The organism is Sneathiella sp. HT1-7 (assembly GCF_020731145.1).
In the GTDB taxonomy this organism is placed as follows: domain Bacteria; phylum Pseudomonadota; class Alphaproteobacteria; order Sneathiellales; family Sneathiellaceae; genus Sneathiella.
This window is the reverse complement of sequence record NZ_JAJFZN010000002.1, coordinates 57,672-173,014: the sequence shown is the minus strand read 5'-3', so window position 1 is coordinate 173,014 and position 115,343 is coordinate 57,672. Positions and strand designations below refer to the sequence as shown.

The following is a 115,343-nucleotide window of genomic DNA, read 5'->3' as shown; positions in this document are numbered from 1 at the left end:
TTCTGTATAAGTTTGTCACCGCTGGAAAATTCACCGAGGGAGGCGACAACAGCAACCTCCTCGACGACGGGACGCTTTTTGTTGCCAAGTTCAGCGATGACATGAGCGGTAAGTGGCTGCCTTTGACACCCGAGACAACAGGTATGAGCCATGCGGAGATTAGCATTCTGACACGCCAGGCCGCCTCGAAGGTTGGCGCCACGACCATGGACCGTCCGGAATGGGTTGCTGTTAATCCAAACAAAGTCGAAGCCTATGTCGCGCTGACCAACAACAAGAACCGCGGGAAGAAGCCAAATGCTGGCGGCGATGAAACCCCTGTCGATGGCCCGAACCCCCGTGCTGGAAACCACTATGGCCAAATCGTTCGCTGGAGACCGGCCAACGCAGACCATGCTTCTGATAGTTTTGAGTGGGACCTCTTTGTGGTTGCTGGCAACCCAACGGTTCATAACGACGCCTATGGCGGTTCAAAGAACATAAATGCAGAGAATATGTTCAACTCCCCAGATGGCTTGGCATTCGACGCCAGCGGGCTTCTCTGGATCCAGACCGACGGTAATTATTCCAATGAGAAAGACTTCGCCGGAATGGGCAACAACCAGATGCTTCTGGCCGACCCGGAAACCGGTGAGATCAAGCGCTTCTTGGTAGGTCCGAAAGAGTGTGAGATCACGGGCTTTGCCTGGAGCGCGGATCGGAAAACAGTCTTCATTGCGGTTCAGCATCCGGGAGAAAAAGGCAACAGCCATTATCCGGATGGCGGGATGACAGTTCCGCGCTCAACTGTAATTGGCATCTCCCGCAAGGATGGCAACTCAATAAGCTAAAATCAAAAAACATTACCTACAACAAACTGGGGAGCCTCATGGCTCCCTTTTTTTGTTTATTTGCAACAATGAAAAATACGGTTTATTGAGATGGCATTGAATTGGCAGGCAATCAAATGACCGATCAGAAACCGGATAGCAAAAGCTCCAAGGAGCAATTAAAGGCGGCGAAAGCCCAGCGCCTCGCGGAAGAATTACGGAATAATCTACGTAAACGCAAGAATCTGCAGCGCAATCGCGGAGAAGCAGCACCGGATGCGATAAAGAACCGGGACCGGCTGACCGATTAACCAATCAAGCATTTAATCTTGGCCCGACATGCCACAATCTGTAGTATGCCGATCAAATTATGCTGTTTGAGCGGAGAAATCTAAGTATGTCCATTCTGTCTGATAAATGGATAAGGTCACAAGCCTTGGAAACAGGGATGATTGAACCTTTTGTGGAGAGCCAGAAACGTGAGGGTACCATTTCCTATGGCCTATCCTCTTATGGCTATGACGCGCGGGTTTCTGACGAATTCAAGATATTCACCAATATCGATTCGGCGACCGTTGACCCGAAAAACTTCTCCAGCAGCAGTTTTGTGGACAGGAAGACTGACGTTTGCGTTATACCGCCAAATTCTTTCGTCCTCGCCCGCACGGTCGAATATTTCCGAATTCCGCGTGACGTTTTGGTAATTTGTCTCGGCAAGTCGACATATGCCCGCTGCGGGATTATCGTCAATGTCACACCGCTCGAACCCGAATGGGAAGGTCATGTCACTCTCGAATTTTCGAATACGACTCCGCTTCCGGCCAAAATTTACGCAAATGAAGGGGCATGCCAGTTCCTTTTTCTAAAAGGAAACGAACCATGCGAAGTTTCCTATAAGGATCGCGCCGGTAAATATATGGGGCAAGAAGGTGTCACACTTCCCAAACTATAGTATCGCGCGGGCTGCGTTCGATTGAGACTTTCGAGCATCAAATAATGACAAAACCAATAGGCAGCAAATTCTTTTCTATTTTTATAGATCTACATAAAAACTGCTATTTTGACGACATTTTATGGCCAAATCGCTGCATATGAAAACTGATCCGCGATGGCGGGCAAAATATTAAAGAGAAAATCAATATGGACAGTATTCGCATCAGAGGCGGTAAGCCGCTTCAGGGTAAAATTGAAATCAGTGGGGCAAAAAACGCGGCGCTGCCGCTAATGGTCGCCAGTCTGTTAACAGAAGACACTCTTACCCTTTCCAATCTGCCTCATGTTGCCGATATCTCGACACTGATCACATTGCTTTGTCAGCATGGCGCAACCGCCGCCATGAACGGACAAAGCGCCAATGGTGGCGGCAGTGACGGGCGATCCCTCTCAATCAATGCGAAAACGATCACCAGCACGGAAGCGCCCTATGATATCGTCCGCAAAATGCGCGCAGGAGCGCTGGTCATGGGACCATTGCTCGCCCGTATCGGCAAGGCTCGGGTCTCATTGCCAGGAGGGTGTGCTATCGGCACGCGTCCGATGAACCTGCATATCAGCGGGCTGGAACAAATGGGTGCAAAAATTACCATTACCGGCGGGTATATGGAAGCCGAAGCGCCCGACGGATTGAAGGGTGCAGAAATTCGTTTCGAGACGGTCTCAGTCGGCGCGACCGAGAATTTGCTAATGGCTGCGTCTCTTGCAAAGGGAACAACTATCCTGGAGAACGCAGCGAAAGAACCAGAGATCACCGATCTTGTCCGTCTTCTTACCCAAATGGGTGCGAATATTGAGGGTGAAGGCACGGATAGACTGGTCATTCACGGTGTCGATAAACTTCATGGCACGAATTACCGCGTGATGCCGGACAGAATTGAAACCGGCACATATGCAATCGCGGCAATGATTACTGGCGGAAAAATTGAACTCACCAATACACAGGCCGAACTCATCCGGTCCGTGCTGGATGCCCTGATCGAAGCCGGAGCCAAAATCGAAGAAACAGAGAATGGCTTTATCATTGCCCGTGAAGGCGGAACCGTTCGCGGTGTCGATATCATGACCCTACCTTACCCCGGCTATCCGACAGATATGCAGGCGCAGTTTATGGCGTTGATGACTGTCGCAGGTGGGGCAGCTATGATTACCGAAACGATTTTCGAAAATCGTTTCATGCATGTGCCCGAGCTTGCGCGCCTCGGTGCCAATATAACAGTACACGGCCATTCGGCGCTTGTTCGGGGCGTTGATCATCTTGTGGGCGCGCCGGTTATGGCCACTGATCTACGTGCTTCGGTCTCTTTGGTGCTTGCGGGCTTGGCAGCGGAGGGAGAAACCGTTATCAACCGTGTATACCATCTGGATCGCGGGTATGAGCGGTTGGAAGAAAAACTCGCAGCCTGCGGTGCGGACATAGAACGAATTCAGTTGAGTTGACCAAAAACCGGCAACAGGATGATGACATGCCTAATCCCCTGAAACTTATTGCGGCTGAAATTGAGGATATGGAAATCCTCTCCGCGGCCCTTGAAGGGATGATCACAAGTCCAGGTGAAATGAGCTACCTCAAATCCGTGCGGGCCTTTACAGTCATGGGCTCCCGCTTCAAATGGGAGGATGCTGCCAAGGGTCCGGAACCCACGAATAGCTGGTTTCGCATACGGTCAGGATTGTATTTTGGTGATGTGATGGGTGTCAAATCCACTGGAATTTCACAAACAAACCCGACAGAGGCGCTTGAATTGCTTAGCCTTTCGACACATCTCGGAGAAGACGGGCAAGCAGACATATCGCTTAATTTTGCGGGCGGCGGCACTCTTTGCCTGACCATGGAATGCATAAATGTAACGCTGACCGACACGGGCGAGCCTTGGGAAACCAAATTGAAACCCGGGCACGACGAGGCGTCTTCGGCAGATTGAAATAAACTGAAAGAGAATGGAGCATTTCCGTGCCATCGAGTGAAGAGTTGGTCATTGCCCTGCCAAAGGGCCGGATACTGAAAGAGGTTATGCCGTTGATCCGCGCCGCCGGGATTGAACCCGAGGCAGCATTCGACGATCCGGCAAGCCGGTTACTGCAGTTCCGAACGAACCATCCAAATATTTCAATCATACGGGTCCGGTCATTCGATGTGGCGACGTTTGTCGCCTTTGGGGCGGCGCAGCTTGGTGTCGCCGGTAACGATGTATTGTTGGAATTCGACTACCCGGAAATTTATGCACCGGTCGATCTTGATATAGGTCACTGTCATATTGCCATAGCCCAACCAAAGGAACTTGAAGAAGATCGTGACCCCAGCCGTTGGAGCCACATACGTATCGCTACCAAGTATCCGAACCTGACCCACAAATTCTTCGCCGAGGCCGGGATTCAGGCAGAATGCATCAAGCTATCCGGCGCAATGGAACTCGCGCCTGGCCTTGGGCTTTGCCGGCGCATCGTCGATCTTGTCTCGACGGGTGCAACTTTAGAGGCGAACGGCCTTGTTGAAGTTGAGAAAATTCTCGATATAACTTCCCGACTGGTCGTAAATCGCGCCGCCCTTAAGACTCGATCCGTTGAATTAAACGGCTGGATAGAAAAGTTTCGTGAGGTCGTCAATGCCACTTAGATTGAGTTCAAAAGATGAGGGCTTTGCGAAAAACTTTACGGACCTGCTCAATCAAAAGCGCGATGAAGACAGGAATGTTGATGCGGTTGCGGCCGATATTCTCAAAGATGTCCGCACACGTGGTGACGTGGCACTTCTTGACTATACCCGGAAGTTTGATCGGTTGGACCTCAGCGAAGCCGCAAAACTTCGGGTGACAAACGCTGAAATAAAGAATGCTGTTTCCGCATGTGACCAGAAAACACTGGAGGCGCTTAAAACCGCCGCTATTCGTATTGAGGATTACCACCGGCGACAACTGCCCGCAGATCAGATGTATCAGGATGCCGATGGGGTCTCTCTTGGCTATCGCTGGACGGCGATTGAAAATGTCGGCCTCTATGTGCCGGGCGGCCGGGCAACTTATCCCTCCTCCGTGCTGATGAACGCGATTCCGGCCAAAGTCGCCGGGGCATCGCGCCTTGTGATGGTTGTCCCGATGCCAGATGGTGTTATCAATCCAATGGTCTTGGCGGCTGCAGACCTTTGCAATGTAGATGAAATTTATCGAATTGGCGGCGCACAGGCCATCGGGGCGCTTGCCTACGGCACCGAAACAATCGCGCCGGTCGACAAAATCGTTGGGCCGGGAAATGCCTATGTCGCCAGCGCAAAGAAGCAGGTTTTCGGAACTGTCGGCATTGATATGATCGCGGGGCCTTCAGAAATTCTGGTGGTAGCAGATAACCTGAATGATCCGGCGTGGATTGCTGCGGATCTTTTAAGTCAGGCGGAGCATGACCCGGTTGCCCAAAGTATCCTGATAACTGATGACCCAGCCTTTGGGTTAGCCGTTGAACGTGCCATTGAAAGCCTTCTCGCCAGTCTGGACCGCGCCGAGATTGCGCGGGCGAGTTGGCAGAATTATGGTGCGATCATTACGGTACAAGACCTCACCGAAGCACCAGCTCTTGTAGATCAAATCGCGCCGGAACATCTGGAGTTATGCGTCGAGGACCCAGACGGCCTTGCCGCGCAAATACGTCACGCCGGTGCCATTTTTCTGGGTCGTTATAGCCCCGAGGCCATTGGTGACTATGTCGCCGGACCGAACCATGTGCTACCAACGTCTCGCACCGCGCGATTTTCATCGGGCCTTTCAACCCTCGATTTTGTTAAGAGAACCTCTCTTATGAAACTCGATGCAGCCAGCCTTCATAAAATTGGGCCCGCAGCCGTTGCATTAGCGAAATCTGAGGGACTGGGAGCGCACGCCCTTTCTGTCTCAATCCGATTGAACTAGTATAGCTGTGTAAAGGAGTCACAAAGACATGTCCGACACACAGCATATCGCGAAAATCGCACTCGATGAAAAGACCGTTGTCCGCCGCAACGCGGACATCGAACATGAGCGTAAAGTGGCTATCTTCGACATCCTCGATCAAAACAGCTTTATCGTAAATGGGTTCGAGAATGATGGGCCCTATTCGCTCCATCTCAGCATTGAGGACAACAGGCTAATCATTGATGTACGCTCTGAGGACGATGCGAATGAGCTCGTTCGTATTCCTTTGCCCGTGATATCCTTCCGCCGCATCATTAAAGACTATTTCCATGTGTGCGAAAGTTATTTCGACGCGATCAAGTCGGCATCACCCTCCAAGATCGAGGCGATCGACATGGGACGGCGCGGACTTCACAATGAAGGATCCGAGCTTTTAAAAGAGCGGTTAAAGGACAGAGCAGAAACTGACTTCGATACGGCGCGGCGCCTTTTCACCCTTATGTGTATCCTCCACATAAGGGGTTAGAAATGAAATCTATAAGAGTCATTCTTTTTTACGCCACCGTTGTGGGCCAAAAAATTACATGAGTGCGCCCCCCTTCAGCGATAATTTACCAGGTAGTGTCCTTTTTGCCTGTACCCACAATAGTATTCGGTCCGTAATGGCGGAAAATATTATGAAGAGCCTCTATGGCCATACTGTCTATGTGGATAGTGCCGGGGTTCGGGCAAAGACTGTCGACGGTTTCGCGATTGAGGTTCTGGATGAAATCGGCCTGGATGCCACCAACCATGTCGCAAAGGATTTCGATGATCTGGAAGACAGTTCGTTCGACATTATCATTTCTCTCTCACAGGAGGCCCATAAAAGGGCGGAAGAAATAACCCGCGCTACTGCATGCGAAACAGAGTTCTGGAACATAATTGATCCGTCGCTTACCGAGGGAAACCGGGAAATGCGATTAAATGCCTATCGTCACACTCGGGACGACTTATATGAGAAAATAAAGGCAAGGTTTAGAACAGGACCGGCCCCCCGGGTTTAAGAAGTTTACACGAATTCTGTTGCGCTTTAGTCCGAACTTACTTGTTTTTTCTGATTTTTACATATCATTTTCAAGGAAGTGCTTGCTTTTTAGCTATTGTGCCCCTTATTTTGCAGCAACCGAAATTACTGGAATAGGATTTTATGGCGAAAGAAGAACTATTGGAGTTTGAAGGAACTGTTACGGAATTGTTGCCCAACGCAATGTTCCGCGTCGTTCTTGAAAATGACCACGAAGTATTGGCCCACACTGCGGGCAAAATGCGCAAGCATCGCATTCGTGTATTGGCAGGTGACAAAGTCACCGTCGAAATGACACCTTATGACCTGACCAAAGGCCGCATTACCTTCCGTTACAAGTAAGGTAATCTATTCATGGGTGATCGAACAGACCTCCCCCAGGCTACCGGGATGGTAGCAGAGCGAGGCAACAAAATTGATCCGCCCTTGCTACCCACTCGCCCATTTTTGATCCTGGCCTCCGCATCGCCGCGCCGTCTTGCGTTGCTTGAGCAGATTGGGGTTAAGCCAGACTCTATAGATCCGGCAGACATCGATGAATCCGCAATCAAGCAGGAGCGTCCTCGCGATCTTGCGCTGCGTCTTGCCCGAGAAAAAGCGGAAGCTGTTGCAGACCGGCATAAAAATGCTTTTCTTCTCTCCGCCGACACGGTAGTTGCCGTTGGCCGCAGGGCTTTGGGTAAAGCTGAAACAGAGGATGAGGCACGCAGCTATCTCTCCCTTTTGTCCGGACGGCGGCATCAAGTCCATACCGGCGTCGCCTTGATAACGCCCGATGGGAAACGGATCACTCGCGTTGTTTCCACTGCAGTTATCTTCAAGGTACTGGATAAACTTGAAATCAACGCCTATATCGCATCTGGCGAATGGCATGGTAAAGCAGGTGGGTATGCCATTCAGGGGTGCGCCGCCGCTCTTATCCGGCAAATTCAGGGTTCCTACAGCAACGTAGTTGGGCTCCCCCTCTTTGAAGTGGCGAATACCCTGCAAGGGAACGGATTTCCGATTTGGGCAGGTCGCGATTGATGCGGGAGACCCTGCTGATCGATGAAGGCCCCTTCGAAACGCGCGCGGCGGTGCTGAAAGGCGATCAACTGCTAGAAGTCCAAATTGAGCGAGAGGGCAATCTCTCTCGCGTCGGTGATTTCTTCAATGGACGCGTCGCAAAGATCCTGCCTGATATGGACATTGCCTTTATTGATCTCGGGCCTGAAGGAGATGGATTCCTGCAATTTGGCGATATCTCGACCAACGCAAAAACAATAAATACAGCAGTTCACGAGGGCGAAAAAATACTCGTTCAGGTAATCAAGGATGCCAAAGGAGAGAAAGGACTTCAACTCGGATGCCGTTTTGCCCTGCATGGCGCGAACCTCATCTTGCGACCGATCGGCAACGGCGTTGTGCTATCGAAAAGCATTAACGCTTCTGAAGAACGCAGTCGCCTCAAAGCATTGCTTGAAGGTCACACACATGAGTACGGCCTTACGGTTCGGACTGCTGCCCAATATGCCACTGATGAAACACTCCTTAAAGAACTGGAAGCCCTCGCTCAGGAGTGGACTGATATTCAAGTGGCGTGGAAAGCTGTAACAAAACCATCCGCCCTCGGACAGAGAAAAACGCCTCTGGCCAGTGTCCTGAAGAATTTTCTCACCGCGAATATGGATGTTATTGTCAGCAACGTCGCAGCCCTCACCGCGGCGAAAAACTATATTGCACAATACATGCTTGGCATTCCGCAGCAAATCAAGCTCTGGGACCAACAAGCATCTCTTTTCGAGGAGTGGGGCGTCGAGGCGGAGCTGGACACCGCCCTTCAGAAATCTGTGCCGCTCACTTCGGGCGGAAATATAACGATTGAGCGCACGGAAGCCGCCATCGTTATCGATGTCAATTCAGCAGGGCATACTCAAGCGGCTGCTTCCCGATCTGCTGCACTTTCAACGAACCTCGAAGCCGCGCGTGAAATCTGCCGCCAGATACGGCTTCGTAATCTTAGTGGTATTATTATCATCGATTTTATTCAGATGAATGGCAAAGGTGAAGTGAAGGAACTCACCCAATCATTGCAAGTTGCACTGAACCGGGATCCCCGCCCAACCCGCTTGATCGGCATGACGGAGCTAGGCCTGATGCAGATGACCCGCAAACGCGGCCGCCCCTCCTTACATGAAGTATTATGCTACCCATGCAAAACATGCGATGGCGGTGGATATGACAAAAACGAAATCACGGTCCTCAGTGAGATTTTTCGCGCCCTGCAAAGCGAAACCCGCTTCTCCCGTCAAGCCAGACTCACGATTGAGGCCGGAGAGAAACTTGCATCTCTGTTGCGACGTCATCAAACTCTTCTGGAAAAGGAACTTGCGAGACCAATCATGATATCTGAAAATGCCCAGCTTTCCGATTTCGGCTACACAATAGGCTAATGACAATGGAAGACGTAAAAACACCTGTGAAGCCGTGCCCGCAATGCGGCAAACCAAGCGTACAAAAATACCGCCCTTTTTGCTCTGCTCGCTGCAAACAGGTAGATCTGGGAAAATGGTTTAACGAGGCCTATGTAATCCCGGGAGAAGAAACCATACCAGCCAACGATGAGGACGGCGAATAAAAGCATATTTCCATATGCTTAACCTATGGAAATATAGCGAATGGGCCGTGTCGCGACTTTTCTATAATTTTAGTTCAAGACCTCTGGACAGCCTCAACTATTTCTTTTATAAACCTGCTTCCTCGCCCATATGGCGGTGCGCGTAAAGCAATGTGCCCAGGTAGCTCAGTTGGTAGAGCAGCGGACTGAAAATCCGCGTGTCGGTGGTTCGAATCCGCCCCTGGGCACCATTTTCCGAAGCCTCACGAAACGCTCCCGCGGTCAAGCCTTAGGCCATTAGTCAGCGAATGTGCTATGCTCGATAGGTACTGACTTCAAAGGCAGAAAGCTCTTCGAGATACTCTGATAGCGAGACGAGGCCAACGCAGGGCATGGCGCCCACAGCCGGGAATTCCCCTTTCGCAATTTTCTTGGCGAGAACTATCGCGGGTATCGTTGGTATCTGTGGGCCATCTCCATTCTTTGCAATAATGAACCAATCAAGATGATGCGGTTGCCCCGCGATGTCATACCCCTCCAGAAGTATATGCATGCCACCATCTGCAGTGCCAAAGTGATTTAACCAATTACTAATCCGCAAAAGCGGTCCAGATAATTTTGGCAAGTCAATTGGAACGCCCAATCTGACTAACCAGGACATCACCCACAGCCCCAGATGCAACGGCGCCAGCTCCAATCCCGCAGAAAATTGAATTCTATCAATGCCATATGCCTTTGGCAGTAAATCAAGATCTGGAATGTCACAATTGGCCATCCATCTTTTGCCAATTACAGGATATTTTTGGCGATATAGATTTTGCCAGCCAAAAATATTTGGGTCGATGCCTGCAAACTGTCGTAATGGCTTTCCGACATAGCTTAAAATCCCCTGAGTTGTCGCCAATCCTCTTTCCGCCTTTTGTCCGGGGCTAATTCCGAATTTTAGTGACGTAATCTGTGAGAATTCATGACCATATTCTTCTAGGACTGCTGATGAGAGTCCGGGCACCGTACTTGCGCCGCTAATCACAGGAATGCCCGCATCAATCGCATTTTGATTCAACTCAGTTATTCCGCATACGAAATCCCTGGCATCTGCCAGATCAATATACGGGATTGCTTCCTCAATACATGTTTTGGCAATCGAGTAGTCAGCCGACTGAAACGGGCCACAAGTGTTTATGACGGAAGAAGGCTTCAATTTTGCCATGTGAAGTTTTAAGTCTTGGTCTACATCAAAAATCGCCACGCCGTGACCCTGCCCTGGCAAGGTGTTTAGAAGAAGACTAGCCTTCCCTTCATTCCTTCCAGCGATGATTACAGGGACGCCTGCCGCCGCGAGCGACCTGGAAATTCGCTTCCCAAAGTTACCGTAACCACCAAGAATTAATATGGGTCGCATTTCATATCCGTTATTGTGAAGGAGCCTTCGTAGCCGAACATCTTTCCAAACAGGGGATGCATCGTGTGGGTCCACATTGAGAATTCTGTATCGGACACAGGAGACTCTTCCGCGTAACCTTTACCTAAAATCAAGGAGAATGGCATCGGGATATTCATGCCTAAAAAGCGCCACACATAGCCCAGATGAGATAAGATCACTCTGTTTTTCCGCCATTCGCATCTAAATCGCCAGCCAAAACCAAAGCGCATAAGCTCTATGACATCTCCATTTGGCTGAGGCCTCATCTTAGATCTGAAATGAACAGGCTTGCGTCCTTTAAAACTAAATACCCTATCAAATTCCAAGGTATTATCATGGTGCGCTGCTTTAAAGGTCACTCGAACAGGAACGTTTTCACCTGAAAAGGGAACCAGTAAACCGGTCAGTCGAGCAAAAAACCCCAATAAAGGATGCACATACACATTCAAATGCCCGTCAACAATCACCCGATCCTCCGAATAAGATCTCGCCGCATAATGAGCCTTAATGACAGGAGGTAGATTTGGCCAAGTATCACCGAATACCTCTTTGAAAACAGGATATGCGTCTTTCGCATCTTCAAGGTTTTGCAAGCGCGGAATTCTGAGGATTCTCAAAAGCGTATTTCTGGCCAGTTTCATTATCGGATACAAGAACCTCGCAATTGCCGGTGATTTAAACAGCAATGAATTCATACGGTTGTACCAACCGTTTCTACTTCCCAAAAGCACCATCATTTGGAGTGCATTTTGGCCGTGATAATTCCTATCGCCGTATCTAAGGACCATACCTTCATCAAGGTCTAGATTTTGATCCACTATCTCCAGATAAAGAGGGTGATCTGTTTCTTCGCGTGCATTGACCAGAAATAACGGATCGACGGCTTCCCGAATGCGTAGTGACTGTGCTGCCAGATTGCAAATCGGGCAATCCCCGTCATAGACGAACCACACGCCTTTTGATAAATCATTATTCTTTGTATCACTCATTGCCTGTATATCTAAGCCATGGACTATCTTTTCTTCAAATGGTTTCACATTGTTTCAGCAACAATATTGTTTGGAACGGGCTTTGGGAGTGCGTTTTTTCTTTTCGTCGCCGTAAAAAGTAAAAATACTCACGGCATTGCCTTCGCAACTTTTTGGGTCGTGGTTGCGGATTGGATATTCACGACACCGGCTTTCATCGTGCAGGTGATCTCAGGATGGTTTTTGATCCGAGAGCTTGGATTAGAGTTTGATGAGCCATGGTTGGTGGTTTCGTTCACACTCATTGCAATTGCCGGTGCATGCTGGCTCCCCGTTCTTTGGATACAATATCAACTGCGGAATATGGCGATAGAAGCACAAAGCAGAAGCGCCCTTCTTCCCCAAGTTTTTGATAAGTTGTTTCATTGGTGGGTAGGTCTTGGGATTATCGCCTTTACATTGTTTTTAGCCATATTTTACTTGATGATTGCAAAGCCAGATATGTAGAACGCACTATCTTTCTATTGGTGGTTCGAATTCGCCGCTCTTCATCACTTTGCCAAAGATCCATTCCAGACACATGGGCTATGTTTTACACTGAAGGCGCTTTCGAATGCAGTTCTGCTATTCGAACCCTTGATCGCATGTCGAAGAAGGTGCGCCCAAAAATATTGGCAAGAACAGGAAATCTAATTTTCCTGACAAGTGAGGATAAACGCCAACATACCAAGCGGGAAGTTAATAACCCAATTTTTGACTTTTGCTGTTGCCACAGTAGTATTTGTCAGCGATAAAACCAGTTATAGTGTTGTGCCGGGAAACGGAGATGAAGCATGAATGACATCGGATCTATAATCGCTGCCGGTGCCATTCCGATTTTTATTGTTGGGAGCTTAATCTGGCTGCTCTTCAAAGTAAAAAAACAACAAAGAAAATTACAAAGCATAGAAGCCAGCATCCGAAGCCTAGAAACGCGCTTTGAAAAGCTTCAGTTCCAAGAAACAACTTCTAAAACTGCTTCTGAGACAGTTGGCGACGCAGAACTCGCGGCAGAAGAAGAACCGGTCGTCATACAAACAGAAACGGATCTGGGTCAATCAGTTGCCTCGACGGTTCTGGACTCAGAAACCAAGGGCCGTGATGAAGCGGCCCTGCATGAGGCGACAGTAACACTCTCGTCGTCACCCTGGGAATGGATTCTTGGCGTCAACTGGCTCGTCTGGATTGGAGGGATTGCTCTCGCATTCGGCGGCGTTTTTATCGTGAAATTCTCTATCGACAATAATATGCTCGGTCCATGGAGTCGGGTCATAATTGGAATATCCCTTGGGTCGGTAATGTTGGCCGTTGGGGAATGGTTTCGTCGACAACCTGAGTATCTTAATCACTTGTCCAGTTGGCAATATTTGCCACTTGCCGTCTCTGGCGCTGGGCTCATGACAATATATGGCGCAGTGTATTCGGGTTTCTCCTTTTATGAACTATATCCGCCACTAGTCGCTGTTATTTTATTGGCGCTCACTGCCTCTGGCGGCCTCGCATATTCCCTATTGCTAGGTCCTATCATGGCAGCCGTAGGGCTGATAGGTGCCTATGCCGTACCTTTATTGATTTCAACTGCCGATCCTTCAACCGAGCTGCTTTTTTTCTATCTCTTCGCCGTACTCGTCGGCAGCCTTGCAATTCTGCGTTTTCGCTCATGGTACTGGCTCGGCATCTCAAATCTTGGCGCGAGTATTCTCTGGGTTGGGCTCTGGTATATTCATGGCGGTAATAATGTAGCTGACGCGCTGGTGGTAGAGATTTATCTTACTGGCCTGGTCTTAGTTTATATTTTTCTTCTTACGACCCGAAACGTTGAGACTCCGAACATCGTTCCTGTCCTCCCGCGACTGTCGGAAATTCTGGATTGGAAATCACCCCTGTTCCAGATCTATATTTCATTTCTCTATGCGGCCATTGCAGGTCTTTTCATTGCCTCAGCCTTTGATCATGCAACACTTGCCATCCTCTTGCTCCTCGTTCTTTCTCCGCTTGCTGTGTTTGTTGCGATGCGAGGACAGGCCTATGAAGGTCTCCCTGTCATTGCCCATGCCGCTGCACTGCTACTGTTGTTGAGTTGGCCAGGGGCTTTGCTTGCCTTCAACTCCGGTCCAAATTATTCGCCTGTTCTCAAAGACGCTTCAGAAATCCTCCGGTTTCTCACGATTGCCATAACGATTGGACTTTTTTACACAGCCTTTGGGTATCGTCGTATTGCGAAAGGATATTTCGCGGCGACTGGTGCAGCCCATGCTGTTGCCGGACCAATATTGATATTCTGCATCAGTTATTGGCACTTCAACGGTTTGGGTACCGCTCCCGAGTGGGCCTTAATTGCAATTGCATTATCGGGAACCTACGCAGCTGCAGCGCGTTTCGTCGGGGATAAATTGAACAAGGCGCTGGATGACGCGGTCCTTGCTGTGTTCGCAATTGGCTCAACCGCTGCATTGGCACTGGCATTGGCCGTCGCCTTGGAGAACGAATGGTTAAGCGTCGCCTTAGCCCTGCAAGTGGCCGCAACTGCTTGGATTTATCTGAAAATTCCAATCCCCGCATTTCGTCCATTCAGTGCGATCCTAACCGCCGTTGTTATAATACGGCTTGAACTGGACGGTGAAGTGCTGCGTTTGTTTCTTAGTCCTACCGCAGCGGCAGATGAATTTCTCTATGGATTTACCATCGCCATTGCAGCATTTGGGTTCGCATGGACATGGTTTCGAAAAGATAAAACTGACTATTTGATACTTCTGCTTGAAAGCGGGTTGGTCCTCTTATGGACCACGCTGATTGCGCTTGGCATCCGAAAAATGGCAGGAGTGGGCTTACTTCTGACGACTGGAGGGGAAACTTACTCAAGTGCCGGGATGTCGCTGGCTGAGATTTCGCTTCAAATTGCCAGCTTGTTCGCGAATGCATCGGGGCTTTACTGGCTAAACAAGCGAAATCCTACAGTTGTGCGTGAGTGGGGCTGGAAGATCCTTGGCATACTCGGCCTCATTCAGTTGGTATTTGGTGCCCTTGGCCTTCTAAACCCGCTTCTTTCCGCGAAAGGGAATGTCGGTACCTGGTATATTATGGATTGGCTCTTTGTCGCCTATGCTTTTCCTGCCGCCACATTCATCTTGTTTAAGGCAATTGCGAAAACAGAACATGCTGCGCTTGCTCGCATCCTAACAATTTTCGCTGGATTTTTGACCTTCTTTTACATCAATACTGAAATACGACATTTCTTCGTCGGTAGTGACATTCGGTTAAGCCCTATGAGTAATCCAGAATTTTATACTTACTCGCTTGCCTGGCTCATCATTGCCAGCGGTCTAATGTTTGTTGGTATTTGGCGTGATAGTCAATTGCTACGCCAGAGTGCATTATTGCTATTGCTGGCGGCAGTTGGAAAGGTATTCGTTTTTGACATGTCCGCTCTCGACGGATTGCTACGCGCCATATCTTTTCTTGGATTGGGCGCGTGCCTTATCGGTATTGGCTTTCTGTATCAACGATACGGTAAAAATGAAAGTACCGCGGAATGATTTAGGCCTATTGCAATGTCACAAATGTTTTTGTTGGGGAGTAAAAGTGTTTGAGCTCGGCTGATGCGGAATTTCCGGTCATCCTAAGAAAAACCCATTAGGTTACTTTAAAATCTCACCTGAGATATAGCTACTCACACCAAGGATCCAGTTCAATATTCTGGTTCGGCATGCCGACGGGCTATTAGTCTGTCGATGGTTCGAACCCGACCCTGGGCACCATTTCCTTCAAAAGCAACAATATCGACGTGTTATTTCAAAGTAGCGGTGTTTAGCCTTGTCATACAAAGAGCTGGCTTATGCGTTAGAAACAGACGACCTACTTGAATGGTCTACTAACCTCAAACGGACAAAGCCAGTACTCCGCCTGCAAATTGAGGGAATGCCGATCATCAACCCCTGAAGAGTGGCTGGCTTGCGAACGTCACAAGAACAATGCCAAGCCAACTCATCGACGTAAATTGATGCCATCACAAAGGGAGGATCAGGCCGACGCGCTACTTAGACTACGAATTTCAAACTCGGACAGTTAATGTTTTCGACTATATCCAATTTTGCTGTATTCTTGCATCGGATCTGCTTCCAAACTCGTCCGAACAGCATCGGGAATACCAACAGATTTACGTTCTGCCGTCGAGAAGAACACATTTACGCTTTCAGATGTAGCAACGCATTCGTCGCCGGCAAAACATCCATATCCTGTTGTTATCGATTTAGTACCGAGCTTGATAACTCTTGCACCAACATCAACTGTATTGGGATAGTGAGTTTCTTTAAGGTAATCAATCACAAGGCGCGCCAGAATAAAATCAATTCCCACTCTCTCGTCGGCATTTAATAATCCACCTAAAAACATGGTTCGTGCAGCCTCAAAATAAGCCGCGTAGGCGACATTATTTACATGCTGCAAAGGGTCTTGGTCAGAGAAACGAATAGTTACGGGGGTCCAGTGTCTAAAGCTATCTTTATTCGTTAAATCAACAACATCGTTCATTATATAACCTATTGAAATTAAAATGGTCTACTAGCGGGTCATTTTGGCAGAATTCTTGAGAAAAACAGAAATTCACCACCAACATTATAATTGGCATCCCCTATTTTAAACAGGCTCAAAATACTAATCATTTTTAATAACGGAGGCTATGAGATCTGGCTTGATTGACGCCCAATTACGACACAAACTTCATATATCGCTGTTGTCTGGATAATTCCCCAGCGCTTGCGAAACCAGCTAAATGCCGAACCAAATAAAGCTTCGTCATATTGGTATTTATTGTTGATTGGAATAAGCAGCATTAGAATTACGGGCACGGAGAAAATTGATTTTAGCCTGAAGCCGAAAGAGCTATCTAGATCACCAGAAAATACTACTGCCTTTCTTTATCCCCGGGAATAGGCTGCACGGGTTCCGCCATCGACTGGCAATACCGTGCCGTTGACATATTTTGCACTGCTGCCCAAGAAAAATTCGATCGCGTCCACGATATCGTCAGTATCCGCTATTCGCCCCAGAGGCGAGGTGCCGGAGAGCTGAAAACCAGACGACCCTGCATTTTCTGCTGCTTGCTGCGCCATTGGCGTGTCGGTAGTTCCGGGCGCGACCGCATTTACCGTGATACCATCCTTTGCGAGTTCGACAGCGAGCACGCCGGTCAAGGTATGTAGGGCCGCTTTAGTCGCTGAATACATACCGCTTCCTACCTTTGGCCTGATGCCACTTACCGATCCGACGATGACAATCCGGGCTGGGTCGGCCATGTTGGAATTATACTTTAGCAGCGGATAGGCACCACGAATAGTAAGCCAAGGGCCTTTAAGATTGACGTCAATTAGCTTATCGGTCGCTTCCTCTGGAAAGTCCATTAGAGACCCCACAAGAGTAACGCCTGCCGAGCAGATCAGGGCATCGATTGATTGGTTTTCTCGACTGACAGCCTCAAAGACTTCCTTAATCTCGGAAGCCGAGCTGACATCACAAGCTCGGTGGTAATACCGTCCGGTGCAGTCTGGCGTTTCAAATGCTGCCAGTTTCTCATGGGACAGGTCTAATGCCCAGACAGTCCAGCCTGCGTTAAGAAGGCGTTCGACACTTCGGCGACCAATCCCAGAGGCTGCCCCGGTTACGACGGCTGTTTTCTTCATCTTTTATTTCCCTTTCAATACACAAGACCTCGGAGAAAGTACTCCACTGAAAAATCCGTCGACAGTTCAAGTCAATAAACCTTTTCTATCTTCGATGTATAATGGATATTTTTATAATAGAAGGCGGCCGCCATCGACCGCCAGGGTCTGCCCTGTGACAAAGCTCGCCTCATCTGAGGCCAAATATACCGCCGCTTGCGCTATATCATCAACATGCCCGATACGGCCGAGTGGGATTTCTGATTCCATCTTCGTGCGTTTTTCCACGGTTTCTCCATCAACCATGTACCAAACCATAGGCGTATCAGTTCTGACAGGAGCAATTGAGTTCACGCGGATACGCTGTGGTGCGAGCTCAAGTGCTAGTGCAGCACCGTAGGCATTAACCGCCGCTTTACTCGCCCCGTACCACGCCATGCCTGCGCGTGGTCGAATACCTCCAACAGATCCTATATTGACGATCGCACATCTTTCATACTTAGCCAAAATCGGCACACCATGAAGGGTCGTGAAGTATAAGCTCTTAACATTCACATTAAACATTCGATCGAATGTTTCTTCACTAACTTCTGTACATGCAGTTAGCTTCTGATTGACACCTGCACAATTAACAATGATTTCCAGCCCAGAGAAGGCCAACTCTGCTCCTGCGAAAGCAGCCTCGACATCATCAGAATTGGAAACGTCTGCATAAAATGGGACCGCCTCGCCCCCGTCTACACAAATCTTATTCGCTACCGCCTCGGCCTTTTCCAGATTAATGTCCACAACGGCAACTTTCGCGCCTTGTTTCGCATAGTGACAGGCAATTGCCGCGCCAATTCCCGAACCTGCTCCGGTAACTATTGCCCGTTTGTTTAGTAGACGCATAAAACCAACCCCCTCTTTTACTGTATCAGTTACGTTACCAAAAATGGCGCATTACCGCCCAGTGAAACAGCCACTGCCCTAATGACGGTGATCTAAGTTCTGCAAATTTTCCGCCTCCCCAGGGAACAGATCGCAATCAAACGATTTCTGCGTGCCGACACTTATCAGCATTAATGGCAAAATACTCTTTTACAACAGAGTAATGAGGCGTAATTTTTGACTATACCCATGAGCGGGTAAAAAATTTTTTGAGCGTATAACCGGCTGGTCCAAGAATATAGGATTAATATAGCTAGGAAAAATAGGTGGAGAACACCATACCTAGTTCGCGTTATGGCCGTTCGACCTAGTAGGAAGTACGGGCCGGACAAGGTGACCGGCCCGCGCAATAATTGGACTTACTGAATGTTTACTTTCCCAAAGCGGCTTTGTATTCGCTCAGCGCTTCTGCTGCCGGCAGTCCGCGATCATTCAGTCGTTTGAGAAAATCAGCCTCAACCGAGACCATCTGCTCCGCAAACATGGCGAGTTGTTCAGGGGTCAGTTCAAAGACTACCTGTCCTTGCGCAGCCAAATCCTTTGCAATCTTTTTCTCGTTTGAGTCGATAAGAGCAGCCATCGACAATTCAATCGAGCGCCCGCATTCCTTAATGACCTTTTGCTGATCCGCGGGAAGACCGTTGAAATATTTCAAGTCCATCCCCCACATTGATGCCGAGGTGCCAAAGCTTGCATTCGTAGAATAATAGGAAAGCACTTCCTGAAGGGAATAGCCTACTAGGCTAGTAAAGGAAAGGATCGTCGCGTCCACTGTACCGCGCTGGAGCGCAACATAAATTTCGGTCGCGGGCATCTGTACGGCAACTCCCCCGATTGAGTTAACCAAAACAGACAGCGACGAACCGGTAGCGCGGATCTTCAACCCATCCCATTTCGAGGGATCGTCGAGCTGCTCATTTGCCATAATTTGATACGGCGCGAGTGGCGAAAGCAATAGCGGCATTACGTTTTGGCGAGTAAATTCTTCTGCCATTACACCGTTTTTATCAAGAGCCTTGCGCCAACCGACCACTGCTTCTACAGCAGAACCCGTCAGACCAGGAAGCGTCAAAAGGCCCTGTAAAGGGATATACGCAACTTCGTCTGGTACACTTGATACTGCGATCTGAGCAAGACCTTGGTTAATACCTGTCACCATGCTGTCGCGCTTCACAAGCTCGCCTGAGGGGAAATAATTGAAGGTCACTTCACCATTCGTCCCTTTTGTAACGCACTCCATCAAAGCCTCAGAGCCCTGAATCGATTGAAAGTGCTTCGGGGGCAAGCCTGATGCTAGCACAATGGTCTCTGCTGTAGCCGCCGAAGCAAAGAGGCACGATCCTAAGACCATAGTATTTACAAGTAATTTTATTGACATGTTTTATTCTCCCTAAGATTTGTAAATCTAGCGAACCCAGAACCTGCCTAGGTTTATGTAACAAAGACACGATCGAAGTTTTTTTTAAGTTTTTAGACCGTTCGAATGCTAACTGCAGAATAATTCCTGACAATACCCGTAAGCGTGTAGGAGTTTTGCGTTGAGCGCATGATCGGCCTTTCTTAGCGTCTGAATTCAAAAGTGGCGGCGCAAAACAGTGGTCTCTTCTGAGAACTGAAAAGGGATACATCATGCCTCTAAGTCAATGGTAATTATAAGAAATTTTTTTAGTGTTTTTCTTTTCCTCTCTCCAAGGCTTACTAAACTTGTGAACCCTGAACCCGAATTGCGACAAGCAGCCAAGCCACCAGCGAGGTTTCTTAAGTTATAGACAATTCTGATGCTATAGGATTAGTTACATTTCAACAAAAAAAGATTTCGACTTAAGTGCAGTCAAATTACTGCACGCAATGCGAAGCTGAGGGGGGGTAACAAAGTTTGGAACGAGAAACACCACGCAGAAAAGCGACATTCAAACTGCTGGACCGGATATTGCGTCCACTTGAGAATGGCGCTGCGATCATTGGTGCAGCGATGATGTTGGCGGCAATGATCATCACAACGTTCGACGCGCTGCTGAGATACACGATCAACAGACCGCTCAGTTTCAATTATTTCCTGACTGAACAATATTTGCTGGTTGGCCTTGTCTGCTTGCCTCTGGCCTGGGGCTTCCGCACAGGCGGCTTTATCCGGATCACGTTTCTCCTACATGTCATTCCGCAAAATGTGGGTAACCTACTGCTACGCGTCGGGCTGTTAGTCAGTAGTATGTTCTGCGCCGACCTTGCCTGGATGTCCGGTCAGAACTGGTACGAAATCTACTCCAAGGGGCTCGTAGAGATGGATGTTATCGACTGGCCAGTGCACTTGTCATGGATCTGGGTGCCAATCGGTTGCGGCCTACTGAGCCTTCGTCTGCTGTTAAGCGTATTCGCCGCATCGGAAGACCTTATCGTCGAGCATACAGCAGAGGAGTATCCCGAATGACTTTTGCTATTGGCGTGGCTTTGCTACTAATAATGATGGTGCTCGCCGTTCCTATTGGTTTTGCATTGGGAATAGCCGGCTTCGTAAGCCTCAACATGATAGTTCCTATGGGTGTGCTTCAGGCGATCATGGGAAAAGTCATGCATGAGACGCTTGCCAATTCGGTACTGCTTACGATTCCCATGTTTATTCTGATGGCAGAGTTTCTCTCCTGCGGCGGCGTCGCGACCGACTTGCTAATGGCATGCAACCGGATGCTCCGCCGAGTACGCGGCGGTCTGGCCATGGCCTGCATCGTGGCTGGTGCCATCCATGCCGCCGCCACCGGTAGCAGCACCGCTTCAGCAGCAAGCCTTGCCCGCGCGTCATTTCCTGCGATGATGAAAGCTGGGTATGCGCCGTCGTTTGCGGTGGGTACGATTTCCATTGCTGGAACGCTGGCAATCATGATCCCACCTTCGGTGTCCTTTGTAATCTACGGCATCATAACCGAGACCTCTATCGGGAAACTATTCATCGCCGGCATCATACCCGGGTTGCTGACAGCATTGGGTTATATCGTGACAATTTCTATCACGCTCAAGCTAAAGCCAAAGCTTGGCCCTGATGCGAGCGACGAAAAGCGCGTCGCAACAGAGCAGCATGGCGGCACAGTCTGGCCAATGATTTTACTCATCTTCATCGTATTAGGCGGGTTGTACAGTGGCGTGGCAACGCCGACCGAGATCTCCGCAATCGGCGCTGCCGGAGCTTTAGTTCTTTCAATCATGTCTCGCCGTATGGGCCGCAAAGACTTTGCAGCGGCAGTAAGCGGCACATTACGGATCACCTCAATGATCATGCTGATCATTGTTAGCTCCCATGTCGTGGGATATTTCATCTCTATTACACACATTACGAATACACTATTGGGCTGGATTGCCGAAAGCGGCATGACACCAACCGTAGTCATGCTGATCGTCGTTCTTATCTATTTGATCCTTGGCATGTTCATGGATCAGGCGGCTGTTCTAATCCTGACCGCGCCGATTTCGACACCGTTGATGGTCGGTCTCGGCTTTGACCCAATCTGGTGGGGCGTGATCATGATCAAGACGACAGAGATCGGCCTCGTCTCACCACCGTTAGGTCTCGTGGTCTTTGTCACCTCATCGGTCACCCGTACTAATCTCTATTCGAGTTTTAAGGGGATAATTCCCTTCCTGCTTGCTGAGTTCGTTACCCTCGGATTGCTCATTGCCTTCCCGATCCTAACACTCTGGTTAACCTGATGTAGATATTGCCAAAACCAAAGTGTCGCCTGACGGTGCGTGCGAAATTGGTTCTTCTGGCCGGCGTTTCTAGGCAAAGCTCACGATGCGCCAAATTCTCGCATCACATCGCCTAGCTGAGATGTCGGCCATTTCGGTTGGAAAATACTGCTCGATTAAACGTTGCAGCTGATGGCTAGATCGGGCGGTTCAACTGAGATAATTACTCTTATCCAAGCTTCATTAGGCTTGCCAATTACGCATTTTCTATGCTCGGCATCGTGATGCAGACCTTTAGTGGCGCGTTCATCGATTGACCACTACGTCAGCGCTTTCGAGATTAATAACGCATGCCATCACCTCGGTCAAAACAATGAGCAACAAACCCTAATTCAAAAATGCGAGCGCCCACCAGCAACCAAGAGTAATCACGAGGTGACCCCGTTCAACCGCTATGGGAAACATATCCTTTCATTCACCCAATTCATACGATAGTTTAAAAGCTTGATTTAAGATTACCGGTCAATCCAATTAACCTCATGAATATTCTGAATTAAAAGAATTTGCCAAAGATGAATTCTGATGGAACGCATGTTGGCAATACGTTACCTTTAGGTCCGCTCAGAGACGATGGGTTGTTCAATTTTTTAAAACTCATCCATACTGTGAGCTGAACAGAAAGATCAGTAAATGCGACATTTTAAACCCTTGAAAGTCCAGAAGTTCAGACAACAAGGAAGACAACATTGGATGAATTAACCAGTATTCGTACGTTTCTTAGGGTTGTGGAGTCTGGCAGCTTCTCATCTGTTGCCAGACAGCAGAACACGACTGCGAGCTCGATTGCAAGACACATAGACGCCCTGGAGAAAAATCTCGGGGTGCGGTTGCTAAATCGAACGACACGCGCTCAAAGCATGACTGAAGTTGGACAAATGTACCATAATCGTATGGTCGAAATAGTGCGCAAACTAGACAATATAAATAGTTACGCATCAGCATATCAAAGTGAAATTAAAGGGGTTTTGAAAGTCCAGCTTCGCACTTCGATAGCTACAGAAGTGATTATTCCACAGATTTCCAAATTCTTAGATGGCAACCCCGACCTGAGGATCGATATTGAACTAAATGACGAACAGATCGACCTTGTTAAGAACCAAATAGATGTAGCTGTTTGGTTAGGTAAACTGGAAGACTCAAATATTATTGCGCGCCAACTGAGCTCTAGCAATCGAGTCGTATGTAGCAGCCCTGACTATTTTCGGGAACACGGAGAGCCAGTACACCCTACTGACCTCAAATCGCACAACTGTCTGGTCTACTCGGCGACCAATTATGAAAGTACATGGCGATTTATTAAAGGTTCTGAGGTTATCAAAGTCGACGTTTCCGGTAATCTGAAGACCGATCACAGCACCGCACTGATGAAAGCTGCGCTACACGGCGTTGGGATCGCAGTGGTGCCAGAGTGGGTGGTTAAACGAGCGATCGAGCAAGGAGATCTGCGTGTTGTATTGCAGGATTTCGAGGTTAAACCTACCGAGCAAGATACTGCTCTGTATGCTGTCTTTCCCCACGGACAGCTGGTACCCCCGAAGACTCGAGCTTTTGTTGATTTCCTAGTATCCTTATTCAGCCATAACAAGCTTAAAGTAATAGATCGTAGTTCCTAATTGACGAACCACTGTGAAAACAGACAAAAAGCTAAAACAGCAAAGTTTCGGCACGTTATTGGTTTTCTATCCCCTATGATGCAGCTATGTTTGCCTATCTAAGCGTTTCGAGATGTAGGGGCGTTTAGCTCAACCAGCGACACAAGCTCAGGACCATGGGCCCTGTCCTCTTGTTTATACAGGAACAGCCAGCATCTTGCCTGTATACCCGCGGCCGTTTAATCAAGGTTATCAATATACCCATTTCCTCTGATCGAAAGGCTGCGATATGGCAGGTGATGTTTCAAATACGTCACTGACCGTTTACCTTACGCTGGCAAGGCATACAAAGCCATCGTTGTCGCCGCGACCCAAAAACTTGCGACGATTGTAAACCCGCTTTGTACATCAAGACGAATGTGAGCATCACCTGCCCGCTGATGAAGACAGTTGCTAGTCAACGATCTTTTGTTCAGAGAGATCTGTAGTCCCGGCAGTTTCTGTAATCGTTGATGAAACAACGCCAAAATTCTTTAAGTCAGCAAGTTTGTTAACGATGTGATGTAATGTCGGAAGCTGTTCCCAGCTCGCTTTACTAAATGATGCGGCTCCATCACACCGCCATTTCTTCTTTACCTGTACGTGGCCGGTTGTGACGGGAGTAATTGCGGCATATGCAATCTCTTCTGTTCCCCATTCGCCGGTGCGAGGCATGTACTTGTAATGCAAAACACCATCCGCTTTCGGAGCGCTGAGCGTAGAGGTGTCCATCTCTTCAATTGGCTTGACGTTCATGTGGAAAAACTCGTGCCCCTCCCAAGACGCAACGTAATGTTCTTGTCCCTCAAATCTTCGTACGGGTGGTAGTTCGCAATAAAGCTTGCTAAAGCCCAGTTCTTCTCTTCCCGAGAGGATTGCGTCTGGAGAGTTTTCCCAAAGGACGGCCAAAAAGGGGCCGCGTACTTTCTTAGTCTTTCCTTGAAACACCGTTGGGATCTTGACTGACAAGATATTATACCCCCTCCCTGCTAGCCAGGCAAGATTGGTTAGGTATTGGTATTCGAGTGTTACCAATGACTCTCCGTCTAGAACGAACCCAGGCGGTAACAATGATTCTAACTGCTTCGCATCTGAACGAAAAGTTACCTCGATTGTGCGCCTCCTTGACTCCGAAAGATTGGCAAAGGGCTTCCCATCCGGTCCTTGTCTTGGTCCGGGCGTTGGTCCAAAGGAAACGGGCATTCGGTACATAGGCTTTTTTAGTACGTTATCTGGCATTTTTTAATACTCCTGTTTAAATATGGCATTCGTGCTCTCGATTAGCAGAAAGGCCATCTGGTAAGGTTCTAAGGAACGGATGTTCTAAGAGTGATTGGCACCTCGTTAGATCAAAATGTCTCCGGTCCGCAACTTTCGACTTATGATTGCGATTTCGGAATCCCGCCATACATTCCCCAAGGGTTTGACACAAAAAACCCTGCATCGACCACAAGATCAATCCCGGTAATTGCCGACGCACGATCAGACGCCAGAAACTCGATGCTTTCGGCAATTTCCTCTGGCTCAATCCGTCGCCCAAGTGCCATGAAATCGTCTGGATTGGTCGCATAGCGTCCCGGCGGGCGCGCTTTGACTCGGTCCACCAGCACCATGCCAGGAGAGATCGTATTAACCCTCACCCCTGACCGACCCCATTGCGCTGCAAAAGATTTCGATAGGTTAACAAGCGCAGCCTTGCTCGGGCCATAAGCGAATAAAGGCGACGAAACATGAGCTGTGATCGACGCGATGTTGACGATGCTGCCTTTACCTTGCTGCGCCATGGCACTCCCAAATACGCGGCAAGTGTTAAAAGTACCCTGAATGTTGACTTGTAATATCCTCTGGAAGAGTTCTTGCGGAAAGTCGTCGAGCGTTTTCTGTTCCTGCAAAATGGCTGCACAATTGACAAGTACAGAAGCAAGCCCTTGTGCACGCGTGATTGCCTCTGCTGTAGCCTCTATAGCCTGGAGATCACCGATATCACAGACATATCCCTTGCCTCCGACTTCCTCTGCTACGACCTTCGTGCGATCCTCCACAATGTCGACAATAGCGACATCCCACCCGCGCTTTGCCATCAATCGGCCGGCCGCGGCTCCGATGCCATTTGCACCCCCAAAAACAACTGCTAGTCCGTTTCCCATTTCGCCCCTCTCTTTGTCCAAAATATCAAATAGAAGACACTCAGTCGTCGCCCTTACCGAGCAACTCAGTGCCTCCAATTAAATAACCCTCGAGCCCCATTAGAGCGACGAGATGCATGACTTCGATGATCTCGTCGCGATGTGCTCCTGCTTTGAGTGCGTTTCGAATATGAAGCCTTAATCCAGCTTCGTAGTTGTGGGAGGCTGAAGAATCTATGGCGATAAAGATTAGTTCCCGTTCACGCGGCGTTAAGCTTCCCGATTGCCATGGCGCAACCGAAAGCGTCGACTGAGCCATAAAGTAATCCGGCATTAAACGGGCAAGGGTTTCCCTATCCGAATGCCAGAATCCTCGCTTCTCTACAAAATCCTTTTTAATCGCCGCCATATCTTCCCGCATATCGGGAAGAACGTCATCGGACGCAGAATATGCTTGAAGTTCGTCGACCAATATAGATCCCGAAAAATAGAGCGCATGATTGGCCTGCCCAACGATAGAGATCAACACATCGATCACATCTTCTTCGCTTGCACCAGCTGAACAGGCGCGACGAATATGGCGCTTAATGGCTGTTTCGTTGACTGACGATGCGGAGGCATGAACGCCGAGCAGCACAAGCTCCTTCAACCGGTGCGAAAGTAACGGAGCGTCCATTGCGCTTTGCCAAAAATCTTCAGCGGCTCCATGATTGGAGGGAGCTTTTTCCCTTAGTTTTTTGACTATATTGGGATCTCCAATAGCATTATTGAGATCTAACGTCTCACCTTTAGGCATCGCGTTCTCGCTTTTCTCTGGTTTGGGTACGAATGAAATTGGTTGATTGTTTTTAGAAACACGACCCAATACGCACTCCTTCAGATTAGCACGGACGGCTCGCTACTGCAGGCATGTCAAATGGCAAGAACTTTTGCGTGCGGCGCATAAGTACATTTTCGGTCATCAATTACTATGTAGTTTCACGGCGGCCTGCGTGTTGATTTCCAACTAGAAGTGCCCCGAGATTTAATCGAGCTTTGGTCCATTTTTGAGTGACGGCGTCTTTTCAGGGGACACAATAAGTATTGAAGCCTTCTGCATCAGCGCGCGCTTAGCTACCCCTCTTATGAAGAGCAGTGGTGATGACCCTTTACTATATGGTTTGGAGTAAGCAGCCCTGGCTTGAAGCCGCGAAGTCAGGGGAGTTCAAATTCAAGCAAATGTCATCGCGTCTAATGGCAACGGCATGATACGCAGGGCCAAATATGAACTTTATTCGTCAGTTAGCGAGTACTAGTTGATTTCTCAACATCGGCATTGCTTCAAAGCTCGGTATTGAAAGGGATTGCGTTTTAGGAAACCCCGGCGTTTACAAGGACACCCACATCCTCCAGTTTTTCCATCGACAGCACTGCATCGACTAAGCGCATGGCTTGGCTTTCACCCAAATGTTCAGTGCAACCGAGGAATTTCTCTATAATCTCATCTTCTGAAAATGGCTGGTCGCGGTCACCGCGAACTTTTGGGAGCTCATGTGCCAAAACACGACCATCCGACATAGTGATTTTCACAGAACCCGGCATGTCTTTCACCGAATAATCTGGATTCACCTTATACGAAACTTTAGACATGAGATCGCGTATGGGTTCATGTGTCCACTCGTTGGCATCAAACTCCGCAGCGCCAGCCTTGCCTTTGTAAAGCATAATGCAAACGGCATAGGGCAGGCTGAAACGCGCGTCATAGCCAGTGATAGGTGCGGTCTTAAGATCCCATGGCTTACAGATCATATTCACCGAGCCCTCCGTCACCTGGCAATCAATTGAAACAATATTGTCCACGCTGAAGTCTTCGGAGCGCCGTAAAGCCGCGGCACACTCTATAAATGATTGCAGATAGTGACAGCAGGGGTAAAGCTTTGCTCGCGTATCTAAGAGTTCCCAGTGTTGGCCAATACCATCAAGGATACTCGCCAGATCGTACTGCTCGCCCCTGAGAATTGAATTATAAAGACCGAGGTGTCCCTCGATAACGCTGGTCGGACCCGTAAACCCTATTTTAGCAAAATCGCTCGCCATTATGCCACATACGCCAGCCCAGCCGGCGTGTAGGCGCTTGGCAGAACTCCGTGCCGGAACGCATTCAAGGAGACCGGAGGCAAAACTGCCGCATATGCCGAACGCTTCTTCATAAGCCTCAAGACTGGCGTTCCTAGTGTGCGACGACAGGATGGCTGAGCCGAACGTACAGGCGACGGAAGTTGTGTGGAAGCCTCTGAGATGAAATCTGTTTAGCGCTGGCATTGCAAGACGGATCGATACTTCAACAGCGATCACTAATGCCAGCAGTGCACGTTGGCCGTCAATCTGATCACGCTCTGCGCACGCGAGCATGGCAGGTACAAGCGCACTGGATGGATGAACTACGGACTCCGTGTGCGTGTCGTCATAGTCTTGTCCATGGCCGAGAATACCGTTGACAAGCGCAGCGTGGTGCGGCGCAACCTTAAGCGACGATCCAATCAGTGAAGCTCCGCCTTGTATTTCCCACTCCTTGGCAAGTTTGATCGTATCCCGACCGAATTCGAACTGGCTCGATGAAAGGCAAACCCCGATCGTATCAAGTACCATTAGTTTGGTTTTCTGAAGCACATCCGGGGGCACTTGGGAAAATGACGTTTCATGTGAAAAACGCGCCAATTCTGAGCTAATGGTCAACTTGTTTCCTTCCATCTTAACATATTACTCGTAGTCGGAGCGAGTACACAATTTCAGAATAATACGGTCCGCCACCTAGCCTACAACACAATTCGACATCAGTAACTTTATGTAATTCCTGCCGGTTTACGGCCGGCAATTTTTCGCGGAGCATTAATTGCCTGTTTAGGTTGCGACCTGCAATCCGTATAGACACGACGCACTACGCCAGAAAAGATCGTTTTTTTCGTCCGCGCTGGCATCAGCTGTGAGCCATTTCATGGAATTCCAGACCTTATCATAGCTAATCCAAGCTCGATCTGCAGGAAAGTTACTTTCGAACATGCAACGCGAAGTCCCAAATGCTTCAATACAGGTTTCAACCCATGGCTTCCATCCGCGCGCCAACTCTCGTGCACTAGCATTTCCATCTTGTTGACGGCTGAACCCAGTGAGCTCCAGCCCGAAACCACCAATCTTCATAGAAACATTATCGCATCCAGAGAGTTCAACGATGGCTTTCTTCCATTGGGCGAATACCTCAGGGTGACGATTAGTGTATTTGCCAATGCCGAGAATGCCCCCGCAGTGGTTGACTATTATAGAGGTATCCGGAAAGGCACGCGCCAGTTTCACCAAATCATCAAGTTGATGGAAGAAGAGCCAAGCATCAAAACTTAAGCCCGCACGCGCCAGTTCGGTAAATCCTGCCCGAAATTCTGCACTATCCATCATATCGCGTGAAGTAGGATAAGCCGGATTAAGTAGCGATTTGTCGGCGTCCCACGCAACGATATGTCGGATACCTCGAAAGCGCCCTTTACCTGATTGGATATGGGCTTCGAGAACCTCCGCGACCCTCTTACCGAGCTGCAAATCAGCGTAGCCGACTATGGCATCGCAAACAGATGTCTTTATCTCTGTGTCGCGTGCACATTGATCGGCGATGGCTACGGCAAACTCTGTTTCACCCACTGATCGCAAATGCTCAGGACCCGTCTCGCGGTACATGCTTCTCGCCTGCACGAATACCGTAGCTATTATATTGTGGCCAGTCTTCAGATCCGTATGGAATTCTGGTAACAGGTAGCGCAAGTCTTTACGGTCATACAAATGATGATGAGCGTCAACGATGGGCTGCGACGGATCGAGAAGCTGGTCATTTTCCAAATGTTCAATATCCCCTAGCATTTTTTTGTGAAGTTGCTTCTTTTCCATGCCCTCATGGTGCCTCCTGATCAGAAACTGTGTCATTCAATTCAGATGCAACATTCTCAGGCAAGCCCAGCTCGAATACGTTTAGCGTCAGGGAGACGAGACAGTAATAGCCTAGGATGGCAGTAAGCTCTACAAGACAGCGTTCACCGAACATTGCCATTCCTTCGTCATAAAGTGGCTGGGCGAGCTTGCCCTTTTTTAAGATTGTAGCAGAGAGTTTGTGAATCATCTCTTGCTTCTCATCGCCAAAGTTGGGCTGGCGGCCTGCAGCAATGTCTGCAATCACGCCGCTTGGCACCCCTGCTTGGAGCGCAAGTTTTTTGTGAGCAGTCCATTCATGATGAGACGTCCAGTGCCTGGCGCAGGTCAGTATCGCAATTTCAGTGAGTGCCGCGTCGAGCCCAGTGTCGAACCGCAGCAATTCGCCTAGCTTCTGGCCCCGTCGAGCGAGCTCTGCATTCCGAAGCCAGGCGGTCATCGGTGTGGGAACCTTGCCGCGTGGACCCGATTGCACTTCTCGGCAAGCGTTAAGCTGTTCGGCACTTAACTCATCTTGAGCCAATGGCTGAATTCTTGCCATATTATATTTCTCCTATGTAAACGGAACCATTGACGCTCATTGGCTCGGCCTTGCGGCGGTCATACCACCATCGACTACGATCTCCGTTGCGGTAATGTAGCGCGCCTCATCGCTAGCCAAGAAAAGTACGGCGTTGGCGACATCCCATGCATCCCCCATCCGACCCATGGGAACGCTGGCATTGCGCGCTGCAATCAGGAATTTAGCATCTCCGGCACCGAGTTGAGCGACAAGTCGGTTTTCAACGAGCGGCGTATGCATGACGCCTGGAACGACGGTATTCACCCGTATCCCCTGCTTCACATAAGCTATTGCGGTCGAACGGCCGAATGCGACCACCCCTGCCTTGGATGCTGCATAAGCCGCACTTACCCGCCCCCCAACCTGATAAGTCATTGAGCCAATGCTGGACAAATTAACAATTGCTCCGCCCTTGCCTTCATTCTCAAACTGGGAAACCATTGTAGGTAGCGCATGCTTGCAGGCGAGAAAACAGGAGGTGAGATTGAGATCGATCTGACGATGCCAAACTTCTTCACTCATTGAAACAGGATTGCCCGGCGCACTGCCGCCAACATTATTGACGAGAATATCTAGGCGACCAAACCGTGCCAAGCACGACTCAAATGCAGCCTTAACTTGCTTATTGTCAGTCATATCACAAGTAAAGGATGCCCATGAATCTTCTAGGCCTTCTGCCCTCATGCGCTCCGCGGTCTCCTCCAAAGCCTTTTTGTCTAAATCAACTCCAAAGACTTGCGCCCCCTGACGAGCCATGAGCACTGCTGTCGCCTTGCCATTTCCCCAGCCCTCGCCTACAGAGCCAGCTCCGGTTATGAAAGCTATTTTCCCATCTAATCGTAACATTGCTCAAGCTGCTCCCTGTGTTGACTGATGGCGTGTGCTCTGCGACCTCGACGATTTCTCGTTGCTGTCATTTACAAGGCCCAGTTGATCAGCCTTAATCCGCAGGGCAATATAATGTGAGTATATGCGCGCATGTGAGAAACCGCCTCCAATAAACCACAACCCCTGCTGTGCAGTTGCCCGGTACATATTCGCCAATTCTCCGTCATCGGCAATGCCCCAAATGCGACCAATTTTGTCAGCGACCCCGTCACCCAATAGTTCGCGAACGACTTCCTGCTGGTTCTGGTAACCCGTCGCGGAAACAATTAGATCCGCCTCTATCAGACTGCCGTCCTTCATACGTATACCCTGTGGTACAAAGCAATCCACGTCCTCAAATTGAAGTAAACCGATCTTTTCTTCAATAATCAGATTACTGCATCCGCAATCGAGATAGTAGCCACCGTGTCGACGGCGGAATTTCATCTGGTGACCCGTTTCGTCTTCACCGTAATCTATGCGAAAGCCGCGAGCCTTTAGCCCTGCGATCATGTCTGCATCTATTTCCTTCATTTTCTCAGCTGAGAGCTGATGGCCGCGAATGAGTAGCGGATAAGTACTAGACGTGCCGACCAGATCGGCGTCTTCCAGCGGCAGATTCTCATTGTAATAAACGGAGTGTACTAAACCGGCGGCCTTGATGCTGGCGACCGTAGTTGATCCGCGTTGGACCAGCTTCACATCGGCACCGTGGCTTTGCAGATCCTGCGCCACGTCGTGACCGCTAGTTCCTGTGCCAATGACAACCGCTTTTTTGCCCGCCCAAGCTGAACCGTCGTCGAATTCATGGGTATGTATTAGAGTCCCAGAAAAATCCTGAAGGCCTTTAAACTCAGGGATTATAGGCCTGCCGGCAATGCCGTTCGCAAACACGATGTGCTGCGGTCGCAAAAGCCTTTCTTTTCCATCTTCAGTACGTACTCGCGCGCTCCATTCGGAGCTCTTCTCGTTGTATTCTGCACCTAGAAACGTGGTGCCGGTCCATACATTACACTCCATGGCCCAGGAGTATGTTTCCAGCCAATTTGCGATCATGTCCTTTGGCAGGAATTCAGGCCAATTCGGCGGAAACGGAAGATATGCCATATGGTTAAGGCCGATCTTGTTGTGCAGTGCGAGCGAGCGATAGCGATTACGCCACACATCTCCGACTCGCGGATTGCGATCTACTACTAACGCACTTACTCCAAGAAGCCGCAGGCGCGCGGCAACGCTCAGACCCGCCTGTCCCCCACCGATAATCAACACTTCAGGTTCGCGCCCTTCGAAAGTAATTTCTTGCTTGCGGTTGTCACTCCAATTGCTCCCCCCAAACATCCGCGAATAGGACGATCCATCAGGACGCCTCGCGCCAATGGGCTCCTCGTGCCCTTTGATTTCCTCAAGCGAAGTCGTAAAAACCCAAGCTTGTTCGGGATTTTCGGCTAACAGTCGGAGGAGGCCATGCCCTCGCCCCGCTCTTGTTTGGAAAGAAAAAATGGCTTCAATTGAATCTATGCCTAATCTTTTGACGCGGCGCGGAGGTGTCCGGTCTTCATCGAGGCAAAAGTTACTGGCCTGCACTTCGGGTTGAAGGGCGATTAAGTTATCTATGATTGCCGATTGGCTGTCATGCGGTGTGATGCTCCAGGTGAAAGCCAAAAGGTCCTTCCAATGGCTGTTTTCAGAAAATAGAGTTCTAAGATTCTCCCCGTCCGATGCCAAAAGACTTCGCTCAAAATTGGCCAACCAAGCCTTTACACAATTGGAATTTCTACTCATTTCATCGCTACTATCTGTGTTCATCCTTGAAACTCCTCTCGCCGTACTTAGCGGCATGACTTGGCAATAAGTTTGCCGTATTTCGTGGTGGCAAACTTATACTCGCACACGCACAACTATAGATTTTTTTACTTAATTTTTAGCAGTGGCTTTGATTGTTCGGAAACGGCTTCATGACAAGTTCGTTTGAAGAACCCTGGCCAGAACAACTGATTTCAGGTGGCTCGCGTTCAAAATTATGTCGGTTCCATGCTAAATCTCGCCTCGAAGAATGATCATCAGAAATCACTGGTTTTGGCTTTAAGGATGAGATCTCAGGAGGGTGGAGGCCCTGAATACGCTGTCTGGACTTAGCAGCAAGCCGACAAAGTTGCGGCATTCCCCGGCCTTGGAACCCATAATATCCGACTTGCCGAAACATTCGGCGAACTACCGAAACAGGAATCTTTATTCCTCTTCGAGACTTTTTTCGAAGATCGTTACAATGTGAACGGTATCGATGAAAGCGCGCTGCGCCCGAATGTGAACTATCGGCACTTTGTAAAAATGTTGAGTGGCAATAATCAATGGTTCGATCAAAAGTTGAATTAACCAACCCTTCCCAAGGGTCATTCCTTGGCACAATATTTGGGCGATCTTTTACAGAATAGAACTGTTGGATGATTTCAAAAAATCCAAAGTGCCTTTTATTCATGTCAATTAGAAATGCTATGGCCATCGTACCCGGTATCCAAACTGCTAGTCTTTCCAAAAACAGTAAACCGGAGTTGGAGGCTCGAGAATGACTCCTTTGCGGGCAGGACACTTTCGCTGAACGCAAAGATCAACAGCAGAATAGATGTCATTTCCCGAAGGACAGCATTCGAGTTGAAGGCAAGAAGCAAGATAACTTCTGGCTGAAATTTGCCGCTTTCGATCCGACAAAAGTAGGCAGGGTAGTTAATTCAGAAATTAGATAAACATACAGATTTATATACAGACAGAGCGCTGAAACTACCGCCAAGAGATCACAGGCGAACCATTGAGATTAAGTAACAAGAACTACTTACTAAATTCCTTCGAGCCAAATTTTTCTATGCTCGCTAAAATCGTCCCGTTTCATTTCGGGCATAAGATCCGAAAAAAAATCAGCGACCGCATCACGGACCTAAGAATGTCCACTTTCTACTTAAAGAGATGGCTCTGGTAGGCGAAGTGGGCACTAAGGATGTCTGGAAGTGGTTCACTGCCGGCCGGTCGGACCTGAAAGCCAATACTGCGGCCAGTGTTAGTTATGCCGCTCTGTTCATTATCATCGGACTGATGATGTCTTTCGGCTTCTACTTCATGGGCTAGCCTTATCTGATTCTACCTGGTCTGACCGGCTGTGAATTGGAGGCCATTGCCGGAAATACTGGATAAAATCCGCCTAAATCGTTAGTTTGTACCTCGCCCGTTATTAAACGGACTTTAAAATCTAGACCCAAAAGCGTTGTCAGAGGGGAAAGTGGTGATGGCAGAGGAAAGCACCAGTACCACGACGGCTCATCAAACACAGCGTAATCCCGCTTGGGTAAAGTTCAATAATGGTGGGATGATAGAACTTGGGGGCTGTTGGACTATCAGCGAGGCCGAACGGCTGGACAAGGAGCTTATGGTTATCCATGACGGCGCCAGCACCAAGTTCATTTTCAATCTTTCAGGGTTAGAGAGGTTAGACACGGCTGGAGCCTGGCTAATCCATCGCACGCGTAAAAGTCTAGAATCTGGTGGTGCAGAGGTAATACTCGAGGGTATGAAGCCTGAATACGGTATTCTTTTGGACGAAGTTGCGGCCAATGATCAATCTCCTCCTCCCCTTCCGCATGCGAACCAACTGTTAGAATGGGTCGCGCACACCGGCGAAATGACTCTGGATGCCCTGGCCCGGGCTCGCGATTTCCTCGGTTTTTTTGGTCTCGTTATACTGACCCTATCACGCAGCGTGTCGCACCCGGCTCGCCTTCGCATCGTTCCGATGATCCATCACATGGAAAAGGTTGGGCTAAATGCGCTTCCTATCGTCGGCTTGATTTCCTTCCTCATCGGCGTTGTTATCGCTTATCAGGGCGCCAGCCAGATGAAGCAATTCGGGGCCGAAGTGTTCGTGGTCAATCTGATTGCTGTCTCAATCCTGCGCGAGATAGGCATCTTGCTTGCTGCCATTGTCATTGCAGGACGGTCGGCCAGCGCCTTCACCGCGCAAATCGGCGCAATGAAGGTGAACGAAGAAATCGACGCCATGCGCACTCTTGGCCTGGATCCCATCGAAGTACTCGTGCTCCCAAGATTGTTGGCATTGGTGTTGGCCATGCCACTATTAGCGTTTTTCGCCGACATGATTGGATTGCTTGGCGGCGGACTGATGACTTGGATCGTTCTTGACATAAGGCCAGATCAATTCATCGAAAGACTTAGTGACGCAGTTTCTTTGTGGAGTTTTTGGATCGGTATTATCAAGGCGCCTTTCTTCGCTGTGATAATTGCTTTGGTTGGTTGTTATGAAGGCTTCCAGGTTGGCGGAAGCGCAGAGAGCGTTGGTCATATGACCTCCCGTTCCGTTGTTGAATCCATTTTTCTTGTTATCGTGGCCGATGCCATTTTCTCCATTTTCTTCCAATTGGCCGGGGTGTAAGGATGACGGGCGATGCAGTTATCAAGGTTGAGGATTTACATACGGGGTTCGGGGACCATTTAGTCCATGACGGCCTAAATTTGGAAGTCCGCAAGGGAGAAGTTCTTGGTGTCGTCGGCGGGTCCGGTACGGGAAAGTCGGTCTTGCTTCACTGCATCATCGGTCTGAAAAAGCCATGGTCGGGATGTATTGAGGTCCTTGGTCAGCGCGTATTGGACCTAGAGCCGCCAGAACGTTCCGCCCTCGAAGCGCGATGGGGCGTATTATTTCAGGACGGCGCATTATTTTCATCATTGACTGTGGCGCAGAATATCCAGGTTCCTTTAAAAGAGCATCTGAATCTGAACCAGCGATTGATGGATGAAATCGCAATGATCAAGATTGGATTGGTTGGCCTGCCGCCGGAGGCCGGCAGACTCTATCCTGCGGAATTATCAGGGGGTATGCGCAAGCGCGCTGGCCTGGCACGTGCCTTGGCGCTTGATCCGGAAATATTGTTTCTGGATGAACCAACCTCGGGTCTTGATCCGATTGGAGCCGCACGCTTCGATGCCTTGATTGGGAGGTTACGCAAGACCCTTGATTTCACTGTCTTCATGGTGACTCACGACCTTGACAGCTTGAATGCTATCTGCGACCGTATTGCTGTTCTTGCGGATAAACGGGTGGTCGTGATCGGCGATATGCAACAGATGTTGAACGAACGCCACCCTTGGGTTTTGGAATATTTCCATGGACCACGGGCGCGGTCCGCCGGGTTATTAAAACCAGGGCGATAACGCATCGACATAAACGGGGGAACGATGGAACTCAAGGCAAAACATATTCTTGTTGGAAGCTTTGTCCTGATCAGCATGCTCTCTTTGTTCGCATTTGTCGCTTGGCTTGCAAAGGTGGAGTTTGATCAGGAAACGACATTCTACGAAATATACTTTGAAAACTCAGTTAGCGGCCTATCGCCAGCCGCGGACGTAAGATATCGCGGTATCAACGTCGGCTCGGTAAAACATATTAGTATTGATCCTGAAAATCCCGAACGTATAAGGGTGCTGGTCGAAATAGACGCCGCAGTACCCATCCGAAAGGGTGACCACGCGCGGCTGGAGTTACAGGGAATAACCGGCGTTTCCTATATTAACATCGATGGCGCACAAATAGGTGCCGAAATTTTGACTGCGGACAGAGACAGGCAGTACCCTGTTATCCCCTCCGAACCGTCGCAACTTGAAAAACTGGCTCTTGGAGCACCCGATCTGATTGCCAGCAGCAAGGAGTTGGCTGACCGGGCGTCCAATCTCCTGAATTCAGAGAACCAGCGACTTGCGACGGAGATACTCGTGGATGTAGCCCGGATCATGGAAAGTATTTCCTCACGCACAGATAAGATCGAAAATATTATTAGTTCATTGGATCGCACTAGTGCTGATGTTGGTGAATCTGCCCGTCTAATTCGGCAGATTGCAAGCGAAACGAAACCACTAGTTCAAGATTTGGAAGCTAGTCTTTCTGTCGCTCACGATACTCTGACTGACGTCGATAATCTGATCGAGAATGATGGTAAGGCGGCTGTTGTAGAATTTAGGAATTTTCTTGCTGAATCCCGGAAACTGGTCGCGATAATGACTCGCATTACAGACCGTATTGAAAACGATCCATCCGGGTTTCTGTTCGGCGAGCGGGACGCAGAGTTCAAGGCAAAATGATGAAACCAAAATACTCCATATCAATTATCGTTGCGACGTTACTAATTGTTTTAGCCGGGTGCGGAACCATTTCGATTTCCGGAGAGAAAGGCGTGGTGAATCTTTACAACTTAACCCCTAAAAGCACGTTTTCCAATAATCTGCCGCATGTCAACTGGAAACTCGTAATCGAAGAACCGATTGCTACGGGCGGGCTCAACAGTAAACGTATTGCGTTGCACCCTAAACCAACGGAGTTGAAATACTTTGCCGATGCAAGCTGGACAGAGCGAACCCCGCTAATGATCCAAACGCTATTGATTGAAAGCTTTACAAATAGTGGTCACATCGCCACGGTCGGACGAGACGCAATTAGTTTACAGCCCAATTACATACTAAAAGGCGAACTCCGGGAGTTTCAGGCTGAATATTTTCACGGCACTGCGGAACCATTGGTTCGGGTCCGTTTGAACGCGATACTGTTCGACCCCTCCCGACAGGAAATCGTCGCATCAGACAGCTTCGAAGCGGCTGTTTTAAGCACGGCCACGAACATGGACGCGATCATTCTCGCCTTCGATATAGCTATGGGAAAAGTCCTGCGTAGGACCGTGGAATGGACATTAGCCACACCTTAGAAGAAGCGCCGATGGTACTGGAAACTGAGGCCCGAAATGCTGCATGAAGAGATGTTGTACAAGAAATCCAAAACAACATGCATAAAAATTATCTCTGCTTAAGCTTAAGATTAAGATACGGATCATGCTGAATGACCTATGGCAATGTCAGGACTGTACATTATGTATAAGGCGACCTAGGGGAAGTGATGCGCGGTAAATATTTTATTTTCGACAGGGTGGTTCGCGGGCTGACTTCAGTGGCTTTAATGGTCATGCTGGGGCTATGTCCCGGGGCCTTTTATAATCCAGCTATGGCCGATGAGGCTAGGGGCGGGTTTGAACCGGCGGCAGTTGATAAAATTTACGCCGATTTAGGAGAAGATTCAATTTGGTGGACGCCAGCAACAGGCTTGACCGCACGCGGAAAGATTATTGTCGACTTTTTAAGCCATGCAGACCGGGAAGGGCTCAGACCGTCAGACTACCTCCCTTCGAATAATGACAAAAACGAAAACCTGACACCAGAAACGGCGCCACAGAACTATGACCGCAGCTTCACAACGGGTCTGTTGCGTTACATTTCAGACATACGTGATGGCCGTCTGGCTGCACGTTATGTGGATCCAGAGCTTTTTGACATTCCAAACCCGACGAATGCCACCGCTTTATTGAAGACAGGACTGCAAACAGCCGACTTTCAAGCATGGCTGGAAAGCCTACCTCCACAAAGCTTGAAATACAAAAACCTGAAGGAATACCTGGAGCGATACCGTAAAATCGCTGATATGAAATGGCCCCTTTTGAACACAGATCAAAAGCTAGAACTCGGATCCTCCGACCCCAATGTTCCTCACGTCAGGGCCCGGTTAAAAATATTAGGGGATTTTCCCGCCGATAACGACGAGACAAATGATGTTTTCGATAATGCCCTTTTCGTCGCCGTCGAGCGGTTCCAGAATCGCAATGGGCTAACGCCGGACGGCATTATTGGCCCGGAAACTTATGCCGCTTTGAATGTTTCACCCGCAAGCATTATCCAGAAAATAACCATCAATCTTGAAAGGTTGCGCCAGTTACCTGAGAGCCTCGGCTCCCGTTATGTAATGGTCAATGTTCCGGGATTTGACTTAACCGCGGTTTCCGATGGTGTCGAAAAACTGCACATGCGGGTAATTGTTGGGCAACAGAAGCGCCGCACACCGATCCTGAATGACAAAATCACCAGCATCAAGTTCCGCCCAACCTGGACGGTGCCTGTAAAAATTGCCCGCGAAGACCTGTTACCAAAGATTAAAGCGGACGTGAATTATTTGCTCACGTCGGATTTTCGGGTATTCACGTCGTGGAAGAAAGATGCCCCAGAAATTGATCCTCAGGGAGTCGATTGGCGGATAATATCGCCGGAGCGCCTAAACTATAAATTTGTCCAAAACCCGGGACCGAGCAATGCTCTTGGCCAGATCCGGTTCACACTGACCAATCCTTATGACATCTATCTTCACGATACGCCAAATAAGAATCTTTTCAACAAGTCAGGTCGTGCGATTTCTTCAGGGTGTATTCGCGTAGCGGACCCGTTAACCCTGGCTGACTTCCTCATGGAACCCTCGGCCAAATGGACGGTAAAATCCATACAAGAGGTGATGGCGGCTGGCGAAAAGCAGGTGATAAAATTACCTGCCCCAATCCCTGTTTATATCACTTATTTCACGGCAGCAGTGGATGAGGCTGGCCAACTGCAACTTTGGAAGGATGTTTATGGCCGGGATGCGGATTTGATATATGTTTTGAAGCTTGGCACCGTTGAATAATTATTTGCCATAAAGACAAAAAATTAACACAATTAGCCTAGTATATTAGAGCAGCATAATCAGAATATGACGGATCGTTGTTTATGAAGAATACGGCGGAGACTTTATCCAGGCATCGTGTACGGCGCCTGTTTTTACGCAATGGAGTAGCCGCTGTATCAGCGGGATTTTTTCTTCCTTCAATTGCTCAAGCGGCAACGCAATTCACAGAGCATGAAAAGAAGTTATCTTTGAGCAACTTGCACACAGGTGAACGTCTTCAGTCTGTTTTTTGGGTTGAAGGTAAATTCGTTCCTGAGAGCTTGCGGGAAATAAATTACCTTCTTCGGGATTTTCGCACGGACGAGGTAGCCAAGATTGACCCGAAACTGTTACTGCTGATTCATCGGCTTCATCATTCAGTTGACGCTTCCAGATCCGCTCAGATTATCTCTGGCTACAGGTCGCCGAAAACAAACGCTACACTACGCCAAAACAGCAGTAATGTAGCTAAAAAAAGTTACCATATGAAGGGAATGGCGATTGATCTTCGCATTGGGGGCGTCGATCTAAAGTATCTTCAAAAGGCTGCAAAAAGTCTCAAAGGCGGCGGCGTGGGATATTACCCTAAATCCCAGTTTCTCCATATTGATACTGGCCCCGTCCGTTACTGGACTTAAGTGCCGCTAACAGCCTGTCGGTGGCTCGTTGCTGCCCTTGGAAACTATTTCCTCCAGCGCACCTCGCGTTCCATTGCAAAGAGGCCATATAAACATCAAGGCTGAACATCAACGCTTACGGTGAGAATTTACCAGCTTTTTCCGGATCGGGCATTAATCGATCAAGAACCACGCTTGCAACCATATCACCAATGACATTGGCCGATGTCCTGCACATATCGATAATTCGATCAACTCCAATAATTAATGCAATACCTGCAGCAGGGATGCCGACACTTTCCAGAATTGTTGCCAGAATAACGATCCCAACACCGGGCGTGCCTGGTGAACCAATCGATGCGCCCGTTGCCATAACGATAACTAGGACCATGCCGGACAAGCCAATATCCACTTCGAACACCTGCGCAAGGAAAAGTGTAGCAACACCTTGATATAGAGCTGTGCCGCCCATGTTGATTGTTGTTCCCAGTGGGATTACGAAGCGGGAAATTCCAGTTCGGACACCTAGCTTTTCCTCTGTTGTACTTAACGTAAGCGGCATGACGGCAGCCGAACTGGACGTAGACAATGCCAACAACACAACTTCTTTGGAATTTGCTAGAAAAGTAAGGGGATTCATACGACCAACAACTAATAAAATCACCAAATAGACTATGAGCAATGCAAGCAAACCGACCAGAACAGTTACCACATACACAGCTGTTGCCATAAGTGTTGATATACCAACGCGCGCACTTATGCTGGCTATCAGCCCAAACACTGCATAGGGAACGAATTTAAGCACCCAACCGATAATAACCATGCAGACGGACTGAATGGATCCAAGCAGGTCGAGTATTGGCTTGCGTTGGCTCGACGGCATAGCCACGAGTGCAACGCCGATAATGACGGCGCTGATGACCGTTTGAAGCATATTGCCACTGACAAAAGTAGCTAATGGGTCTTTCGGAAACAGTCCAGTTAGCAGTTCCGGAAGCTCCTTCAAAGTGGGAAGACCCATCTTGGCAGCTCCGCTAACATCTGGCAGAGAGTCAGGGATAATTGCCTTCAAATGTGTGCCGTCTATATATGCCCCTGGCTCAATGATAAGAGCAAACCCAATACCGATTATAACAGCGGCAATAGTAGTAAGAACAAAGAACAATATTGCGGCTATTCCCAGTCGACCAATGTTTTCTGTGGCCTCTCCGGCAGCAATTCCCCGAATTACCGATGCAACAATAAGAGGGATAATAATAAACTGGATTGCAAGCAGAAACACCCTACCAGGCAAAGCCACCCAACCTGCAATTATTTCAGCGATATTCTTATCGAAAAGCCCGGTTGCCGGGCCAATCAGCACACCAAAGCCGATTCCTAGGATCATCGCAACAATTACTTGAAGCCAAAGTTTACCACTGACTAAGCTTGTCAGGTTTTCTTTCAATCCAATTAAAGATCGTGAAACCGCCATGCGCTCCTATCCCTTGTTTTGTAAATAGTATAACCAGTAAGCTGGGCGATGTCAGGCAGCGTCAGAGGAAAAGGATTTCATTGATGATTTGCTTGAAGAAATCTCTCACGCGATAGTCGAAATGAGAAGGAACGGATTATTCCTACAAAGGATGAAATCAGAGAACTAATCTCCAAGCCCCCTGCCCGTCATACCCCCGCGTGTCATCACTGCCCTGCTCACGGGAATGCGCTCCAGCGAGCTTAGAGGGCTTTTTTAGGCACAAGTAGACTTCACCGAGGGTCCCATTCATATCAGGCAACGTGCGGATCGGCATAATGTTATCGGTGTTCCCAAGAGCCGTGCGGTTAGTCGCACTATTTCGATGTCTCCTTTGGTTGCCAGCACGTTGAAGGATTGGAAAGCACGATGTCCGAAAGGGGAGCTTAATCTTGTCTTTCCCAACGGCGCAGGCAATGTTGAGGGGCATGCAAATATTTATCATCGGATCTTCAAGCCCCTCATGATTGCCTGTGATATTGTTGATACTGATGGAAAACCTAAGTTTGGGTTTCATTCTCTGCGACATGCCGCTGCGTCCTTATTCATTGAACAAGGTTGGACGCCCAAGAAGATCCAGGTGCTGCTCGGTCATTCGTCAATCAACATGACCTTTGATGTCTATGGACATCTGTTTCACAATCCAGAGGAAGATATTTCGCAGATCGCGAAGATGGAGAGTAGTCTGCTGGCGGCGTAGACCATGAAGATACCTTTTTGACTCTTCGCCATAAGGTAGATTATACTATCGGGCAAATCTTGAGGACTGCTCTAAGACCAAAGAATTCTGAATGTATCGTAGCTCATTCTTATTATTTCGAAAGTTCTACCGATACTATGTCATCGGTACGCTAATAATCTTCTCGCTAAAATTTATGAACGAGAGCGATTTATTCAATGATATTGGGGTCGATGTCGCTTACTTTTCTTTATGGACCTATTTAGCCTATAGCACATGTGTAAGTATATTAAGCCCCGAAGCAGACGAGCATCCAAGCGATGCTGCTCCTTTTGCGCGATTCTATTTTCGATTTGCTGGGCTTTTCCTACCACTATACTTGGCTCGCTTGGCTTTCTTTATAGCCCTTCCATACTTCTTACGAGATTTACCTGGTGACCTTAGCCGCGTAGCTTTAGTAGCTGTTATCGTACTTGTTGAGCATTTTCTAGAATGTATTCTATTTCTAGTTCAGTTTTCCCTATTCGGGTTGGCACTCCCATCTGCTATTTCTGGAGAGATTGAAGGAGAGAAAGGGAAATTCACCAATAAACTGAAGCTACTTCCCCAAGTATTCATCCGTCTTTTAATAGGTCCGGTTTTAGTTAGCTCAATCGGCGTTGCAATATATGTCGGCACTTACTCAATTAACCCCGCCATGAAAAGCCTATTACTGGACGGATGGATACCCAACATTATTGGTATTAGCCTATTCGTCTTTAGCATTTCCGTTCAATCATGGGCTGTCGTAATGACATTCTGGATTCTGTCGAAATCATATATACGGATGAAATTTGGCGAAAGAGGTATGCAAGTTGTGTACAAGTACAATTGAGATGACAGTGAGACGTTTTACGACGGTTGCAATGCTAGTCCGTTTCGTTTGTTTTTTGCCTGTTCATATATTGCGAGAATATCGTCATAGGTTGCTCTGCTATTTTGCAAACGACTTTTTTGAGGATACTCCTTCAAATGCTTTTTTGTCGTACCGGTTCTTTTTCTCGCAGCCTGCACAACAACAATTGAGCCTTCAACAAACTTTAAAAGCCATAACCCCTATATGGTTGGGTGGAATACGAGCCATAGTGAGCTCTGCTCGCAATTTTATGCTGGCGGCAACCCATCATACAAAATCAAGGCTATTAAAACCTGGTACGCAACCGATCGGTTTTTCAATATAGGCTATGCTGACAATAAGAGGGATCTGGATCCAAACAAAGCCCCGAATATAGACAAATGCGACAGAGCGGTTGCCATAGTAGACGCTGAATACGAAGGGCAAGGAGTGCTACAATCAGACAGTGTTGCAATCCGGGAAATTGAGGCCACAGCAAATTCCGGTGATGTCGTCGCTCAAAATAGTCTGGGGCTCATTTATTCTCGTGGGCAGAGGGTACCCTTAGATTATCAAGCGGCACGCAAATGGTTCACAATGGCAGCGGAGCAAGGGTTCGCGTTAGCACAAAATATCCTTGGTGATATGTATGTAAACAATCGTTTTGTCACGGCAAATTATGAAGAAGGGTTGAAATGGTATCGGCTCGCAGCAAGTCAAGGAAACATCGATGCTCAATTCAGCCTCGGCAGAATGTATTATTATGGGCAGGCAGTTGAGAAAGATTATGAACGATCTCTAATGTGGTATTCAGTCGCTTCCGGGCGAGGACATTACGGAGCAGACAAATTAAAACAACGGCTTGAGAACAAAATGACAAAAGAAGCAATCGAAAAAGCTAAAAAGTTAGCCAATTATTGCATCGACAACAGCTACAAAAATTGCTGAATTAAATAGCCCTCACTCTCAGTTCATAGCAAGGACTACGGTTCAAACTATCTTTCAAAAAGCTAAATCCACGCGGACTGGAAATCCGCGCGTCGGTGGTTCGAATCCGCCCCTGGGCACCATTTTCCAGATTCTGCTCTAGTGTACTTAAAGCTTATATTGCCTAATTGACGTGAGAACAAATCCAAACATTGCATTCAGTCGCCGCTCCTAGTTAGCCAAAAAGAAACGCTTTCTTTTAATCACCGTCTGGTTAGACATATGATTTACAGCTAAAAGCCCGCAAAATCATAATGAGAATGTCCATGGATTTAATACACAGCCGCCGTTGACTTCGCCGGAGATCTTCGCATACATCGCGCGTTTATAGTCTTCCATAGGAAAGCAATGCGACACAAAGGGCGTCAGGAGACCATCATTTGCCCCCTTAAAGATGCTTTCAAGACGAGGGACGCGTATGGAGGGATCACGCCCGGAATGAATTACCATAGGCGATCCCATGACAAAAAGACCCTTCATCTGCATAATGTTTGTCGGTAGCCGATCCGCATTGTCAGAGCCGCGCTTTCCGCCCCCTTTTGCAACTTTCGTATTTTGGGCCCATCCGATGATTACCAATCTGCCACCAAAGTCGAGCGATCGCATCGCCTCCTCTGAAACATCACCGCCGACGGTATCGAATACAACCTCAACCCCACGCCCTCCGGTCAATGCCTTCACTTCTTCTCGGAACTTTGGGATGCCCGCTTCACCGGGCCGGGGGGAAGTATTAATAACGTGATCGGCCCCGAATTTTTTAACCTGTGCCAGCTTTTCATCGGATCGACCGGTCGCAATTACCTTTGCGCCAAGCAGCTTTGCAACTTGTATTGCCGCCATCCCTGCGGCGCCGGAAGCTCCCGTGATTAAAACTGTTTCCCCCGCTTGAAGCTTTGCACGGTTGATAAATGCGTAATAGGGTGTTTCGTAGTTCAGCAGTAAATTACACCCTTCATCAAATGACAGATTGTCCGGCAACTTATGGACGCCGTGTTCCGGCGCAATCGCATAAGACTGCCATCCGCCTTCCGCCTGATAGGCGCCTTTGCTTCGAGGGCCTGTCACCAGAAAATCGCTCAAAACCCTATCACCGACAGCGAGCTTATTCACATCGACATCGCGACCAGTTGCAAGCACCACCCCGGAATATTCCATCCCCGGAACACATGGCAACGGTACCATTGTTTGGTACTGCCCGCTCAACATCAGTAAATCGACGAATGAAACCGACGCACTATGAATGCCAATAATTACTTCGTGAGGTTGAAGTTTTCCGACTTCAGGTTTTGGGAACGTTTCGAGCTTCAGATCGTTTTCTATCGCGTCTTCTCTGTCCTCACCATATTGGCTGAGAACGAGCTTTTGTCCTTGGTGCATCCCAGGCATTTCCTTTTTTTTATTATTGAGCCCACTGCTTCACGATACGCATTTGTTTATGAATAGCGCAGGAATATGATTTTGTTTACTCCTAAATTGAGGAGTTGTCATACAAATTGCCCGCACATGCTCCGGGTGCAGGCGCTTAGTTTGGGCGTCTGGACACCTAGTCATATTCCTGCCAGAACAATCCTAGCAGCTTCCTAATAGATCTAAATTGAACTTATTATATCTCTGAATTTTTGGATCATGGCATTATCGCGTGATGACTCTCGATAACAATTTTTCTCAGCAGAATAACGCCGCCTAATTACCATCACCTAAGTGCAAGATTGTTGACAACCAATCGCTTTTGACGAACCTGCGACATGAATAACAACACTGCAAACGCAAATCCGATCAAGAATAAGACCAGTTCAATTTCTGCGGATAAGATGTTTCTACACAAAGCGTAGGCAATACTGGTTCCCACAGCGATTATTCCAAACAGCCAATCCCTTCCGCTAAAGCGAACCGCACCGGTCCCATAAAGCAACGCCGTGCCGACAGCCAATACAACGAAAATAGCGATGATAGACATAATCGCATTCAGCATATCTGTGCTTTGCAAGGTCATTGCCGGGTTGAAGACAATAAAGAAAGGGATGATAAACCCGGCGAGTGAAAGTTTAAACGCTTTCATCGCCGTGGCGAAGTAATTCGCCTTGGCAATCGCCGAAGCGGCCAAAGCGCCCATGGCAACTGGGGGAGTTACAGCGGAAATGATTGCGAAATAGAAACAGAAAAAATGTGCGGCCATGACCGGCACACCCATTTTTATAATGGTAGGAATCGCGACAAGGGCAACAAGGCTATATGCGGCAACTGGCGGAACGCCACATCCCAAAATAAGTGATACGACCATTGTCAACAGCAAGCCAATAACAATATTGCCGGCGCTGAAAACTTCAACCAGGCCAGCAATCTTACCGCCAAGACCTGTGGTTATCAGTGTCTGCGAGATTAAGCCAACAATGCAAAGGGAAATTCCAATCTGGGCACCTACGATTGCGCCATCTGTCACTGCCTCGAGAAATTCTGAAGCGGTTGGTCGACCGCCAGATCGAAAAAAACTCAAAACAACAACCGTACAAATAGCCCAGAACGCGGCGTACGCCGGGCTGAAACGAAACAAGAGCAAGCCGGTTAGGATCGCAACAGGAATAACAAACATCGGAACTCCGCGCCGAATAACTGACCAATTCGGCATCTCTCGCGGAGCTTTTATACCGGCTGCAGTGGAGGCAAACTGGACCGACAGCATCACTCCGACGTAGAACAGTATTGCCGGAATCAGGCCAGCGATCATGATATCCGTGTAGGGAACCCCAACAAAAAAGGCCATCAGAAATGCCGCGGCGCCCATGACCGGAGGCATTAATTGTCCGCCGGTGGATGCAGTCGCTTCAATCGCGCCTGCAAGGGGAGCTGAATATCCCGCCCGCTTCATATAAGGGATTGTGAAGGCGCCAGTGATGGCAACATTTGCAACCGCCGCGCCGGAAACCATGCCAATAAGAGAACTGGAGACGACGGCAGTCTGGCCTGGTCCACCTGCGACACGCCGTCCAACAAGCTTGCCAAGCTCATACAGAAAATCATTTATCCGCAAAAGTCCCATCATGCTGCCAAACACAACAAACAGGAATATTTGGTTCGCTGAGATAGATAGAAACGTGCCGTAAATGCCCGAAAATCCGATCGACAAATATGAAATTACATAACCCAGGGAGAATTGCCGGTGATAGAGGGGGCCGCCGAGATAGTTGCCGAACAGGAAATACGCAACAAACACAAATGCAACTACCGGCAAAATCCATCCCCAAGCCTGCCGTGTCCCCTCAAATGTAAGGACAATCATTAGAATGCCAATCGCGATATCTGTCGGGGTGGGGAAACCCACATTCTGTTCCAAGGCGTCCAGATTGACATATACATATGCCGTGACAAACAGACCACAAGCAAGAAAGCCCAGGTAAATAAGGCGGCGAACAGGCCCAGCAGCCGAGCGGACAACAACAAGAAAGGTGAGTCCAAAAATAAAGGCCAAATGCACAGTTTGATGTTCAATGCTTCCAAGCAGAATTCCATATGCGCTAAGCATATGATACGCCACCATCGCCAAGGCGACGACATAGACCGCTATTCTGATAACACGATCAAACCCTTTATCCATGAAGGATCCCCCAAATAATAGGCTGGTAATCCCGTCGGCAATGCTACCGACGGGAGGTACAGTATGATTTTATATTATTTCAAACCGGCTTCTTTATAAGCACGGAGCGCGCCCGGATGTATCTTAGAAGGATCAACGCCATAGGCGAGAGACTCGCGCGACATTAATTTCCCTAAGGCATGATACTCCTTAAACATGCCGACATTTTCGATGATCATTTTTGTAATTTCATATGCAGTTTCATCAGGCATCTCCGGATAGGCACCCCATGCAATGGGGTCAAAAAAGCCAGACATGTCTGCATTTACACCAGCGATTGCATCCTTCGGAATAGTAAGCTTATTAATCCCGACACCGGCAGCAATCGTCTTCGCAACTGCCTCTTCTCCCCACGGAATGTGGTAGAGCGTCTTTCCGCTACCGACAACCGTCAATGTTTGAGGGCTCGGGCTGAAAGTCTTGTTAATTGGATCGGCATATCCACCGATGATGGCGGCATCTACAGTGCCATCCAGCAATGCCTGAGCGGCTTGCTTGGTCCCAAGATATTCAATATCAATTTGTCCGTCGAGCCCCCAACCATGCTTGATGATTAGTTCAGGTTCAATTGTCCACAAGATTTGCGGAGGCCGGCCCAACCCTACGCGCTTTCCAATCAGATCTTTTGGCTCCTTGATATTCTCGTCCAATGTCGCCAACCAGACAGAACCCAACAGATAAGTCGCCAGAAGTTTCGGCGCTGGTGTCGGCTCGTTAAACGGCTTCAGGCCGTTCTCGGCAAGATAGGCAAGACCAAAAGTATAAGGCGTAAGGGTATCTGGCTTGGTTGCCGGATCTGCCTTGAGTTGCTTCAAATTAAATACCAGCCCTGGGCTTTCTGCCGCGACGACCTGAATCTTAGCATTCGTCTTCTTCGAGATTTGCTCCATAGCGCCGCTTAGGGTGTTGCTACCTGTTCCAAAAGGACCCGACGGAATATTAATAGGATGGTCTTGTGCGAATGCTGAAGGCGCAGCGAGAGTAAGCAGCAAGGTAGCGCCCGCAAACAAATGTCTAACAATCTTCATGTTTTTCCTCCTCCAAAAAATAGACTTAGGCCATACATAGCCTTGCCTTATGTTTCATTATATGTAACTCTATATCTTATATTGAAACAATATCGCAAAATAGCTAATATAGTCAAGAACCATCAATCGGCATGGCAAGCTGAGTCATTTGATTGCACCGAAAGATTGGGAAGCAACATGCAGGAGAAATTATTGTGAACCCGCCAAAGACCTATCCTACGCAGTATCTGCAAACGGTCAGCCGAGCGGTCGCCGTACTAAGAGCCTTTAAAGGAGGCAGCAGAGACATGTCTCTTAAAGAGTTGACGGATGAGTTGAAGCTTAACAAAGTCACGACGTTTCGACTTGCTCGGACTTTGTCGCATGAAGGGTTGCTCGTCCAGGACCCTGCAAGTGATCGATATTCTCTCTCATTTGGGTGCCTGTCACTCGTAGACGCAATACTTGACCGGAATGGACTGGCAGAAATATCCAGAAAGCATTTACGTAAAGCACGCGAAGAGACAGGAGAGACAGCCACCATATTAGTCCGCGAAGGCTGGGATCGCGTTGTCATTGCGACCGAGCCAAGCCTACAACCAGTTCGTTATGTGATGGAAGTGGGCAGGAGTAATCGTGTCTATTTAAGTGGGTCCGGAGCCTGTCTTGTATCCGGTATGAAAGAAGACGAACTGGAAACCCTGTATGCATTTATTGAAACGGACTCGATTGCGAAAGAATACGGTCTGACAAAACAAGTCCTCCTGGAACGGCTGGATTTCATCACAAACAACGGATGGGGCACCGCGCAAGGGGAATGGGCCGAGGAGGCCGCAGGCGTTGCAGCTCCAATTTATAACCGGGACAGAGAAGTAATTGCTGCCATAGCAATTGCTATGCCCCGCAACAGATACAACAAATCCTACAGAGATAAATGCGCCCCTGCCGCAATGAAGGCAGCAAAACTGATCGGCAAAGAATATGATTCCATCAACAGATAGGGAAAAAATGAGCGCCAAACCACAACTTCTATCCGGCCTGAAAATACTCGACCTTGCAACTATGCTCGCAGCACCTATGGCCTCCACCCTCTTAGCCGATTTTGGTGCTGAAGTTATCAAGGTCGAACTTCCAGATAAAGAGGATCCCTTACGTGATCTACCTCCGCACAAGGATGGTAAACCTCTTTGGTGGAAGGTTACGAACCGAAACAAAAAAGGTATTACGCTGGATATACGTAAGCCTGAAGGTCGGGAACTGCTTCTTGAAATCATCGGCAATTTTGATGTGCTCGTAGAAAATTTCCGGCCCGGCACATTGGAAAAATACGGTCTCTCACCCGAGGTACTTCAGGCACGTCACCCGGGCCTTATCATCCTGCGCGTATCCGGATATGGACAAACAGGCCCCAATGCGACGAGTCCCGGCTTTGCACGTGTGGCGGAAGCCTTCTCTGGCTTCACCTATCTTTGTGGTTACCCCGAGAGCGGACCCATGCATATCGGCTTTCCTATCGCGGATGCAACCACCGGGATTTTTGGTGCTCTCAGTATCATTATGGCGTGCTGGCACAAGGCGAAACATCCGGAAGCGCCCGGTGAAGTTATCGATTTGTCCCTTGTCGAATCAATGTTTCGTCTGCTGGAATTCCTCCCGATCGAGTATGATCAACTGGGGCACGTCAGAGAAAGGTCCGGAAACCGAAGCCAATATGCTGGCCCCAGCAACATATATCGCTCAAAAGACAGTAAATGGATTTCCTTAAGCGCATCGGCCCAGTCAATCTTTGAAAATTTTGCCCGTCAAATTGGGCGGCACGAACTGATTACCGATCCTCGCTTTAAGACCAACAGCAATCGGGTAAAGCATGCGGATGAACTGGATGAAATCGTTGCCACCTGGTTCGCGGGCAAGACACAAAGCGAAGCTCTTGAGGAAATGAAAGCAGGCGGAGTCGCCGGTGGCCCGGTACTATCGATTGAAGACATTTTCAACTCCGAGCAGTTTAAGGCCCGTGACGCCATTATCAAGGTCAACGACCCGGAACTCGGGCCGGTTGCCATGCAGGCCGTTACCCCGAAATACGCTAAAATGCCGGGCTCCGTATCCCGTACCGGCCCTGTACATGGGCAGGACACTGATGATGTTTATAAATCTCTTGGCATAAGTGAAGACCGAATTACCGAGCTTAAAAGTAAGAGGGCAATCTGACAGAATATCCTCCCCTGTAAAGCTTCTTGGACTCTTAGAGGATGGGCCCGGCATTACCAGTAATTGCTTCAACTTCGCTCCGCCGATTGGCCGGGATACGCTGGCACCTTATGTACGTTCTACGCTGTTGACTTCACATTTGAGTGATTACTCAAACTAGATATTGAGTAATCACTCAAATGTGACTATTTCATCACCAGCACAGCATGACAGAGGACTCGAACAATGACGTTGAAAGAGAAATACAAGGATTATGCGATCACTATTAGAGCCATTTGTTGCATCCAAATTGAACTCACCAATCAAGTCGCAGCCGGTTAAGGCAGGCTAGACAAATTCTATGTCATCGTCCCCAGCCAGCACTAATCCCGTACAAAACCAATTAATCTAAACTCAAAATTAAAAGGTAAGAAAATGACTGACTTCATCAAACACACTATTGAAACAGCCCCGGAAGATTCTAAGCCGCACCTGGAAAAATCGTTGAAGAACAACGGCCGTATCCCCGGGCTTCATGCTATCATGGCTGATGCTCCGGGTCTGTTGGCTACCTATAATTTTGCCCATCAACAATTCATGGCGACAAGCCTGACTGACGAGGAAAAAACTGTCGTTTGGCAAACGGTGAATGTTGAGCAGGACTGCCATTACTGTGTGCCTGCGCATACTGGTATTGCCAAAATGATGAAGATTGATGACGCGATCACTGAGGCGTTGCGTAATGAGACTCCCCTGCCGACAGCTAAGTTGGAAGCGCTGCGCGACTTCACCTTACTGGTTATTCGCAATCGTGGTTTTGTGGACGAGGCTGATACACAAGCCTTCCTGGCGGCGGGTTTCAGCCAGACCAATATCCTGGAAGTTATTCTCGGTGCCGCACAAAAACTTATGTCCAACTATACCAACCATTTTGCCCAGACGCCAATTGATCAAGTGTTCCAAAAATATACGTGGGAGAGAGCGCCCAAGGCCGCCTAGCTATACAATATTTTAGGGCAGAGAGTTCCTCTGCCCTAATACCTTCGCAAAAGTTAAACATGAATGCTTCAAGCTCCCAATTTTCCTGGCAAAATCCCAGTCTTTTCTTGGCCTGAAAAAGCGGGCTCCGATCAAATCAACTTGACGGAAAAACTGATTTCACTGGTCTTTGGCACCGATTATTTGCGATTATGATAAGAAGACGACCGTAGCGACCTCGGATATGATAAAAGGATTATCACATGACAACACCACTCCGCATCGACATTGTATCCGATGTGATGTGCCCTTGGTGCATCATTGGGTATCAACAGTTAGCACGAGCACTTGAAGCTACGGGCACCGCCCATGATATCCACTGGCACCCATTCGAACTGAACCCCGAGATGCCACCAGAGGGCCAGAATACTCGCGAGCATATCATCGAGAAATATGGCTCAACTCCGGAGCAATCAGCGCAGAGTCGGGAGCAGATGACTAAGCTTGGCACTGATCTTGGTTTTGATTTCAGGTTCACTGAAGACATGCGCATGCATAACACGTTCAATGCCCACCAGATGCTTCATTGGGCTGACAAACAGGGGCGCAAGAATGATCTGAAGATGGCGTTATTCACTGCACATTTCACTGAGGGGCGGGACTTGTCTGACATGGCGGTTCTGGCTGATGTAGCCGGGGAAACTGGGCTTGATCGAACCGAAGCACTGGCGGTTCTGGAAGAACAACGGTTTGCGTCTGACGTCCGGCAGGAGCAGAATTTCTGGATCCAACAAGGTATTCGCGGCGTACCGGCAATGGTATTTGACCAGAAACACCTTATCACAGGCGCGCAAGGGGTCGACAATTACACAAAAATCCTGGTCCAACTGACTAAAGAAACCACCTAACCATGCCCCGTTCAGCCCCTTATGATCGTGAAACTGCTCTCGACGCAGCCATGGTACTGTTCTGGGAGAAAGGGTTTCACGCAACCTCACTCAAAGATTTGGAAGCAGCGCTGACGATGAAGCCTGGCAGCATTTATGCGGCGTTTTCCAGTAAAGAAAACCTATACATGTTGGCGCTAGAGCGCTATTTCGCAAAATCCCGCGCAGGGTTTCGCAATCAGGTCTTGCGCGCAGCCTCGCCGCTGGATGCCCTGGCCGATCATTTTCGTGCCTATGCACGACTGGCTCCGAATGATATGTCCCGGCAAGCCTGCATGTTGACCAAAACCTTGGTTGATACGCGTACGACCGACCCTGCCATTGCCGCCGCGACACGCGAATATCTAAGTGCAATGCAAAACGAATTTTCTGCCGCTTTTTCCGCCGCCCTAGACACGGGCGAGCTAAGTAGCAATGCTGATCCAAACCGCTTGGCTCGCCGTTTTCAAGCCAATGTGACCGCGCTGCGACTGGCTTTGCATCAGGGGATGGATACTGGAGATTTCATCCAATTGGCCGAGGACATGGCTTTGGAGATCGAAAACCTGCGGGTAAATGCAACATCATAGCCCGCCCTGAGTGAATAATTCTCAAATTTACTTCTGAGGTTTTTGCCTATTATTGGGTGGGTTGTTGTTTGTATTCTATGAGTACACAGGATACCATCATGGCTAACTAACTAATATCAAATACCATAATGGGGGTTAAAATGTTTAGTCATGTAATGGTTGGCGCCGACGATGTTGAGAAAGCAAAAGTCTTTTACGATGCAATCCTTGGGGAGCTAGGTCATGAGCCTGGTGTGATTGACAGCATGGGTCGTTGTTTCTACCGCACAAAAACAGGCGTGTTCTCGATCAGCAAACCTATTGACGGAAAGCCGGCCTGCAACGGCAATGGCAGTACGATCGGTTTTGCGGCATCGGATACGGATCAGGCAGACAAGTGGCATGCCGCTGGCCTAGCTAACGGCGGCGTTACGTGCGAGGACCCTCCTGGAGTTCGCGAAAGTGCTAATGGCAACCTGTATCTTGCTTACTTACGAGATCCAACGGGCAATAAAATTTGTGCTCTCCATCGCATGAAGTAAATTAGTCATTAGACTTCATATCTTGCGCCTCATGCTTCGCTATAATGTAAAATGACGGTTCGCCCAGAAGAGGGGCGCCCCGTGTCTTCCGTCTAGTTGGCTTCAATTAAGCATTTGGTTAGGGGTGGGATAATGCCAAGCCTGCCCAAGAGGACCTCTAGTCAGTCCTTGAGCAGATCCTCGACCGCCTGTCGCAGAGCTGCCTCATCTTCCGGGTTCTGCGACGGGTTGCCAGCACGATGGCCCCAGATTGATTCTATTGATCGGAATTCAGCGTTCGGCATTTGCGCGGCATCCAGCGCGCTGTCTTCAGGTGTAAAATAAAGATCAGTTTTGGAAGGCATAACGATGGTTTTGGCTGTTATGGCCCCCAGCGCCCGTGCCAGATCGCCCTGATAAATATCATTGTCCGAGATATCCGACGCCTGCCATGTATCCAGGCTTGCCAGCAAATCATGAGCATCACGACGGAGAAAATTAGCCTCCCAACTGCGCACGAGGAAATCCTCTAGCGAATTGAAACCAACCCCTTCGTATAGTTTCTCACGATAGAACGCCTGCGACATCGCCCACCCGGCATAGACACGGCCCATGGCTCTGAGGCCGCGCACCGGGTGAGCCGAAAAATGATCTCCCTGCCAATGAGGATCGCCCGTTAATGCCACGCGTACACCTTGAAGAAACAGCTGATTATGTACTGAGGTGCGGGCGGAACTGCAGACCGAGCAAATCCGCTCAACCCGATCAGGAAAAATCGCGCCCCAATGCAATGCCTGTTGCGCCCCCATAGACCAGCCATAGGCGAGCGCTATCCGCTCGATCCCGAAAACCTCGGTGAGCAGGCGTTCTTGCGCATGGACATTATCCCAATGGGTGAAAAGAGGGTAACGATCCGGGCCAAACGGTGCGACTATGTTGGACGGCGACGTCGACAGACCATTCGTAAACATATTAGGAATGATGATAAACCAGTCTGTCGGATCAAGAACCCGGCCAGGGCCGATCAGCCATTCGGTATCGTAATGCTGGGCGCCGTAAGAAGTTGGATACAAAATGACATTGGATTTATCATCGGCGAGACGGCCATATGTCTGGTAGGCGATCTCTGCCCGCGGCAAAGTGATGCCTCGTTGCAGCGTCAGATTCTCAAGCTCAAAAATTGAGTGACCAACAGTCGACATATTCGCTCCTAATATTTGCTGCCTGCGGGGCGCGGCTAAGGGGGATCCATTTTGAGTTTTGAATATAGCTTTTCTCTGAGTGCTTCGTAAGGTGTAATTATCTACTTTACTTTTCCAAGACCGCCATTCACATGCCCTCTATATCGTCGGTCATCTGAATGAGACTTCCTATTGACCCCAAAAAGATCGCCTGTGCATTTCGAACAAAACTGCCAGATTTCGTAGTCGATACATACATTCAGGGTGAATAATAAAATTAAAGACAAAACACTATGTCTAACTTAGTCAGGGCAGTGACAATAATTCAACTGAGTGGACAAGAACCAAACAAGTCAGATAGCATACGTCCTGAATATAAATAATTATAAGAGCTAAACCATGGCCATGATACTAAGCGATGCCGATGTTATCGACAGAATTTTCTCACATTTAGATGCCAAAACCACAGACGTGGGAGAAAACGTTTGGCGCGAACCGGTTGAAAATTATCATTCAGAGGAACGCTTTCAGGCGGAAGTAGAGATGCTGCGCCGCCTGCCAGTCCCTTTCTGCCCCTCTGCGGCCGTGCCAGAGAATGGATCGTTTGTTGCCCGTACAGCCGCATTAACGCCGATTGTCGTAGTGCGCGGGGACGACGGTATTGTGCGCGCCTTCCGCAACAGTTGCCGACATCGGGGAATGGCCGTCGCAAACGGGAACGGCTGTGCCCGCGCTTTCGTATGCCCTTATCACTCCTGGACTTATGGCCTAGAGGGAAATCTCAAACATATTCCCGGCCAAGAAGGGTTTCCCGGTGTGGATATGGCGGAACATGGGTTGATCCCCGTTAAGGCGGAAGAGCGCGGAGGTCTTGTGTTTGTAACACAGGACGCGCCACTTTCGAATGGCGCTCTCGACGCATTGCCGGACATCCTCGATCCTCGGCAGGACATGTTCGACCACGGTGAATATACGGATGCCGCGAATTGGAAACTCATCGCAGAAACATCAATGGAGGGGTACCATATCAAGAGCCTTCATAACCGTACATTTTTCCCCTACGGCTTGGACAACGTAAATGTCGTAGAGGTTTTTGGAACCAACTCCCGTATTATTTTCCCGTTTCGCCGCATAAATAAACTGCGAGACATTCCGCGTGAAAAACGGCGTATCAACGGGATGACCACAGATGTTTACCAACTCTTTCCCAATACTCACCTCTCCGTTCTCTCCAATCATACGCAACTCGTCGTGCTGGAGCCGGTGTCCCCTATCGAGACCCGGTCAGTTGTATACCGTATGCGCAACCTTGACACACAGGGTATTCCCGTCGATCTGGATGTTGCAATCCGCGACGCCGGCTTCGTCAAGAATTCTGGCATTGAGGAAGATCGGGAAGCTGCCCGCACGATACAAATAGGTTTAGGCTCCAAGGCCAACAGTCATTTCACTTTCGGATATTATGAAAAAGCAATCGTCCATTTTCATGAAACTCTTAATGACCATCTTGTAAAAAGGAACGACCCAAATGGCTGAATTGATTAGGGAGACTGAGGGAAATCTATTGAGATTGACGCTAAATCGGCCGGAACAGATGAATGCCATGTCTGCAGAGCTGATAAATGACCTAACAGACGCCATAATGGATGTCACTGCGAGCCGTTCGGCCAGGGCAATAATGATAACCGGCTCAGGTCGAGGATTTTGTGCTGGGGCGGACTTGCAGGGAAGCGGACTCGCGGATCGGCGGGATTTTATTGAAGGGCAAATGATGGCGGGAATAAATCGGCTTATTCTCGCTGTTCGAGAAGTGCCGGTTCCGGTTGTGATTGCTCTCAATGGCGCGGCCGCAGGCGCTGGTTGCGGGCTGGCGCTATCGGGGGATATCTTGATCGCCGCCCGCTCGGCGAAACTTCTGACCGCTTTTTCGCGAATTGGTGCCGTTTTGGATGGTGGCATGTCCTGGTCTCTCGTTCAAAAGCTCGGAACTGCTCAGGCTACTGCCCTTGCAATGTTCGGGGATCAGCCCATCGACGCCGAAACAGCTAAAGAATGGGGCTTGATTTGGCAGGTTGTCGACGACGATAAGCTTCCTGATGAGGCAACCAGTCTGGCTCAACGACTCGCGAATGGCCCTTCAGTAGCATTGGGTCTGATCAAACGGCAAATTGCGTTCGCCCAAGGTAATGGCATTGCTGATTCATTAAGGTTTGAAGCAGCATGTCAGGGACAAGCATTTAAGACTGACGACTTTATGGAAGGCGTTAAAGCTTTCCAGGAAAACCGTCCGGCAGAATTTAAAGGGAAGTAGGCGGAAACGCATTAAACCAAAAATCGGCGCGCCCGAATTTACACTCAACCTATTGACTATTTTTAAATTCTATACCACCATTCCGACGTAGTTTCGTACGACCAAGTAACAAAGAATAAACGTACCGAGGCACAGACAGAATTTTCTAGTCAGGGAAAAACAATGAAACTTTTATCTAAGTTAGCCAAGAGCCTCGCTCTTATGGCAACGCTGTTCACTTTGTGTGCTTTCAGCGCGAATGCATATGCAGAATATCACCTCCGTTACAGCGAACTCGGCCCGCCACGCGGAGCGCGGGCAGAATCCTTGAAATGGTGGGCTTCTGAAATTGAGAAACGCACAAACGGCGAAGTAAAAATCGAATTTTTCTGGAGCCAAGCGCTATCCAAGGGCAAGGAAACCTTGAGGGCCGTTTCTACCGGCCTTGCAGATGCGGGAACCATAATGGGCCCTTACAACCCTGCCGAAATGCCGGTATGGAACTACGGAAACATCCCGTTTGTCGCTGGCGATATCTGGGTTACGCTCAGGACTTGGCAAGATCTGCAAAGAACAATGCCAGAGCTTTCCAACGAGATGAAGAAGAACGGCATTCATTTGCTGGCTAACTTCACCACAGGCCCCAGCGAGATTGTTTCAAACTTTGAGATCAAATCAGCTGCTGACCTCGATGGCAAAAAAATCCGGGCGACTGCCGGCTTTATTACGCTTTTGAAAAACCTCGGCGCCATTCCTGTAAATCTCGGTCATAGCGAAATCTATCAGGCTATGGACCGCGGTACAGTTGATGCCGGTGCTACCTACATGTTTGCGACCCGTTCATATAAATTTTATGAAGTTGCGGACTATGTAACGGAAGTCAACATGGGGCAGGTTGTTGGATATGGTGCAGGTATAAATCGCCAGCAATGGAATGAAATGCCTGAAAACATCAGGAATATCATGACGGAAGTCAGCGAGGAGTTTGTTGAACATTACTCCAAAGCCCTGATCGAAGATAACGCTTCTGCCCGCGCCGAATTGCTCAAAGGCATTGACGGTAAAGTCATGAAAATTACCACTCTTGATGAGGCAGAGCGCGCGAAATGGAGAGCTGCGGCAGAAGAGCTGGTCGTTGAATGGAAAGAAAGAACAGATGCCAAGGGTATCGATTCCCAGAGTGTCATTGATCAGTACAATGCGACTTTCGCAAAATACCAGAAGGAGCTCGAAGAAAAGGGCTATCCTTGGAACCGTTGAGCTGTATTTCGTAACTAATTAATCTGGAAAATAGATGAAAAACAGCTTTCACTATTTCGAGAAATCTCTCGTTCTAGTTGCCGGCATAGCCGTTATGCTCATGCTTGCAATCACCACATTGTCTGTATTAGGCCGATACGTCATAGGCGCCCCAATACCAGACGATGTGGTGATGAATGAGTTCCTCATGGTGTTCGTCGTGTTCTTGCCTTTCGCTTTTGTGCAGTCACAACGCGAACACATCATGGTGACCTTGTTCACAGATAAACTCTCCGACCGCGTAAACCTGATCCTCGACGCCTTCGGCTTTCTGCTTGGTTTCGCGTTTTTCGCGATCATGACCTATTCAGCATTCCACTACTTTCTGGATGCGTGGATTACCGGAAATTATATGGAAGGCCCGCTATCATTACCGGAATGGCCGGTCCGTTTCATATTTTTTGTCGGCATTCTCATGTTTACGCTTCGGTTTGCAATAGACGTGGTCAAAGCCGGGCTTGAGCTCACGAACAGAAAGTAAATTTTTATGGATCCCATTACTCTCGGATTCTGCGGAATCGGCGTACTTTTACTACTAATTATTATTCGTGTTCCAATTGCGGTCGCGCTTGCGGTCGTCGGATTTGTTGGTCTCATTCTGGCTATTGGATGGCCTGCAGGTCGGGAAGCCAATCTCGAACGGGGCTGGCAGGCGGCGATAAACTATATCGCGTTTGAACCCTACTCATTCGTTGCCTCCTTCTCCCTTGTTGCCATTCCGCTCTTTTTGATGATGGGCTACGTCGCCTTTCATTTCGGATTTACACGTGATGGATATGATGCGGCTCGTGCATGGCTGTCCCGGCTTCCGGGGGGGCTCGCCGTCGCTTCTGTCATGGGCTGCGCAATGTTTGCTGCAGTCAGTGGTTCTAGCCTGGCAACGGCTGCCGCCATGGGTAAACTCGCCGTGCCGGAAATGCTTCGCTACAAATACGACAAGGGACTGGCAACAGGTGTAATCGCCGCCAGCGGTACGCTGGGATCCCTAATTCCGCCAAGTATTCTTATGATTATCTATGGCCTGTTTACCGAACTATCCGTTGGAAAGCTTCTTCTTGCAGGCTTGGTACCCGGTATTCTTTCTGCATTGATCTACATTCTTATGATCGTCATTCGGGCCCTGATTAACCCGAAAATAGCGCCGCCTCCTGAAAATGTTAGTTGGGATACACGCTACAAATCCCTTCAAGGTACATGGTCGATAATTCTTCTGTTTGTACTTGTGATGGGTGGCATTTATGCCGGTATAGTAACCCCGACAGAGGCCGCCGCCGTTGGTGCCGCAGGTGCGTGGGGTCTAGCCGCCCTTTCCAAACGATTGAAGGCAAAAGAAGCGAAGCTTTCGATTCTTGAAACAGTGACCCAATCCGCCAGTATATTTGCCGTTGTCATAGGCGCCAAAATATTTGTTGGCTTTATTGCTATTACCGGGGTTGCTGGTTTCTTGTCGGATTTAGCGCTATCGCTCGATTATCCGCCGATTGTTATCCTACTAGCCCTGTCGCTGGTATATGTCGTTCTTGGAACGTTTATGGACCCACTCGGGATCATGCTATTGACGTTGCCAGTGGTTGTGCCTGTGATCGAAAATCTGGGTTATGACCTGATCTGGTTTGGCGTCATCATGATTAAATTGCTTGAAATCGGTCTAATTACTCCGCCTGTCGGACTGAATGTCTATATTCTAAAAGGGGTGATTGGTGACACAGTTAAGCTTGAAACCATATTCAAAGGCGTCCTCTGGTTCCTCGTTATGGATATTTTGACTTTGCTGCTGTTGATACTCGTACCGGAAATCAGTCTGTTCTTACCGAACGCACTGAATTGATTTTCCAATGCGAATATCTCTTGTATTAGAGTGCAAACAGATCCGGAGTTTCGCTTAATAGACGGATAGGATAAACTCGGAACTAGCTAATTTTCCTGATAGTTCCGAGTTTACCCTTTAACGTCACCTATTGTCGTTTAGCGCTAAAGTACGACAATCTAATGATTGGCGATGGTGGTGTGCGCGGGGTTCAAATTATTTGCCATTATGGCGCGCGAAGACGACAGCTTTGGTTATGAGATAGAATTCATCACATATCCGGATTAACTACCTGCATGTGCTGGTTCCGAACCGTCCTCAGATATAGCCTCTTCTTTATTTTAAGGAAGCTTTACTGAGTCCCGGATTGCTCATAAGCTGCATGGATATGTGTATGCTTGGGGAGGGATGCATGATGAGAGATAAAATTATCACGCCCACAAAAGAAACACTGACAAATAGGCCAATGAAAGCCAACTTCCTTGTAAAGGAGATGGCTTTGGTAAGCGACGTGGGGCCGGAAGACGTCTGGAGTTGGCTCACCGCCGGTTGGTTAGACCTGAAAGCTAATACTGTTGTCAGTGTAAGTTATGCCGCCCTCTTTATTATCTTCGGGCTGATTTTATCCTTCGGATTTTACTTCATGGGCTGGCCTTATCTGATCCTGCCTGGCCTGACTGGTTTTCTTCTTGTAGGACCTGCTGTCGGAATCGGTTTTTACGAGATTAGCCGCCAATACGCAGCCGGAGAGAAGGTATCCTTTATGGCCGCAGTTACCGCCGCGCGCTATAATAAATTAGGGATCTTTGGTTTTGGCGTTGCCCTCGCCTTTGTATTTCAGGTTTGGATACGCATTTCCTTTACAGTTTTTGCACTGAATTTTCCGGGCATCATGCCAGAATGGCGCATCATCTTGACGCGCGCGCTCAGTATGGAAGGCGTCTATTTCGGAATATCAATAGCCATTGTTGGTGCGGTTTTTGCCACCTGTATATTTCTTGTGGGAGCTTTCGCCATGCCGATGATGATGGACAGGAAATCAGTGCTACTGCCCTCGCTCATTACCAGTGCCTACGCCGTCACACAAAACCGGAACGCAATGCTTCTTTGGGCTGCTATTATCGTTGTTTTCACCGGAATTGGCTTGGCCACAGCAGGGGTCGGACTGATTGTCACCCTACCGCTCATCGGTCACGCGACTTGGCATGCCTATAAGCAGGTGATGTCAGAAGATCTTCCGGAAGGTGAATCCCATCCCACCGGCACCATTGCAGGGATTGAGTGAATTTTTGGGCATGGACGAGAGGATGTGTGAGCGATGCTCCCTTCTTCTTTTGGGAAGTCAGCACATATAGCAACGACCGCACACTATTCTCAAGCCGTTACAAGAAGTCTCTCAAATCCGCTGTGAACTTATCAAACTGGTCATGGTGTAACCAATGCCCCGCATTATTGTAATTTTTCACGATGGCATTCTTGAAATGCTTTATACGCCCGTCATCAACAGGGTTTGACGCCCAGCTGTCATTGCCGTAGCACAGCATTGTCGGGCAAGTGATTTCGCTCCACAATGTTTGGGTGTCCTCCTGGCTGATGTCAGACGGTCCCCAAACACGCATATAATTATCAAATTTCCAGCTGAATGTACCATCTTCATTCTGGTTGACGGCATGGGTTGTCAGATGTAGGGCCTGCTCGTCTGACAAATGCTTATTCTCAGCCTTCATGCGTGCAAGGGCATCTTCAAATGTATCATAGCGGCGATGCAAACGACCACTTGCCGCTCGCTTCTGATCAATCCAGTCACGCCAGCGTTTGGCCATCGGGACGGCTTGCGCCTCCTTTATCATTTTTGGGGATGATCCTAGCCCCTCTATCGCGACAATCTTTCTGACATTCTCTGGATAGAGCCCCGTATAGCGGAGCGCAATACTGCCACCGAGAGAATGAGAAACAATCGTTACCGGGCTCAATTCCTTTTGATGGATAAGCTGGGCGATATCATATACATAGCTCTGGACATTGTAGTTGCCATCCGTGGACCAGCCACTGTCTCCGTGCCCCCTAAGGTCCGGCGCAATGATATGCCAGTCGTGACGCAGCTCTTCCGCCACCCAGTCCCAGTTCCGGCAATGATCCCGCCCACCATGGATAAGCAACAACGGCGGTGCCTCTGGATTTCCCCAGTCCACATAATGAAGCTTAATCCGCTGCGAAATATAGCTATTTGAAATCGGCCCCATGGGCTATTCCCCGTATTCTTTACCTAATCATGTTAAGGCGCATTATATGATGATTTACCCGCTACGGTCTATCCACAGTAATGGCTCGAAAGAAGTGGTTACCTTCAATCTTCAAAACCGATAAAGGTTGCAACTTCCTCAACCGGCCTGCGGGTGGAGACAACCGCATTCGCCGGAAAGCTATCGTCCGGATACCCCATAGCAACTGCCGTCTGGATCACATGATTTTCGGGGATCCCAGCATGCTCCCGCACGACAGGTGATTGCATAATACCCTGACTATTGATAACGGCACCGATACCCCGGCTCCAGGCGGCAAGTACCAACCCATAGGTTATTGCCCCAAGATCAAAATGACGGATATCCCCTTGCAAATTTTTGTCGTAAGCAACGATCACAGAGACCGGCGCATCAAACTGACGAAAGCCCCGAAGTACCCATTCCTGACGCCGTTCCGCGTCATGCCGCTCAATTCCCATGGCTTCAAAAAGCTGAACGGCCACTTTCACCTGACGATCGCGATGAACACCCTCATATTTATCTTCAACTCGAAACTCTCTGGAGGACGGTACGCCTGCGAGGTTCCGCTCTGTATTTCCTGCACGGATGCGATCCAAGGGCTCCCCACTGATTACGTGCAAATGCCATGGCTGCGTATTCATTGAAGACGGCGCGCGGGCGGCAATGTCGATTATTTCCTTCAGTACATCTTTTGGAATTGGGTCCGGTTTATAGCCGCGGATAGAGCGCCTTCCGCGCACGATAGTATCGAAGTCCATTATTTTTCTCTTATTTTTGTAAATATTTTGTTGGCGCAGGAAATCCTTGCGAGAGAGATATATAATCCTTACCTTAAAATTCCTCTTCAAGAAAGGACTGTATTGCCCGAAAAAGCTGATCCCTCCGCCGTTCAAGTAATGCGGAATGTGTTGCTTTTCCAACGATCGTATAGCGGCGATGGGGAGCATTGATCAGTTTATGATAGAGCGCGAGCGCCCCCTCAGCCGTCGTTTCGATATCCTTTTCGCCCACAATAGCCAACGTCGGAACCCTGACCTCAGCTGGGTCATATTGGAACACACCTTGCGACCAACGGCATACCTTGTCATCCACCACACCCGTCGGCGCACGCAGCATTGGTGGATCATGTTCACCAGATTTAGGATCGCTGGCGACCGCTTCATCCAGCCACTGCTGCTGCCAGTCTGGCTCGATAATATCCGCAATCTCTGCTGGTTTCAGCCCATGCTCCCAGCGAGCTTTAATCGACTGAGCATCCACATAGCGATAGGCCGTCGTTGGCCTATCATTTCCAATGAGAGACGCGCCAGAATTCAGCATACTTGTCCCATAGAGAGCCAGTCGTTCGACCTTGGCATTATTTTTAGCAGTGTACGCACCTGCGATTAAGGTTCCCCATGAGTATCCCAGCAGTTGCAGTTTCTCTATGCTGCGCTTCGCCAGAATATAGTCAACCATCATACCAAGATCGGATATCGCGACATCCGTATGCACAATCGGCCCGTTGGCGTCCGCCGCCTGTTCCATTTCCGCCGGTCGATCGGATCGCCCATAGCCGCGGATATCCATAAGCCAGCAGTCGAACCCTGCCTCAGCCAACGTATCCATCCAGGAGTAGCCCCCCGCGGCAAAGTCGAAGGTCACAGACGACGGATATGTTGCCCCATGCACAAACAACAAAGTACGGTCTGGCCGTCCCAGAACGGCATCCGTCCGTCGCTTGTTCCGCAAGAAAATGGATAGTTCATGGTCCCCGATAGGAACCATGAATTCTTCAACAATCAAATCTTTCATGACTATTCTTTGGTTCTCAGGCCCTACCATGCATCGTGCTTCTGTGCCTCGGCCCGACCAACAACCATATGATGCACTTCATCCGGACCATCGGCGAAGCGGAGATGGCGTTGATTTGCATACATGCTGGCTAGTGGCGTCCAATGGGACATTCCGGTCGCGCCATGAATCTGGATCGCCTGATCAATTATTTGGCATACCTTTTCCGGCACCATGGCCTTGACCGCGCTGACATAGACACGTGCTTCCCGGTTCCCGAGAACATCCATCGCTTTTGCTGCCTGAAGTACCATCAGACGCATGGCATCAATTTCAATGCGGGCACGGGCAATCACTTCAAGGTTCTTGCCAAGCTTCAAAATGGTTTTGCCAAATGCTGTCCGACTGCCAGCCCGCTTAACCATTAATTCCAGGGCTTTCTCCGCCTGACCAATTGACCGCATGCAATGATGAATGCGTCCGGGTCCGAGCCTTACTTGAGATATTTCAAAGCCACGCCCTTCACCCAGAAGTATATTCTCTTCCGGAACACGCACGTTATTAAACTTGAGATGCATATGACCGCGCGGCGCATGATCTTCACCAAATACCTGCATCCCTTCGATAATCTCAACACCAGGGGTATCAATCGGCACCAGAATTTGGGACTGCTGTTTCGACGACGGGGCATCCGGGCTGGTCTTCACCATGGTGATCATGATTTTACAGCGAGGATCACCGGCACCTGAGATGTAATATTTCTCGCCATTAATGACCCATTCGCCATTTTCCAGACGCGCCGTGGTGCTGATATTCTTTGCATCGGAAGAGGCCTCTCCCGGCTCAGTCATCGCGTATGCAGACCGGATTTCGCCGTTCAGCAATGGTTTCAACCACTTTTCTTTCTGCTCCGGTGTTCCGACCCGCTCCAATACCTCCATATTGCCGGTATCGGGAGCACTACAGTTTAGGGTTTCCGGTGCAAGGCTATTCTTGCCGAGCTCCGATGCGATATAAGCATAGTCCAGATTACTTAAGCCTTCGCCGGTCTCCGCGTCGGGCAAGAAGAAGTTCCACAATCCCGATTCCTTGGCTTTCGCCTTAGCACCGTCAAGTAATTCAAGCTGACGCGGATGCCAGCTCCAACGGTCTTCTTTCCCTTCGTTCAGGGCATAGAATTCTTCAGTAATTGGCGCAACATTTTCCTCAATATGTTTTTGCACAGCATAAAGTAAGGGGCGCGCCTCTTCTGACATAGCTAGGTTAAACAGCTCTTGGTCGGTTCCCGACATATTATTGTTCCTTATTTCGAATAAGTTGAATGTTCTTAATGCTGCGATTGTTAGCTACTGTCTGTCAACCGCTATAACAGCATCTGTTCACGGCAGGTATCCACGTTCTATATAGGGAAAGTCCCAAAGTTCCCGGTTCTTCGGGTTTTGTAGGTAGTGGTTATTATGATAACTCCGGATCTCGGTTATCTTGTCGTCTCTGAATATATACCACTCCGTACCACGCAACGTCTGACGCTTCTGATCAACCGGTGATGTCCAGGGCATACTCCATTCAATAACGGCTTCCGGCTCTTGAATTATAATATGATCCAGAGCCCATGATGCCTTTGTTTTCGGACCGACCTTCACCCAATAGTTTGCCAAGGCCGCCGCCCCTATTACCGGCGCATGATCAACAAAATAATGGACGATGTCCGGGTCAAAGGTAGACATCATCAGATCAAAATCTGCCATGGAACATCCTTCATAATATCGTCTGATAATTTCCGTATATCGATGCAATGTCTGTGACTCCATCTTAAATTCCAGTAAGTTTTTCTTACAACCCACCTACCAAAATAATTGGAACAGCTTCTGTAGAGGTTGTCACCCTTTATAATGACCGATCGGCTGGCTAGTCTGAGCTAGTGTTTAATGTCAGGGTACGTTAGGCTCTTCGCTCACGTCGACAAATTCTAAGGGCAATAATAAACGATGACGACAATCAATTTATTCACGCCGATTGCAATTGGTGAGCTGCGCTTATCAAATCGCATTGTGATGGCGCCATTGACACGGATGCGCGCGACTGTTCCTGGCAACATCCCTAACGAACTGATGGCAGAGTATTATGGCCAGCGCGCAAGTCGCGACAGCCTAATCATTGCCGAAGCCTCTCAGATTTCAGAGGATGGCAGAGGGGCCCCTTGCACGCCCGGCATTCATTCTTCAGAGCAAATCGCGGGGTGGAAGCTGATCACGAAGGCGGTTCACGCCAAAGGCGGAAAGATCTATCTGCAACTTTGGCATATGGGTCGCCTGTCTCACCCCTCCTATCAACCTGACGGCGGGCTACCGATTGCTCCATCCGCAGTACCGGCAAATGTTGAGGTTACGACGCAAGAGTTCAAGCGTGTGCCCTGCCCCATACCTCGGGCGCTGGAGACTGCAGAAATACCGGACTTGATTGAACGTTATGTCCATGCCGCCAGCAGTGCCAAAGAGGCCGGTTTTGATGGCGTCGAAATCCACTCGGCCAACGGCTATCTGCTGGAACAATTTCTCCAGTCGCGAACGAACAAGCGCACTGACCAATATGGCGGTTCAATTGAAAATCGCTGCCGCTTGGTGTTGGAGGTTACGAAAGCTATTAATGCGGTTTGGGGATCAAATCACGTCGGTATTCGCTTGTCACCTTTTGGTATTGCAAACGACAGTGGGGAGGATGAACCAATGCCGCTCTATTCCCACCTCATCAGCGAACTTGATAAGCTCGGCTTGGCCTATTTGCATTTGATTGAGCCGCGCGCCAGTGGCGCAGGTCAACGCGATGTGGATCATAAAGATGTGCCTTCCGCAGCAGAACTCTTTCGTTCCATTTGGCATGGCATCCTGATTGCCGCGGGCAATTTTGACAAGGAGAGCGCCAATAACATGTTGGCGAATGGCGATGCCGACGCGATTGCCTTTGGCCGCTTCTTTATTTCCAACCCTGACCTGCCCGAGCGATTAAGACTGGATGTAGCATTAACGCCATATAATCGCGCAACCTTCTATAGTCGTGGCCCAGAAGGGTACGTCGACTATCCAACATTAGCTGATGCGTGATAGATTGAACGGAGCAAACAGTCCGTGTTTTTGGGGGGATGACACTTAAGGGAATTATATTGCAGTTGTCATGCTATCCGCTACAATTGTTGCATGACAAAATGGATCCCCAAGCGTGAAACACTTGATCGCCCCCTCCATATTGGTATCGCAAACCTCCTCAGGGACGCAATCTCCAATGGGCAGCTTGCTGTTGGAGAGCGCCTCCCGCCGCATCGAACTCTAGCGGATATTTTACACGTCAGTGTTCATACCGTTAGCAAGGCCTATGATGAGCTCACGCGTTCCGGCCTTATTGGTGGTCAGGTCGGACGCGGAACGTTTGTTCTGGACCCCACGCACACCTCCCGCCAGCCATTTCTAATGGAGAGGACTGACCAAGGGCTCATTGATCTTTCTATTGCCAGACCCTTGTATGACAATATTCATGTTGAGAAGATGCAATCCGCTCTTGCCGTTATGTCCGAAGGGTTGAACCCGGACGCCTATCTTGCCTGTCGGCCCAATATCGGGCTGGAGGAGCATCGCCATGCGGGCGTGAAATGGCTGTCGAAGTGCGGACTGGAAACTTCTGCCGCAAATGTTGTCATGACCAATGGTGTCTGTCACGGCATGGCGACGGCCCTCTCCTCGGTTGCCCGCCATGGCGATGTAGTCGTAACAGATGCAATTGCTCACCATCTTATTATCTCCCTCTGCTCCTATCTCGGCCTGCGCCTCCATGGCCTCCGAATGGATGAAGAGGGAGTTCTACCAGAGGCGTTTGAAGAAGCTTGCAAACAGCAGGACGTGAAAGTTTTCTTCACTGTTCCAACCCTTGCCAGCCCGTCCGTCGGCCTCATGTCGATAGAAAGGCGAGAGGAACTCATCCGAATCGCGCGGCAATATGATATCCTGATAATTGAGGATGATGTCCTCGGCCCTCTACCGGAAATCCGCCCAACTCCAATCTCTGCGCTTGCCCCGGAACGATCTATTTATCTTACCTCTTTTACAAAATGCGTTATGCCTGGCCTGAGAACAGGATATCTGGTTGCGCCCGAAGCCTTGCTGCCCTCGATTATTGGAAGACTAATCGTATTCAGCTGGATGGCCACTCCCTTGATCTCGGAACTCGCAAGCCGCTGGATTGATGACGGTACAGCAGACGAACTGGTGCTGTGGCAGCGCGACAAACTTGCTGAACGCTATAAAATCGTGGATGAAGAACTAACCGAATTTGCTTGGATCGGCCATCCTGCCGCCCTGCATTTCTGGCTCCCGCTACCAGAGCAATGGACAGCCCTTAGCATGGTGGAACATGCGAAAGCACTCGGGGTTGCCGTGGCCCCGCCACAACCTTTCATGACAGCGCAATGCGAACCTTTAAATGCGATCCGGGTCGCCATCGGGGGCGTTGCCAATACAAACAGATTCCAGCAAGGGCTTACCTTAATCAAAGGTCTCCTGAAACGATCGCCGGAGCCTTTGCCACAACTTCTGTAATTGTACTGCGTCAATATAATATTTGACATGCATTACAATTGAAGGCCAGACTTCCATTTGAAAAATTCAGGCGGGTTGTTTTTCGCCAAATTCTGATTTCAACAGTAGTTCCGGACGAGAATTCACAGGAAGAGCCAGTCATTGCTTTTACGGACCTATAAGTATTTCAGGATTAAGGGGCCCGTCCGTGACGGAAAGAAAAACGCGTCAATGATTGCCGAAATCAAACAGGAGGTATGATACCAATGACTTTGAAGAAACGCGGCCTTATTAGCAGCTTAACAGCAGTAGCGACAATCGCAGCGGGATTGAGCGTTGCAAGTGCGGATACATGGAAATACGCATTTGAGGAATCCCTGACAGAGGTTCAGGGAGTCTATGCAACGAAATTCAAGGAAGAGATTGAGAAAAACTCTGATCATCAAATCCAGCTATTCCCTTATGGTACATTAGGCGAGTCAGCAGACTTGATGGAACAAACACAGGCAGGCATCCTGCAATTCGTTGATCAATCGCCTGGTTTTACCGGCGCGCTAATTCCCGAAGCACAGGTCTTTTTTGTTCCCTACCTGCTCCCCACGGATCAGGAACATTTGGCCCGCTTCTTCCGGGAAAGCAAGGCGATCAACAAGGACTTCAAAGGTCTTTATGCGGACCAAGGGCTTGAACTCCTTCAAATGTTCCCTGAAGGCGAAGTAGCCATGACAACCAAAGAGCCTGTCAACAACTGTGCGGACCTGGATGAAGTTAAATTCCGCGTGATGACGAACCCTCTTCTGGTCGAAGCCTATAAAGCGTTCGGCGCGACACCGACGCCTCTGCCTTGGGGCGAAGTCTACGGAAGCCTGCAAACCAACATTATTCAGGGCCAGGAAAACCCGACCTTCTATCTATACTCAACAAAACTGTATGAAGTAACAGATTACATCACCTATACAGGCCACAGCAATTTTACGACTGCGGTTATGGCCAACAAGGAGTTCTTTGATGGTCTTGACGATGCGGACAAGAAAATTGTTCAGGATGCCGCTAAAGCAGCATATGAACATATCGTTGTGTATCAGGAAGGCTTGGCTCAGGAAGAACTGAAAAAAATCAAGGAAGCCAAGCCAAGCATGACGGTTACCGTCCTGTCCGAAGAGCAACGCTCCTGCTTTAAAGACGCGGCAGGGGACGTGGAGGCCAAATTCATCGAAATGACCGGTGATAGCGGCACGGCAATCCTTAAACAGTTCAAAGCAGACCTCGCCGCCACTAAGTAGAGCAGCACATCCAAAAATACCGGGCGATCCAAAGAAAATTGCCCGGTATTTTTCTCTCTAGAATTTTGGGATTGGACGATACAGGGGAAGCCTCGTGACAGATAAAGATCACAAATCAATGCTACCCGGTTTTTTGGGTCAGATCGATACGTTGATTGGTCGTGTGGAGGCCGTCATCCTCGCAGCCGGCGTATTATTGATGGGCCTGAATACAGTGGGAAATGTCATTGGCCGCTTCATCTTCCAATACAGCTTCTTCTTCACCGAAGAGGTAAACAGAATTCTTATTATCATGATCACCTTTGCAGGCATTGGTTATGCTGCGCGGCACGGGCGGCATATCAGAATGTCTGCCATTTATGATGCGCTGCCCATTCGAACGCGCAAAGCCATGATGATCCTCATTACCATAATCACCGCGTTGACGATGTTTGCCCTGTGCTATTTTTCAATTGGCTATATCACGAAAGTTGCGAACTCCGGACGCGTCCTGCCAGCTCTTCAGATACCAGTTTATCTGATTTTTCTTTGGGTTCCAGTCGGTTTCGCAGTCACCGGAATCCAGTATGCACTCACAACGGTCAAAAATATTCTCGAAAAAGACGTCTACCTCTCCACCAGCATGCTGGAAGGGTATGACGACGACGAGATTGAAGTTTAGGAGGATCGGATGGCAATCAAAATAACAGCTATCATGATCGTCCTGTTACTCGCGGGCCTGCCCATGATGATCCCGCTTCTGCTCGGCGCTTTTTATGGATTTTATGAGCTTTTTAATGGCTTTTCAAAAATGGACTTCATGGTCCAGCAGATGCTCGCGGGCATACGCCCGGCATCTCTAATAGCAGTCCCGATGTTCATTCTGGCCGCGGAAATCATGACCCGGGGCCAATCTGCAAACCGTCTTATTGACATGGTGATGAAGTTTATCGGCCATGTCCGGGGCGGACTTGCCGTCAGCACGGCCGCGGCTTGCACCCTTTTCGGTGCGGTATCCGGCTCGACGCAGGCCACTGTTGTTGCTGTCGGGTCGCCATTGCGCCCACGTATGTTGAAGGCGGGATACAAGGATTCATTTATCCTCGCCCTGATCATCAATGCCAGTGATATCGCCTTCCTTATTCCGCCCAGTATCGGCATGATTATCTATGGCGTAATTTCCAGCACGTCCATTTCAGAGTTATTCATCGCCGGTGTAGGCCCCGGCCTTCTTTTGATGATCCTCTTTTCCGCCTACAGCATGATCTATGCAACCATTAACAAAGTGCCAACAGAGCCAAAAGCAACCTGGTCAGAACGATTAGGCGCCGCCCGAAGAGCTATCTGGCCACTCGGCTTCCCAGTCATAATTATTGGCGGTATTTATGGTGGCATTTTCAGCCCGACCGAAGCGGCGGCAGCCTGTGTATTCTATGCCTTGATTCTGGAGATTATTATTTTCAAGTCCCTGAAAATAAAAGATATTTACCAGATTGCTAAATCCACCGGACTGATTACCGCCGTCGTCTTTATTCTGGTAGGTGCCGGCGCAGCCTTTTCTTGGGTAATCTCATTCGCCCAAATTCCTCAGGAAATTCTGGGGGCGATTGGTATCACCGATATGGGCCCGAAAGGGGTTTTGGGTGTCATCTCTGTTTCCTTCTTCATCGGCTGTATGTTCGTTGACCCAATCGTTGTGATCCTCGTTCTCGTACCCATTTTTGCACCCGTGGTCGAAGCTGTAGCGTTGGACCCGGTTCTGGTGGGAACGATTATCACGCTGCAGGTTGCCATTGGCTCTGCAACGCCGCCCTTTGGATGTGATATTTTCACGGCAATTGCCGTCTTTAAAAGGCCGTATGCAGATGTTGTAAGGGGCATATTTCCCTTTACGGTCATTCTTGCCGCTGTATCGGTCGCTCTAATATTTTTCCCGCAGATTGCCCTGTTTGCCCGCGATCTGGCGTTCCGTTGATGGGCAGGAGATAACATATGTTTAAAAAAATCCTGATCCCGATGGATGGTTCAGAGCCCTCTCTGAAGGCCTTGAAAACGGCCGTCAAAATGCAAGAGTCGTTTGACTGTGAGCTGCTTATTCTAACTGTTTTCAGACATCACAGCCTCCTGGAAACATCTATATCGATGGTCCGCTCGGAAGAACCCGAAGTCATGGATGATATTCTGCGAAAGCATGCATCCGATGTGGCGGAGAATGCAAAAAAAGAAGCATTGGATATGGGAGCCAAATCGGTCCGGGCTTTCGTGAAAAACGGCCCGCCCGCCCGGACAATTGTCAATTTTTCAAAAGACAAAGATGTCGAACTAATCATTCTGGGTAGCCGGGGACATGGTGATTTGGAAGGCTTCCTGCTCGGAAGTGTCTCCCACAAGGTAACAAGCCTCGCAAATTGTCCGGTGATGGTAGTTTAGAGACGTCTCGTCCGAATTGTACTGTCGACCTCATCATATTTTTCAGGTGGGATAAAATTAAATGAAATCTTCAATTCAATATTCCTGTTTATGGCTGGCTGTTTCAAATTTGAGTTGCCCAGCATGAAGGGGCGCAAGATAGGTTCAGTGAGTTTGTCTGCTATTGACAGGGCGCACCTCAGGATAGCTCCCTTTATCCGGCAGACACCGATTGTGCTCTCACCTTCCCTGTCGGAGCAGACTGGTGGAGATATATATCTAAAGCTGGAGCAACTCCAGATTACGGGAAGCTTCAAGTTACGCGGTGCAACGAATGCTGTGCTGTCCTTGACTGAGGATCAGAAAGCAAATGGCGTTGTCGGTGTCTCAACCGGGAACCACGGACGCGGCCTTGCCTATGCTGCGCATAATGCTGGCGTGCACTGTATCATCTGCATGTCTGAACTCGTGCCGCAGAACAAAGTAGACGGCATTCGCTCGCATGGCGCGGAGGTCCGCATTATTGGACGCTCCCAAGACGATGCGCAGGTAGAGGTGGATCGGCTTGTCAATGAAGAAGGGATGACCATGCTGCCGCCCTTTGATCATCAAGATATTATTGCAGGGCAAGGAACACTTGGTCTTGAGGTTCTGGCACAGGTGAAGGACATTGAAACCGTACTGGTTCCCTTGTCCGGTGGCGGCCTGATTTCTGGCATTGCCCTTGCCATGAAAACCAAGAACCCGACAATCAGGATCATCGGTGTCTCTATGGATCGGGGCGCCGCCATGTATGAAAGTCAACAGGCTGGCAAACCCATTCTGGTAGAAGAATTCCCCACTCTTGCAGATTCACTGGGCGGCGGAATAGGTCTCAACAATCTTTACACATTCCGGATGGTGAAGGAACTTGTTGATGAAATTGTGCTGGTGACCGAGACCGAGATTGCCGAGGCTATCCGCCATGCCTATTGGCAGGAAAAGCTGGTGATTGAAGGATCGGGCAGCGTCGGCATTGCAGCCTTACTTTCCGGAAAAATTGAGACCCCTGGCACCTGCGTTAGTCTCATCAGCGGATGCAACATCGACATGAAACTGCATAAACGACTTATCGACGGAGAGAATGTCGACATCAGTCGGGAACAATTAAAAGCGGAAACCCGACATGCCTGAAATTACCATCATGAGCGAAAAAGAACTCAGGCAGGTCGTTTCGCTGGACAAAGCTGCCGTGAACTGCATCGAAAATGCATTCCGTCTTCTCGCAACAAAGGATGTGGTAATGCCGCCGATCCTCAGCTTTCATGTCCCGGATCATAATGGAGAAGTGGACGTCAAGACGGCTTATGTGCCGGGAATTGACTCCTTCGCAATAAAAATGAGCCCCGGATTTTTTGATAATCCCAAACTAGGCTTGCCCAGCCTCAACGGATTGATAGTCCTCTTTTCTTCCAAAACAGGCATTGTCGAGGGGGTTCTACTGGACAATGGATATCTGACAGATGTCCGAACTGCTGCCGCCGGCGCTGTCGCCGCGAAATGGCTTTCCCGTGAGGATGCGAATGTCGCTGGAATCATCGGCACCGGGACGCAGGCAAAACTACAGCTCAAAGCTCTCTCCCTAGTTCGCAACATCAAGAAAGCTATTGTCTGGGGCCGGAATGGCGTGAAGGCACAACAATATGTCGAAGATTGCCAAAATGAACTCGGTATCAAAATCGAAGTTGCCGAAACCATTGATTACCTGATGGAACAGAGCGATATCGTGGTGACGACAACGCCGTCACAAACAGCCCTGATTTCAGCAACACAGCTTCACCCCGGTCAGCATATAACCGCTATGGGTGCGGATGCCGATTACAAAACAGAACTCGCGCCAGACGTTATCCCTGTGGCCAATCTATATGTCTGCGACAATCTTGCCCAATGCCGCATGCAGGGAGAACTGCGCGCGGCCATCGCCGCCGGATATGTAGACGAAGCCACTGATTTCCCGGAACTCGGCAATATTATTGCTGGCCACCATAGTGGCCGCCCGTCGGATGAAAGCATCACGATTTGCGACCTGACGGGTACAGGCGTTCAGGATACCGCAATTGCCACCCTTGCCCGAGAGCTCGCGCAAGACGCAAACATCGGCACCATTTTCAACAGCTAGCAGGTTTGGAGAAAACTATGTCTGGACTTGATCTACCCTTCTCTCTTTTAGAGTATCAGCAGCGCATTGCAAAAGCACGAATCTCAATGGCCAAGAATGGCATTGACCTCCTTATCGTTACTGATCCGTCCAACATGGCTTGGCTTACGGGGTATGACGGCTGGTCTTTTTATGTTCATCAATGCGTTATTCTGCCAATGGACGGCAATCCACTTTGGTTCGGCCGCAAACAAGACGCGAACGGTGCCTTGCGGACTACTTTCCTGAGTGAGGACAATATTCTCTTTTATGCGGATAATTATGTTCAATCCACTGAACGCCATCCCATGGATTACCTGAGCATCGTTTTGACTGATCGCGGTTTTGGAAATGCCGTTATCGGCGTCGAAATGGACAACTATTATTTTTCTGCAGCCGCCTATATGTCGCTCGTCAATCATCTTCCCAATGCCGAGTTCAAGAACGCTACTGCATTGGTAAATTGGTGCCGCGCGGTAAAGTCGGAGCAGGAATTGATCTATATGCGGCGGGCGGGCCGGATCGTCGAGGAAATGCACAAGCGCATATTCGAGAAAATTGAACCTGGCCTTCCAAAAAACGAACTAGTGGCGGAGATTTATGACACCGGCATTCGCGGAGCGGATGGTTTCGGCGGAGATTATCCGGCAATTGTGCCCCTCCTCCCCTCCGGCGCGGATGCCGCAGCGCCGCACCTCACATGGGACGACAAGCCCATGAAATCGGGCCAAGGAACATTCTTCGAGATTGCAGGTTGTTATCGGCGCTATCATGCGCCTCTATCCAGAACCATATTCCTTGGAAAACCATCGCAAACATTTATTGATGCGGATAAAGCGGTTCAGGAAGGCATGGAAGCCGGACTGGAAAAAGCGCAGGCCGGCAACACATGTGAAGATATCGCAAACGCTTTCTTTGCGATCTTGAAAAAATACGGCATTCATAAAGACAATCGAACCGGTTATCCCATTGGCTTGAGCTATCCACCGGATTGGGGCGAACGGACGATGAGTTTACGCCTTGGTGACAAAACGGTTCTTGAACCCGGCATGACCTTTCATTTTATGACTGGTCTATGGATGGATGATTGGGGCATGGAAACGACAGAAAGCATTATCATTACCGAGGGCGCACCTGATTTTCTTGCGTCTGTGCCCCGCGAACTCATGGTCAAGGATTAAGCCTATGAGAGCCAGCCCTATTTCCGCTACTGTCAACTATGAAGAGGATGGTGTCCAACATGGCTTTCTGAAGCTGCCCTATTCCCATGACGGATCTGCCTGGGGGTCAATCATGATTCCCATTACGGTTGCCCGAAACGGTGACGGACCTACTGTTCTGCTCACCGGCGGAAATCACGGAGATGAATATGAAGGTCCGGTTGCACTGTTCGATCTTGCCAGAACAATAAAATCTGAGGATATCATTGGTCGCGTTATTATGGTACCGGGCATGAACTATCCGGCATTCCGGGGGGCAAGCCGAACGTCGCCGATTGATAAAGGGAATATGAACCGGGTGTTTCCGGGAAATCCCGCTGGTACGGTTACCGAGAAAATTGCAGATTATTTCCAGCGCTTCCTGTTACCGCTTGCCGATTATGTGCTGGATATTCATTCGGGCGGTAAAACACTCAACTTCGTGCCTTTCTGTGCGGCCCATATTCTGGAGGACAAGGTTCAGCAGGAAAAATGTGTCGCGGCCATGCGGGCTTTCAACGCACCTTTCTCAATGATGCTTCTCGAAGTTGATGCAATCGGCATGTACGATAGTGCCGCTGAAGAAATGGGAAAAATTTTCATTTCTACGGAACTTGGCGGCGGCGGCTCCACCACGGCGGAAAGTGTTGCCATCGCCAAAAAAGGCGTTAAAAACCTTCTTCGGCATGCCGGGGTTCTGAAAGAGGAACTAGAGATTGAGGAAACAATCGAACTCCATATGCCGGATCATCAATGCTTCATTTCCAGTGAATCTACTGGCCTGCTTGAACTCTGTGTGGAGCTGGGCGAAGCCGTCTCGGTAGGTCAGGTATTGGCTCGCGTATATGATATAGACCGAACGGGCAGCGATCCTGCGGAATATGTCAGTCCGTTGAACGGTATCTTTGCCGCGCGTCACTTTCCTGGCCTGATTGGTATGGGGGATATTGTGGGCGTCGTTGCCGTTAAGACATAGAACCGGTATATCTAAAGTATGATCAAACTTGACGATCGTGACCTCAAAATCCTGGCTGTTCTGCAGCAGGATGGCCGCATCCCCAAAAACCAGCTTGCGGAGAGAGTACATCTTTCTCCGACAGCGTGCTGGGAGCGATTAAAACGGCTGGAGGAGGCCGGTGTTATTGAGGGTTATGGAGCGCGATTATCACTCGCCAGCCTCGGATCCCCTGCGATAGTTTTCATGCAGATAGAACTTGGAAGTCATCGCGCCGAAGATTTTGAACGCTTTGAAAACGCAGTTGGTGCAATTGACGAAATCACAGAATGCTGGGCCGTCGGCGGTGGCGTAGACTATTTCCTGAAACTCGTCTGCAAAGGGGTTGACGCCTACCAGAGGAAAGTCGATGAGATGCTGGCGGCGGATATCGGTTTGCGGCGCTACTATACATATGTGGTGACCAAACCTGTAAAAAATACAGACCAGATCCCCTCCTCCGCCTTCCGCTAAGCTTCGTCGGGCAATTCTGAATGTAAACGGAATGAACCGATAAATTCTCTCCTTTAGTCGAGTTTCAGCGAATTCTTCACTAAATTCTCCTCCGACTATAAACGCACTCTCTGACCGAACTTTCCTATACTTCCTTTAGAGTTTTTGGCGGAGACTAGAGATGCGTGAAGAAAAGAAAAATCTATCCCGGATACCGGAGCTGGATCTGCTTAAAGATCCAAGGCTATTCAAGGAGTTCGCCTATTGTGGTGGTGAGTGGCAGTCTGCAACGTCCGGTCAGATTGTTGAGGTTACCAATCCGGCAGATGGTGCCTGGATGGGAAATGTCCCCTCACTCAGCAAAGAGGAAAGCGCGGCGGCGGTTACGGCAGCTCACAAGGCATTTGCGGATTGGGCTTCCCTTCTCCCTCAGGAAAGAGCTTCTATCCTAAAAAGCTGGTTTCAGTTGATTAAGGACGCCCAAGAAGATTTGGCACTGATTATGACGCTGGAACAAGGTAAGCCTATATCGGAATGCCGAGGTGAAATTGACTACGGACTTTCCTTTATCGAGTTCTTTGCCGAAGAGGCCAAACGTACTGATATTCTTGGCGTAACGTCACATCTCCATAATGCAGAGGTTGAAGTCTGGCTGGAACCGGTCGGTGTTGCGGCCCTCGTGACGCCGTGGAATTTCCCGAATGCAATGATTACCCGGAAAGCGGCGGCGGCTCTCGCGGTCGGTTGCCCGGTTATCGTGCATCCGTCTAAGGAAACACCTTTTTCCGCGCTTGCCCTTGCGGAATTAGCGGAGCGCGCAGGCTTTCCCGCCGGTGTTTTTAATGTCATCACCGGCGAGCCTGCTGACATTGTCGGGGAATGGACAAAAGATGTCCGCGTTAGAGCTCTTTCCTTCACCGGATCAACAGAAATCGGGCGACTGCTCTATGCGCAGTCCGCCCCGACCATCAAGCGCCTGAGTCTTGAGCTTGGCGGCCATGCGCCCTTTATCGTATTTGCAGATGCGGATATTGATAAAGCCGTTGAAGAAGGTATCGGTGCCAAGTTCGCTACGTCCGGTCAGGATTGCCTGGGTGCCAATCGCTTTTTTGTGGAGCGATCCGTCTATGACGATTTCTGCCAGAAGTTCGCAAAAAAGGCAGCCGCTTTAACAATTGGTCGCGGACTGGATGATCGAGATATCGGCCCTCTCATGAATAAAAATGCCGTCGCCAAACAGAAAGAACATGTTGAAGATGCCCTGGAAAAAGGCGCACACCTTCTGACCGGCGGAAAGAGCCATGCACTAGGACCGTTGTTTTACGAACCGACCGTTTTGAAGGACGTGCCGACGTCCACCAAAATTATGCATGACGAAACATTCGGACCGGTCGCGGCCATCGCGCCTTTCGATTCCGAAGACGAGGTCATTCACCGCGCAAACGATACCGAGTACGGGCTGATGGCCTATGTCCATACAAAGGATCCGTCCCGTATCTATCGCCTGAGCCAGGCGCTGCAATTTGGGATGATCGGCGTCAATCGCACGAAAGTCACGGGCGCCCCCATCCCCTTCGGCGGGATGAAGCAGTCCGGGCTCGGGCGCGAAGGCTCCCGTCACGGGATCGAGGCGTTTTCAAATATCAAATATGTCTGTCGGGACTGGGCTTAATCCAGTCACTTTTAATCAGGAGAGTATAATGCTTACAAATGATCAACTCAGCCAATGGGACCGCGAAAACTTCTTTCATCCCTCAACGCATCTTGCGCAATTCGCCCGTGGCGAAATGTCCAACCGTATCATAACAGGTGGATCTGGCGTTCATATTGAAGATCGGGATGGCACCCGCCTCCTTGATGCTTTTGCTGGCCTCTATTGCGTCAATGTCGGCTATGGCCGCACCGAAATTGCCGATGCCATCGCGGCACAGGCGAAAGAACTTGCCTATTACCACTCCTATGTCGGGCATGGCACGGAAGCCTCGATCACTCTGTCAAAAATGATCATTGACCGGGCACCGGACAATATGAGCAAGGTCTATTACGGCCTTTCCGGCTCTGATGCCAATGAGACGAACATCAAGCTGGTCTGGTATTACAACAATGTCCTTGGCCGTCCTGAAAAGAAAAAAATAATTTCCCGCTGGCGCGGTTATCATGGCTCAGGTCTAATGACCGGTTCCCTGACTGGGCTGGAGCTATTCCACAAGAAATTCGATTTACCGCTGACGCAGGTTATCCACACGGATGCGCCCTATTACTATCGCCGCGAAGATGTGAGTCTCAGCGAAGAAGAATTTTCCCGCCAATGCGCGGATAATCTGGATGCTCTTATCCAGAAAGAAGGCCCCGACACCGTCGCCGCCTTTATCGGAGAACCTGTGCTTGGAACGGGTGGACTTGTTCCTCCTCCGGCCGGGTACTGGGAGGCCATTCAGGCGGTTCTCAAAAAATACGACATTTTGCTCATCGCAGATGAAGTTGTCACCGGGTTTGGACGCCTTGGCTCCATGTTCGGTTCTGACCATTACGGCATTGAAGCGGATATCATCACGTCAGCCAAAGGCCTCACGTCCGCCTATGCACCGCTGTCGGCTTCCATTGTTTCGAAGAAGGTCTGGAAGGTGCTTGAGCAGGGAACGGATGAATTCGGCGCGATCGGCCATGGCTGGACCTATTCGGCTCATCCCGTTTGCGCGGCCGCAGGCGTTGCCAATCTGAAACTTATCGACAGCATGGGGCTTGTTGCCAACGCGGGTGACGTTGGCCCTTACTTCAAGAAAGCCATGTCCGATGCCCTCGGCGATCATCCAAATGTAGGAGACGTGCGCGGAGAGGGCCTGATGCTGGCGGTTGAACTTATCCAGGACAAAGAAACACGAACATTCCTTGATCCATCCCAGCTGACAGGCGCAAAGGTGGCTGCGGCTCTTCTGAAACGAGGCGTTATCGCGCGCGCAATGCCTCAAGGGGATATCCTCGGTTTCGCGCCGCCACTTTGCTTGACTAAAACGGAAGCAGACACCATCGTCGGCGCCATGTCAGAGGGGGTTGGCGAAGTTTTCGACAATGCCTAGCTAAAACAACGTGCAGGGCCTCGCGATCACCCTCAAATGCCGGCGCCCTGCACACATCAAAAGTCACGTTGTCATCAGACCTATCAAAAAAATATATGCGTCATTAGCTTGTATCAATATAAATGGAAGAAATTCAAAAAATGCATTTAATTAGAGAAATATTTATTTGTATTTAAACTTTAGGTTACTTTTTGAGTGTTTTTTGTTTTATTATATTAAGAAATTTGTAATATTGACCGTTCTATTATTACCGAACTATTTATAATTTGATCGTACACTCCCCTCATAATTAACTAGTATACACAAATCGGCTAATTGCTAAATGATGATGGTTGACGAGAAAAAGATTGAGGACGTTAAGTCCGAAATGCTTCAGAAAGCATATCAGCTTTGGGAATCCAAAAGAGAGGGAAGAAGTATCCCGTCCCGGTCAAATTTCGACCCCTTGGAGATGCCTAAAATATTACCGCATATAATCCTCATAGATGTTGAGGAACCGACGTCACGGTTAAAGGTACGCCTTGTTGGAACAAGAGTAGTCGAAATGTTTGGCGGGGACTACACAGGTATGTATCTGGATGAGGTTGATTTCGGCGAGGCAAGAAATAAAATTTTAGAGGACTATCAAACCGCAGCTTCTATGAAAAGGCCGCTTTTTTCGGATCATATGTTCCGAAAATTAAACAAGTATACTCAGAATATTGAACGAGTTATCCTACCTCTATCCGATGATGATAAGCGGATCAACATACTTTTTGCAGTACTAGATTTCGAAGAAGTTTCAATATAGAGGCCGCTTTCTCTCGTCGTAATCGCGGGACAACCCAACTCAATGTAACCCGGATTTAATCAGCCGTCCCACGTAACGCCGCGATTTCAGCCTCCAGCTTGGCGATGTGACTGTCTCGTTCGCCCAGCGCCCGTTCAACATCTTCCGCTTCAAACCGTTGCGGAATATGCTGTGGACAATTAAGGTCCCATGCGGAAATCTCGAACTGTATGACTTGCTCAGGGTGGCCGTTATAGTTAGTCGGCATTAGTTTTCTCTGCAGTTCCAGGTCGCCTTCAATAACCGTGACTTCACCCCAGAACTTGGCCCGCCGCCGATACATATAATCAATCAGAAACAGGTGAGCTTTCGGATTTTCACTGTAGTTACCCTGCGAAATATACTGCCTGTTTCCCTTGAAATCCACAAAACCAAGTGTCGTTGGGCCAAGTATCTTTATAAAGCCAGGAGGTCCTCCCCGATGCTGAATATAGGGCGCGCCCTCGCTTGAAACACTGGCCAGAAATCCACTTCTCTGACGGGCGATGAAATCAGCCAGATCATCGGTGATTTCGCGCTTCATCATTCCCTTCATTTCTGCGCGCGCATAGGTGTCCCGGGATCCCTTGCGAGCCTGAACCATCTTAACCGCTGGCGTGAAGGCAATATCAGAAACAAAGTTGGACATCGGACATCTCCCTTATAAATTCAAATCGCCAAGCGCCGGATGGTCAGCAAGGCGCGTGCCTTGCGGCCAATGAAACAATCGATCCTTTTCCGAAATTTTCAAATCATTGATGCTCGCGTAACGGCGGGACATTAACCCGTTATCATCAAACTCCCAATTCTCGTTGCCATAGGCCCGAAACCACTGACCTGTTTCATTACAAAACTCATAGGCATATCGAACGGCAATCCTGTTTTCGTGAAAAGCAAATAGTTGCTTGATAAGGCGGTACTCTTTTTCCATCCTCCATTTCTGCGTAAGAAATTCAACGATTTCCGCACGACCGGTAACAAACATATCACGATTGCGCCATTCACTGTCTTCTGTATAGGCTAAAGACACTTTCTCAGGGTTACGGCTGTTCCAGCTATTTTCTGCCATCCGGACTTTTTCCAAAGCAGTTTCACGGTTAAAAGGGGGAACCGGGGGGCGCATGTCAATTCTCCTTAGGGGATGAAAAGAGGCCCAAGCTTATATCCTGAGCCTCTTGGTTCGATTGTCAGGCTGCGAGACTTTCCGCTACTGGGAAATCAACCTCTGTCCCAAGAACGGAATTCATATAATTAGTCAGGGTGTTAAGGGCAACATGCGCGATAATTTCCACGATTTCCGCATCACTGTAGCCGGCGGCCTTAACCTTGGCGATTGCCGCTGCATTCACCTGACCGCGTGTACGGACAGTCTCTAACGCAAAACGGACTGCCGCGTCTGCTTTGGCATCTGTTGAACTTCCCTTTCGGTTCGCAAGAATTTCAGCAGCACTGAGTTTTGCAACTTTTTCACCAAGATAACTATGAGCGGCAAGGCAATAGTCACACCCATTGAATTCAGCTACCGCAAGAGCAATCCGCTCGCGTGTTGCGGGGTTGAGCTTACCTTGCGCAAGGGCACCATTGAGACCAAGATACCCACCGAGCGCTGCCGGACTGTTTGAAACAATACGGAACAGGTTCGGAACACTTCCCAGCTGCTTTTTGACTGCTTTCAGCAGTTCTTGTGAACCCTGCGGTGCATCTTCGATCGTTGCGGGAGTTGGTATATTAGACATTTTACTTTCCTTTCCTTAAGCATTTTGTGAATAACGGTCCTTGTGTGTTCTGGAATATGGTTGACTGATATTTCCAAAACAATTATGCAAAAATAAAAATATTTATTTCGTAAAATGAAATAATTGGAGGACCCTGTTGGACCAAGTACGCGCCATGGAAATCTTCATCGCAATCGCGGAGGCCGGGGGCTTTTCCAGCGCCGCCCGCAATCTGGGTATTAGCGCCCCTTCAGTCACGCGCATACTCGGAGAGCTTGAAGATGAACTCGGCGTCCTTTTGTTTCATCGCACAACGCGGGCTGTATCACTGACCGATCCAGGCCGTTCCTTTCTTGAAGACGCTCAGCGCATTCTCCACGACTTTCAGGATGCGAAGGATTCCGTCCGAGGCACGCATCGCGAACCGAAAGGACGCTTACGCATTACCGCACCAATCCTGTTCGGGCAGCACTATATTTTACCCTTGCTGACGGAATTTCTAGATCAGTATCCCAAAGCAAGCATAGAGGCCACGTTCCTTGATCGGGTTGCAAATATTGTCGAAGAAGGGTTCGATATTGCGATACGCATAGGCCACCTCTCTGACTCAAGTCAGATTGCAGTTCGTGTCGGATCAGTACGCCGCGTAATCTGTGCCTGTCCATCCTACTTCGAAAAACATGGGCTACCGCAAAGTCCCTCTGATCTTTCCCGTCATCAGATTGTTTCGGCTCATGCCGTCTCTCCTTTGAACGATTGGCGCTTTAAAAATAACATTACGGTAAAGGTCCAGCCGAGATTTCAGGTAAATTCTGTGCCGGCGGCGATTGCCGCTGCCAAGTCCGGATGGGGCCTCACCCGAGTACTCTCATATCAAATCGGACCGGAATTGGGATCGGGAGGATTACAGACGGTTTTGAGTGAGTATGAGCCAGACCCCCTGCCCATTCACATTGTCCATCCCGAAGGCCGCTCTGTTTCAGCTAAAGTCCGGGCCTTTGTCAACCTCGCCCGTGAACGGATTCGTGCCAATCCATATCTGAACTCGTAAGCTCAAACGTCCCTTCTCAAATCACTGCAATATCATGAATTTGTCGCTTTTCATTTCGCGGTGGTTTGGACAGCGGCAATGCTGGGCCTACGGACGGCAATTGGCCCGTTCACCGTCAATATATACCGCCCACCGCCGCGCATTAACATCTACGCCTTTAAACGGCCAGAATGTATAGGTATAGGGTTCCCTGTGATTGCTACCATAGAAAGTAGTTGGCGGTTCTAATCGGGAATAGATACACTATATCCAGTTCAGTTGCGTTCATATCGGGAATTTTGTATGCGTTTGTTGATCATTATATTCGGTCTCTTTCTTTTGACACCGACGCAGCTCGTCTTTGCGCACCCTCATGTTTGGACCGACATGACGATCAAAATCCTGTTTGATGACACCGGACGAGCCTATGGCCTGCATCAGACATGGCTATTCGACGACTATTACACGGCCTACGCTGTGGAAGGAACGGACCGTAACGGCGATGGCACGCCAAACCAGGAAGAGCTCGATGAAATCCTGAAGGTGAATATGGAGCATCTGAAAGAGTATGGATATTTCACCGAAGCAATGATCAAGGAGAAACCCCTCAAACTTAAGCCCGTAACCGATATGTCGACAAGAATGGTCGATAAGCGTCTGGAAATGTCTTTTGTTACCCCCTTTGAAGAGCCTGTTTCCGTCGCCGGGAAAAACTTCTCCTATGCCATTTTTGATCCCACTTACTATGTGGATATGCTGCATGCGGAAATCGACATGCCGGTCATCATCTCTGGTGCACCTGACGGATGTGAGTATAAATTGACACCGCCCAACCCGAACCCAAGTGCGGTAGCGCAAGCTGCGATGCTTGATTCATCGCAACGCGGGGAGACAGGCTTGGGATCCTTTTTTGCAGAACGCGTCAGTCTCACATGTCCCGAGGAATAGTTGCTAGCATCTGTCTCTTCCTTTGCGTAGCGACCTTATCCCATTTGATCGTTCCTTCAGCACTTGCAGCAGCTGGCACGCTTGAACCATCAGCATGGTCACGTCTGGTAAGCTGGATCATGATACAGCAACGCGCCTTTCATGAAGAATTGCTAATCGCCTTGAAAGCGCTGTCTGCCTCTGGCGGAATGAACGCTGCCTGGAGTCTGGTATTGGGAAGTTTTCTCTACGGAATATTTCATGCGGCTGGACCCGGACATGGCAAAATTGTCCTGACAACCTATCTGCTCACACACCCACATAGGGTAGGGCGCGGTGTAGGTATTGCTGCTGCGGCTGCCCTATGTCAGGGAATAGTTGCAATACTTCTTGTCTACGGACTGATTTACATCGCCGGATGGATCCCCAGAGAGACCAGTTCTGCTGTAGCATGGAGTGAGCGGCTTAGTTATCTGCTGGTTGCGGGCATAGGTGCGCTGCTGATATTGCGGACGGCCCGCCAACTTTTTAGCCGATACATGACGCAAAAACATACTGGCGATCACTCTGCCCATGATCATCTTCATGATGACTGCTGTGGCCATGCCCACATGCCAAGCGGAGAGCAGATAGAGCAAATCAACAGTGTTCGATCTGCAATCGGCGTTATTCTGGCCATCGGGCTTCGCCCCTGTACTGGCGCCGTCCTTGTTTTAGTATTGGCAAAGGCTATGGGTTTACCGCTTGCGGGTATCGGTGCGGTAATCGCAATGTCTTTCGGAACCGGGATGGCTGTTGCCCTGCTCGCTTTTCTAGCGATTGCCGCCCGGCAAAAAGCGGCAAAAGCGACAAACGCTAATAATCCTCTTTGGCAGATCCTTACAAATAGCGCGGCACTGGCCGGAGGTGGCCTTCTGCTCGCCGTCGGAATATCTCTCCTCAGCGCCTCATTTTATAGCCGCCACCCACTTGGGCTTTAAAAAAGGCCGCGCAATATAAATAGCGCGGCCTTGATAGTGATAGACTTTTTACGGCTCTTTCTATTCGGCTTTCACTGACTGTTGGCGGCGGCGCAAGTCACTAAGCCAACGGACGCCAACATAGAAGACCGGCGTAAAGATAAGACCGAACAGTGTCACGCCCAGCATCCCAAAGAACACGGATGTTCCAAGGGCCTGTCTCATCTCGGCACCGGCACCTGTTGCGATTACTAACGGAACCATACCAAAGATAAAGGCAAAAGAAGTCATCAAGATCGGCCGCAACCGCGTTCTGGCCGCTTCCGCAGCCGCCTCTACACGACTCTTGCCTTGCGCTTCTGCCTGCCGGGCAAATTCAACAATAAGAATTGCATTTTTCGACGCAAGACCGACAAGCACAACAAATCCCACCTGGGCCAAGATATTTACATCTATCCCCCTAAATTGAAGCCCGCTGACCGCCGCGAGCAAACACATTGGGACAATCAATATGACAGCAAGCGGCAGGGTCCAGCTTTCATATTGAGCGGCAAGCAACAGGAAAACGAACACCGCAGCCGCAACGAATGCAAGAAGGCCGTTGTTTCCGGCAAGCTTCTCCTGCAATGCCAGTTCCGTCCATTCGAAGCCAAAGCCATCGGGCAGAATGTCCTGCGCCAATGTTTCCATAGCCGCCAGCCCCTCCCCGGTCGAAAATCCGGGAGCAACATTTCCCTGCACCTCAGCAGAGCGATAAAGGTTATAACGCGGCACCCGGTAAGCGCCGGTACGATCCTCAAAAGTCGCAACAGAGCCGATTGGGACCATCTCGCCTTGTGCATTTCGGGTCTTCATATTGGCAATAGTCTCAATATCCTGACGGAAATTACCGTCTGCCTGTGCCGTAACGCGGTAGGTTCGACCAAGATAATTGAATTCATTGACGAAGGAAGACCCAAGATATACTTCTAGCGTCTCGAAAATATCACCTGTCGATACACTCAGCATTTCCGCTTTTACCCGGTCAATATCGGCATAAAGCTTGGGAGTTTTCGTATTGTAAAGTGTAAACACATTCCGCACTTCAGGCGATTGGTTCGCCGCCACGAGAAGCTCCTGTACCGCAGTTTCAAGCGCTTGGGGACCACGACCGCGCTGATCCTGCACAATCATCTTGAAGCCGCCTGCATTACCGATTCCACGCACTGGTGGCGGCGCAATCGTAATGAAGAACGCTTCCTGAATTCCGCCAAGCCGCTTGAAATGTTCACCAATTATTTGCTGAAGCGTAATCCCGTCTCGCTCTCTTACGCCGAAGGCGTCAAGCGAAGAAAAGATCGCGCCCGCATTCGATGCATTTGTGAATGTCGCCGCATCGAGTCCCGCGAACGGGATCACATGAGCCACACCCGGGATATCGAGAAGAGTTGTCGCCGCTTTACGCATTACAGCGTCTGTCCGCTCCAGTGATGCGCCCGGAGGGAGCTGCACAACTGTAATGAGATAGCCCTGATCCTGCTGTGGGATAAACCCGGTAGGCGCGCGGTCAAACTGCCAGACTGTAAGGGCAATAAGTCCGCCGTAAACTATAAACACAACAACAACCATTCGGGCAAGCCGGCGGGTCAATCCACCATAACCGTTCGATAACTTGTCAAATCCAGAATTGAAGGCATTAAAGAACGCGAAAAAAGGCCGTGCAAGCTGGCCAGCCGGTTTCTCATCGCGTTGCGCTTTGAATAGGATTGCACAAAGTGCCGGGCTGAGAGTGAGTGAGACAAATCCGGAAATGAGGGTCGCCGCTGCAATAGTAATTGCGAACTGGCGAAAAAACTGGCCGGATATGCCTGGAATCAATGCCGCCGGCACAAAAACTGCCGACAAGACCAGAGCAATGGCAATCAGCGCCGGTCCAACTTCGTCCATTGTCTCATGCGCTGCATCTCGCGGCGACATGCCAAGACGTAAATTTCGTTCAACATTTTCCACAACGACGATTGCATCATCAACAACAATACCAATCGCAAGGACAAGCCCAAACAATGACAGATTATTCAGCGAATATCCAAATGCGGCCAAAACACTGAAAGTCCCAATCAGTGATATCGGAATGGCAATAATCGGGATAACCGATGCACGCCAGGACTGCAAAAAGAGGAGGATGACCAGAACAACCAGAACCGCGGCTTCAAATATTGTATCGACCACCGCGTCCACGGACTGCTGAATAAATTCAGTCGGATTGTAGATGATGTCATATTGCAATCCTTCCGGAAAAGATTTCGAAAGTTCTTCCATGGTCGCGATCAAACGATCTGAAGTCTCCAAGGCATTGGAACCCGGCCGCTGAAAAATCAGAAGCGGCAAGGCCTCCCGCGTATCAAGATAGCCGTTCGTTGTATAATCCTGAGCGCCGAGTTCCACTCGCCCGACATCTTCAAGCCGGGTAACGCGTCCGTCGGCATCGGCACGAACGACAATATTGCGAAATTGCCGAACAGTCTCCAACCGGCCTAACGTTTCCACATTAATCTGGAAGGCTGCCGAGGTTGGAACAGGGGGCTGGTTAAGAACACCCGATGCAACCTGCACATTTTGCGCCCGAAGAGCCGCCACGACATCACCTGCAGTCAGGCCTCGTGCCGCGATGCGATCGGGGTCCAGCCAGATGCGCATGGCGTAATCCCGTGCGCTGAAGACGCGTACATCGCCAACGCCGTCAAGACGCGCAAGCACATCTTTGATCTGCAATGTCGCATAATTCGAAATATAGAGGAGATCACGGCTGGCGTCGGGAGAGCTGAGATGGATAACCATCATTAAATCGGGAGAGTTTTTACGCACCGTCACGCCGGTTCTCTGTACTTCCTCCGGCAATCTTGACTCAGCAATCGCCACCCGGTTCTGGACAAGGACTTGCGCCGTATCCAGGTCTGTTCCCAGTTCAAAGGTTATCTGCAACGAGAGTTGGCCATCGCCGGTGGCCTGGCTCGACATGTAGAGCATGTTTTCAACGCCATTAATTTCCTGCTCAAGCAAAGTGGCAACTGTATCACTGACGACATCCGCAGACGCGCCGGGATAAGTTGCGCGAACTTCGATAGTTGGCGGCGCGATCTCCGGATATTGCGCCACAGGCAACGTCACATATGCAACGAGCCCGATGATTGTGACAAGGATAGAAAGAACAGCGGCAAAAATCGGGCGGTCTATGCAAAAATGGGAAAATTTCATAATTGTTACCCTGGACGCCGTTCGCCGGCACCTTTGATTTCACCATCCTGCGGAGTGACTTTGGCTCCAGGACGAGCGCGCATTAGGCCATCAATAATAATCCGATCGCCTGGCTCAAGCCCGGTTCGAATGATCCGCAAACCGTCATATGTCGGTCCCGGACGAATAACTTTAGGAACAACAGTTCCATCTTCGGTGACAGTCATAACTATCTTGTTAGACTGATCAGATACGATAGCTTCCTTTGGTATCAACAAGGCAGTGTACTTGTCTGAACCCGGAACCCGGATTCGACCAAACTGCCCCGGCGTCAAGAATCCGTCCTTATTGGGAAAAACGGCACGCATGCGGATCGTTCCGGATGTTCTGTCAACTTGGTTATCTACAAAATCAAGCGTCCCTTCCCGTGGCCAATCTGGCTCATCTGTCAGCCGCGCAAAAACCGGAATAGCTTCTCGCGTGGACTGAAGCGTCCCTGACTGAACAGCGCGCTGATACCCTAGAAAAGCAGATTCACTCATATCAAAGTCAAAATATATTGGATCGATCGACACAATCGTGGTGAGGAGTGTATTTCCACTGCCATCGCCACCACTTACAAGATTGCCGACACTGACTTCATGCCGACTGATCCGACCGGTTATCGGCGCGAGTATCTTAGTAAATTCTAGATCCAGTTCAGCTGTTGCGATATCTGCGCGTGCAATCTCGGCGGCGGCTGCGGCTACCCGCTTTTCCTGCACTCTTTCGTCATAGGTGCTGGATGCGACAAAGTCTTTTTCCCGCAATTTGGACGCACGTTCAAGCTGCTTGTCTGCCAAATCGACACGCGCAAGCGACTGTGCCAGTTGCGCCCGCATAGAGGTAAGAGAAGCTTCAAACGAACGTGGATCAATCAAGAACAGCAGGTCGCCCTTATTGACGATCTGGCCATCTGTAAATTTAATCTCCTGCAAATATCCGCTAACACGCGATCTGAGTTCGACATATTCGACCGGCGCAAATTGTCCCGTGAATTCCGTATACTCGACGATTTCACGTTGCAAAGGATTGGCAACGGTAACCGCTGGAGGTCCAGACTGAGCGATTGCAACGTTTGAGAAGACCGACAGAATCAGCATAGCTATTCCGATGATAAAAAAGCTCGCCGCCTTACGGCCGGCAAATTGCCCAGATTTGCTCGCTATATTTAACATTTTCAATTTACCGATCCTTTTGTCAGTACCGCTTGATGCGTTGGGTAGGTGACCATTTGAAGCGTAGTGAGGAAGTCTTTGGTTATCGGGAGTACAGTTTCTTCAACATGCCTGGAAATTCTAGTCATCCATAAATCCTGATAAAAATTGAAAGCTTCCGATGAATGAATGCGTCCGAAATATTTATTATTGAACGTTCATTCAACTATAATTTTCAGTTATTGCATATATGTGATGCAGGTCACGAGGATTTGGAGAGATAATACCAGATAAATAATTAGGTGAGAACGAAGAAAGGCGCAGCCATGGGCTGCGCCTTCCGAAAATGTAATATGGTTGATTTTACGCGCGTTCGAAAATCGCCGCCAATCCCTGACCGCCACCAATGCACATGGTCTCAAGGCCATAGCGAGCATCCCGTCGCTCCATCTCCCGAAGTAATGTCGCTAAAATACGACCGCCTGTTGCGCCAACCGGATGCCCTAGAGAGATACCGGAGCCGTTTACATTCATCCGCTCAAAGTCGGATTTTTCAAACTTCCAGTCGCGAGTGCAAGCAAGAACCTGTGCGGCAAATGCCTCATTCAACTCGATCAGGTCCAGATCTTTCAGGCCAAGTTCCGCACGATCCAGTGCTTTCGCTGTTGCCGGAACAGGCCCGATACCCATGATTTCCGGTCCTACGCCTGCAACCGCCCAGCTTACCAAACTACCGTAGGGTTTGAGGCCAAGCTCTTCTGATATCGCTCGCGTCGTGACGACACAGGCCGAAGCGCCATCATTCTGTCCACTCGCATTACCGGCGGTGACGGTCGAATCCGGGTCCTGTTTGAGACGAATGGGGCGCAGTTTGCCAAGACTTTCCTCTGTCGCTTCCGGTCGCGGATGCTCATCTTTGTCATAGACCGTATCCCCTTTCCGGCCCTTTACGGTCACCGGAATGATTTCCTCATCGAAGCGTCCCGCTTCTTGCGCAGCCACCGCTCGACGATGGGATTCCACCGAGAAGCTATCCTGCTCATCACGCGGAACGGAATGGCTCTTGCGGAGGTTTTCAGCCGTTTCCAGCATACCGCCGGGAACAGGGAAATTAATGCCACCGGCGGTCACGCGGCCGCGGGCAAGTGCATCGTGGAATTCAAGAGATGTTCCCTTAATTCCCCAGCGACCCGCTGTGGAGTAAAAAGGCGCATTTGACATGGATTCCGCCCCGCCCGCGATCACGACGGATGAACCACCTGTCGCCACCTGCATAACCGCATTAACGATCGCCTGAAGACCGGATCCGCATCGGCGGTCTAGCTGATAACCGCCTATGGTTATCGGAAGGCCGGCATCCAGCCCAACAACACGGCCAAGCGCCGGAGCATCCATCGAAGGATAACATTGAGCGAAGATTACGTCTTCGACGCGATCCTTAAGACCATCGCAGCGGGCTAATAATCCCTCGATTACAGTCCGACCCAATTCATGAGCATGGAGGTCCTTGAACTGGCCACCAAAGCGGCCCACAGGTGTCCTTACTGGTTCACAAATTACAACGTCTTTCAGCATTATTCTTGTCCTTTTCACTGAGGGGGCGATTTTATGCGGAGGCAGGAATTAAGCATCCAAGCCTACTCGCATATCCAAATATTTAACCCGATTAAAAAACTTGTGCGTAGTCAATACCCATATCTGACACTATCGGCAAGTGCCGAGGCGTGAACATTTCAAACTGCATCAATCCAATGTGCAAATTGGATGCCTGTTTCTCAGTTAACGAAAACATTGGGATCATATATAGCGTAAAGTACAAACAGGACGTTATTACTTCGAGTTCAGGAAAAATCTTACATGGATGCGCAATCCTCCCTTTCCCCGGTTATTATGACGGTCGCACCGAATGGTGCGAGAAAAACGCAGCAGGACCACCCGATGCTGCCAATTTCCCCACCGGAATTGGCGGATGAGGCCGAGGCCTGCCTCAATGAAGGCGCCGCGATGATACATCTTCATGTACGCGATGATCAACAAGGGCACACTTTGGATGTCACAAAGTATCGGGAGGCCATCGCCGCCATTCGAGACAAGATCGGAGATGCCCTTGTGATCCAAGCGACAACAGAAGCGGTCGGGATAGATGCGCCGCAACAGCAGATGGATATGGTAATTGAGTTGAAGCCCGATGCTGCCTCTCTCGCGATCAAGGAATTGGTCCCCGATGGGCAAGAACAGCAAGCGAAGGAATTCTTTAATGAAATGCGCACGCTTAAAATCATGCCGCAATTCATCCCATACTCCCCGGAGGATATTCAAAGGTTTGAGGCATTGGAGTCTGAGGGGTATCATTTCATTTGAAAACCCCTTTCTGATTCTGGTGCTCGGTCGATACACCTCAAACCAGACGTCTCATCCGCATGACCTGATCCCCTTCCTGAACCACCTGAAGCCTGACAGAACTTGGGCTACTTGCGCGTTCGGACCGCTGGAACATGCGGCAGCAAGCGCCGCACTTGCGATGGGCGGGCATGTTAGGGTCGGATTTGAAAACAATATGTTTTTAAAAACCGGTGAGCGCGCAGGTCGGAATGCAGATCTTATCCGACAGGTCTGCGAAGTGGCCGAAGCAATAGGCCGCCCGGTAGCAACAGCAGAAGATGTAAGAAAATTATTTGCTGAATAGATCGAGCTCAAATTCAACCCTTAATGGCCAACACCCTTTCTGGCACCTTCGAGTATTAGCGATGAGGTTACGCAACGGCTTGTAAATCAGAATTCTTTATTATACCATAAAATTGGAATGTATTGTTGCAGGCCTATTAAAAAACAAACTGATGCTAATTTCAGTGAACAGGTCGATGCGATAATGCTTATTCCCGATAAAAGATAGTTGCGGCAAGATAACAATAATTTGACTGTTTTAACAGGGCAGTACAAACGCACAACGGGAGAAATATCATGACAAAAGAAACGAATGTAATCAGTCGGCGCGGCGCATTGGCAGGCGGTGCAGCTGCACTCGCTGCTCCAGCCTTCATCGGCAAAGCAGCAGCAGCCGAGAAGGTCACATGGAAGGTGCAGTCGCATTGGCCAAAGGCATCCTCTTCCTATGGCGACAGCCTCGCCTTAATCGCAAAAGAACTTAAAGAAAACACCGATGGGCAGTTTGAACTGCAGCTCTTTGGTGCAGGTGAATTTGCAAAAGGCGGTGAAATCTTCAACATCGTCCGTAAAGGAGTGGTTGAAATGGGCACAATCTCTCCCGGCTATATCCTGGGTGAAGCCCCGACAGCAGGTATTGCTCTTGGTGTTCCGGGCACTTTCCGTGAGCCATGGGAGTTTGCTCATTTCCTCAAGAACATGGGTTTCGAGGATCTGTTCAACGAAGACCTCGCGGTTCATGGCGTCGTAAGCCGCGCCGAAAAAGTCTATCCGACGGAGCTGGTTGTTTCAAAAGAGATCAATTCCATTGATGACTTCTCAACACTGAAACTGCGTTCTTCCGGTAGCTACCAGAAATTCCTGGAAGCCGCGGGTGCGTCAACGCAATATGTTGCCGGCCCTGAACTGTATTCGAGCCTGGCCAGCGGGGTTGTTGACGGCGCACATTGGGGCGCTGCACAGGGCGCTATGTCCATGAGCCTCTGGGAAGTTGCCAAATTCCATATGAAGCCAACTCTAGGTCTAGCGGTTGACACCTTGATCATGAATCAACAGGCAATTGATAACCTGTCACCGGAACTCCGCAAAGAGTTCTTCACACTTCTCGACATGCGTTTCTGGAAACGCACAACCGAGTATCAGTATAAAGAGAAGCTTGCCCTGTCAAAAGGCTTCGCAGAGCAGAATATAACAGTTGCTCAGTTCCCGGCTGATGTTCAGAAGAAATTCGCTGAGGCATCAGCGGCAATTCTGGCTGAAGAAGGTGCCAAGGGCGGAAACGCGACAAAAGCAAGCGAAATGCTTACCAGTTTCCTCAAGGGCATGGGCTACGTATAAGGCCCATTTTATCTGTCAAAAATTTGGCACAAGCTAACTTAATCTCATCCGCAATTCGTTGCAAATGCAGCAGCGGGTTGCGGTGAGACGACGGTAAACTTGACCTTTTTTGGGATTGATTGGGCTTGTTAGTGAACACTAGCAAGTCGCTTTAGTCAATTTTTACGGGAGAATATCATGGCTGCCTTAACAGCTTTTGCTCGCGCAGTAACGAATACAAACGCCAAGATCGGTCGGCTCGCAAGTTATGCCGTTCTCATTTTGTTTGTATTGCTGCTCAGCGACGTAATTATGCGTTATATAACGCAAAGTCCAATATCTTGGTCCGCGTTAGCATCAAAAATTGTGTTCGGTATATACGCAATTATCGGCGGCGGTTATCTGCTCGCCAGGCGCGATCACGTCAATGTCGACCTTTTCTATGGCAACTTCACAAAAAAGCAGAAAGCGCTGACTGACATCGCAACGTCCTTCCTGTTTTTCCTTTTCCTCGGCGTCCTGCTTACTGAGGCCTATTCGATGGCATCTGATAGCATCGCCCGCCTTGAAGTCAGTTATGAAACCACTTGGCGACCGGCTATATGGCCATCGAAATCGATGATTTTCGTCGCTGCATTCCTGCTGCTGTTACAAGGAATTGTAAAGCTGATAGCTGACATCATGATCCTTTGCGGCATCGAAGTTGATGAAACCGCCTTTGGTCCGATACAGGATGATGAGCATGACGAAAAGGAAACTGTTTAATGTATGATCTCCTAAGTATTGAGGTTCTTACCCTCCTCTTTTTCGGCCTCTTGTTCCTGTTTATCATGCTCGGAGTGCCGCTCGCTTTCGTCCTTGGTGGGCTGTCGATTATCTTTCTTTATTTCGAACAGGGCCCGATTGCCTTTTATCTGATCGCTTCGAAAATGTGGGATTTGATGGAGACATCCTCACTCATTGCGATACCGCTCTATGTTTTCATGGCCATGCTGCTGGAACGAAGCGGTGTCGCGCATGACCTTTACCGAATGATGCATTTATGGTGGGGGGGGGTGAAAGGCGGCCTCGCCATCGGTACTGTCGGTATTTGTACAATCTTCGCGGCCATGTCGGGAATATCCGGCGCGGCTGTTGTGACAATGGGGACGATCGCCCTGCCGCAAATGCTCGACAGAGGCTACGATAAACGTCTTGCCCTTGGCGCCATCAACGCCGGTGGCGGTTGGGGCATATTGATCCCGCCGTCGATCCTTATGGTTCTTTATGCGCTTATTACCGAAGTCTCGGTTGGCAAATTGTTCGCTGCCGGTGTGTTCCCGGGCTTGCTTCTTTTTGCTCTGGTATCCATCTATATCGGGGTCAGATGCTGGTTCCAGCCTCATTTAGGGCCATCTCTACCAAAAGAAGAACGAGCAGATTGGGGAGAAAAGCTGCGCGCGTTGCGTTCGGTTTTCCTGCCGATTTTCATCATCTTCATCGTTCTTGGCGCAATATTTGGTGGCTATGCTACCGTGACGGAGGCCGCCGCAGTTGGGGTCTTTGGTGCATTGGTTGCCAGCGCGATAAACCGTAAACTGACATGGAAGGTAATTTCGGAATCCTCGCTTCGGACTTTCCGTCTCACGACAATCATTACCTGGATCGTGTTTGCGGCACATGCCTATTCCATGGCCTATACCGCAATGGGTGCCGAAGAATTCATTACCCATATGACTCAACAAATTCCCGGTGGGAAATGGGGTGCTCTCGCCTTCATGATGTTTGTTCTGTTCCTACTCGGAATGGTGCTGGATCCTGTCGGTATTATGCTGATTACCCTGCCCGTCTTCCTGCCACTGGTCGCAAGCCACGGGTTTGATCCGGTTTGGTTTGGCATCCTGTTCGTAGTGATGATGGAAATCAGCTATATGACGCCACCGTTCGGGTTCAACTTGTTCTACTTAAGATCCGTTGCCCCTCCAGATGTAACAATGAAGGATATCTACTGGTCGGTTGGCCCCTATACTCTTGTCGAATTGACCGGACTGTTCTTGATTGTCCTATTCCCGGCAATTGCGTTGTGGCTACCGAACTACCTGTTCCAGTAAGACCTGGATCTGACTCTAAAGGTTGAAAAACACCCCGTTGCGCAAACGTTATTCCGCGCAGCGGGGTTTTTCTTTGGCTCATGTATGGAACTGTAATAGATGATTATCTATAAATTGTTCGTGCTGAAGGTGTCACATTTACGGACGTCGCCATTTTCAAACCCGGTCATAAACCACTTCACACGCTGCTTTGACGACCCGTGCGTAAAGGAATCCGGCACGACCCGGCCGCTGGACTGCTTCTGCAGCCGATCATCACCGATCGCCGTGGCCGCATTAAGGGCTTCCTCTATATCTCCTGCCTCCAGAAGATTACGTGAACGATCAGCATTATATGCCCAAATTCCGGCAAAGCAGTCGGCCTGCAACTCAAGGCGAACTGATAGTTTATTGCCTTCAACCTTACCTACTTGGCCTCTTTGCTCGTGAACTTTCTGGGAGATGCCGAGCAATGTCTGAACATGATGTCCTACTTCATGCGCAATCACATAGGCTTGCGCAAAGTCACCCGGAGCGCCAAACCGATCATGCAATTCCTGAAAAAAAGCCAGATCGAGGTAAACTTTCTGGTCTCCTGGGCAATAAAACGGGCCCATAGCAGATTGTGCGAAACCGCACGCGGACTGCACGGCATCGGAAAAGAGGACCAGCGCCGGCTCCTGATAGCGCCGATCTGCGCTTTCGAATAATGCGTGCCAGGTATCTTCCGTATCTGCCAATACGACAGAGACAAACTTGCTGAGTTCATCATCAGCCCCGGAACGGCTTATTTTCGGTTGAGGCTGCGACTGCATTCCGCCAGATTGTATGCCCCCCTGCAGCAGGGCCGTTGGATCGATACCAAGAAAGAGTGAGATGCCAACGACGACAAGAATACCGACAATGCCGAGTTTGCCGCCACGACCTCTTGGTAGCCGTATTGGCATTCCCCGGCCCCGACCGAGGCCTCCAGTACTTGTCTGTCCACGCCTATCTTCGATATTGTCGCTACGCCGTCTGCCCCGCCACCGCATGACATCACCCTTCGTTATTCACATACACCGTCCATAATCATGTCATGGACGGGCGGAATTGTCATCTGGATCGATAGAAGGTTCTCGCCGGCGCGAAGAAAATCACACTTTATATCCGAGCACGGTTGGCAGCCATAGCGCGATCGATGGAAAAGCGATAACCAACCCGACGGAACCGATCATCGCGACAATAGGCCAAAATACCCACCGCATCGTCGCCTCAATCGGTACGTTGGCGATCTTCGCCGTTACCATCAAATTAACGGCAACCGGTGGTGTAAATTGGCCAATCGCAACGTTCATGGCCATCAAAACGCCAAACCATACCTGGTTCCACCCGAGTGTCGCCATAATCGGCATAAGCAATGGCAGGGCGATCAAATAGATCGACACCCCATCGAGAACCATTCCGGCAAGCAAGATAATTGCCATCACCAAGATGAGAACAACCATCGGTGAATCCGAGATTGACAGTATATGGCTCGCCGCCGCGTCGAAGGTACCAAGGATAGACCCGGCAAAAGCAAATATTCCGGCGAGCGAAATAATGATCATCACAACCGCAGAAATCTGTGCGGCTTCGGCAAGGACATTGTAAATGTCCCGCATATTCATGGAACGGTGCAGGAATAGACCGACGATCAAACCGTAAAAGACTGCGACTGCAGCGGCCTCCGTCGGGGTAAATAATCCGCTCCTCAGCCCCCCCAGGATAATGACTGGCGCAAATAGACCCGGCAATGCCCGAACGAAGCTCTTTCCAAGCGGTGGACGTCCAGAATCGATAGCGCCAAACCCTTTTCGGCGACTAATGATAAGTGCCGGTATCGCAACGGCCAATCCTGCGAGTAGCCCCGGAAACAGTCCGGCGGCGAATAAGGCCCGCAAATCGACACCCGGCACCATGATCGAGTAAACGATCAGTGCGATGGACGGCGGAATCAGGATAGCAGTGGAGGCAGACGCGGCAATGATGCTTGCAGAAAACGCGCGTGGGTATCCTTCCTTCAACATGCTAGGGATCATGACGGTTGCGACCGCGGCTGCATCCGCGGGCCCTGATCCGGACATACCGCCCATAATAAGACAAACCAGAATAGCAACTAGCGCGAGGCCGCCGCGCCTTGGCCCGACAATCGCCCGTGATAATTCGACCAGTCTCTCCGCTACACCCGATCTCTCGAAAATCATGCCCGTCAGAATAAACAGCGGGATGGCGATCAAGGGGTATTTGGCGATACTGGCGTAGGTAATGGTGCTCATATTCGCGACGGCATCCATATCGAGGCCAAAGAATATGGCAATGACACCGGACAGTCCAAGCGCTACTGAAATCGGTGCCCCGGATATTAGAATGAGGAAAAATGATCCGAGGAGAATGACATGTGCGCTCATGTCTTATTCCTTAGTTCATTCCATTGCACCTGAAAAATGCGGAAAAGAACCGCAATCGAAAGCAATGGGAGCCACATGGTATAAATCCATGTGGGATAACCAAGCGCCGGGGATGTTTCTTCAAATAGATACTCATCAATAGCCAGATCCGAACCGTAATAGGCGAGCAGAGCGAACATGCCTGCGGATGAGATGAAGGCAACAGAATTGAGCAAGAATTTACCGCCGGGGCCTGCCCGGTTCACAAGAATGCTGATACAGATATGGCCCTTATTGGTATAGGCCAACCCCGCTCCTACGAAGGTAACAATCACCAGAAGGAAAACCGAATATTCCTCCGTGAAAGCAAAAGAGACATTCGTTGCATATCGAACAACAACATTCAGGATACTGATGAGACAAATCAATCCCATCGCAAGGGCACCAACCGCCTCCTCTATTCGAAACGGATGTTTTTCTTGCAGATTGTCGTCTGTTTCTTCGGCGTTTTCTTGTTCCATGAACTCATACTTACCTTATAGAAGCCGGAGGGCCACTTTCCGCAACTGCGGTGTCTCTCCCTCCGGCTCACCATATTTAATAAAGCGAATTAGCGGTTAGCAACGCTTTCTTCCGCTTTCTTCACCAGATCCGGACCGACAATCTCCGTCCATTTCTCATACACGCCACGGCTCGCATCGACAAATTGTTGCCGTTCTTCATCCGTGAGATGCGTCACTGTCACACCAAGACCTTCAATCGACTTATAAAGAGAGTCATCGCCTTCGGTCAGGCCTGTACGCGCCACTTCGATGCCATACGCACCAGCATCAATCGCTGCTTGACGAAGGATTTCCTGATCTTCAGGAGTAAAATCTTTCCACACTCTGTGGCTAACCGCAAAGATCAGCGGGTCCGCAACATATCCCCAAGTCGTGACATATTTCTGGCCGACAAGGTGCATTTTGGCGATGGTAAAGATCGTCAGCGGATTTTCCTGACCATCGACCGCACCGGTTGTCAGAGCCGGCTTTGCATCCGCCCAGCTCATCTGCGCCGGGTTTGCACCGAAAGCCGTGAATGTGTCATTAAAGAGCGGAGAACCGACCACGCGGATTTTCATGCCTTCCAGATCAGCTGGCGTCCGAACAACCCTTTTGGAGTTAGTCAGTTCCCGAAATCCGTTTTCAGCCCATGCCAGAGGCTCAACACCTTTGGAGCGAACAATCTCAAAAATTTCCTCACCAACGGGACCGCCGGTCAGAGCATCCATCGCCTTGTAATCAGGGATCAGGAACGGCAATGCGAAGATATTCATTTCCGGAATTTGTGGCGACCAGTTAATGGTGGAGCTGACAGACATGTCAATTGCACCCTTACGTACCGCGGTAAATTCCTTGGTCTGCTCACCGGCCACTAGCTGTGTGCCGGGATAAGCTTTCATATTAATCCGGCCGTCAGAACGCTCCCGCACAAGCTCAATCCATTTGTCAGCAGCTAGCCCCCATGGAAATGGCGCAGGTACTACTGTTGAGACCTTATATTCTGACTTATAATCGGCCGCATATGACGGCGAAATACTGGCAACGCCGATTAAGGCGGACGCAAGCAAAGCATACAGTTTCATTGTCTTTTCCTTCCCTATTATGATAAACCGCGCATTATGCCACGCGGTCTCCCTTTTTGACCTGAACGGTCCTGTTATCCACCGCAGGAAGCATTCTTGCGGGGTCTCTCGTGACGACGACATCGACTACACTTGGGCGATCTTTTTCCGCAAATGCGCTGAGCAATGCGGCTTCCAACTGATCCGGGCTTTCGACGCGGACTCCGTGACATCCCATAGCATTCGCGACATTGGCATAGTTGGTTTCCGACAATTCCGAAGACTGGTAGTTGCCATCCCCATACATCAGATGCTGCAGAGCCTTAACATATCCTGACGCGGCATTATTAACGACAATAATGGTCACACCAAGGTTCATTCTACGGGCTGTTTCAAGCTCACCCAGAACCATATTAAAGCCGCCATCGCCGGTAATCCCGACAACGATTGCCTCTGGCTCGGCCAGCTGTACGCCCATCGATCCCGGCAAACCGTATCCGATTGAGGCAAATCCCCGATCCGGAACAAATGCCCGGCCTGCCTTTTTAGTATCGAAAAGCAATCCACCCCAATGTGCGGCAAACCCGCCGTCGGCAATAAGATAACCATCTGCTGGCAGCAGTTTATTGATTTCAGTGATCAGCCGCGCCATATGAACCGGCGTTTCATCTGAATTAAGACGCTCCGACACATCATCCCGCCAGGCAGCCATTTTCTCGGGGATTTCCGCAATATAGTCTTCGCGCATTTGACGCTGTTCACCGGCGCCGTTTTCCAGCAGGTCGTATAGATCTTTCAACCCGGACTTAGCATCGCCCCAAAGTTTCAATGCTGGTTCATACGTCCGCCCCATTTCCTCGGCAACGATATCGAGATGAATAACCGGCCCATTGGCCTCCGGGATCGTGTATCGCTTAGTGGCAATTTCACCTAGCTTACACCCGACCACCAGCAGACAATCACTTTCGGCTATCAGGTCATTTGCAATACGATCGTAACGACCAAAAAGACCCGCACTCAGCGGATTTGAACAGGCAATTGACCCTTTACCCGTAAGCGTATGGGCGACAGGGATACTGCAAGCCTCCGCCAATCGTGTAACTTCCTCTTGCGCGCCGGAAATATGGATACCGCCGCCGCAGAGTATCATGGGTCGCTTCGCCGTTGCAATCATAGCCGCGGCTTTTGCTGCCATCTCTGCATCCGGACGGCAGCGAAGTGCTGGCATCATGGAATGAGCGCCATCAACCTCAAACTCTTCCGGCTCGAAATTATAAGTCCCATGGGCAACGTCTTCGGGCACATTTACAACGACAGGACCGGGCCGGCCTGATGTGGCAACGGCAAAGGCACGGCGCATGATTTCCGGAATACGGTGAATTGCCTCGATTTTAAGGAGTTCCTTGCAGGCAGGACGAAGAATGGACACCTGATCGGTTTCCTGCGTCATGTTTTTGCCCGCATGATCGCGATGCGCGTCACCGATAATGGCTACCATCGGAGAACCCGCGTTCAAGGCCTCCACCAGACCGGTTACAAGGTTTGTTGCCCCCGGCCCCAGTGTTGCATCCACTAAACCAACTCGGTTCGATACCTTTGCATAGGCATCAGCCGCGAATACCGCGCAACGTTCATCGTTGATCAGATTGTGGTTAAGCCCCAAGCGTCTCGCCGCGTCATAGAATGGCAGAAGCTGAAAGCCTCCCATACCAAACATAGGACCGGCTTTATGTGCGAGCAGCATACGAACCAGCGCTTCACCGCCTGTCATTTCATTTTTAATCATTAACTTGCCTTTTTCAGAGTTTCTTGCGCCGCCGTGACCATCATTTCCGAGGTAACACGCAGCATATCTTCGAGATTTGGCGCATAGGACACCAGTGACCGTGGCGCGCCGAGGCGGCGTACCGGTCCTTTTAATGTATGGCCAGCCTTTTCGGCGACCGTCGCAACGATTTCCGCCCCAAAGCCACCGACGGCAACCGATTCATGCGCAACGACCAGATGACCGGTCTTGGCGACGCTTTTGAGCACGGCTTCCTTGTCCCAAGGCCACAGGCTGCGAAGGTCAATAACTTCCGCGCTGACGCCTTGACCGGAGAGCGCGTTAGCGGCTTCAACAGCAAGGTTCGCCGTATTCGACCAGCTGACGATGGTCACATCCGTTCCTTCGCGCCGTATCTCGGCCTTTCCAAATTCGTATTTCTTAGAGAAATCAACCTCGCCCTCTATATCCCAAATGCCCTTATGTTCCAGATACACAACCGGATCATCGCAGGCGATGGCCGCCATCAACATGGAATAATTATCCTGAGGCGTTCCAGGACAGACAACGACAAGGCCTGGAATATGTGCGTACCAGCTCTCAAGGGATTGGGAATGCTGGGCCGCAGATGAACGCCAGAGGCCCATTGGCTTCCGAATGACCATCGGCGCCCGCGACTGTCCGCCAAACATAAACCGAGCCTTTGCGATCTGATTGACCAACTCGTCCGTCGCGCATAGCGCAAAATCTGAGAACCGCATCTCGACGATTGGGCGTGTGCCAATCATCGCGGCACCGAAAGCAGCACCCATAATTGCCGCTTCAGAAATCGGCGCATCGGAGATCCGCGCGTCGCCGAATTCTTCCCGAAGGCCTTTATACTGGCCAAACACGCCGCCTCGGCCCAAATCTTCACCGACACACCAGACGGTCGAGTCATCCCGCATGGAGTGCTGGATAGCGGCTAGGCTTGCATCTCTATAAGTTAGTTTCGGCATCAGTAAGCCTCCACTGCAGGGCTACCGATATCCTGGACATCTTTAAACGCAGTTTCATTTGTCGGGAAAGGCGTTTCGGCCGCTTCTTTAAGTACGTCTATCATTTCTTTCTGAGCATTTTCATGTAAAGACTGAATATCGGCTTCCGACATGCCCGCCGCCTCAAGAACTGCACGTTGGCGCTTTATCGGATCGCTTCTTTTTTCTTCTTCCGCCGCTTCATTTGCCGGTCGATAGGTTGCCGGGTCGAAGGATGTGTGACCGGTACGGCGATATGTTTTTGCATGTAGAAATTCTGGCGGACCGCCCGCACGCAACCGCGAAGCTATATCCGCTGCCGTATCGGCAATCAATTCCACATCATTACCGTCAACAGTTGTTGAGCGCATTCCCAACGACGTTGCACGCGCGGCTGCGCCATCGCCTGCCGTCATAGAAGATGTTTTGGTCGTTGCGGAATATTGGTTATCCTCACAAACGAAAAGTATGGGTAACTTGAAAACGACGGCCCAGTTCATTCCTTCAAGGAACGGCCCGCGGTTTATTGCGCCATCGCCGAAAATATCGACGACAATTCTGTCATCACCCAGCAGCTTGATGGCATGGGCCGCACCCGCCGCAATCGTGATGTTTGCCCCCACGACACCATTCGCACCCAGCATTCCTACGTCAAAATCCGCAATATGCATTGAACCGCCCTTGCCGCCACAGCAACCACCTTCCCGGCCGAGCAATTCACGCATCATCGCGAGAGAACTCGCGCCCTTTGCCAGCGTGTGCCCATGGCCGCGATGCGTTGAAAGCAAAATGTCTTCCGTCGTAAGATTGTACATTATACCGGCGGCGACAGCCTCCTGGCCGATAGACGGATGAATGGCGCCAAGCACAAGCTGATCTCTCTCAGCTGCCAAACAGGCCTGCTCCTCAAACGCGCGAATACGCTCCATCATCTCGAGCAGGGATCGTCCGCGCTCAAAATTGTGACCGGCAAAAGTCATTTATTTTGTTCCTTTTCCAATGCATTAAACCGGCCGGCGAGCCGACGGGCCTCTCTTTTTAATCCCGGCAGGATAAGATCATTAATCCGCGACGCTTCCATCCGCTCGTTAATCGCGCCAATGGCAAGCGCTGCGACTAGCCGACCGCTTGCTGTCATAACCGGTACAGCAATCGCACTCATCCCGTTGACTACCCCGCCCCGGTTGCGGGCGTAGCCATTCTCTTTAAAAAAAGTATACTCTACCGTCAGGTTTTCGTCGGTAACACCATAGTCGGCAAGCCAGCTCTTGTTGACACGGCACACCGCCGCCCTCTGTTCGTCCGACAACGAGCAATATAGCGCGAGAGATCCGGCGCCGACGCCCAAAGGCCTGCGATCCCCTTTATCCAGCGTAAGGGTACGAATGGGAAAGGCCCCAACTTTTCTGTTTACACAAATTGAAACGGCCCCTTCCGGAACCGAGAGAAAAACAGTGTCTTCCGACATTTCCGCCAATCTGTTCATTCCGCGTTCAGCAAGGGCACTGACATTGATACGTTCAGAATTTCTGGACAGTTCGGCGAGCTTCGATCCCAACCGATAGATTCTAGTGGCCGGATCCTGAAATACGTAATCAATCTCGCGCAGAGCCGCCAACACCCGAAACGTGGTTGTCTTTGAAAACTTCGATTGCGCAACGATTTCCGTAAGATCCGCGCCGTCATGCGCAAGCGACAGCACTTCCAAAACCCGTGCCGCGCGCGCGATCGAACCCTTAGGTGCCGACAGACTTGTCATTATTCTCCCTTGCTAATTCCGTTTATCGGAATTTTTTGTTGCGTAATTTGAAACTTATTGATGCCAAGAGTCAAGCCGGGTAAGGTTAAAAAATGACAAAACAACCAATTTTACTCGATTCAATAACCGACGCGAATGAAGAACACCGGGGCCAGATTGTCGTTTCGGGCTCACACGGCGGAATCTACCCAGCTGCGGTCGCATCAGCGGCGGGCATTCGTGCTGTTCTGTTTAATGACGCAGGCATCGGCCTTGATAAGGCCGGCGTTGCTGGCGTTCTTGCGCTGGCGAAAGCCGGTATGGCTGCCGCGTCCATCGATTGCCGAAGCTGCTTGATAGGATCGGCTGAAGATGCCTTCAAACGAGGGGTCGTCACTATTGTAAATCCCATTGCGGCCCAATGTGGCCTGAAGGTCGGCATGCCCGTGGACGAGGCAGTGCGTGCACTTGAAAATGCACCGCAACCGCATGGTCTTCTGCCTGAAGTGGAAGAATCAAGGAATGAACTTAGATTAGATGAAAATGGGCTGGCTATATTATTAGTGGATTCTGCTTCCCTTGTGATCCCGAAAGATGAAAACAAGGTAATAATTACAGGGTCTCATGGGTGTCTTATTGGTGGAAATCCAACCAGAGCACTTAAAGCCGCCGCTCGCATTGCTGTTTTTAATGACGCAGGCGTACTTTCTGATGACATAACAATTTCACGATTACCGGCTCTGGATGAACGAGAGGTGGCTGCGGTCACTGTTTCCCACGAAACGGCACGGATCGGCGATGCCCACTCTGCCCTTGAAACCGGCGTTATATCAAAAGCAAATGAAAGAGCACGGAACGCTGGTGCAAAGGTTGGCAAAAGCCTGAAGGCTTGGCTAACCGGTCTATGACATCACGCCAATTCCGACTATCTCGCCTAAACATGCCCGAATTTAGCGAGCGATCCGAATTTTTTGGAGCGGTCCCTAGCTAAGGTTATTCAAGCATGTTTCGGTAAACTCATTTGCTAAAGACCGCGCCCGCATACTATGATGGCGCAAAATAATAATAACGGTACAATTCTTATGTCCACCATTCGTGCCTTACGGCCAGTTCTCCCGATCCTGATCGCCGCGGCAGTGATGTTAAGCTTGAGTTTCGGCCTGCGACAAAGTCTCGGCCTATTCATGCCATCACTTACGCAGGATATCGCGGTTACCATAACGGATTTTACCTTCGCAATTGCTATGCAGAATCTGGTCTGGGGTATTTGTCAGCCCTTTGCCGGCATGTTTGCTGATCGATGGGGGTTTAGGCCCGTCATGGTTAGTGGTGCGATATCTTATGCTATTGGAATGATTTTCCTCGCCAATGCAAGCGGAACAATAATGGTGATTATCGGCGCAGGCATCTTCGTTGGCATTGCCATGGCCTGCGCTTCTTTCGCAATGACGCTGTCCCTCACATCACGGCTGGTTCCCGCTTCAGTGCGCAGTACGGCGCTCGGCATGATGTCGGCCGCCGGATCCGTGGGCGCTATGTTCACGGCACCTCTCGGTCAGCTTCTTGAATCGCTTTATGACTGGCGTGTCGGCCTGATCGGATTCACCGTCGTGGCCTTGATAATAATTCCCGCGGCCTGGATCGCCGGGCGTGTCGATAAGGAAGCGCCGCTGGAACTCTCTGCCAACAGTTCTGACAAACTACCCGCCGGTGCCGCCATAGCGGTGGCCTTTCGTCATGCACCATTTCTGGTAATGGCAATTGCCTATTTTGTATGTGGCATGCAACTCGTTTTCCTGACAACGCATCTGCCGTCCTATCTCGCTATCTGCGGGCTAGATCCAATGCTGGGTGCCTCCGCGCTTGGCATCATCGGCGGATTTAATGTCATCGGCAGCCTGTTCTTTGGCTGGGCTGGCGGCCGCTGGTCGAAGCAAGTTTTACTTGGCATAATCTATGTCTCGCGGTCATTTGTTCTTGCCGCGTATTTCATTCTTCCACCCACCCCAACAACAACGATACTGTTTGCCGCCGTTATGGGTTTCCTCTGGCTTGGCGTATCCCCACTGGTCGCCGGGTCCGTTGTAGACATGTTCGGCCTGCGTTGGCAGGCAATGATCCAGGGCTTCGCCTTTTTCATCCACCAGATTGGGAGTTTTGTCGGCGCCTTCGGTGGCGGATGGTTGTTTGATCTGCTCGGCTCCTATGATCTGGCGCTACAAATCGGCGTTGGGCTAGGGCTTTCAGCAGGCATAGGGCAAATTATGTTCGCCCTATATAGACCGCCTGAAAAACCGATGCCCGCGTAAGCATTTTTTAAAATGCGGTGCGCTGATTTATCGTCCTGAAAATTTCGCGGGGCGCTTCTCAAGAAAATGAGCAACTCCTTCCTTGAAATCCTCGCTCGCAAAACTCTTGATCATTTCCTCATTGCCAGTCGCGACAGCGTCGCTCAGACTTTGAAACTGGGCGTCATACACTTGGCGCTTCATTACCGCCATGGAACGCGGAGATACATTCTGCGCAAGATCCGCCGCATAGGCTTTGACAGCTGGCATCAAAGCGTCGGCATCATGAACCTGATTTACGAGACCAAGCTGCAGAGCTTCCTCCGCCGTCACTTTGCGTGACGACAACAAGAGATCTAGTGCCGCAGAGTGTCCAATCAGACGCGGAAGCATCCAGGAAATGCCATGCTCCGCGATCAGGCCGCGTTTTGCAAATGCGGTCATAAAGATTGCGTCCCGGCTAGCAAAGCGCATATCGCAATACAAAGACACAACCATTCCTAATCCAGCGGCGGGCCCATTAATGGCACCAATAATGGGTTTGCTGATAGACGGGAAGTAAGAATACTGCGTCTGGAAGTCTGATCGGACCGCTACGTTGTAGGCTTTAGTGCCATATACTGCCCCCGGCTCTCGTTTTTCTGATCCGTCTTCAATCCCGCTTAAAAGATCCATGTCGGCACCAGCACAAAAACCGCGACCTTCTCCAGTGAGAATAATAACTCGAACCGCGTCATCTTTATCCGCTGTTTCCATCGCATCACGTACTTCGCGCTCCATCGTTCGTGTCCAGGCATTCAGCTTGTCTGGGCGATTCAGGGTTACCGTCGAGATGCCGTCTTCTGTTTCAAATTTTATATGCTCATAGGTCATTACAATTCCCCTTTTTGTTATTTTTGGTTGATCCTAGCTTAATCCAAATCAAGGGAGGCGTCTTCAAGTCATTTTAAATCGGCTCCTCCGAAACAGACGATCATCGCAGAAAATGTTTGCGAAAATAAGGTGCTAATTATTTCTATGGAGGCAGATTTTTTATTTATTGCAGCAACGCATAGAGGTAGTTTCTAGAAAAAAGCTCATACGCCAATTAGCTCCAAAATCATCAGTATTTTTAACGTAATACCATCGAATTTTTCAGACTTTTTCTACGTCCCGAAGACAAACTATGCTTGATAATCTGGATTTTCGTATTTTGTATCGAATTCGCCTACTGAATAAGATTGCTCCCCATTTATATTAATTTAATCTATTATAGGTTTGGGGGACAATTGTATCGGCACGCATATGTTCTAGTTTCGGGGATTTGTCCTCCCGATATTTGGACGCAATAACATCCGCTTAGCTGATGTTCGCGAATAACGGTACTTTTACAGGAGGGGAAGTAAAGATGACTACTACACTGGTAATTGGTCTTGACGGCCATGAGTCGGGGGAACGTGTTCTTGACTATGGCAAGCGAATGGCGGGCCTGATCGGGGATTGTGAACTTCTGGTCGTCTATGTCGTTGAATGGTCTCCGTATTCATTCCAGACACCCGAGGAAAATGCGCAGCGCCACAAACGTCGTGAAGAAGAAATCTCCCTCGCAATGGCGCGAGTTGTCGATCCAGCACTGGCAAAGCTCAAAGAATCTGGCGTCAAGGGTCGGGGCGTCGTTCGCCATGGCCATGTCGCGGATATTCTGAACGCCATCGCCAAGGAAGAGAAAGCAGAACAAATAATTGTCGGTCGCGCCTCCAGTCAGGGTCTAGTTGATCGTTTGTTTGGAAGCTCAACATCTACACTGGTGATGAGTGCGCATGTACCTGTAACTGTGATCGGCTAAAGGGGGGAGTTATCATGAGAAAAATATTTATCGCGCTGCTCGTCCAAATCGCAGCAATCGCCGTTATTGGCCCGGCACTCGCCCAAGAGTCAATGACGCTTGACGCGCAAGTCAATCAGATGTTCGCCGCTGTCACAGGCCCGTTTGTCAGCTTTATTTTCGCGCCCATTCCAGGGACCAGCTTTCCCTGGATTGTTATGTGGCTCGTTGTTGCTGCCTCTATTTTTACGATCTATTTCGGCTTCGTCCAATTTCGCTTCTTTGGTCACGCGATTAGCTTGGTTAAAGGCGATTACTCGGATCCTAATGATGCGGGTGAAGTCAGCCATTTCCAAGCCCTTGCAACGGCCCTCTCAGGCACGGTCGGTCTTGGTAACATTGCCGGTGTGGCCGTTGCCGTCGGTATTGGTGGCCCAGGCGCAACATTCTGGATGATCCTTGCCGGACTTCTTGGCATGGCGTCAAAATTTACGGAATGTACGCTTGGCGTGAAATACCGTAATGAATATGAAGATGGCACGGTCTCAGGCGGACCGATGTACTATATATCGAAAGGTTTCAAGCAACTCGGCATTCCGGGCGGCAAAGCTCTCGCTATTCTCTTCTCTATTTTCTGTATTCTCGGCGCCCTCGGCGGCGGAAATATGTTTCAGGCAAACCAGGCACATGCCCAGATTTCTGGCATTGTCGGGGACTATCCTGGTTGGATTACCGGCGTCATCTTCGCTGTTGTCGTGTTTGCCGTGATTGTCGGCGGCATGAAGTCAATTGCACGCGTAACCGAAAAAGTCGTTCCCTTTATGGGCATCATGTATGTGGCTGCGGCGATTATTATTCTCGCGGTCAATTTCGACCAGATCGGTTGGGCTTTCGGCCAGATTTTTGAAGGTGCCTTTACGGGCCTTGGTGTCGCCGGTGGTTTTGTCGGCGCGTTGATCCAGGGCTTCAAGCGGGCGGCCTTTTCCAACGAAGCCGGAGTAGGCTCCGCTGCGATTGCCCATTCGGCCGTACGGACGAAAGAGCCAATCACGGAAGGAGTAGTCTCCCTGCTAGAGCCTTTCATCGACACGGTAGTAATCTGCACAATGACGGCGCTGGTCATCATCATCACAGGCCAGCTTATCATTGACCCGGTATCCGGCAACTACATGCTGGATGGTTCAATGATTGCAACAGTTGGCGGCACCTCCGGAGTTGCCTTGACATCAGCGGCCTTTGGTTCTGCTGTTAGCTGGTTCCCTTATGTTCTGGCCATTGCCGTGGTCCTGTTTGCGTTCTCGACGATGATTTCATGGTCCTATTATGGTCTGAAAGCCTGGACGTATCTGTTCGGTGAAGGAAAAACGACTGAGCTGATTTTCAAGCTGATCTTCTGCGCCTTCGTGATCATTGGTGCGGCGGCAAGCCTAGGCCCGGTTATTGACTTCTCTGACGCAGCTATCTTCGCGATGGCCGTGGTCAATATTTTCGCGCTTTACTTCCTGATGAAGCTGGTGAAACAGGAATTCCAGTCTTACCGCGAACGTCTTGAATCAGGTGAAATCAAAAAATTCAAAGGCTAACAACAAAAGGAGGCGCTTTTAACAGGCGCCTCCTTTTATTCTGACGCAATTCCAATCACTCCAGATACATTTTATTTATAGGCCGCCCCCCCCGGATTGAAGGTCTCGTCTACTCTGCGGAATTATGCTACGGTTTCGTATCAACGACCGTAAGCACGCATAAATAAAACTTTCACACAATAAACTGGCGGATTTAACGATCATGAAAAAGCTAACTTCTGCTGTTGTTCTGTTTTTCTTTATTCTGACAGGAATGGCCCTTGCTGATGTTGACAGAAATGTGACCGCGGCCCTCTCCGATATTGAAAAATATGAGCAAAAATATTCCGGGCAGGCGTCCGCCTCTAAAACCAACATAAATCGTGATCTGAAGCTTCTTAAGCTTACTCGCCAGCGCCTTGATGGCGCACCAGATCATTCACAGCCAGAGTGGAAGGAAGCCGCCCAGCGATACAATGCCCTGGTGACGCATCTTAATAGCATGCTGAAACCATCAGGCGGCACAACCTCAACCACAACCGCTGCGCCAAAAAGCAGCACTGCTCCCGCCTCAACCGCGACGACTTCATCAAACACTGCGCCCAAGCAGATGATCTCTCAGCAGCGTGTTCATATCAAAAAACTGAAACGAGATGTTGAAAGCGCAACCGATACTGTTGACAAGGCCGGGCCCAAGCCCTTCCAAGACCCGGCTTACGTTCAAAAAATTGATAATGCCCTTGTCAGATTTCAGGGGACATATGCCAAATTTACAGATTTCAAGGACGATCCGGATGTGGTAGCTGCCGGCAATTCTCTTGCGACGCTGGAGAACATGGTTGTCTTTGGCAAGGATCATGCTGCGAAGGAGCTTGCCGCTCTCGGTGACGTGCAGGCACGGCTGAAAGAAATTAATGGATATTTGCGGGAACTGAAAGTTCCACCCACGCCACAGCAACCATACGAAAAGGGACAGTTGGCGCAATGGCTCCGCGATCTTGCCAAAACACGAAAAGCCGCGGTTGCGATCTTTCAGCCTATTCCGGATATCAAACAGCGCGCCTATTTGCCGAATAATGTCGGTACCGTTGAACAGGGTGCACCCTATGACCTTCAGGATGTCGACAGGTTTGAGCGGTATCTGCGGGAAGTTGTCGGAAATATAGATAATGGCGTCAAAACCTTCACTGCTAATCTAACCCATACAGTTCAGTTTGAAACCGAAAACCTGTCATTTTATGACAATTTCGACCCCAAGGACCCGCAGCAACAAATGCAACAGTTCTTGCTTGCAGGGCGGGCGGATGAAATCCGCCAGGAGCTAGCGAAAAAGCACCTTCTGGTCAACGAAGCAGCCGAGTATGCAAACCTTCTAAAGCATGACAATTATGAGGAAAGGGTCACGCTACTTGCTCGCGTTGAAGATGTCGCGAACAGATATGAAGAAAACTACAAAAAGGCGCGGGAGTTGGTGCGGATGCCGAAAGCGGCAATCACGGATTCCGATCTGACCGATATTGCGATGGAGACACTCAAGAGTCCGGACTATGATTACGTGGGGGAGATAAAGCGCCTCGTTATTAACACTGAAAAAGCCCATCGCACCAAGGAGACCAGCACCGCAGAAATCGACAAGGTCGATGTCAGCTCAACCGGTAACATCACACTCTCAGGAACAGAAACAACCTATTTTTATGAATGGGATCAGTTTCAGGTGGCCACCGTCGAGCCTGTGGAAGATAAGTTCTATATCTTCTATACAACACTGAAATACTACACCTCCGGTGCAGAGAGAACTCCGCTCAATCAGTGGATTATCACAGGAAGAATCCAGGGGAGCGAGATTCCAGAAGAAAACATTGAGCTAGATTAGAGGCGCATCAAGATGATGGGTTTCGCAAAGCTTCTGCAAGCTCGATAAAACTGTTCACGTCATAATCGAAAGGAACCGGCTTTTCTTCCGGTACTGCATCAGGACCGTACTCGAGAGTACGATTAACGTAAGCTGTCCTGAAGCCAGCATTTTTCGCCCCTTCAAGATCACGGGCATGGCAGGCAACCATCATGATCTGCTCTGGCGGTAGCTGAAGCAGCGCGGCGGTATCGTGATAAATTGTGGGATCTGGCTTCACCTTCTTGAAAAAATCAGCGGAAATAATTCCGTTCCACGGAAGGTTATTGTGGCGGCTTATATCGAGTAAACATCGAAAGTCGCCGTTTGAAAAAGGCAGTATCATAAAGTCTTCTTTCAACCTTGCGAGTCCCTCCACAACGTCATCCCACACATCCAGACGGTTCCAGGCAAGATTGAAATCTTCAATATCACTATCACCGATCCCGCGTACTCCATACTCATCGAACAGAGAAAGGAGTTTTTCTTTATGGATTTCTGCTGTCGGAATGATCTCTCTCTCGCCCGAAGAAATATCACCGAGTGCTTTCAGGTAGCCTTCAATGCGCCATTTGTTGACAAACTCTCCCCAAGGAACCGTGATCCCAGTCCTGTCAGAAAATTTCTGCCCCTCCCGTGTTACAGAGGAATACCAGTCCGTGACAGTACCAAAAACATCAAAACACAAAACTTTTACATTTGAAGCGATCACAAGCGGACCTTTCTGCTTTCGTTCATCATCCGTCCATAAAAAGCACGACGGAATTTTAGTAACAGTACCATTCAACTTATGTGTAACTGTCTGTATCTTATAAATCAATGCGCGGAAAAGTTCTGAAAATTACGCAATATCGGCAGTCTAACTCACCATTGCGTAAATTTTAGTGCTTTATCCACATATGTGTGGATAATTATCACAATCTGGACATTTGAGTTTAACGGCTGGCAATTTTACCTAAACTATAGTCTTTTCACTTTACTAAGGCCTTACTGTTAGCCGAGCATTTTTTGATGAATTCGTTTCGAACGTACAATGATATTATTTCATTCTGGGCAAGAGAAACCCCGAATGCTCCTGCACTTCTTGGCCCCGACCAATCCCCCGTGAATTATCAATGCCTTCATCAACTGGTTAATGAGTTTCAGAGCGAATTAGCAAGATGTGGGTTTGGTCGCAATGACCGGATAGCGGTAGTTCACTCCGGCGGCGCAGAAATGGCGTCCGCTCTAATTGGTATCCTCTGCAACGCAACGGTGGCGCCGTTCAATCCGGCGATGTCCACCGGCGAGTTTTACCTGCATTTTCAGGACAAGAGTATAAAGGCTCTCGCCATTGAAGAAGATCTCTCTTCTCAAGCACGCAATGCAGCGGAGAAACTTGGCCTACCGATTCTTGATATCAAGCAGATAGATCCGGCCAAAGCCGGCAAGGTTCAGCTCATTGGCACCGCCGGCAGTCATACAGGATTTACCCCCGAGCCAGTCGATGCAGAAGATCTCGCCGTTGTCTTTACAACATCGGGGACCACCAGCTATGGGAAAACGGTCCCCCTTTCCCATCGCATTGTGATGCCGCGTGTTGCGAACATGGTGCAAATGATGAAATTCACCAATCAGGATCGTATCCTGAATATCATGCCGCTGTTTCATACAAGTGGATTTTCCGCTGGGTTGCTCACAACACTCTATTCCGGCGCAAATTTTTTCCCCATCAAGAATAACGATGTCGACAAACTATTCCATTGTCTAGGTGATGCAAAGCCTACCGTTATCGCCGCCGGATATACCGTCTTTCATTCTATTGAAAGAAAGGCGCATGACCATTTGGATGCCATAGAAACGGCGAAACCTTCTTTACGAATGCTTCGAACTGGAACGGGCCATCTAGATCAGAAAATTACGGAGAGGTTAGAAGAGGTTTTTGACACGCCGGTTATTGAAGCCTATGGCTCTGCAGAGACAAGCTTCATGGCCTGCACAGGAATCCCACCCGCACCTCGTAAAGTTGGAAGTGTCGGCCAGCCTGATAGAAATCGCATTTTTGTTGTTGATGCAGCGGGAGACTTCACTCCAACAATGGAAAAAGGGGAAATTGTTGTCAATAAAGAGACCGCTTTCGATGGTTATGAGAACAACCCCACGGCAAACCAGGAATCCTTCTCAAAGGATTGGTATCATACGGGAGATGAAGGCTATCTAGACGAAGACGGGTTTCTGTTCATTACCGGCCGCATTAAGGAAATGATCAATCGCGGCGGCGTAAAGATCATCCCGACCGAAGTAGATCAGGTCGCGCTGAAGCATGATGCCGTCCGCGAGG

The 115,343-nt window shown here is 49.6% G+C and carries 108 protein-coding genes and 2 tRNA genes (2 of these 110 cut by a window edge); 70 read left to right on the top strand and 40 right to left on the bottom strand.

Features of this window, described 5'->3' with window-relative positions; genetic code table 11:
* The 14 genes from LKE13_RS06025 to LKE13_RS05960 form a co-directional block, all read left to right on the top strand.
* Positions 1 to 830 carry the final stretch of a PhoX family protein gene (locus LKE13_RS06025; RefSeq protein ID WP_227949196.1) on the top strand. Its footprint begins 1,066 nt before the window's first position, so 830 of the gene's 1,896 nt are visible here — the last part of the coding sequence; its start codon lies off the left edge, out of view; its stop codon occupies positions 828 to 830.
* Between the two features lie 116 nt (positions 831 to 946).
* Positions 947 to 1,120, top strand: a complete 174-nt coding sequence (locus tag LKE13_RS06020; protein ID WP_227949194.1) for a hypothetical protein — start codon at positions 947 to 949, stop codon at positions 1,118 to 1,120.
* 86 nt (positions 1,121 to 1,206) lie between these two features.
* A complete protein-coding gene (gene dcd, locus LKE13_RS06015; protein ID WP_227949192.1) occupies positions 1,207 to 1,761 on the top strand; it encodes a dCTP deaminase in 555 nt (184 codons plus the stop codon).
* A gap of 188 nt (positions 1,762 to 1,949) precedes the next feature.
* Positions 1,950 to 3,242, top strand: coding sequence for a UDP-N-acetylglucosamine 1-carboxyvinyltransferase (gene murA / locus LKE13_RS06010; protein ID WP_227949191.1), 1,293 nt, complete (start codon positions 1,950 to 1,952; stop codon positions 3,240 to 3,242).
* 26 nt (positions 3,243 to 3,268) lie between these two features.
* Positions 3,269 to 3,727: a DUF2948 family protein gene (locus tag LKE13_RS06005; protein WP_227949190.1), complete on the top strand. Its 459-nt coding sequence runs from the start codon at positions 3,269 to 3,271 to the stop codon at positions 3,725 to 3,727.
* Between the two features lie 29 nt (positions 3,728 to 3,756).
* Positions 3,757 to 4,419: an ATP phosphoribosyltransferase gene (gene hisG / locus LKE13_RS06000; protein ID WP_227949189.1), complete on the top strand. Its 663-nt coding sequence runs from the start codon at positions 3,757 to 3,759 to the stop codon at positions 4,417 to 4,419.
* Positions 4,409 to 5,701: a histidinol dehydrogenase gene (gene hisD / locus LKE13_RS05995; protein WP_227949188.1), complete on the top strand. Its 1,293-nt coding sequence runs from the start codon at positions 4,409 to 4,411 to the stop codon at positions 5,699 to 5,701. Before hisG ends, hisD begins: the two co-directional genes overlap by 11 nt.
* Positions 5,702 to 5,729: 28 nt before the next feature.
* Positions 5,730 to 6,209 (top strand): UPF0262 family protein, encoded by a 480-nt coding sequence (locus LKE13_RS05990; protein ID WP_227949187.1) that lies wholly within the window; start codon positions 5,730 to 5,732, stop codon positions 6,207 to 6,209.
* A 58-nt stretch (positions 6,210 to 6,267) separates the two neighbouring features.
* On the top strand, positions 6,268 to 6,729 hold the full coding sequence (locus tag LKE13_RS05985; RefSeq protein WP_227949185.1) for an arsenate reductase ArsC: 462 nt from the start codon (positions 6,268 to 6,270) through the stop codon (positions 6,727 to 6,729).
* Between the two features lie 143 nt (positions 6,730 to 6,872).
* Complete coding sequence (gene infA / locus LKE13_RS05980) at positions 6,873 to 7,091, top strand: translation initiation factor IF-1 (RefSeq protein ID WP_161315948.1); 219 nt, start codon at positions 6,873 to 6,875, stop codon at positions 7,089 to 7,091.
* Between the two features lie 48 nt (positions 7,092 to 7,139).
* On the top strand, positions 7,140 to 7,775 hold the full coding sequence (locus LKE13_RS05975) for a Maf family protein (RefSeq protein ID WP_415776511.1): 636 nt from the start codon (positions 7,140 to 7,142) through the stop codon (positions 7,773 to 7,775).
* Positions 7,775 to 9,181 carry an Rne/Rng family ribonuclease gene (locus LKE13_RS05970; protein ID WP_227949181.1) on the top strand — a complete coding sequence of 469 codons (1,407 nt, stop codon included), beginning with the start codon at positions 7,775 to 7,777 and terminating at the stop codon, positions 9,179 to 9,181. Before LKE13_RS05975 ends, LKE13_RS05970 begins: the two co-directional genes overlap by 1 nt.
* A gap of 5 nt (positions 9,182 to 9,186) precedes the next feature.
* Positions 9,187 to 9,366, top strand: a complete 180-nt coding sequence (locus tag LKE13_RS05965; RefSeq protein ID WP_227949179.1) for a DNA gyrase inhibitor YacG — start codon at positions 9,187 to 9,189, stop codon at positions 9,364 to 9,366.
* 154 nt (positions 9,367 to 9,520) lie between these two features.
* Positions 9,521 to 9,596, top strand: a tRNA-Phe gene (locus LKE13_RS05960).
* Between the two features lie 62 nt (positions 9,597 to 9,658).
* Here the strand turns inward: LKE13_RS05960 and LKE13_RS05955 are convergent.
* Together LKE13_RS05955 and LKE13_RS05950 are read right to left on the bottom strand one after the other, a co-directional pair.
* A complete protein-coding gene (locus LKE13_RS05955) occupies positions 9,659 to 10,747 on the bottom strand; it encodes a saccharopine dehydrogenase family protein (protein ID WP_227949176.1) in 1,089 nt (362 codons plus the stop codon).
* Positions 10,732 to 11,757 carry a DUF4166 domain-containing protein gene (locus tag LKE13_RS05950; protein ID WP_227949174.1) on the bottom strand — a complete coding sequence of 342 codons (1,026 nt, stop codon included), beginning with the start codon at positions 11,755 to 11,757 and terminating at the stop codon, positions 10,732 to 10,734. Before LKE13_RS05950 ends, LKE13_RS05955 begins: the two co-directional genes overlap by 16 nt.
* Before the next feature lie 18 nt (positions 11,758 to 11,775).
* Here LKE13_RS05950 and LKE13_RS05945 point away from each other — a divergent pair, with 18 nt between their 5' ends.
* Complete coding sequence (locus tag LKE13_RS05945) at positions 11,776 to 12,243, top strand: DUF2269 family protein (RefSeq protein ID WP_227949172.1); 468 nt, start codon at positions 11,776 to 11,778, stop codon at positions 12,241 to 12,243.
* 326 nt (positions 12,244 to 12,569) lie between these two features.
* Positions 12,570 to 15,311, top strand: coding sequence for a DUF2339 domain-containing protein (locus tag LKE13_RS05940; RefSeq protein ID WP_227949169.1), 2,742 nt, complete (start codon positions 12,570 to 12,572; stop codon positions 15,309 to 15,311).
* A 529-nt stretch (positions 15,312 to 15,840) separates the two neighbouring features.
* On the opposite strand, the gene LKE13_RS05935 is transcribed toward LKE13_RS05940, so the two are convergent.
* The 4 genes from LKE13_RS05935 to dctP (LKE13_RS05920) all read right to left on the bottom strand — a co-directional run bounded on the left by LKE13_RS05935 (position 15,841) and on the right by dctP (LKE13_RS05920) (position 19,740).
* Positions 15,841 to 16,305 carry an acyl-CoA thioesterase gene (locus tag LKE13_RS05935; RefSeq protein WP_227949167.1) on the bottom strand — a complete coding sequence of 155 codons (465 nt, stop codon included), beginning with the start codon at positions 16,303 to 16,305 and terminating at the stop codon, positions 15,841 to 15,843.
* 386 nt (positions 16,306 to 16,691) lie between these two features.
* The gene (locus LKE13_RS05930; protein ID WP_227949165.1) at positions 16,692 to 17,453 is read right to left on the bottom strand and encodes an SDR family NAD(P)-dependent oxidoreductase; all 762 of its coding nucleotides are present in this window, start codon (positions 17,451 to 17,453) and stop codon (positions 16,692 to 16,694) included.
* Positions 17,454 to 17,564: 111 nt separating this feature from the next.
* Entirely contained in the window at positions 17,565 to 18,323 is a 759-nt protein-coding gene (locus LKE13_RS05925) for an SDR family NAD(P)-dependent oxidoreductase (protein WP_227949162.1), read from the bottom strand.
* A gap of 409 nt (positions 18,324 to 18,732) precedes the next feature.
* Positions 18,733 to 19,740 (bottom strand): TRAP transporter substrate-binding protein DctP, encoded by a 1,008-nt coding sequence (dctP, locus tag LKE13_RS05920; protein ID WP_227949160.1) that lies wholly within the window; start codon positions 19,738 to 19,740, stop codon positions 18,733 to 18,735.
* A 498-nt stretch (positions 19,741 to 20,238) separates the two neighbouring features.
* Between dctP (LKE13_RS05920) and LKE13_RS05915 the strand changes: the two genes are divergently transcribed.
* The 3 genes from LKE13_RS05915 (at position 20,239) to LKE13_RS05905 (ending at position 23,713) form a co-directional block, all read left to right on the top strand.
* Positions 20,239 to 20,790 (top strand): TRAP transporter small permease, encoded by a 552-nt coding sequence (locus tag LKE13_RS05915; protein ID WP_227949158.1) that lies wholly within the window; start codon positions 20,239 to 20,241, stop codon positions 20,788 to 20,790.
* The gene (locus LKE13_RS05910) at positions 20,787 to 22,061 is read left to right on the top strand and encodes a TRAP transporter large permease (protein ID WP_227949156.1); all 1,275 of its coding nucleotides are present in this window, start codon (positions 20,787 to 20,789) and stop codon (positions 22,059 to 22,061) included. The genes LKE13_RS05915 and LKE13_RS05910 overlap by 4 nt, the downstream gene beginning before the upstream one ends.
* A 725-nt stretch (positions 22,062 to 22,786) precedes the next feature.
* Complete coding sequence (locus LKE13_RS05905) at positions 22,787 to 23,713, top strand: LysR family transcriptional regulator (RefSeq protein ID WP_227949153.1); 927 nt, start codon at positions 22,787 to 22,789, stop codon at positions 23,711 to 23,713.
* Positions 23,714 to 24,145: 432 nt separating this feature from the next.
* Here the strand turns inward: LKE13_RS05905 and LKE13_RS05900 are convergent, their stop codons facing one another.
* The 8 genes from LKE13_RS05900 to LKE13_RS05865 form a co-directional block, all read right to left on the bottom strand.
* A complete protein-coding gene (locus LKE13_RS05900; protein ID WP_227950726.1) occupies positions 24,146 to 24,934 on the bottom strand; it encodes an acetoacetate decarboxylase family protein in 789 nt (262 codons plus the stop codon).
* A gap of 176 nt (positions 24,935 to 25,110) precedes the next feature.
* On the bottom strand, positions 25,111 to 25,878 hold the full coding sequence (locus tag LKE13_RS05895; protein WP_227949151.1) for an SDR family NAD(P)-dependent oxidoreductase: 768 nt from the start codon (positions 25,876 to 25,878) through the stop codon (positions 25,111 to 25,113).
* A gap of 40 nt (positions 25,879 to 25,918) precedes the next feature.
* Positions 25,919 to 26,722, bottom strand: coding sequence for a carboxymuconolactone decarboxylase family protein (locus LKE13_RS05890; RefSeq protein ID WP_227949149.1), 804 nt, complete (start codon positions 26,720 to 26,722; stop codon positions 25,919 to 25,921).
* Between the two features lie 485 nt (positions 26,723 to 27,207).
* Entirely contained in the window at positions 27,208 to 28,572 is a 1,365-nt protein-coding gene (locus LKE13_RS05885; RefSeq protein WP_227949147.1) for an MmgE/PrpD family protein, read from the bottom strand.
* A gap of 165 nt (positions 28,573 to 28,737) precedes the next feature.
* Positions 28,738 to 29,769, bottom strand: coding sequence for an amidohydrolase family protein (locus tag LKE13_RS05880; protein WP_227949145.1), 1,032 nt, complete (start codon positions 29,767 to 29,769; stop codon positions 28,738 to 28,740).
* Positions 29,770 to 29,773: 4 nt separating this feature from the next.
* Positions 29,774 to 30,349, bottom strand: coding sequence for a carboxymuconolactone decarboxylase family protein (locus LKE13_RS05875; RefSeq protein ID WP_227949143.1), 576 nt, complete (start codon positions 30,347 to 30,349; stop codon positions 29,774 to 29,776).
* A gap of 36 nt (positions 30,350 to 30,385) precedes the next feature.
* A complete protein-coding gene (locus tag LKE13_RS05870; RefSeq protein WP_227949141.1) occupies positions 30,386 to 31,216 on the bottom strand; it encodes an SDR family NAD(P)-dependent oxidoreductase in 831 nt (276 codons plus the stop codon).
* 3 nt (positions 31,217 to 31,219) lie between these two features.
* Entirely contained in the window at positions 31,220 to 33,043 is a 1,824-nt protein-coding gene (locus tag LKE13_RS05865) for a flavin-containing monooxygenase (protein WP_227949138.1), read from the bottom strand.
* Between the two features lie 1,170 nt (positions 33,044 to 34,213).
* On the opposite strand from LKE13_RS05865, the gene LKE13_RS05860 reads away from it, so the two are divergent.
* The 7 genes from LKE13_RS05860 (at position 34,214) to LKE13_RS05830 (ending at position 40,444) form a co-directional block, all read left to right on the top strand.
* On the top strand, positions 34,214 to 34,354 hold the full coding sequence (locus tag LKE13_RS05860; RefSeq protein ID WP_227949136.1) for a hypothetical protein: 141 nt from the start codon (positions 34,214 to 34,216) through the stop codon (positions 34,352 to 34,354).
* Positions 34,355 to 34,511: 157 nt separating this feature from the next.
* On the top strand, positions 34,512 to 35,672 hold the full coding sequence (locus tag LKE13_RS05855) for an ABC transporter permease (protein ID WP_227949134.1): 1,161 nt from the start codon (positions 34,512 to 34,514) through the stop codon (positions 35,670 to 35,672).
* 2 nt (positions 35,673 to 35,674) lie between these two features.
* Positions 35,675 to 36,451 (top strand): ABC transporter ATP-binding protein, encoded by a 777-nt coding sequence (locus LKE13_RS05850; protein ID WP_227949132.1) that lies wholly within the window; start codon positions 35,675 to 35,677, stop codon positions 36,449 to 36,451.
* Positions 36,452 to 36,475: 24 nt separating this feature from the next.
* On the top strand, positions 36,476 to 37,375 hold the full coding sequence (locus LKE13_RS05845) for an MlaD family protein (RefSeq protein WP_227949130.1): 900 nt from the start codon (positions 36,476 to 36,478) through the stop codon (positions 37,373 to 37,375).
* The gene (locus LKE13_RS05840) at positions 37,372 to 37,992 is read left to right on the top strand and encodes an ABC-type transport auxiliary lipoprotein family protein (protein WP_227949127.1); all 621 of its coding nucleotides are present in this window, start codon (positions 37,372 to 37,374) and stop codon (positions 37,990 to 37,992) included. Before LKE13_RS05845 ends, LKE13_RS05840 begins: the two co-directional genes overlap by 4 nt.
* 188 nt (positions 37,993 to 38,180) lie before the next feature.
* Complete coding sequence (locus tag LKE13_RS05835; RefSeq protein WP_227949125.1) at positions 38,181 to 39,785, top strand: L,D-transpeptidase family protein; 1,605 nt, start codon at positions 38,181 to 38,183, stop codon at positions 39,783 to 39,785.
* Between the two features lie 83 nt (positions 39,786 to 39,868).
* Positions 39,869 to 40,444, top strand: coding sequence for a YcbK family protein (locus LKE13_RS05830; protein ID WP_227949123.1), 576 nt, complete (start codon positions 39,869 to 39,871; stop codon positions 40,442 to 40,444).
* 115 nt (positions 40,445 to 40,559) lie between these two features.
* On the opposite strand, the gene LKE13_RS05825 is transcribed toward LKE13_RS05830, so the two are convergent.
* On the bottom strand, positions 40,560 to 41,897 hold the full coding sequence (locus LKE13_RS05825) for a dicarboxylate/amino acid:cation symporter (protein ID WP_227949120.1): 1,338 nt from the start codon (positions 41,895 to 41,897) through the stop codon (positions 40,560 to 40,562).
* Positions 41,898 to 42,261: 364 nt separating this feature from the next.
* On the opposite strand from LKE13_RS05825, the gene LKE13_RS05820 reads away from it, so the two are divergent.
* The 4 genes from LKE13_RS05820 to LKE13_RS05805 all read left to right on the top strand — a co-directional run bounded on the left by LKE13_RS05820 (position 42,262) and on the right by LKE13_RS05805 (position 44,559).
* Positions 42,262 to 42,636 carry a tyrosine-type recombinase/integrase gene (locus LKE13_RS05820; protein ID WP_415776502.1) on the top strand — a complete coding sequence of 125 codons (375 nt, stop codon included), beginning with the start codon at positions 42,262 to 42,264 and terminating at the stop codon, positions 42,634 to 42,636.
* A gap of 175 nt (positions 42,637 to 42,811) precedes the next feature.
* On the top strand, positions 42,812 to 43,489 hold the full coding sequence (locus LKE13_RS05815; RefSeq protein WP_227949118.1) for a hypothetical protein: 678 nt from the start codon (positions 42,812 to 42,814) through the stop codon (positions 43,487 to 43,489).
* Between the two features lie 225 nt (positions 43,490 to 43,714).
* Positions 43,715 to 44,437: a tetratricopeptide repeat protein gene (locus LKE13_RS05810; protein WP_227949116.1), complete on the top strand. Its 723-nt coding sequence runs from the start codon at positions 43,715 to 43,717 to the stop codon at positions 44,435 to 44,437.
* 31 nt (positions 44,438 to 44,468) lie between these two features.
* Positions 44,469 to 44,559, top strand: a tRNA-Ser gene (locus LKE13_RS05805).
* Positions 44,560 to 44,725: 166 nt separating this feature from the next.
* Here LKE13_RS05805 and LKE13_RS05800 read toward each other — a convergent pair.
* From LKE13_RS05800 to LKE13_RS05790, 3 genes are all read right to left on the bottom strand, one after another.
* Positions 44,726 to 45,853 carry an NADPH:quinone oxidoreductase family protein gene (locus tag LKE13_RS05800; protein WP_227949114.1) on the bottom strand — a complete coding sequence of 376 codons (1,128 nt, stop codon included), beginning with the start codon at positions 45,851 to 45,853 and terminating at the stop codon, positions 44,726 to 44,728.
* A 316-nt stretch (positions 45,854 to 46,169) separates the two neighbouring features.
* The gene (locus LKE13_RS05795) at positions 46,170 to 48,068 is read right to left on the bottom strand and encodes a TRAP transporter permease (RefSeq protein ID WP_227949112.1); all 1,899 of its coding nucleotides are present in this window, start codon (positions 48,066 to 48,068) and stop codon (positions 46,170 to 46,172) included.
* Positions 48,069 to 48,142: 74 nt separating this feature from the next.
* The gene (locus LKE13_RS05790) at positions 48,143 to 49,135 is read right to left on the bottom strand and encodes a TAXI family TRAP transporter solute-binding subunit (protein WP_227949109.1); all 993 of its coding nucleotides are present in this window, start codon (positions 49,133 to 49,135) and stop codon (positions 48,143 to 48,145) included.
* Between the two features lie 194 nt (positions 49,136 to 49,329).
* On the opposite strand from LKE13_RS05790, the gene LKE13_RS05785 reads away from it, so the two are divergent.
* The 6 genes from LKE13_RS05785 to LKE13_RS05760 all read left to right on the top strand — a co-directional run bounded on the left by LKE13_RS05785 (position 49,330) and on the right by LKE13_RS05760 (position 54,319).
* Positions 49,330 to 50,115: an IclR family transcriptional regulator gene (locus LKE13_RS05785; RefSeq protein WP_227949107.1), complete on the top strand. Its 786-nt coding sequence runs from the start codon at positions 49,330 to 49,332 to the stop codon at positions 50,113 to 50,115.
* A 7-nt stretch (positions 50,116 to 50,122) separates the two neighbouring features.
* Positions 50,123 to 51,325, top strand: coding sequence for a CaiB/BaiF CoA transferase family protein (locus tag LKE13_RS05780; protein WP_227949105.1), 1,203 nt, complete (start codon positions 50,123 to 50,125; stop codon positions 51,323 to 51,325).
* 414 nt (positions 51,326 to 51,739) lie between these two features.
* Positions 51,740 to 52,303, top strand: a complete 564-nt coding sequence (locus tag LKE13_RS05775) for a carboxymuconolactone decarboxylase family protein (RefSeq protein WP_227949103.1) — start codon at positions 51,740 to 51,742, stop codon at positions 52,301 to 52,303.
* Between the two features lie 242 nt (positions 52,304 to 52,545).
* The gene (locus LKE13_RS05770) at positions 52,546 to 53,190 is read left to right on the top strand and encodes a DsbA family protein (protein ID WP_227949101.1); all 645 of its coding nucleotides are present in this window, start codon (positions 52,546 to 52,548) and stop codon (positions 53,188 to 53,190) included.
* A 2-nt stretch (positions 53,191 to 53,192) separates the two neighbouring features.
* Positions 53,193 to 53,798 carry a TetR/AcrR family transcriptional regulator gene (locus LKE13_RS05765; protein WP_227949099.1) on the top strand — a complete coding sequence of 202 codons (606 nt, stop codon included), beginning with the start codon at positions 53,193 to 53,195 and terminating at the stop codon, positions 53,796 to 53,798.
* A 140-nt stretch (positions 53,799 to 53,938) separates the two neighbouring features.
* Positions 53,939 to 54,319 (top strand): VOC family protein, encoded by a 381-nt coding sequence (locus LKE13_RS05760; protein ID WP_227949097.1) that lies wholly within the window; start codon positions 53,939 to 53,941, stop codon positions 54,317 to 54,319.
* A gap of 161 nt (positions 54,320 to 54,480) precedes the next feature.
* Here the strand turns inward: LKE13_RS05760 and LKE13_RS05755 are convergent, their stop codons facing one another.
* A complete protein-coding gene (locus tag LKE13_RS05755; RefSeq protein ID WP_227949095.1) occupies positions 54,481 to 55,500 on the bottom strand; it encodes an alpha/beta fold hydrolase in 1,020 nt (339 codons plus the stop codon).
* 378 nt (positions 55,501 to 55,878) lie between these two features.
* Here LKE13_RS05755 and LKE13_RS05750 point away from each other — a divergent pair, with 378 nt between their 5' ends.
* The 6 genes from LKE13_RS05750 (at position 55,879) to LKE13_RS05725 (ending at position 62,160) form a co-directional block, all read left to right on the top strand.
* Complete coding sequence (locus LKE13_RS05750) at positions 55,879 to 57,015, top strand: aromatic ring-hydroxylating oxygenase subunit alpha (protein ID WP_227949093.1); 1,137 nt, start codon at positions 55,879 to 55,881, stop codon at positions 57,013 to 57,015.
* Complete coding sequence (locus tag LKE13_RS05745; protein WP_227949091.1) at positions 57,008 to 57,790, top strand: enoyl-CoA hydratase-related protein; 783 nt, start codon at positions 57,008 to 57,010, stop codon at positions 57,788 to 57,790. Before LKE13_RS05750 ends, LKE13_RS05745 begins: the two co-directional genes overlap by 8 nt.
* Positions 57,791 to 57,952: 162 nt before the next feature.
* On the top strand, positions 57,953 to 59,029 hold the full coding sequence (locus LKE13_RS05740) for a C4-dicarboxylate TRAP transporter substrate-binding protein (RefSeq protein ID WP_227949089.1): 1,077 nt from the start codon (positions 57,953 to 57,955) through the stop codon (positions 59,027 to 59,029).
* A gap of 34 nt (positions 59,030 to 59,063) precedes the next feature.
* Positions 59,064 to 59,549, top strand: coding sequence for a TRAP transporter small permease (locus LKE13_RS05735; protein ID WP_227949088.1), 486 nt, complete (start codon positions 59,064 to 59,066; stop codon positions 59,547 to 59,549).
* A 6-nt stretch (positions 59,550 to 59,555) separates the two neighbouring features.
* Positions 59,556 to 60,896, top strand: a complete 1,341-nt coding sequence (locus tag LKE13_RS05730) for a TRAP transporter large permease (RefSeq protein ID WP_227949086.1) — start codon at positions 59,556 to 59,558, stop codon at positions 60,894 to 60,896.
* Between the two features lie 391 nt (positions 60,897 to 61,287).
* On the top strand, positions 61,288 to 62,160 hold the full coding sequence (locus tag LKE13_RS05725; RefSeq protein ID WP_227949084.1) for a DUF2189 domain-containing protein: 873 nt from the start codon (positions 61,288 to 61,290) through the stop codon (positions 62,158 to 62,160).
* A 97-nt stretch (positions 62,161 to 62,257) separates the two neighbouring features.
* Here LKE13_RS05725 and LKE13_RS05720 read toward each other — a convergent pair whose 3' ends face one another.
* From LKE13_RS05720 to LKE13_RS05700, 5 genes are all read right to left on the bottom strand, one after another.
* A complete protein-coding gene (locus LKE13_RS05720; protein WP_227949082.1) occupies positions 62,258 to 63,118 on the bottom strand; it encodes an alpha/beta fold hydrolase in 861 nt (286 codons plus the stop codon).
* 104 nt (positions 63,119 to 63,222) lie between these two features.
* Positions 63,223 to 63,897: a nitroreductase gene (locus tag LKE13_RS05715; protein WP_227949081.1), complete on the bottom strand. Its 675-nt coding sequence runs from the start codon at positions 63,895 to 63,897 to the stop codon at positions 63,223 to 63,225.
* Between the two features lie 73 nt (positions 63,898 to 63,970).
* Positions 63,971 to 64,933: an alpha/beta hydrolase gene (locus tag LKE13_RS05710; RefSeq protein ID WP_227949079.1), complete on the bottom strand. Its 963-nt coding sequence runs from the start codon at positions 64,931 to 64,933 to the stop codon at positions 63,971 to 63,973.
* A 23-nt stretch (positions 64,934 to 64,956) separates the two neighbouring features.
* Positions 64,957 to 66,204, bottom strand: a complete 1,248-nt coding sequence (locus LKE13_RS05705) for an acyl-CoA dehydrogenase family protein (protein ID WP_227949076.1) — start codon at positions 66,202 to 66,204, stop codon at positions 64,957 to 64,959.
* A gap of 87 nt (positions 66,205 to 66,291) precedes the next feature.
* A complete protein-coding gene (locus LKE13_RS05700) occupies positions 66,292 to 66,723 on the bottom strand; it encodes a nuclear transport factor 2 family protein (RefSeq protein ID WP_227949074.1) in 432 nt (143 codons plus the stop codon).
* A gap of 177 nt (positions 66,724 to 66,900) precedes the next feature.
* Between LKE13_RS05700 and LKE13_RS05695 the strand changes: the two genes are divergently transcribed.
* The 14 genes from LKE13_RS05695 (at position 66,901) to LKE13_RS05630 (ending at position 81,837) form a co-directional block, all read left to right on the top strand.
* Positions 66,901 to 68,013 carry an alkene reductase gene (locus LKE13_RS05695; protein WP_227949072.1) on the top strand — a complete coding sequence of 371 codons (1,113 nt, stop codon included), beginning with the start codon at positions 66,901 to 66,903 and terminating at the stop codon, positions 68,011 to 68,013.
* Between the two features lie 93 nt (positions 68,014 to 68,106).
* Positions 68,107 to 69,498, top strand: a complete 1,392-nt coding sequence (locus LKE13_RS05690; protein WP_227949070.1) for a PLP-dependent aminotransferase family protein — start codon at positions 68,107 to 68,109, stop codon at positions 69,496 to 69,498.
* Positions 69,499 to 69,743: 245 nt separating this feature from the next.
* The gene (dctP, locus tag LKE13_RS05685; RefSeq protein WP_227949068.1) at positions 69,744 to 70,760 is read left to right on the top strand and encodes a TRAP transporter substrate-binding protein DctP; all 1,017 of its coding nucleotides are present in this window, start codon (positions 69,744 to 69,746) and stop codon (positions 70,758 to 70,760) included.
* 118 nt (positions 70,761 to 70,878) lie between these two features.
* Complete coding sequence (locus LKE13_RS05680; protein ID WP_415776510.1) at positions 70,879 to 71,421, top strand: TRAP transporter small permease; 543 nt, start codon at positions 70,879 to 70,881, stop codon at positions 71,419 to 71,421.
* A gap of 9 nt (positions 71,422 to 71,430) precedes the next feature.
* Positions 71,431 to 72,714 (top strand): TRAP transporter large permease, encoded by a 1,284-nt coding sequence (locus LKE13_RS05675; protein WP_227949063.1) that lies wholly within the window; start codon positions 71,431 to 71,433, stop codon positions 72,712 to 72,714.
* A gap of 17 nt (positions 72,715 to 72,731) precedes the next feature.
* Positions 72,732 to 73,169 (top strand): universal stress protein, encoded by a 438-nt coding sequence (locus tag LKE13_RS05670; protein WP_227949061.1) that lies wholly within the window; start codon positions 72,732 to 72,734, stop codon positions 73,167 to 73,169.
* A gap of 123 nt (positions 73,170 to 73,292) precedes the next feature.
* A complete protein-coding gene (gene eutB, locus LKE13_RS05665) occupies positions 73,293 to 74,321 on the top strand; it encodes a hydroxyectoine utilization dehydratase EutB (protein WP_227949059.1) in 1,029 nt (342 codons plus the stop codon).
* Positions 74,314 to 75,306, top strand: coding sequence for a cyclodeaminase (locus tag LKE13_RS05660; protein ID WP_227949056.1), 993 nt, complete (start codon positions 74,314 to 74,316; stop codon positions 75,304 to 75,306). Before eutB ends, LKE13_RS05660 begins: the two co-directional genes overlap by 8 nt.
* 17 nt (positions 75,307 to 75,323) lie before the next feature.
* On the top strand, positions 75,324 to 76,505 hold the full coding sequence (doeA, locus tag LKE13_RS05655; RefSeq protein ID WP_227949054.1) for an ectoine hydrolase DoeA: 1,182 nt from the start codon (positions 75,324 to 75,326) through the stop codon (positions 76,503 to 76,505).
* A 4-nt stretch (positions 76,506 to 76,509) separates the two neighbouring features.
* Positions 76,510 to 77,499 (top strand): N(2)-acetyl-L-2,4-diaminobutanoate deacetylase DoeB, encoded by a 990-nt coding sequence (doeB, locus tag LKE13_RS05650; protein WP_227949052.1) that lies wholly within the window; start codon positions 76,510 to 76,512, stop codon positions 77,497 to 77,499.
* A gap of 18 nt (positions 77,500 to 77,517) precedes the next feature.
* Positions 77,518 to 77,991, top strand: coding sequence for an Lrp/AsnC family transcriptional regulator (locus LKE13_RS05645; protein ID WP_227949050.1), 474 nt, complete (start codon positions 77,518 to 77,520; stop codon positions 77,989 to 77,991).
* Between the two features lie 160 nt (positions 77,992 to 78,151).
* Positions 78,152 to 79,642 (top strand): NAD-dependent succinate-semialdehyde dehydrogenase, encoded by a 1,491-nt coding sequence (locus tag LKE13_RS05640; RefSeq protein WP_227949048.1) that lies wholly within the window; start codon positions 78,152 to 78,154, stop codon positions 79,640 to 79,642.
* A gap of 28 nt (positions 79,643 to 79,670) precedes the next feature.
* Entirely contained in the window at positions 79,671 to 81,047 is a 1,377-nt protein-coding gene (locus tag LKE13_RS05635; RefSeq protein WP_227949046.1) for an aspartate aminotransferase family protein, read from the top strand.
* 322 nt (positions 81,048 to 81,369) lie between these two features.
* On the top strand, positions 81,370 to 81,837 hold the full coding sequence (locus LKE13_RS05630) for a PAS domain-containing protein (protein WP_227949044.1): 468 nt from the start codon (positions 81,370 to 81,372) through the stop codon (positions 81,835 to 81,837).
* 55 nt (positions 81,838 to 81,892) lie between these two features.
* Here LKE13_RS05630 and LKE13_RS05625 read toward each other — a convergent pair whose 3' ends face one another.
* The 3 genes from LKE13_RS05625 to LKE13_RS05615 all read right to left on the bottom strand — a co-directional run bounded on the left by LKE13_RS05625 (position 81,893) and on the right by LKE13_RS05615 (position 83,591).
* Positions 81,893 to 82,504 (bottom strand): pyridoxamine 5'-phosphate oxidase family protein, encoded by a 612-nt coding sequence (locus LKE13_RS05625; RefSeq protein ID WP_227949042.1) that lies wholly within the window; start codon positions 82,502 to 82,504, stop codon positions 81,893 to 81,895.
* A 12-nt stretch (positions 82,505 to 82,516) separates the two neighbouring features.
* Positions 82,517 to 82,978, bottom strand: coding sequence for a DUF1348 family protein (locus LKE13_RS05620; RefSeq protein WP_227949039.1), 462 nt, complete (start codon positions 82,976 to 82,978; stop codon positions 82,517 to 82,519).
* Positions 82,979 to 83,042: 64 nt separating this feature from the next.
* Entirely contained in the window at positions 83,043 to 83,591 is a 549-nt protein-coding gene (locus tag LKE13_RS05615) for a carboxymuconolactone decarboxylase family protein (protein ID WP_227949037.1), read from the bottom strand.
* A gap of 136 nt (positions 83,592 to 83,727) precedes the next feature.
* On the opposite strand from LKE13_RS05615, the gene LKE13_RS05610 reads away from it, so the two are divergent.
* The 3 genes from LKE13_RS05610 (at position 83,728) to LKE13_RS05600 (ending at position 86,507) form a co-directional block, all read left to right on the top strand.
* A complete protein-coding gene (locus LKE13_RS05610; RefSeq protein WP_227949035.1) occupies positions 83,728 to 84,621 on the top strand; it encodes a LysR family transcriptional regulator in 894 nt (297 codons plus the stop codon).
* A gap of 282 nt (positions 84,622 to 84,903) precedes the next feature.
* A complete protein-coding gene (locus tag LKE13_RS05605) occupies positions 84,904 to 85,548 on the top strand; it encodes a DUF1007 family protein (protein WP_227949033.1) in 645 nt (214 codons plus the stop codon).
* Positions 85,549 to 85,592: 44 nt separating this feature from the next.
* Entirely contained in the window at positions 85,593 to 86,507 is a 915-nt protein-coding gene (locus LKE13_RS05600; RefSeq protein WP_227949031.1) for a nickel/cobalt transporter, read from the top strand.
* A gap of 60 nt (positions 86,508 to 86,567) precedes the next feature.
* On the opposite strand, the gene LKE13_RS05595 is transcribed toward LKE13_RS05600, so the two are convergent.
* The 3 genes from LKE13_RS05595 to LKE13_RS05585 form a co-directional block, all read right to left on the bottom strand.
* Positions 86,568 to 89,720 carry an efflux RND transporter permease subunit gene (locus LKE13_RS05595; RefSeq protein WP_227949028.1) on the bottom strand — a complete coding sequence of 1,051 codons (3,153 nt, stop codon included), beginning with the start codon at positions 89,718 to 89,720 and terminating at the stop codon, positions 86,568 to 86,570.
* Positions 89,721 to 89,725: 5 nt separating this feature from the next.
* Positions 89,726 to 90,841, bottom strand: coding sequence for an efflux RND transporter periplasmic adaptor subunit (locus LKE13_RS05590; RefSeq protein WP_227949026.1), 1,116 nt, complete (start codon positions 90,839 to 90,841; stop codon positions 89,726 to 89,728).
* A 417-nt stretch (positions 90,842 to 91,258) separates the two neighbouring features.
* Positions 91,259 to 92,470 (bottom strand): acetyl-CoA C-acetyltransferase, encoded by a 1,212-nt coding sequence (locus tag LKE13_RS05585; protein ID WP_227949024.1) that lies wholly within the window; start codon positions 92,468 to 92,470, stop codon positions 91,259 to 91,261.
* Between the two features lie 282 nt (positions 92,471 to 92,752).
* Between LKE13_RS05585 and LKE13_RS18615 the strand changes: the two genes are divergently transcribed.
* The 5 genes from LKE13_RS18615 to LKE13_RS05565 all read left to right on the top strand — a co-directional run bounded on the left by LKE13_RS18615 (position 92,753) and on the right by LKE13_RS05565 (position 96,966).
* Complete coding sequence (locus LKE13_RS18615; RefSeq protein WP_265334808.1) at positions 92,753 to 93,256, top strand: 3-keto-5-aminohexanoate cleavage protein; 504 nt, start codon at positions 92,753 to 92,755, stop codon at positions 93,254 to 93,256.
* Positions 93,219 to 93,581 carry a 3-keto-5-aminohexanoate cleavage protein gene (locus LKE13_RS18610; RefSeq protein ID WP_265334807.1) on the top strand — a complete coding sequence of 121 codons (363 nt, stop codon included), beginning with the start codon at positions 93,219 to 93,221 and terminating at the stop codon, positions 93,579 to 93,581. Before LKE13_RS18615 ends, LKE13_RS18610 begins: the two co-directional genes overlap by 38 nt.
* Positions 93,582 to 93,856: 275 nt before the next feature.
* Positions 93,857 to 94,897 carry a TRAP transporter substrate-binding protein DctP gene (gene dctP / locus LKE13_RS05575; protein WP_227949022.1) on the top strand — a complete coding sequence of 347 codons (1,041 nt, stop codon included), beginning with the start codon at positions 93,857 to 93,859 and terminating at the stop codon, positions 94,895 to 94,897.
* A 177-nt stretch (positions 94,898 to 95,074) separates the two neighbouring features.
* Complete coding sequence (locus tag LKE13_RS05570) at positions 95,075 to 95,641, top strand: TRAP transporter small permease subunit (protein WP_227949019.1); 567 nt, start codon at positions 95,075 to 95,077, stop codon at positions 95,639 to 95,641.
* Positions 95,641 to 96,966, top strand: a complete 1,326-nt coding sequence (locus LKE13_RS05565) for a TRAP transporter large permease (protein ID WP_227949017.1) — start codon at positions 95,641 to 95,643, stop codon at positions 96,964 to 96,966. Before LKE13_RS05570 ends, LKE13_RS05565 begins: the two co-directional genes overlap by 1 nt.
* Positions 96,967 to 97,073: 107 nt before the next feature.
* Here LKE13_RS05565 and LKE13_RS05560 read toward each other — a convergent pair whose 3' ends face one another.
* The 8 genes from LKE13_RS05560 to LKE13_RS05525 form a co-directional block, all read right to left on the bottom strand.
* Complete coding sequence (locus LKE13_RS05560; RefSeq protein WP_227949015.1) at positions 97,074 to 97,979, bottom strand: neutral zinc metallopeptidase; 906 nt, start codon at positions 97,977 to 97,979, stop codon at positions 97,074 to 97,076.
* A gap of 102 nt (positions 97,980 to 98,081) precedes the next feature.
* The gene (locus tag LKE13_RS05555) at positions 98,082 to 99,374 is read right to left on the bottom strand and encodes a TRAP transporter large permease (protein WP_227949012.1); all 1,293 of its coding nucleotides are present in this window, start codon (positions 99,372 to 99,374) and stop codon (positions 98,082 to 98,084) included.
* The gene (locus LKE13_RS05550) at positions 99,371 to 99,874 is read right to left on the bottom strand and encodes a TRAP transporter small permease (protein WP_227949010.1); all 504 of its coding nucleotides are present in this window, start codon (positions 99,872 to 99,874) and stop codon (positions 99,371 to 99,373) included. The genes LKE13_RS05555 and LKE13_RS05550 overlap by 4 nt, the downstream gene beginning before the upstream one ends.
* 89 nt (positions 99,875 to 99,963) lie before the next feature.
* Positions 99,964 to 100,980, bottom strand: coding sequence for a DctP family TRAP transporter solute-binding subunit (locus LKE13_RS05545; protein WP_227949008.1), 1,017 nt, complete (start codon positions 100,978 to 100,980; stop codon positions 99,964 to 99,966).
* A 34-nt stretch (positions 100,981 to 101,014) separates the two neighbouring features.
* The gene (locus tag LKE13_RS05540) at positions 101,015 to 102,745 is read right to left on the bottom strand and encodes a thiamine pyrophosphate-binding protein (protein ID WP_227949006.1); all 1,731 of its coding nucleotides are present in this window, start codon (positions 102,743 to 102,745) and stop codon (positions 101,015 to 101,017) included.
* Positions 102,745 to 103,722, bottom strand: a complete 978-nt coding sequence (locus LKE13_RS05535; protein ID WP_227949004.1) for an alpha-ketoacid dehydrogenase subunit beta — start codon at positions 103,720 to 103,722, stop codon at positions 102,745 to 102,747. Before LKE13_RS05535 ends, LKE13_RS05540 begins: the two co-directional genes overlap by 1 nt.
* Complete coding sequence (locus tag LKE13_RS05530; protein ID WP_227949002.1) at positions 103,722 to 104,720, bottom strand: thiamine pyrophosphate-dependent dehydrogenase E1 component subunit alpha; 999 nt, start codon at positions 104,718 to 104,720, stop codon at positions 103,722 to 103,724. Before LKE13_RS05530 ends, LKE13_RS05535 begins: the two co-directional genes overlap by 1 nt.
* Complete coding sequence (locus LKE13_RS05525; RefSeq protein WP_227948999.1) at positions 104,717 to 105,499, bottom strand: IclR family transcriptional regulator; 783 nt, start codon at positions 105,497 to 105,499, stop codon at positions 104,717 to 104,719. Before LKE13_RS05525 ends, LKE13_RS05530 begins: the two co-directional genes overlap by 4 nt.
* 92 nt (positions 105,500 to 105,591) lie before the next feature.
* Here LKE13_RS05525 and LKE13_RS05520 point away from each other — a divergent pair, with 92 nt between their 5' ends.
* Together LKE13_RS05520 and LKE13_RS05515 are read left to right on the top strand one after the other, a co-directional pair.
* Entirely contained in the window at positions 105,592 to 106,386 is a 795-nt protein-coding gene (locus tag LKE13_RS05520; protein WP_227948997.1) for a hypothetical protein, read from the top strand.
* A gap of 174 nt (positions 106,387 to 106,560) precedes the next feature.
* Positions 106,561 to 107,787 (top strand): MFS transporter, encoded by a 1,227-nt coding sequence (locus tag LKE13_RS05515; protein ID WP_227948996.1) that lies wholly within the window; start codon positions 106,561 to 106,563, stop codon positions 107,785 to 107,787.
* A 27-nt stretch (positions 107,788 to 107,814) separates the two neighbouring features.
* Here the strand turns inward: LKE13_RS05515 and LKE13_RS05510 are convergent, their stop codons facing one another.
* On the bottom strand, positions 107,815 to 108,639 hold the full coding sequence (locus LKE13_RS05510) for an enoyl-CoA hydratase (protein WP_227948994.1): 825 nt from the start codon (positions 108,637 to 108,639) through the stop codon (positions 107,815 to 107,817).
* Positions 108,640 to 109,153: 514 nt separating this feature from the next.
* Here LKE13_RS05510 and LKE13_RS05505 point away from each other — a divergent pair.
* The 3 genes from LKE13_RS05505 (at position 109,154) to LKE13_RS05495 (ending at position 113,005) form a co-directional block, all read left to right on the top strand.
* Positions 109,154 to 109,591, top strand: coding sequence for a universal stress protein (locus tag LKE13_RS05505; RefSeq protein ID WP_227948992.1), 438 nt, complete (start codon positions 109,154 to 109,156; stop codon positions 109,589 to 109,591).
* Between the two features lie 14 nt (positions 109,592 to 109,605).
* Entirely contained in the window at positions 109,606 to 111,153 is a 1,548-nt protein-coding gene (locus LKE13_RS05500) for an alanine/glycine:cation symporter family protein (protein WP_227948990.1), read from the top strand.
* A gap of 202 nt (positions 111,154 to 111,355) precedes the next feature.
* A complete protein-coding gene (locus tag LKE13_RS05495) occupies positions 111,356 to 113,005 on the top strand; it encodes a hypothetical protein (RefSeq protein ID WP_227948988.1) in 1,650 nt (549 codons plus the stop codon).
* 7 nt (positions 113,006 to 113,012) lie between these two features.
* On the opposite strand, the gene LKE13_RS05490 is transcribed toward LKE13_RS05495, so the two are convergent.
* The gene (locus LKE13_RS05490) at positions 113,013 to 113,735 is read right to left on the bottom strand and encodes an HAD-IA family hydrolase (RefSeq protein ID WP_227948986.1); all 723 of its coding nucleotides are present in this window, start codon (positions 113,733 to 113,735) and stop codon (positions 113,013 to 113,015) included.
* A 299-nt stretch (positions 113,736 to 114,034) separates the two neighbouring features.
* Here LKE13_RS05490 and LKE13_RS05485 point away from each other — a divergent pair, with 299 nt between their 5' ends.
* Positions 114,035 to 115,343: the 5' portion of a non-ribosomal peptide synthetase gene (locus LKE13_RS05485; RefSeq protein WP_227948984.1), read on the top strand. It continues 1,316 nt past the right edge of the window; the window shows 1,309 of its 2,625 coding nt (coding positions 1–1,309); its start codon is at positions 114,035 to 114,037; its stop codon lies beyond the right edge, outside the window.

Bases quoted from the DNA above. Each gene is read 5' to 3' on its own strand.
- LKE13_RS05505 (WP_227948992.1), top strand. From the start codon at position 109,154: ATGACTACTACACTGGTAATTGGTCTTGACGGCCATGAGTCGGGGGAA.
- LKE13_RS05755 (WP_227949095.1), bottom strand. From the start codon at position 55,500: ATGTCGACTGTTGGTCACTCAATTTTTGAGCTTGAGAATCTGACGCTG.
- LKE13_RS05745 (WP_227949091.1), top strand. From the start codon at position 57,008: ATGGCTGAATTGATTAGGGAGACTGAGGGAAATCTATTGAGATTGACG.
- LKE13_RS05770 (WP_227949101.1), top strand. From the start codon at position 52,546: ATGACAACACCACTCCGCATCGACATTGTATCCGATGTGATGTGCCCT.
- LKE13_RS05795 (WP_227949112.1), bottom strand. From the start codon at position 48,068: ATGGATAAAGGGTTTGATCGTGTTATCAGAATAGCGGTCTATGTCGTC.
- LKE13_RS05735 (WP_227949088.1), top strand. From the start codon at position 59,064: ATGAAAAACAGCTTTCACTATTTCGAGAAATCTCTCGTTCTAGTTGCC.
- LKE13_RS05940 (WP_227949169.1), top strand. From the start codon at position 12,570: ATGAATGACATCGGATCTATAATCGCTGCCGGTGCCATTCCGATTTTT.
- LKE13_RS05850 (WP_227949132.1), top strand. From the start codon at position 35,675: ATGACGGGCGATGCAGTTATCAAGGTTGAGGATTTACATACGGGGTTC.
- LKE13_RS05730 (WP_227949086.1), top strand. From the start codon at position 59,556: ATGGATCCCATTACTCTCGGATTCTGCGGAATCGGCGTACTTTTACTA.
- dcd (WP_227949192.1), top strand. From the start codon at position 1,207: ATGTCCATTCTGTCTGATAAATGGATAAGGTCACAAGCCTTGGAAACA.
- LKE13_RS05910 (WP_227949156.1), top strand. From the start codon at position 20,787: ATGACTTTTGCTATTGGCGTGGCTTTGCTACTAATAATGATGGTGCTC.
- LKE13_RS05975 (WP_415776511.1), top strand. From the start codon at position 7,140: ATGGTAGCAGAGCGAGGCAACAAAATTGATCCGCCCTTGCTACCCACT.
- LKE13_RS05825 (WP_227949120.1), bottom strand. From the start codon at position 41,897: ATGGCGGTTTCACGATCTTTAATTGGATTGAAAGAAAACCTGACAAGC.
- LKE13_RS05565 (WP_227949017.1), top strand. From the start codon at position 95,641: ATGTATGATCTCCTAAGTATTGAGGTTCTTACCCTCCTCTTTTTCGGC.
- LKE13_RS05750 (WP_227949093.1), top strand. From the start codon at position 55,879: ATGGCCATGATACTAAGCGATGCCGATGTTATCGACAGAATTTTCTCA.
- LKE13_RS05660 (WP_227949056.1), top strand. From the start codon at position 74,314: ATGCCTGAAATTACCATCATGAGCGAAAAAGAACTCAGGCAGGTCGTT.
- LKE13_RS05550 (WP_227949010.1), bottom strand. From the start codon at position 99,874: ATGGAACAAGAAAACGCCGAAGAAACAGACGACAATCTGCAAGAAAAA.
- LKE13_RS05840 (WP_227949127.1), top strand. From the start codon at position 37,372: ATGATGAAACCAAAATACTCCATATCAATTATCGTTGCGACGTTACTA.
- LKE13_RS05765 (WP_227949099.1), top strand. From the start codon at position 53,193: ATGCCCCGTTCAGCCCCTTATGATCGTGAAACTGCTCTCGACGCAGCC.
- LKE13_RS05710 (WP_227949079.1), bottom strand. From the start codon at position 64,933: ATGAAAGATTTGATTGTTGAAGAATTCATGGTTCCTATCGGGGACCAT.
- LKE13_RS05880 (WP_227949145.1), bottom strand. From the start codon at position 29,769: ATGGAAAAGAAGCAACTTCACAAAAAAATGCTAGGGGATATTGAACAT.
- LKE13_RS05585 (WP_227949024.1), bottom strand. From the start codon at position 92,470: ATGCTGAAAGACGTTGTAATTTGTGAACCAGTAAGGACACCTGTGGGC.
- LKE13_RS05725 (WP_227949084.1), top strand. From the start codon at position 61,288: ATGATGAGAGATAAAATTATCACGCCCACAAAAGAAACACTGACAAAT.
- murA (WP_227949191.1), top strand. From the start codon at position 1,950: ATGGACAGTATTCGCATCAGAGGCGGTAAGCCGCTTCAGGGTAAAATT.
- infA (WP_161315948.1), top strand. From the start codon at position 6,873: ATGGCGAAAGAAGAACTATTGGAGTTTGAAGGAACTGTTACGGAATTG.
- LKE13_RS05645 (WP_227949050.1), top strand. From the start codon at position 77,518: ATGATCAAACTTGACGATCGTGACCTCAAAATCCTGGCTGTTCTGCAG.
- LKE13_RS05875 (WP_227949143.1), bottom strand. From the start codon at position 30,349: ATGGCAAGAATTCAGCCATTGGCTCAAGATGAGTTAAGTGCCGAACAG.
- LKE13_RS05555 (WP_227949012.1), bottom strand. From the start codon at position 99,374: ATGAGCGCACATGTCATTCTCCTCGGATCATTTTTCCTCATTCTAATA.
- LKE13_RS05605 (WP_227949033.1), top strand. From the start codon at position 84,904: ATGCGTTTGTTGATCATTATATTCGGTCTCTTTCTTTTGACACCGACG.
- LKE13_RS05930 (WP_227949165.1), bottom strand. From the start codon at position 17,453: ATGAAGAAAACAGCCGTCGTAACCGGGGCAGCCTCTGGGATTGGTCGC.
- LKE13_RS05935 (WP_227949167.1), bottom strand. From the start codon at position 16,305: ATGAACGATGTTGTTGATTTAACGAATAAAGATAGCTTTAGACACTGG.
- LKE13_RS06005 (WP_227949190.1), top strand. From the start codon at position 3,269: ATGCCTAATCCCCTGAAACTTATTGCGGCTGAAATTGAGGATATGGAA.
- LKE13_RS06020 (WP_227949194.1), top strand. From the start codon at position 947: ATGACCGATCAGAAACCGGATAGCAAAAGCTCCAAGGAGCAATTAAAG.
- LKE13_RS05760 (WP_227949097.1), top strand. From the start codon at position 53,939: ATGTTTAGTCATGTAATGGTTGGCGCCGACGATGTTGAGAAAGCAAAA.
- LKE13_RS05985 (WP_227949185.1), top strand. From the start codon at position 6,268: ATGAGTGCGCCCCCCTTCAGCGATAATTTACCAGGTAGTGTCCTTTTT.
- LKE13_RS05815 (WP_227949118.1), top strand. From the start codon at position 42,812: ATGAACGAGAGCGATTTATTCAATGATATTGGGGTCGATGTCGCTTAC.
- dctP (WP_227949022.1), top strand. From the start codon at position 93,857: ATGACAAAAGAAACGAATGTAATCAGTCGGCGCGGCGCATTGGCAGGC.
- LKE13_RS05715 (WP_227949081.1), bottom strand. From the start codon at position 63,897: ATGGACTTCGATACTATCGTGCGCGGAAGGCGCTCTATCCGCGGCTAT.
- LKE13_RS05945 (WP_227949172.1), top strand. From the start codon at position 11,776: ATGGACTATCTTTTCTTCAAATGGTTTCACATTGTTTCAGCAACAATA.
- LKE13_RS05595 (WP_227949028.1), bottom strand. From the start codon at position 89,720: ATGAAATTTTCCCATTTTTGCATAGACCGCCCGATTTTTGCCGCTGTT.
- LKE13_RS05955 (WP_227949176.1), bottom strand. From the start codon at position 10,747: ATGCGACCCATATTAATTCTTGGTGGTTACGGTAACTTTGGGAAGCGA.
- LKE13_RS05820 (WP_415776502.1), top strand. From the start codon at position 42,262: ATGTCTCCTTTGGTTGCCAGCACGTTGAAGGATTGGAAAGCACGATGT.
- doeB (WP_227949052.1), top strand. From the start codon at position 76,510: ATGAGAGCCAGCCCTATTTCCGCTACTGTCAACTATGAAGAGGATGGT.
- LKE13_RS05990 (WP_227949187.1), top strand. From the start codon at position 5,730: ATGTCCGACACACAGCATATCGCGAAAATCGCACTCGATGAAAAGACC.
- LKE13_RS05740 (WP_227949089.1), top strand. From the start codon at position 57,953: ATGAAACTTTTATCTAAGTTAGCCAAGAGCCTCGCTCTTATGGCAACG.
- LKE13_RS05810 (WP_227949116.1), top strand. From the start codon at position 43,715: ATGGTTGGGTGGAATACGAGCCATAGTGAGCTCTGCTCGCAATTTTAT.
- LKE13_RS05510 (WP_227948994.1), bottom strand. From the start codon at position 108,639: ATGACCTATGAGCATATAAAATTTGAAACAGAAGACGGCATCTCGACG.
- LKE13_RS05965 (WP_227949179.1), top strand. From the start codon at position 9,187: ATGGAAGACGTAAAAACACCTGTGAAGCCGTGCCCGCAATGCGGCAAA.
- hisD (WP_227949188.1), top strand. From the start codon at position 4,409: ATGCCACTTAGATTGAGTTCAAAAGATGAGGGCTTTGCGAAAAACTTT.
- LKE13_RS05775 (WP_227949103.1), top strand. From the start codon at position 51,740: ATGACTGACTTCATCAAACACACTATTGAAACAGCCCCGGAAGATTCT.
- LKE13_RS05835 (WP_227949125.1), top strand. From the start codon at position 38,181: ATGCGCGGTAAATATTTTATTTTCGACAGGGTGGTTCGCGGGCTGACT.
- LKE13_RS05680 (WP_415776510.1), top strand. From the start codon at position 70,879: ATGCTACCCGGTTTTTTGGGTCAGATCGATACGTTGATTGGTCGTGTG.
- LKE13_RS05620 (WP_227949039.1), bottom strand. From the start codon at position 82,978: ATGCGCCCCCCGGTTCCCCCTTTTAACCGTGAAACTGCTTTGGAAAAA.
- LKE13_RS05670 (WP_227949061.1), top strand. From the start codon at position 72,732: ATGTTTAAAAAAATCCTGATCCCGATGGATGGTTCAGAGCCCTCTCTG.
- LKE13_RS05690 (WP_227949070.1), top strand. From the start codon at position 68,107: ATGACAAAATGGATCCCCAAGCGTGAAACACTTGATCGCCCCCTCCAT.
- dctP (WP_227949160.1), bottom strand. From the start codon at position 19,740: ATGTCAATAAAATTACTTGTAAATACTATGGTCTTAGGATCGTGCCTC.
- LKE13_RS05695 (WP_227949072.1), top strand. From the start codon at position 66,901: ATGACGACAATCAATTTATTCACGCCGATTGCAATTGGTGAGCTGCGC.
- LKE13_RS05720 (WP_227949082.1), bottom strand. From the start codon at position 63,118: ATGGGGCCGATTTCAAATAGCTATATTTCGCAGCGGATTAAGCTTCAT.
- LKE13_RS05870 (WP_227949141.1), bottom strand. From the start codon at position 31,216: ATGTTACGATTAGATGGGAAAATAGCTTTCATAACCGGAGCTGGCTCT.
- LKE13_RS05570 (WP_227949019.1), top strand. From the start codon at position 95,075: ATGGCTGCCTTAACAGCTTTTGCTCGCGCAGTAACGAATACAAACGCC.
- LKE13_RS05970 (WP_227949181.1), top strand. From the start codon at position 7,775: ATGCGGGAGACCCTGCTGATCGATGAAGGCCCCTTCGAAACGCGCGCG.
- LKE13_RS05855 (WP_227949134.1), top strand. From the start codon at position 34,512: ATGGCAGAGGAAAGCACCAGTACCACGACGGCTCATCAAACACAGCGT.
- LKE13_RS05590 (WP_227949026.1), bottom strand. From the start codon at position 90,841: ATGCTGATTCTGTCGGTCTTCTCAAACGTTGCAATCGCTCAGTCTGGA.
- LKE13_RS05630 (WP_227949044.1), top strand. From the start codon at position 81,370: ATGATGATGGTTGACGAGAAAAAGATTGAGGACGTTAAGTCCGAAATG.
- LKE13_RS05635 (WP_227949046.1), top strand. From the start codon at position 79,671: ATGCTTACAAATGATCAACTCAGCCAATGGGACCGCGAAAACTTCTTT.
- LKE13_RS05830 (WP_227949123.1), top strand. From the start codon at position 39,869: ATGAAGAATACGGCGGAGACTTTATCCAGGCATCGTGTACGGCGCCTG.
- LKE13_RS05700 (WP_227949074.1), bottom strand. From the start codon at position 66,723: ATGGAGTCACAGACATTGCATCGATATACGGAAATTATCAGACGATAT.
- LKE13_RS05800 (WP_227949114.1), bottom strand. From the start codon at position 45,853: ATGCACCAAGGACAAAAGCTCGTTCTCAGCCAATATGGTGAGGACAGA.
- LKE13_RS05615 (WP_227949037.1), bottom strand. From the start codon at position 83,591: ATGTCTAATATACCAACTCCCGCAACGATCGAAGATGCACCGCAGGGT.
- dctP (WP_227949068.1), top strand. From the start codon at position 69,744: ATGACTTTGAAGAAACGCGGCCTTATTAGCAGCTTAACAGCAGTAGCG.
- eutB (WP_227949059.1), top strand. From the start codon at position 73,293: ATGAAGGGGCGCAAGATAGGTTCAGTGAGTTTGTCTGCTATTGACAGG.
- LKE13_RS05925 (WP_227949162.1), bottom strand. From the start codon at position 18,323: ATGCGTCTACTAAACAAACGGGCAATAGTTACCGGAGCAGGTTCGGGA.
- LKE13_RS05845 (WP_227949130.1), top strand. From the start codon at position 36,476: ATGGAACTCAAGGCAAAACATATTCTTGTTGGAAGCTTTGTCCTGATC.
- LKE13_RS05780 (WP_227949105.1), top strand. From the start codon at position 50,123: ATGAGCGCCAAACCACAACTTCTATCCGGCCTGAAAATACTCGACCTT.
- LKE13_RS05535 (WP_227949004.1), bottom strand. From the start codon at position 103,722: ATGCCGAAACTAACTTATAGAGATGCAAGCCTAGCCGCTATCCAGCAC.
- LKE13_RS05545 (WP_227949008.1), bottom strand. From the start codon at position 100,980: ATGAAACTGTATGCTTTGCTTGCGTCCGCCTTAATCGGCGTTGCCAGT.
- LKE13_RS05525 (WP_227948999.1), bottom strand. From the start codon at position 105,499: ATGACAAGTCTGTCGGCACCTAAGGGTTCGATCGCGCGCGCGGCACGG.
- LKE13_RS05625 (WP_227949042.1), bottom strand. From the start codon at position 82,504: ATGTCCAACTTTGTTTCTGATATTGCCTTCACGCCAGCGGTTAAGATG.
- LKE13_RS05865 (WP_227949138.1), bottom strand. From the start codon at position 33,043: ATGAACACAGATAGTAGCGATGAAATGAGTAGAAATTCCAATTGTGTA.
- LKE13_RS05540 (WP_227949006.1), bottom strand. From the start codon at position 102,745: ATGATTAAAAATGAAATGACAGGCGGTGAAGCGCTGGTTCGTATGCTG.
- LKE13_RS05895 (WP_227949151.1), bottom strand. From the start codon at position 25,878: ATGGGAAACGGACTAGCAGTTGTTTTTGGGGGTGCAAATGGCATCGGA.
- doeA (WP_227949054.1), top strand. From the start codon at position 75,324: ATGTCTGGACTTGATCTACCCTTCTCTCTTTTAGAGTATCAGCAGCGC.
- LKE13_RS05515 (WP_227948996.1), top strand. From the start codon at position 106,561: ATGTCCACCATTCGTGCCTTACGGCCAGTTCTCCCGATCCTGATCGCC.
- LKE13_RS05705 (WP_227949076.1), bottom strand. From the start codon at position 66,204: ATGTCGGGAACCGACCAAGAGCTGTTTAACCTAGCTATGTCAGAAGAG.
- LKE13_RS05900 (WP_227950726.1), bottom strand. From the start codon at position 24,934: ATGCCCGTTTCCTTTGGACCAACGCCCGGACCAAGACAAGGACCGGAT.
- LKE13_RS05500 (WP_227948990.1), top strand. From the start codon at position 109,606: ATGAGAAAAATATTTATCGCGCTGCTCGTCCAAATCGCAGCAATCGCC.
- LKE13_RS05530 (WP_227949002.1), bottom strand. From the start codon at position 104,720: ATGACTTTTGCCGGTCACAATTTTGAGCGCGGACGATCCCTGCTCGAG.
- LKE13_RS05640 (WP_227949048.1), top strand. From the start codon at position 78,152: ATGCGTGAAGAAAAGAAAAATCTATCCCGGATACCGGAGCTGGATCTG.
- LKE13_RS05675 (WP_227949063.1), top strand. From the start codon at position 71,431: ATGGCAATCAAAATAACAGCTATCATGATCGTCCTGTTACTCGCGGGC.
- LKE13_RS05495 (WP_227948988.1), top strand. From the start codon at position 111,356: ATGAAAAAGCTAACTTCTGCTGTTGTTCTGTTTTTCTTTATTCTGACA.
- LKE13_RS18615 (WP_265334808.1), top strand. From the start codon at position 92,753: ATGGATGCGCAATCCTCCCTTTCCCCGGTTATTATGACGGTCGCACCG.
- LKE13_RS05520 (WP_227948997.1), top strand. From the start codon at position 105,592: ATGACAAAACAACCAATTTTACTCGATTCAATAACCGACGCGAATGAA.
- LKE13_RS05950 (WP_227949174.1), bottom strand. From the start codon at position 11,757: ATGAGTGATACAAAGAATAATGATTTATCAAAAGGCGTGTGGTTCGTC.
- LKE13_RS05560 (WP_227949015.1), bottom strand. From the start codon at position 97,979: ATGCGGTGGCGGGGCAGACGGCGTAGCGACAATATCGAAGATAGGCGT.
- LKE13_RS05790 (WP_227949109.1), bottom strand. From the start codon at position 49,135: ATGAAGATTGTTAGACATTTGTTTGCGGGCGCTACCTTGCTGCTTACT.